The organism is Kineothrix sp. IPX-CK (genome assembly GCF_039134705.1).
Classification (GTDB): domain Bacteria; phylum Bacillota; class Clostridia; order Lachnospirales; family Lachnospiraceae; genus Kineothrix; species Kineothrix sedimenti.
This window is the reverse complement of record NZ_CP146256.1, coordinates 865,072-980,414: the sequence shown is the minus strand read 5'-3', so window position 1 is coordinate 980,414 and position 115,343 is coordinate 865,072. Positions and strand designations below refer to the sequence as shown.

The following is a 115,343-nucleotide window of genomic DNA, read 5'->3' as shown; positions in this document are numbered from 1 at the left end:
TTAGCAATAGCTATAACAAATTTCATATTATAAAATTGCAATAGCTAGTGCTATGCAAAAATAATAAATTTTCTCATAAAAAGTAATCCTCCTGCAGAAATATTTGAATAATTGATATTTATCTCTTTTCTTCGATATATTTTAACTATTATTATATCAAGGTAACTATTCTACGTAATATTATACAATAGATGTTAATATTTTTATAGTATTTCATCAATTATTTTTCTAACAGCCTGGCAATTACAATTTACCGTCCATCCCCCCTCTTCATTTTTAATTATTCGTTGCCACAAGAAACTATTTTCCTGTATATCAGAAAACATCCATTTCATCTCACCTTTCGTTATTTCAGTTAATATTATTTTATCCTCTTCTTTTACCGCCTCAAGTCTTGTGCTTTCTCCGTAACAACAGTAATAAATATCCCAATTCCCAGTTTTTGGATTATAGGTTCTTATTGTCGTTCCATATTCTGCATCAGGCTCCTTTATTTTTTTTCTTTCCTCCCTGGATGGACATATGAACAAATCCTGTATGCCTGTTCCTTCTAAGATTCTGGAAAATATCCATTCTCCTTTTACAATTCTTTCCTTCTCAGTTCCAATTCCATCATGCCAGGAAAACTCCCACTCTCCAATTAATTTTCCGAAATAATCTTTTTCTTCTGGAATCTTAGCGCTTCTATTTTCACTTATCAGTGCTTTCATAAATACTTCCATTTTTTATCCTTTCTGTTGTCTGTTTTATAAAAAAATGATAACATCTAGTTATTGATTAGTAAAATTAATTAATATTATTATATTAATCATTTTTTGTTATCAAAAGAAGGAGTCATTATGGAGATAAAACAATTACAAACTTTTTATATCCTAAGTAAGGAGCTCAATTTTACAAAAGCTGCAAATAATCTGGGATATACTCAATCGTGTATCACCCTGCATATCAAAAAACTGGAAGAAGAATTAGGTGTTCAACTTTTTGATAGAATTGGCAAAAAAGTAACGTTAACCCATGCAGGTCAACAACTGTTACCTTCCGTACGCCAATTATTAAAACTTTCAGAAAAAATAAACGACTTAGTATTGGAAACAACCGGTGAAACAAATTCCATACAAATTGGTATCTGTGATTCTCTATGTATCGAAAAAATGCCTGCCATTATCAAAGAATTTAAGCAGGCATATCCTAATGTCGACATTTATCTGAAGATTTTAAAATGCTCTGAATTTTTAACTGAGTTAAGAGAAAATAAAATTGATTTAGCTTACACGATTGGCTACCTAAATAAAATACCGGAAATTGAATATACCGCCGAATCAACAGAACCCATTCTCGTTCTTGCTTCTCCAGATTATCAATTAGCCTCCAAAAAAAATCTTTGTGCAAAGGACTTTGAAAATATTCCCTTGATTCTTACAGAATCCGCAGCATATTATCGAAGAAACTTTTTGAATGATTTGGAGCGAAATGGTGTCATTCCTAAAATCATCTTGGAAACAGAAAGTATTCAGGCAATAAAAAATCTGACTCAAAGCGGTCTTGGCGTCTGCATATTGCCAGAAGCTGCTGCCAATTCTGAAATAATCAGTGGCCAGTTAGTTCCTTTGGATTATGTATGTGATTATAACATTCGATCCCAACTGATCTGGCATCATGATAAATGGTTATCTTTTACTTTAAAGCAATTTATTCATATCGCCACTGAGGTTATCGAAAAGATTAATGAGCACACTATGAGCAATCATCACGTATAGACAAATCGAATAATGAGCATTTATCTGCGACATTCCGTTATCCGTGGCCTTCCGTCATCTGCGAACGCAGGAAGAACCTCGATTCCGCTTCGCATTATCTCTTGGAAAACTTGTAGAATTATCTGCGAACGCAGAAATAACCTCTAATTTGCTTTGCAAATCCTCGGTCATTCTTGCGTTCCAATGAACCATCCACATATAAAAAAGCCCCTTGAATGCAAGCATTCCGGGGCTTTGTATATGCGTCTGTTTCGCAGATAACTGCTTATCTCTTTGGTAACTTAGAATGCTGATTATATAAGGTTCTATACTCTTTTGTCAGTTATGTGTTAGTTACCCACAGATTTTGATAATCTTCTACGCTGCCTTGCTAATACATGCTTACATGACAATTAAACTTGTTTTCTATCCATTTTGCTAAATCATCCTTTGTATAACCTGCCAATATTTCCGATGTATACTCTGAATATATTGTATTCCATCTCAATTTCTTTTCCGTTTCCTTCCATGATGGCTGATAACAATTAATGAGTACTTCGTCACTATATCTATCATGTTTCACTACAACCAACATTTTTCCTATATTACTAAATTCTGCCCAATAATCACGACAATAACCTGAATATGCTGTTAAATTAAATGACTTATCAAAATCACAAAACTCATCAACTTCCTTACTTTCACATATTACTTGATTAAATTTAGTATCAATCAACAAACTTTTGTTATAAACTATATTCCCATTCTCATCATATCGTGTAAGGTTATTTTTTTCTACAATCGGATATGTACCTACTATTTCATATTTTTCATGCTCATAGGAATATCTAAATATTGCTGTATAATATGCACTATATGTACTTCCCCAAACATAGTAATTGATTAATATTTCTTTAGTAGAATCACCAAATATATTAGACACACAATTAATCACAGGATATAAATGCATTCCTTCCGCTTCAATACTATATGTAAATGTAGGTTTATATCTACTTTTCACCCCTAATAAGTCATTCATACTATGCAATATTTCGTTTTCAACGCTATCCATGATAACAAATTTATTTTTATCTTCCCCATCCCATTTTACATTTCCTGCATTACAAGATGTGACAATAATAGAATTATTTCCAAACCCATGTATATCTACATTTTCCATATTTACGATTTGTTCATCATCACAAATCTCATCTTTGATTTGTTGCATAATCAAATCATTATCCGATTGATTATTATTTGTAATTTGGCCCACCAAATAATATAACCCACCAAGAAAAATTGTTAGTGTAGACACTACCGATGCAACTCCATATAATCCTTTTAAACACTTCTTTAATTTTTTATAGAAAATTAGAAATTTTTCATTTTTATTAATATTCTTAATCTTATCCTTATTTTTTATCATAAATCCGTATATAAACATATATGTCTTTCGCATCAACTTTTCCCTTTTTCACAAAAATAATTAACACATTTATAATAACATATGGGGTAGCAATATGCTATCTCTAGCCTGCACAGCTTCATTGCTCAAATTTCTGTTGAATTAAATAAATTCTTATGATATATTATAGATAGAAAAGGAACAACCGCCCACAAGGGGTTGACCGATTATATGAGAAGCGAAGCCACCCTTAACCGTCCAAAGTTTATAGGGTGGTTTTGCTATGTACAGCTACTTACAAAACGTAAAAACAAATGTAAGTAATGCCAAAAGGAATAGACCAAAAGTCATCAAATCCTTAAAATCAAAACGATTTTTCATAGGCATCACCCCCATTCTTTTAGAATGAGGTCAACACACCCTGCAACACGATTGTCCTTGGGCATATTCTATCATACGGATTCACTTCTTACAATCAATAATTTTTCTATTTAGTATATCTATTTTATTTGTCAGTTACGTGTTAGTTATGTGTAAGTTACCTCTAAATTTTGATACCATTTACAAGCGTTCTTTGCTATTTAACAAATATAAAAACCCCGAAAACACAACGTTTTTCGGGGTTCTGCTGTAATTCGATTTTCTGTCTGCTTATCTCTTTGAAAACTGGGGTGCGCGTCTTGCGGCTTTGAGACCGTATTTCTTTCTTTCTTTCATACGAGGGTCTCTCGTTAAATAGCCTGCTTTCTTGAGTACCGGTCTGAAATCTACATCAGCCTGAAGCAATGCTCTTGCAATGCCGTGTCTGATAGCTCCTGCCTGACCTGTGTATCCGCCGCCGTGTACGTTAACCTTTACATCGAATTTGTCCAATGTATCCGTAGCGGTAAGAGGCTGACGAACGATAACCTTTAATGTCTCTAATCCAAAATAATCATTGATGTCTCTTTTATTTATAATGATATTACCTTTGCCGGGTACTAAATATACTCTCGCAATCGATTTTTTTCTTCTGCCAGTTCCGTAGCAATTTGCTGCCTTAGCCATTTTAATTTTCTCCTTTCAGTCCTCTTAATTAAAATGTTAATACTTCAGGTTTCTGAGCTATCTGATCGTGCTCTGCACCTGCGTATACATGAAGTTTTCTGTACATATCTCTTCCTAAAGGTCCCTTCGGAAGCATGCCTTTCACAGCAAGTTCTACAACTCTTTCAGGTTTTTTAGCTAACATTTCCTTCAATGTAGTCTCTTTCATACCGCCTACATAATCGGAGTGATGATAGTAAATCTTCTGGTCTAATTTTTTACCTGTTACTTTTATTTTTGCCGCATTAATTACAACTACATAATCGCCTGTGTCGATATGAGGTGTAAAAATCGGTTTGTTCTTACCTCTTAAAACTTTAGCAACTTCAGATGCCAAACGTCCGAGTGTCATATCCGCAGCGTCAACTACATACCATTTTCTCTCGATAGTAGCCGGACTAGCCATAAAAGTTTTCATTATGTTACCTCCAACCTTAAATCAATTTTCTTCGTTTGATTTCCATAAATCAAACTATTTCTTTTCATTGTTACTGTCTGTAATCTTACCATGGTGCGGATGTCCGGCCACACCTTCGGCTCGCTTACCGACAAGCTTTCTTCTCATAAGAAACACGCATCACGAGTTCCTTCGCTATTATATTTATAATGTACTGCCGGGGCTTTGGCTTTACATTATTAAACATTGTCACATTGAATTATTATATTATACGCTTCCGCGTGTGTCAACCTTAATTTCAACAAATTTTCCCGATCTCATGCCGCTTATCTAAAGCTTATTCTATTACTGCAAGCTCTGTATTCAGTACATCCCGGAAGACATCATTACAGAAATTCATAATTAGTTAACATAAGTCCGCGGGCCGGAGCTGTAGGCCCTGCTGCCGTCCGATCCAGCGCATTCAGGATGTCCGGCACATATTCTGCCTCCCATCTCCCTTTTCCTACCTCTATAAGCGTTCCCGCGATAATCCTTACCATATTATATAAGAAACCATTTCCGGTTACACGGATTATGATTTCCTCGCCTTCCTGCTTTACCTGAAGGTCATATATAGTCCTTACCGTGGTTTCCGCCTGACTGGCTATGCTGGAGAAGCTTTTGAAGTCGTGCTCGCCAACGAGATATAGCGCCGCAGCTTGCATCCTGATTACGTCGAGTGGAATATAAGTAAAATGAGTATAAAGCCTTTTCGTCGGTAAAGGAAACTGCGAATTAATGATTCTGTACTCATACGTCTTCCTGCTCTCGCAGCGGCGGGGATGAAAATCCGCCTCCACCTCCTTGGACCTGCGTATGCGGATATCCTCCGGCAAGCGTTGGTTCAACGCATAAGATATCTTCTCTCCGGGCATTCTGGCATTGGTATCGAACACCGCCACGTTACAGAGCGCATGCACTCCCGCATCCGTCCTGCTCGCTCCGATTACTTTTATGTCCTCCGAAAAAAGGCCGGACAGGCATCTGTTCAGCTCCCCTTCGATTGTCTTCGCATTTTCCTGCACTTGAAAACCGCTGTATGCGGTGCCGTCATAAGCGACTGTCAACATCACACGTTTCATAATGTAAAGATTCTCCCAAAATAAACGCAAAAAGCTACATATGACCATACCGCCGCGTAAGCGAATGCATCCTGCCTACGGTATACCAGCGGCTTCATCTTCGTCCGGTTGTCTCCCCCCCTATAGCATCTCGCTTCCATCGCCATCGCCAAATCGTTGGCACGACGGAAAGCGGAAAGGAAAAGAGGGACAAGAAGCGGCACGAGACTTTTCGCCTTTTTGATTAGATTGCCGCTTTCGAAGTCCGCACCTCGGGCAATTTGTGCCTTCATTATTTTATCGGTCTCTTCTAATAAAATAGGAATAAACCGAAGCGCAATCGCCATCATCATAGAAATCTCGTGCACAGGCACATGCAGTTTCTTAAGAGGAGACAGCAGCTTTTCCATGCCGTCCGTTAACTGATTCGGCGTAGTAGTAAGCGTCATCAGGGAAGAGCCTATGATAAGAAAGGTCAGCCTGATTGCCATAAATACGGCCGTCCGTATACCCTCCTTCGTTATCGTCAGTTTCCAAAAGGAAAATAACACCTCTCCCGGGGTCAAAAAGAGATTGAACACCACTGCTAAAATGAGCAGAAATACAATAGCTTTCATACCCCTTACAATAAACCGGAACGGAACCTTGGAGACCTTTATAAGACAAACAAGGAATACACCCGCTATGATATAACCTATAAAATTATTCACTATAAATAATGAAATAATAAACAGCAGCGTGGTAACCAGCTTCACCCGGGGGTCAAGCTTATGTATTACCGAGTCCGCATGATAATATTGTCCTAACGTAATATCTCTTAGCATCTTTTCTCCTACCTCTTAAGCACCCGAAGAATCTCATCCCTGGCTTCTTCTATCGTAATCACGTCCGCATTCACCAAATATCCTTTTTCCCGAAATGCCTGCATAATATAGGTTACCTGAGGTGCTGCCAGTCCTACTTCTTCCAGCTCCTTATAGTGACGAAACACGTTTCTCGGCTCGTCGTCATACATGATGCTGCCCTGATTCATAACAATGATGCGATCCACATATTTCGCCACATCCTCCATGCTATGGGAAACGAGAACTACCGTAATTCCTGTTTCTTCCCGAAGCTTCGCTATCTGATCCAGTATCTCATCCCGTCCCTTCGGGTCCAGGCCGGCCGTCGGCTCATCCAAAATGAGCACCTCCGGCTTCATAGCAAGTACACCGGCAATAGCAACCCTTCGTTTCTGCCCGCCTGACAGGTCAAAAGGAGACTGGTAAAAATACTCATCCTCCAGCCCCACCTGCTTTAAAGCTTCATAGGCACGAAGCTGTACTTCTTTTTCCGTAAATCCCATATTCTTGGGACCGAAACACACATCCGAAAAAACATCTATTTCAAAAAGCTGATGCTCGGGATACTGGAACACCAATCCTACATCACTCCTCAATTTCTTCTTATTGAAACCGGAATCCCCTATATCTTCTCCGTTATAATAGATATGTCCCGATGTGGGATTCATAAGTCCGTTCAAATGCTGTACCAGCGTGGACTTGCCGGAACCCGTATGCCCGATAAGCCCTATGAACTGACCGTCGGGTATTACGAGATTAATGTCCTTTAAGGCCGCTATCTCCATCGATGTCCCTTTTTCATATACATAGCTTACATGGTCCAAAATGATTGCCATCTGTTTCCACCTCATTCGCGACTTTTTAGCGCGTTATCTCTCTTCCTTGCAGTCTAAGCACTATAGCTTAAGCTCAAGCATAAGCTCTTCACAGGTCAAAATTCCATCCGGAAGATTTATCCCGCTTTTTTTCAGTTCGTAAGCCAACAAGGTAACCTGCGGCACATCCAGACGCAGTTCCTTCAGCTTTTCCACTTGTGAAAAAATTTCTCTCGGTGTGCCCTGCATGGCGATATGTCCCTTATCCATAACCACGGCTCTATCCGCATGAATAATTTCTTCCATATAATGAGTAATGAGTATTACCGTAATGCCCTCCGCTTGATTCAGTGCGCGGACCGCCCGGATTACCTCCCTGCGGCCGTTGGGATCGAGCATCGCCGTCGGCTCATCCAATATGATGCACTTAGGGTGCATCGCGATGACCCCCGCAATAGATACCCTTTGCTTCTGTCCTCCAGACAGCTTGTTAGGCGAATGCTTTCTATATTTATACATTCCTACCGCTTTCAGACTCTCTTCCACCCGTTCCCATATTTCGTTTGTCGGGACTCCCATATTTTCCGGTCCGAAGCCCACATCCTCTTCTACCACCTGACCGATAATCTGGTTGTCCGGATTCTGAAAAACCATTCCCGCATTCTGCCTGATATCCCAAAGATATTCTTCATTGGTCGTATCCTTGCCGTCTACCCAGACCGTTCCCTCCGTAGGATAGAGAATGGCATTCATATGCTTTGCCAGTGTGGATTTACCGGAACCGTTGTGCCCGAGAATAGCGACAAAGTCTCCCTGCTTTACATCCAGGTCCACTTCGTCCACCGCGCGGGTGATTCCCTCCACATTGCCGTCCTCATCCCGCCTGATATATTCAAAAATTAATTTTTTGGCTTCTATAATTCCCATTTGTTATCCTAAACCTTTAAATTAGTTTACATTTTGTCACGTTTTTTATTGTACTAGAAAATATTGATAATTACAAGATATTCCACTGCTTTGACGCTATAAATCAAAAAAAGTGATGCGTACTGATTCCATACTAAAAACTGCGGGATTGTGTATCGCTGTTTTTGCCATCCTACGATTGACAAAAGCGACATACAATCCCGCATACCGTTATCCTTCACTTCTTATTCATATAGCCTTTTTATCACTTCGCTTATTTCACAGTACCTTTCATATTTCTCCGCATAAACTCTGTCCGGCCGGTATGTAATTCCCGTTCTCACGAAATCCTGCGCCGCCTCCCGGTATGTTCCATATTTTCCGTCCGCTTTTGCACAAACTATCGCCAGTCCGCTGATTCCTGCATCCGCCGACTGGAGCAGACTAATATCTTTTCCAAGCACATCCGCCTTCATCTGCATCAAAACCTTTGATTTGGTGCAGCCTCCCGTCGCCGTTATCTTATGAATCGGCAGCTTAAGACTCTCCAGGCGCTCAAAGCTTTTTTTCGTCTCAAAGCATAGGCCCTCCAACAGTGCACGATACATCTGTGAATACTTTGTTGCCATTTCCAATCCGATAAATACCCCTAACGCCTTGTTACCGGCATCCTGACTTTTTACCTTCGACATATAGGGGAGAAAATACAATTCTCCCGAATCGGGAGCGCAGCCTTCATCCGCCTCCTCATAGCTTTTGCCAAGCTCGTCGGACTGATGCCCGATTTCCCGTATGAACCAGCGGATACTGCTGCCATGGGACAATTGCCCTACTGGAACTAGATATTTTCCTTTCTCCACATAAGGTTCAAAGATTACTTTCTTCTTATAAAAGTCTCCGGTTATATTCTCCTTGTCCACCACAAGATTAATGCTTTCTGTAGAGCCCTCACCCGCAATAATATCTCCTGCGGCTGCCGCTCCTGCCCCCAGCATGGCGCTGCACTGGTCATGACATCCAAGAACTACTTTTACGTCTCCGGAAAGGTTCAATTCCGAAGCTATACTTTTTCTTATTTTTCCCATAGAAGTACCTGTCGGCCTTACCTCCGAAAACCGGTCCAGGGGTATTTGAAATCTTTCGCCAACCTCCTTCGACCATTTCAGGTCAATGGCATCGAACAGCATTGTCCTCGATGCGGAGGATGGGTCTATCATCCTCTCCCCCGTCAGCATGTATCCGATATAGTCTCCGAACAAAAATATTTTGCTGGAATTATCTATGACGGAGGGACGATGCTCTTTTAACCACAATATTTTATTCAGCGAATACATCGGGTTCAAGGGAACACCGGTCCGGAAAAAAAGCTCTTCCTCATCGAAGCGGCTGCAAATGTCGGAAAGCGTATCATCCCCACGGCTGTCCAGGTAAGTCATACCGTTCATCAGGACATCATCCTTTTCATCCAAAATAACAAGCGCCTCCCCGATGGAGGATACGGATATCCAGCCGATATCCCTGCATTTGGTTCCAAGCTCCTTAAGAGTCTCCCTGACTGCCTGCCAGACCGTCTCGGGATTCAGCTCCACATACCCCGGCCTTGGCATTTCAAAGGAATATCCTCTATATGCGCTTGCGAGCACATCTCCCTTTTCGTTCACCAGGCCGCCCTTACATCCCGATGTTCCCACATCCAATCCGGCATACACCATTGTGCTCCTCCTTTTTCGCTTTTTCCATATTCCTCATTTAAACCCTGAATTTCGTTAAAATTTCAAGCTTATGTATTGCGACCGCTTCTACCGCTTTTCGTGCGGCAGCCATGATTTCCACAATATCTGCGTCCTCCCCCTTCGTTTCAAAAACCTCACAAATAGCGCGTTTATAGGCATTAAAGAAATCGGTTCCCACATTCAGCTTGGAAATCCCCATTTTTACCATCCTTTCCACTTCTTCGTCGGGCGTATTCGAGCCGCCGTGGACAACAATAGGGCATGCCACTTCTTCCAGCAAAATTCCTAACAAATCGAAGTTGATTTTCGGGGTGTATTTATATATTCCATGGGCTGTTCCTATCGAAACAGCAAGGCAGTCGATACCCGTATCCTCTACAAAGCTCTTCGCCATCACCGGATCCGTATAGCCGGCTGCAATTTCTTCTAAGGAGCGGTCCGCATCGGATATCATTCCAAGTTCTGCCTCTACCGAAATGCCTTTCCCGCGGGCAAGAGCTACGACTTTTCTAGTCTCTTCCACATTGAAGTCATAATTTTCGGAAGCAAGATCGATCATGACGCCTGTGTATAAATTGTCCACGCATGATTTCGCCTGCTCGTAGCTTCTTCCGTGATCCAGCCCCATGGCGATTTTCATATCGGTGTGCCGTGTTGCAACATCTGCAATTGCCCTGATGTAATCCGCACCTGCATAATCCACATGCGCATGATAAGTCTGTAATATGAGCGGAGATCTCATCTTATCCGCCGCACTGATGAGTGCCTGCGCTGTTTCCATATTCAGGGCGTTAAATGCTCCGACCGTTATTTTATGCTCTCTCGCATAGTTTAATACCTCGTTATAATTTACAAGTGCCATCTCTTTTTCCTTTTCCGTCCCGTCTCCGGCAACGTCCTTTCCTCTTAGTCATTTCTGTATTTCGTCTTCGTTTTTGCTGTTTCATATCAAAGTTCTATTTCTATGTATTCCTCCTGCGGAAAATCGCACAAAATGCAGTCATTCGCATACACTCTCTCCGGCATGACAATGAGCAGATGGAGCACATCGTTGTGTACCGGATAAGGTGATAAATGCCATACGCCCGTATTCAGCTTTACTATAGTACCTTTCGGCACAATAAACGCCTCTGTTTTCTGAGGGACCACTTCCCGTTTCGACGGTGGGGCGACGTGCATTACGGCATCATCGTCCAAAAACAAGATGCCCTCTCCCGTCCAATCGTGATATTCCGCCTTCGTCACTTCCATCCTGTCAGGCCGGTTTACCGTAAGCGGTGAAAATGCAATCTGTTCTTTTCCGCTTACGGATAAGGTAACCGGGTCGGGGTAAAAACAGCTTTCTTCTCCCGGAAAGCAATTTCCATCCGGCTCCAGTGCGTTTACAAAGCTTCCGTAGGGTCTGAAATTCTCTGCACTGATCGGCACCGCCTTTATTTTTCTCATCCTTAACGCCTCCTTACTTTTTATTGTTTTCTCTTTCTTTTCTCCAAATATCAAAGAATACCGCTATGAGGATAATCGTTCCTTTTGTTATATTCTGTACATACCATGGTATTTGCAGCATGCTCATCGCATTGGCCAATACTCCCAGTACGATTGCTCCCAGCAGGGTACTGCTGATTCTTCCTTCGCCGCCCAGATAACTGACTCCGCCCAAATAACAGGCAATTACCGCGTCGAACTCCATGGCATTCCCGGTAGTAGGCTGTCCCGTAGTGATTCTTGAGCAGGATATGATTCCGCAGACCGCAGCAAGAAACCCTGAAATACCATAGATAACCCATATTACTTTTTTAATATTGATACCGGTAAACCTTGCGGCTTCCATATTTCCGCCGATAGCATATACGTTCCGCCCGAATTTAGATTTTTCTAAAAGCAGAAACATGATAATGAAAAAAAACAGCAGATATACTACGGGGAGCGGGATAACTCCAAAGAGATAGCCGTTTCCCAATTCGCCGAATCTGGAATCCACGTTGATCATATTTCCCCGCGTAATGACATAGCAGCCTCCCCGCCCGATAAACTGCGTTGCGAGGGTGACTATAAATGGAGGCAGCTTCGTATGACTTAGCAGCGCTCCGTTAAAGATTCCAAACAGAGTGCCCGCCGCAAGAGCGGAGAGCACGCCCGCCCAGAAGGGCATTCCCACCATCGATATCATAAATGCACAGAAGCAGGAGGTAAAACCGATCACCGATCCCTGCGACAAATCAATTCCCTGAATAATAATACATAATAGCATTCCAAAAGCAATAATTCCGGTTATGGAAATGGAACGCAAAATATTCAGAAGATTCTTTGTTCCCAGAAATCTAGGCTGTATGACGGAAACCACCGCACATATCACTACAAGAAAAATCAGTATGCCTAAGTTCTGTTTGATAAATAGCATAAGGCCGTTTTGTTTTTTTATGGCCGCTTTTGTATTATTCATTGCCTATTCCTCCAATTGCCAGCTTCATAATTCCCTGCTCCGTCACCTCTTCTCTATTGATGGAGCCGGTAATCTTTCCGTTCCTGATTACGTATATGCGGTCACAGAGATTCATCACCTCCGGCATTTCCGATGAAATCAGAATAACCCCCACTCCACTCTTTACGATTTCATATATGAGCTTATAGATTTCCTGCTTGGCTCCTACATCAATTCCCCTTGTGGGCTCATCCAGAATGAGTATTCTGGGATTTGTTACCAGCCATTTGGCAAGAACCACCTTCTGCTGGTTTCCTCCTGATAAATTGACTACATTGCTTTCGTAGGATGGCGCCTTTATCCTCAGGCGCGTCGCTATATTTTCCACCATTTCATTATTGGTTTTCTTATCCAGACGTATGCCATGGATAATCTTATCCAAAATGGATATCGTAATGTTGAAGTCGATCGTCTGCCTTAGTACCAGCCCTTGCTGCTTTCTGTCCTCCGGAGCCAATACGATTCCTTTACCTACCGCATCCGTCGGAGTCTCGATGAGAATCTTCTCACCATCCAGGAAAACATCTCCCTTTGTGCTCTTATCGATTCCTAAAAGCGCCCGCATCAGCTCGCTTCTTCCGGCTCCCATAAGCCCGTAGAAACCGAGAATTTCTCCTTTTCTAAGCTCGAAACTGGTATCGAAAATATAATCGGAATTAATATGGTTTGCCTGAAACATCACCTCGCCCACTTCCGTCTCATGAGGCGGATACACATCCCTGATATCCCGGCCTACCATCATATTGATCAGCTCCTCATAGGCCATTTCCTTAACAGGCTTCCTGCCTATATATTTCCCGTCCCGCATAACGGTAATGCTGTCGCAGATAGTAAATATTTCGTTCAACTTATGGGAAATGAATATGATGGTAACGCCTTTTTTCTGAAGCATCCTCATGATACCGAAAAGCTGCTCCACTTCCGCCGTTGCTAACGAAGAGGTGGGCTCGTCCATAATAAGTATCTTGGCTTCCTCCGATAAGGAACGACATATTTCTACCATCTGCTTCTGTGCTGTACTGAGTCTGGATACTCTTTCGGAAGGAGCGAGGGTTTCCATTCCGATCATTGCAAGAAGCCTCGCCGTCTCTTCTTCCATCCTCGTTTCGTCTACCAGTCCATGCTTCAGTGGAAACTTTCCCATGTACACGTTTTCTGCAACCGTCATATTATTTGCCAGGCTGAGCTCTTGATGGATGACACTGACGCCCAGCTTTTTCGCCATCTGTACATCTGATATGAGCACCTCTTTACCATCCACATAAATCTTGCCGCTGTCAGCCTGATAAATACCCGCGAGTATTTTTATCAGGGTAGATTTGCCTGCTCCGTTTTCTCCAATCAAGGCGTGGATTTCATTTTTCTTCACTTCCAGCCGGATTCCGTCAAGCGCCTTTACTCCCGGAAAGGATTTGCTGACATCCTCTATTTTTAATATGAGTTCATCCATATCCTTATCTCCTTTTTAAAACAAAACTGTGCTTCACATACTCGCGCAGCCTGATTCTTTGCCTGCACAGCTTTTGTTCTGTGCACGCAGCTACGCATCCTGCCGTAGGGCTTTTATCTTATAGGACGTACTTTCCCTATAAGATAAAGAGGTATCCGTCCATACATGGCATATATGTTCAGATACCTCTTTATCCGCTTCTTTATTTTATCTATGCAAAAGAGCGGATATTTCTATTTCTAGAAACCTTCATATGTATCCGCATTGTCTATATTTACTTCCAGACAATCCAGCTCTTCCTTGGCCGGAACATCTTTTCCGTTCAAGAAATCGAGGGCATTCTTTACACAGTGAATGCCCAGTTCCTTCGGAAGCTGTGCTGCCGTAGCCTCCAAGTAGCCCGATTTGATCAGTTCTACCGCATTCGTCGTACCGTCTACGCTGGTTACCTTTACTTCCCCTGCCGCATATCCGTTAGCCTGTAATGCGGAACAGATACCGATCGCAAAGACATCGCCCGTGGTAAACACTCCGTCTACCTGCGTTCCGCCCTGCAGAATGTTCTCCATAATGGTAAGAGCCTCTTCGGTAGTTCCGTTCTGAACGATCTCCTCCTGAACGATCTTAATGTCGGGATATTCCTTCTCTATAAGGTCGTACAAACCTTGTTTTCTGCTATTGACCGCATCGGAGCCCGTGGTCGTGATAGTCACGAGATTGCCTTTTCCACCCATAGATTCACAAAGAGCACGTCCGGCGATTTCACCCGCACTGTAATTGTTGGATACAACCGTGGATACAACGCCCGTGGTCTCTCCTGCCGGGGTATCCATAACCGTAACCGGAATGCCTGCCGCTTCCGCTTCCTCGATAGCCGGAATGATCGCGTTGGAATCGATAGGAATCAGTATAATAGCCTTTACTCCCTGAGAAACCAAGTCTGCAACCTGATCCAGCTGCTTTTGAGAATCGAAATTAGCATCCGTTACTACAACATTTGCTGTAGGATCATATTGCTCAACTCCTGCCTGAACGCCCTTTACGCATGTAGCGTAGAAGGAGTTCGTCGCATTAGGTACAGCGCATCCATACACACCGCCTGCATTTTCTTCTCCGCCTGCTTCTTCGGACACTTCCTGTACTGCTTCCGCCGCATCATCTGCCGGCTCAGCACTTTCCGCGGGCTCAGCGGTTTTTGCAGGGGACTCCGTATTCGCAGGAGCGGTACTTCCGCAGCCTGTCAGCAAGGACACACCCATTGCCATTGTAAGTACCATTGCCAAAGCCTTCTTTTTCATTGTAATCCTCCTTTGTAATAGTTGATTGGTTTTCAAACACCCCATTGTTTGTTTCAAACATCATTGTTTGTGTTTGTTTGTTTATATCATTATATATAGCATTTTATGTTTGCAATGTCAATGTTTTGTATATATTTATATAATTTTTGTTCACTTTTCACATATTTCATCATATTATCAAACATATTCAATCACTATTATAGACTTATTATTGGTTATTTGTTATAATATGCTTATCTTAAAGCATCGGGCATAATTGCAATACTTAAAAATTCATTGTTTTACGCCATTTAAAGGACAATCCTTAAGGGCAATGTAAAAAAGGCAGGGGAACTATGTTAAAAGAAAATCGACAGCAAAAAATATTTACCTTGTTACAAAATAAAGAAGAAATCCTTGTAAAGGAGCTTTGCAATATCTTTCAGGTCTCAGACATGACAATAAGAAGAGATTTGGCAGATTTGGAGAGTGCCGGGGTCATCCGCCGTACTTTCGGAGGCGCAGTGATGAATGGCGCTATCCCCGAAACTGCAGATTTCCCCGGTGCTTATGTGAAACAATCCGAAAAGGGTGCCGATGTGAAATCCAAAATCGCATTAAAGGCTATCGAGTTGATCAAGCCCGGCTATACTATCTTTATCGATTCAGGAACTACTACCAGCCCTATCGCCAGAAACCTTCCGGACAGCAGCAAAATTACCGTGGTTACGAGCAACTTACGGGTAATCAATGAAATTTCCAAGAAGACCGAGGTATCGGCAATCGTAATCGGTGGCTTCCTAAGAAATGAAACGCTCTCCTGCTATGGGCCTCAGACAGAAGAGCAGATACGCCAATATAAAGTTGATATCGCATTCCTGGGAGCCTCAAGCGTAGGTGAGGACGGCAACTTTTATGACGGCTATCCTCCCGAAGCAGGCGTCAAGAAGAGCATCATGCAGTCCGCCAGCGAAACGTACGTGCTGGTAGATTCTTCAAAATTCGGAAAATATGAGTTGATTTCTTATAGCAGCATACGGGAAGTCACCGGTATTATTACGGACAGCGGCATCAACCCCGATCACTTGACTGCCCTGCGTCAAATGGATGCTAACGTCATCGTTGTTGATGTATAATGTAGAATGATGTATCATTACGACAATATATAAATTACAGTATATAAGTAAAAGGAAAACATTATGGACTTTAAGAAAATATCGAAACCTCTCATTCTAATACTTGGCATCATTGTCCTTAGCTCCATCTTCGTGCGCACTTTCTCCCACTCGGAAACACTGGCCGAATACGCTGCAAAAAATCCTGAAATTGCCTATAAAGCGAAGGAGACTGCCGCACCGGTCAAAGTCACAGACGATGAGAACAAGCCGGAAAATGTCCGTAAAGAAAGCAGTTCTAGCGGACAGCCCAATGACAATATAGATAGTAGTGATAATGAGGCAGGTGAGGTCACGTCCGAACCGGACGTGGAAGAAGAGGAAATGAGCACAAATCCAGATAGAATTGAATATGAGCAGGGCTTTTATTACGAGCCCCTTTCCGATGAGATCAAAAAGAAGATTACAGGGATTTCTTATCCCGTTACTGAAGCCGATAAAGATAATGCAGCAGTTACAGCAGTGAATATCGTATCCTCTGCGGAAGATATACAAGTTGCCTATGACGATCTCCGGTATGTGAGCGTACTTTATTATAATTTCAAGGGAATCGAGAGAACCGGAGAATTAATCTGCAACAAAGCAATCGCGCAGGACCTTGTGGAAATCTTTTATGAGCTGTATCGAAACGAATACCAGATAGAGCAGATATCATTAATCGATGATTATAGCGGAGATGATACGCTGTCCATGTCGGATAATAACACTTCCTGCTTCAATTATCGTTTGGTGGACGGCACCACGAGCCTTTCAAAGCATGCTCTGGGTCTCGCCATCGATATCAACCCTCTTTACAACCCTTACGTAGTATATAAAAATGACGGTACCACATATATCTCACCTCAGGGAAGCGAGATATACGCAGACCGTTCCAAAGAATTTCCTTATAAAATTGATGAAAATGATTTATGCTACAAACTTTTTGTTGAACACGGTTTTACATGGGGCGGCAATTGGAACTCCCTCAAGGATTATCAGCACTTCCAGAAGGTGCCGGAATAACTTTACCGGTTAATCGATACCGCCATTCTGTGATACGTGTGCCTCACACCCCGAATGGCTATCGAATATGCCATTATATTTTCCGGTGCCCCCATTCCCGGGTAGCCGGAATCGCCGATATGGTGGATATCCGTTCCCGTCATCTTGCACATCAGCGCAATCTGCTTAATTGTCTCGGTATCTGCTCCCTCTTGGGATGTTCCGATCGCAGTTATCGTCAGTGCGCCTAAGCTATGAGCGTAGGAAACCAGCCCTCTTATATATTCCATGGTGATTCCGGGAACCGTTCCCGGCGCAGGCAGGAGAATAATATCCGCTCCCGCCTCCACAAATTCTTTTATGTCATCTCTTGTAATGATATTCTCTCCGCCTTCTCCGATAATTCCCGAGGCGTGCATTTTTCCTGCCGCCAGAATCAGCTTATTCCCTAACTCAGCGGACATCGCTCTCAGAGAATCGGTAATTGCCTTATTGCTCACACCATTGCCCGGATTACCCGTAAGAAGGACCATATCCACACCTAGCTCGTACGCTCTTAAAGCATTATCCAGCGTCGCCCTTCGCCCTTCGGACATTTCCCACAGCGTTCCCTTATTCCCTTCCGCAATGGCATCCTCCACGGGCTCCAGGTTGATTCCTATCATCCTTCCGGTAAGGCGCTTTAACTCCCGAACCACTTCATCCTGCCCTACCTTGGGAAGTCCGCATATCACAGGCTTAATAACATCAAACATATTGAGAAGCAATATATCTGCTCCCATGGCTGCCGCGAATTCCGCATTGGTCACATCCGAAAGCACCGGCATTGTAATCCCGATACACTCACACGCTACAACCCGCCCCTCGCTTCCGGCAATAGAGCTTATATAATCTGCCTTTGTAAATTCCGAAAAATCTGAAGCCGTACAATCCAACATTCTTTTTGCCATATCTTTCTCCCTTTCCTGCGTCGTTCTCTGCTATTCTCCATTATTCTAAAATCTGAAGCTTCAATTCCACCGTCTTTTTCTCTCCCGCTTCAATTACCGGGAGCGTACCGTTTTCCCTTTCCCACTCCTGCCCCTTTACGTGGCAATTGCAGGGCTCAAATCCCATAACATAATCTCCTGAGGCCATAGACTTCCACTGGGTAAAACGGGGAAGCTGCTTCGCCTGAAAGCTGATCGACAGTCCGGCACCAACATTTTCGTTAAATACGGACACATTCGCAAAGCCTTTTTCATCCGGTTGCAGCATATGATAAAAAACCTCCTCTGGAAGCTTATCCACCGGAGCAGTAACCTCATTCCACGGCAGGGCCGTCTCCCCGTCTTCACCTAAAAGAACCGTTTTAGATGAAGAAATCCGTATCTTTGCTCCCACATCCAGCAGAGGATATCCTATATTAAAATGATACAGCAGCATAAATGGGCTGGTTTCATATGCCTGATTCTCAAACTCATCCCGAATCGCTATCTCCTTGCTCCCGCAATAAGTCTCTATGGTGCGCCTTAATACGATGTTCCCTCCAAATAGTGCCGCTTGTCTCATTTCTCCCGACAGTCTGATCTTATATTCTCCATCCTCCCAGTAGCAATCGGCACAAACATGCTCCGCCGGCGTAGAGCGCAGACTTCCGTGCATGGGAAACATATTATGAGGCTCGATTCCGGGCGTTCCCACGTTATCCGTACCACAGGTGAAGAACATTCCGCCCATGATGCTTCTCTGTCCCGCAAATCCATTATAATCATAAGCCTGTCCGTTCTGCAGTCCGGGCTTGCTTATAAAGTTGAAATTGATGCCCCGCCAGGACAATTCCGTAATATCAAGACACTTATCCTGCGCAGACGTGAACATAAGAGGACCCGACTTGACCTGATAGGCCTTCAGCCCTCCTGCCCTGCCCTCCGCATATTCGATCTTACGGATATAGGCCTCCTGCTGCATGCTTCCGATTTTCTTCAGCCACTCTTTTTCCATCTATGCTCTCCGTTTTGCCAATGAAACTATTTATTCTTTCTGCATATTACTAATGTCCCGTACTCAGTTCTTGTATAGTTTTCTAAATCGATATCCGGCTCATAGCAATAATGCCTGTCCTTGGGATTATAGAAAAGTATAAAATCCATGTCATTTATATCCGCCGTACTTCCTTCTCCCGCTCCCGTAATATCCGTACAAGTTTTTTTCTCATTATCCCACACATATACCTTGTCACGTCCATTATAACGCATCCAAAATGAAGCCGTAAGATCAGACTCTACGTAAGGTGAATATGCCGCCAATATCTTTGAATCCGCTGTCGATTCCTTCAAGACTGTGTTAAAAACCGCAGTTACGCTATCACCCCTGTAAGTATAGTATTCTCCTTCAGAAATCACAATCGGAAAATGTATCACAAGTAAACCTAAAATACAGCAGCAATATAATTTGCTTCGTATCCCCTTTATTCCATCCCAATTACTCAGTGCAATTACAATAAAATATGCATATCCGAATACCCATGGAATAATATAACGTTCCTCAAATCCAAGTTTTAAATAAAGAATAAACTGAGGAATCATAATTGCCATCGTCAACAAAAATTCCCATATCAAATTCTTCCATCTCTTAATTCCAGTCAACATAATAATGAAAATCAAAGCAGCAAAAACTGCAAACCACTGTAAAGGATTTTGTAAAATATAAATCCATAAAATTTTATAACTGTTCATGGACATTGAAGAATCATAAAATCCCTGGCCTGTACCAGAATGGAAAAATATAACCAGCAAGCAAAGAATTAAAAATATTATGAGAGAACATATCATAAAAATATTCTTCTTAAAGGATATAAAAACTGTTTTAAGCGAAAAACCATTCCTTTTTATATCATAATAAAAAAGATACGAAATAGCGAACGGAATCATCATCAAAAAACTTTCTTTAAATAACCCTGCCAATATCATCATAATAAGAGACAGCCAATTATACGCTTTTTTTCTTGTATCAACCCATTTTAAAAGAAAATAAAAACCGATTGAAAATAACATTAGTCCCGTACATTCCTGCGGACCCAACTTCCACCATACTACCGACTGCGGGCCTACCATAACTACCATCGCAAACAAAACGGAATAAAAAATATTACATTTCATTTCCCGTGCAATTAAATACAAAAAAAAGAAAGCTAATACCGTTACAATACCTTTTGCTATAGACCATGCAACCAAATTTGTTTCAAAAAAAACGGTGAAAGTAACCCTGATAAAATAATAAAGTGGACGGAACCTCCAAGATAAGTCTTTTACAATTGTATCTTTCAGACATTCAAAATAGGATAATTTGTCCATCTTCATCTGTATAAGATAATCGACATACTCTTGATCATCTACCAGATGCCATCCAGATGTAATCGTACCCGTAAACAATAAGATGTCAAAAACTAACGCAGTAAAAAATAATCCTGCAATGCACAATTCTTTTTTTCTAGATATTTTCATTCTTCGATCCCTCAATATGCAAAATCAGTGATATAAGAAAAAACTTATATCACCGATTATTATACTTTACTCTTTGTGTTCTATGAAACTATACCAACTCAAGAACAACTTCCATCGCAGCATCACCTTTACGCTGTCCGATTTTAATAATTCTTGTATAACCGCCCTTACGGGTTGCATATTTCGGTCCGTATTCGTCGAAAAGCTTTGCCACTAAGTCAACTTCCTTCGTTGCTTTCTTTTTTCCTGCTGCAGTTGAAGGAACCTCCGTTACCGGATATAATACCTTTAACATCTGTCTTCTTGCATGAAGTCTGGAAGCAAGATCTTTCTTGATTTCTTTTTCTACTTCGTCGTAAACCGTTACAGTAACGCCGTTTTCGATTCTTAAGATTTTGCCGTCTTTGTCACGGTGCGTCTCGGAAAGAACCTTCTTCGTATCCTTATCAACGATCTGCTTTACTCTCTTGCCGTCTTTATCCTTACGTGCAACCTTTGCAGTAACCTTTACGGTCTCGAAGTTATCTTTTTCTTTTGCAGCAAGTGCGATGAGTCCTTCAGCAATTTTCTGAACTTCTTTCGCCTTTGCCTGTGTGGTAATAATTTTTCCATTATACAATAAATTAGTTACCTGATTTCTAAGTAATGCTTTTCTCTGGTCAGATGTTCTGCCAAGCTTTCTGTATTTTGCCATTTTTACGGCTCCTTTCTCTTAATCGGGATAATTCCCTATGGAACATCCGGCCATGCACTTTGGACTTATTTACCGAATGCCGACTCCATATCATGAGCCCGCACACATACGCGCTTTGGACTTACTACACATGCGTTTTCACGAATTTACTCATCACTGGGATTAAGCTGTAATCCGAGTTCTTTTAATTTAGCCAAAACCTCTTCCAGGGATTTGCGTCCTAAGTTACGAACCTTCATCATATCCTCGGATGTCTTATTGGTCAATTCTTCAACCGTATTGATACCGGCTCTCTTTAAGCAATTGTAAGAACGAACTGACAGTTCGAGCTCATCAATGCTCATTTCCAATACTTTTTCTTTTTCGTCGTCTTCCTTCTCTACCATAACCTCTGCGGTCTTGGCATTCTCGGACAAATCGATGAAAAGACTCAAATGTTCGCTGAGTACTTTCGCAGCCAAACTAACTGCTTCGTCGGGAACCAAAGTTCCGTTCGTATACACGTCGAGGGTCAGCTTGTCATAATCCGTAATCTGACCTACACGAGTGTTCTCAATCGTTACATTTACTCTTTCAACGGGTGTGTAAATAGAATCGATCGCAATCACACCGATAGGCAGATCCTCTACCTTATTCTTATCGGCGCCTACGTAACCCCTGCCTTTAGTAATGGTAAGTTCCATATACAGCTTCGTATCTTTTCCGCTTAAAGTAGCGATTACCAAATCGGGATTTAAGATTTCAATATCCTGATCCACCTGAATATCGGAAGCCTTAACTACACCTTCGCCGTCATATTCAATATATGCCGTCTTAGGCTCGTTTGTATCGCTGTTATTTCTAATAGCGAGACTTTTAATATTCATAATAATTTCGGTAACATCTTCCTTGACACCGGGAATGGAGCTGAATTCGTGCAAAACGCCCTCAATCTTTACCTGACTTACTGCAGTACCGGGTAAAGAAGAAAGCATGATCCTTCTTAAAGAATTGCCAAGCGTAATACCGTAACCTCTTTCCAAAGGCTCAACTACGAATTTACCATACTTTTTATCTTCAGAGATTTCTGCAACCTCAATATTGGGTCTCTCAAAATCAAACACTGCAAATACCCTCCTTTACGAACAATTATATCTAAGTCGTTTAAGCAGATAAGAAGGATTCTCCTCATCTGCCTAACTTTTTTATCATAATGAAATCTTATTTTACTTAGAATATAATTCGACTATAAGCATTTCATCAACCGGAACATCGATCATCTCTCTTGCGGGGAGCTGCTTGATGGTTCCCTTCATAGCTTCCTGATCTACATCCATCCATTCAGGAGTAAGTCTTCCCGCCGTAACTTCGAGGATATCTTTATATCTCTGCAAGGATTTGGATTTTTCTCTTACTTCAATTACATCTCCGGCTTTTACTAAATAAGAAGGAATATTTACGGGTTTGCCGTTTACGAGGAAATGTTTGTGGTCTACGACCTGTCTCGCTTCTCTTCTTGTTCTTGCGAGGCCCATTCTGAATACTACGTTATCGAGTCTGCTCTCGAGAATGACCATAAGGTTTTCACCAGTCAGACCCTTCATCATTCTGTCCGCTTTTTCATAGTAATTTCTAAAGGGTTTCTCAAGAACGCCATAGATAAATTTTGCTTTCTGCTTTTCTCTCAACTGAAGACCGTACTCACTCATCTTCTTGCCTGCTCTTACGGCTCTGTTCGATTTCTTGTCATATCCTAAATAAGCTGGCTCAAGTCCGAGCGCTCTGCATCTTTTTAAAACTGGTACTCTATTAACTGCCATTTGAGGCTCCTTTCTAAATAAAGGCTCATATGCCTTTCACTATTGTTTACAACGTAAACTCCCATAAGAGCATTACGCATTCTTCCAACCTGCTATCAAGCGCAAATTACTGCTTCGCAGCATTTCTGTACGCTAATTGTCACTATGAAGCCTGGGGCAGCATAGTATCGCTCCGTGATTATACGCGGCGGCGCTTAGGAGGACGGCATCCGTTGTGAGGAACCGGAGTTACATCTCTGATGCTCGTTACTTCGAGTCCACATGCCTGAAGTGCACGGATAGCTGCCTCACGTCCTGAACCCGGTCCTTTAACCATAACGTCAACGGTCTTCAAACCATGTACAAGTGCAGCCTTAGTAGCGGTTTCAGCCGCCATCTGAGCTGCATACGGAGTAGATTTCCTTGAACCTCTAAAGCCAAGACCACCAGCACTTGCCCAACTAAGAGCGTTTCCTTCATTGTCTGTCAATGTAACAATTGTATTGTTAAAAGAAGACTGGATATGTGCCTGTCCATGTTCAACGTTTTTCTTGACACGTTTTTTTGTCACTTTTTTGGTAACTTTTTTTGCCATTTTAAACTAACCTACTTTCTCAACTTTTCATTCTCTGTTACTTTTGTTTTTTTCTTCTTATCAGCCATCGTACATAAGACATACGGTACTTTACCGAAGATTATTTCTTTTTATTTGCTACTGTACGTTTGGGGCCTTTTCTTGTTCTTGCATTGGTCTTGGTTTTCTGACCACGAACCGGAAGGCCTTTTCTATGACGGATTCCTCTGTAGCATCCAATCTCCTGAAGTCTCTTGATGTTTAAAGCGATTTCTCTTCTGAGATCACCTTCTACTGCGTAGTTCGCATCAATTTCTTCGCTGAGTCTCTTTACTTCTTCATCCGTCAATTCTCTTACACGGGTATCAGGATTAACCTTTGCCGCTTCAAGAATCTTGTTTGCACTTACTCTTCCTATACCATAGATATATGTGAGTCCGATCTCCACACGTTTTTCTCTAGGTAAGTCAACACCTGAAATACGAGCCATTTACATTTCCTCCATTTTCTTCGTAGCATCCTCGAGTGTTCTTTACTCATTTCGCTTATAAATATCTTTCGCGGGGGATGCCATGCTTTCGCATATTTTTCTCTGCATGAAAATAGTTCATGCCGCTACTAAGTTGATTGAGATGGCGTGATGCACATCCAACCGGAATCGAATCCGACCTTTCCAAATCCCTCTGAAAGTCTGCTGACTAAACAGCCGGACTTGGTATCAACAAGTAATCTCCGTAGGCTCCTACATTCAATTATAATCGATTTATATTCATCAGCACTTTTTATTATTAAATTAATGAGTGAACAACACTCATAAGAATAATCCGCGCTGCAGCCGCATATCATAATTGGACAAGGATCCTCTGCTATTCATAAAATTAACTGTTAGCGCAGGGATTATCCTTGTCTTTGTTTGTGCTTGGGATTCTCACAGATTACTCTGATTCTTCCTTTTCTTTTAATGATTTTGCACTTTTCGCAAATTGGTTTTACTGATGATCTAACCTTCATGTTAAACCCTCCTTTCAAAAAAGACCGTTTTACATTATACCATGGAAACAATGCAAATGCAAGGGCATTTTCACAACTTTTGCCCATTTTCCGCCTGTCTCTCCTGATAATACGTCCCTTAGACAGATTCATAATACAATTTATCTTAACACGATACGTTGCATACGACTTGCCTTCTACTTATCTCTCCAAATAATACGTCCCTTGGACAAATCATAGGGAGATAATTCTAAAGTTACTTTATCTCCGGGTAAGATACGAATGAAATTCTGTCTTAACTTACCGCTTATATGAGCAAGCACCTTGTGTCCATTTTCTAATTCTACCTGAAACATGGTGTTTGGCAATTTTTCGATCACTGTTCCTTCAATTTCAATTACATCTGCTTTTGACATACGATACCTCCTATCGCTTTCCTTATTTCTTCATTATATATTGGCTGTTTCTTTATCAGCTTCTCTTTTAGAATATCATCGGATTCTTTCTTGATAATCTGAATATGCTTTTTATTTTTCTTTTTTGGATGTTCTATATCTTTATATTTTCCATCTGCTAAATATACATATTCGGCATCTTCCCGTACTATGATATATACCGTATCTTTATCATGGCCTGCTTTCGATGTCGCAAACATTCCTATCATAAAAATCTCCATTCTGCCGCTACCTGCATACACCTGACCTCGTTACAACAAAGTGAGGATTTCCGGCTCGCCGTCAGTGATGAGAATCGTATTCTCATAATGAGCGGACAAGGAACCGTCTGCGGTAACTACCGTCCAGTCATCATCCAGCCATTCCACTTCCCAGTCACCCATATTGATCATGGGTTCTACCGCTAAAGTCATTCCGGACTGAAGCCTGATCCCCTTGCGGCGCTGAGCAAAATTCGGTATCTGCGGTTCTTCGTGCAGCTTGGTTCCGATACCGTGACCTACCAGATCCCTGACAATGCCGTATCCGAAGGATGATACATACCGGTCAATCGTATTTGATATATCATACAAATGATTGCCTGATTTTGCCATTTTAATCCCTTCAAAAAAACTTTGCTTCGTCACTTCTATCAGTTTTCTGGCTTTATCATCTATCGTGCCGACGGCGTGTGTTCTCGCCGCGTCCGAATGATACCCTTTATATATTAAGCCCGCATCCAGACTCACGATGTCCCCGTCCTGCAATATGTGATCCTTATGGGGAATTCCATGGACCACTTCGTCATTAACGGACACACATATGGATGCCGGATAGCCGTTATAATTCAAGAAATTAGGAATACAACCGTAGCTGCGAATCAGCTTTTCTCCCAGCCTGTCGATATCAAGCGTTGACATCCCCGGTTCGATTGCATCTCCGAGGCGCGCATGAACTTCTGCGAGTATTTTACCCGCTTCGCGCATCAGTTCTATTTCTCTGTCAGATTTAATTGATACTGCCATATTATAACCGTGCCTTTCTCAATGCACCATGGTGCATTACGCTTCCAGCGTACCCGCGATAGCGTCGAATACGTCCTGCATGGGCCTGGTACCGTCCACTGTCCTGAGTACACCCTTCTTGCTGAAGAAATCAATCAAAGGCTGTGTCTGTTCATGGTAAACCTTAAGACGGTTCAAAACGGTCTCCGGTTTATCGTCATCGCGGAGCACCAGCTCTTTTCCGCATCTATCACAAATCCCTTCTTTTTGGGGAGGAACGTGTTCAATATGATATGTAGCTCCGCACGAGGGACAAGCGCGTCTGCCGGACATTCTCTTTACGATATTTTCATCGGGCACATCCACATCGATAGCATAATCGATCCCATCGTTTAACTCGGTAAGGGCTTTATCAAGCACCTGAGCCTGAGGAATCGTTCTCGGAAAACCATCTAACACATAGCCGTTTTTGCAGTCGTCCGCTGCTACTCTGTCGAGTAATATCTTCACAGTCAGCTCATCGGGAACGAGCAGACCCTGGTCCATGTATTTTTTGGCTTCCATGCCAAGTTCTGTGCCGTTTTTAATATTTGCTCTGAAAATATCGCCGGTAGAAATATGGGGAACACTGTATTTATCCGCAATCATTTTCGCCTGTGTTCCTTTTCCGGCTCCCGGAGCACCTAACATAATAATCTTCATAGTTATATCGTCCTTTCTTAGCAAAAGTCCACACTAAAACAACGAGCAACACGCTTCGCGAATTGCTCATATGTTGAACAAACGGACACACGCTGCGAGGCGGGTGCCCATCTCAAAATCAGAAGTTCTTTTGTTCCTGATTTCGGAAGAAGCATGGGATCGGGCCACAGGCCCTTCCCCTTGCCTTCCTATTATGATTCTAAAAGGATTTTGGCTAATCCTAATCATTCAAAAATCCTTTGTAGTTACGAACTAACATCTTCGACTCAATCTGCTTTATCGTCTCGAGCACAACGCTTACGATAATGATAAGGCTCGTTCCTCCGAATGATACGCTGGCATTGAACACGCCGTTGAATACAAAAGGAATTACTGCTACAAGAGTCAGTCCAAGAGCACCTATAAAAATAATGTAATTCAATATTTTGGTCAAATAATCGCTGGTAGGCTTACCAGGTCTGATACCGGGGATAAAACCTCCCTGCTTCTTCATCCTGTCGGCTACCTCCAACGGATTAAAGGTAATGGATGTATAGAAATATGCAAAGAAAATTACAAGTAAAACGTATACCAAAAGTCCGATGGAATAAATCGGTTCTTTCGGATTGCACCAATGAGATGATGTAAGTCCCTTTAATATTTCTGCCCATATGCCCGTTCCCTTATAACCCACAAAGGAACCGATAACGACTGGGAGCTGCATGAGAGAAGAAGCGAAGATAATCGGAATAACGCCCGATGTATTCACTTTCAATGGTATATTGGTGGTCTGACCCCCAACCATCTTCCTGCCCTGCACCTTTTTCGCATACTGTACCGGAATCTTGCGCACACCGCCGTTCAAGATAACGACTAAAACTACCATGCCGACGATAACGCCTATGATAATGAGTGCCGCCACTACTGCCAACGCCGTAGATTTTCCGTATACAAACTGCTGGAATAAATTATTGATGTCATACGGCAGACGAGAAATAATATTGATAACAAGCACGATAGAAATACCGTTGCCCACACCACTCTCTGTAATTCTCTCACCAATCCACATAAGAAACGCACTGCCCGCAGTGAGCGCCGCAATGATGGTAATTACATTTATCGCATTGTAAGTCTCCAGCAAGCCTTGTCTTCCGAATCCAATCGCCATAGCTGCAGATTCAAACAAAGCAAGTCCCACTGTTACATAACGAGTAATCGCTACGATTTTCTTCCTTCCATCTTCCCCATCCCTCTGCATTTCCTCCAGCTTCGGAATCGCAATCGTCAAAAGCTGCATAATAATGGAAGAAGTGATGTACGGGGTAATATTTAATGCTAAAATGGACATATTTAGGAATGAACCGCCTGTAAAAGCATCCAGGAAACTAAATGCATCTCCTGTCTGTGCCGCAAACCAATTAGAAAAATAATGTCTGTTTACTCCCGGTGCGGGTAGCTGTGATCCGAGACGGATCACAACCAGCATCAGGAAGGTAAAAAATATTCTATCTCTAATCTCTTTGATTTTAAATGCGTTCTTTAAGGTTGTAAACATTACATCACCTCTGCTGTTCCACCAAGAGACTCAATTTTTTCTTTTGCCGACGCGCTGAAGGCATTAGCTTTAACCGTGAGCTTCTTAGTAAATTCTCCGTTTCCGAGGATCTTAACACCGTCTCTGGGATTTTTCACAATGCCCCTTTCGATCAACGCTTCCACATCGACCGTCGCGCCATTATCAAATACTTCCAGAACGCTCAAGTTAATACCTACGATATCCTTAGAGTTAATATTCTTAAAACCTCTCTTAGGAATACGTCTGTATAACGGCATCTGACCACCTTCAAAGCCCGGTCTTGGAGCTCCTGAACGAGCTTTTTGACCCTTGTGTCCTTTTCCGGCTGTCTTTCCGTTTCCTGAACCGTGTCCGCGACCTCTTCTAAAATTATCACTATGTTTAGAACCTTCTGCCGGTCTTAAATTAGATAATTCCATTCCTGACACCTCCTTATCTTCTTATACTTCTTCTACCTTTACTAAATGTGCTATCTGTCTGATCTGCCCTCTCGTAGCTTCGTTATCGGGCAGTTCGATCGTCTTGTTAAGCTTGCGAAGTCCCATTGCTTCAACCGTTGCCCTATTTTTAGGCACAGCTCCGATAGGAGATTTCACCAATGTTATTCTCAAAGTTTTTGTATCTTTCTTTGCTGCCATTTCCTATTTCTCCTTTCAATAACTAACATGAACCGCAAAGTAATGGCTCATGCTGCTATGCCAAAATTTCTTCTACAGATTTACCGCGTTTCTTAGCGATTTCTTCCGGAGTCTTCAATTGGCTTAATCCTGCAACTGTAGCGAGAACAACGTTCTGTTTGTTACTGGATCCCAAAGATTTCGTACGGATATTCTTGATTCCTGCGAGTTCGCATACGTTACGTACCGGACCGCCTGCAATAACACCGGTACCATCCGGAGCCTTTTTCAAAAGAACGGTTGCAGAACCGAATTTTCCGAGGAAATCATGTGTAATACTATTATTTTCATCGAGTGCAACAGAAACCAGATTCTTCGTTGCATCTTCTTTTCCCTTACGGATAGCTTCAGGAATTTCCGTTGCTTTTCCAAGTCCTGCGCCTACGTGTCCGTTTCCGTCGCCTACAACAACTAAAGCAGTGAATCGGAAGTTACGACCACCTTTTACAACCTTAGTTACTCTCTTGATGGAAACTACTTTTTCATTCAATTCAAGCTGACTTGCATCAATGATTGTATGTTTCATGTGATTTTCTCTCCCTTCCTAGAATTCTAAGCCAGCTTCTCTGGCTGCTTCAGCTAATGCTGCTACTTTTCCGTGGTATATAAAGCCGCCTCTATCAAAGACTACTGTTGTAATACCTTTTTCCAATGCTCTTTTAGCAATTAGTGTTCCTAAATATGCTGCTGCATCAACGTTATTGGTTTTCTCAAGCTCAGCCTTCACGTCTTTTTCAAGGGTGGAAGCCGACACTAAAGTATTTCCAACTGTATCGTCGATAATTTGAGCATACATATGATTATTACTTCTGAAAACAGCTAACCGCGGTCTTCCGGCTGTGCCGCTGAAACGGTTACGAATTTTCATGTGTTTTTTTACACGAACTTTTTGTCTAGATTCTCTACTAACCATTATCATACTCTCCTTATCTATTTCTTACCAGTCTTACCAACTTTACGTCTGATAGTTTCATCAGCATATTTGATACCCTTGCCCTTATAAGGCTCCGGTCTTCTCTTATCTCTGATTTCAGCTGCGAATTGGCCAACTTTTTCTTTATCGATTCCTTTAACAATAATGACATTCTGTCCTTCAACTACTGCTTCGATGCCTTCAGGATCATCCATCTCTACCGGATGGGAATATCCTAAAGATAAAACTAATTTCTTACCGTTCTTTGTCGCTTTGTAACCGACACCGTTTACTTCCAGCTTCTTTTCATAGCCGGCGGTAACACCTACTACCATGTTATTGATCAAAGTTCTCGTAAGTCCGTGGAGAGATTTCATTTTCTTCAAATCGTTAGGTCTCGTTACAACGATTTCAGCACCCTCCATTTTAATTTCCATTTCAGACGGAAGCACTCTTTCAAGTGTTCCTTTGGGACCTTTTACAGTCACTTTATTATTTTCTGCGATATCCACAGTTACGCCTGCCGGAATCGCGATTGGCATTCTTCCTATACGTGACATGCCCGTACCTCCTATTATTGTCTTGTTTCAATGTTCCCGGAAGAACGCAAGCGTTCTTCCAAAGTTCAATTTATTGAACTTTTGATAAACTTGTTAAACTTTTTACCATACGAATGCTAAAACTTCTCCGCCTACCTGAAGCTCTCTCGCTTTTTTATCGGTTATTACGCCTTGGTTTGTGGAAATGATAGCGATACCAAGTCCTCCAAGAACTTTAGGAAGCTCTTGCTTGTTGGCATATACACGAAGACCCGGCTTAGAGATTCTCTTAATGCCTGCGATGATCTTATCGTTTTTGTCAGCGCCGTATTTCAGTGCAATACGGATTGTTTTGAAGTTTCCATCCTCTATTATATCAAATTTCTTGATGTAGCCTTCCTCTAAAAGAATCTGCGCAATAGCTAATTTCATCTTAGAAGACGGAACATCTACCGTATCATGTTTTGCAGTATTTGCATTACGAACTCTCGTAAGCATATCTGCAATAGGATCACTCATCGTCATTTAGTTTGCCTCCTTTTTACCAGCTTGCTTTTTTCACGCCCGGGATTTGTCCCTTGTATGCTAATTCACGGAAGCAAATTCTGCAAATTCCGTATTTTCTCAAATAAGCATGTGGACGACCACAAATTTTGCAGCGATTGTATTCTCTCGTGGAGAATTTCGGCTTACGCTGCTGTTTAATCTTCATTGCTGTCTTAGCCATGAATTTACCTCCTCTATTTTGCGAATGGCATATTGAATAATGTTAATAATTCACGGGATTCTTCATCTGTCTTTGCCGTTGTAACAAAGATAATGTCCATACCTCTTACTTTATCCACCTTATCGTATTCGATTTCAGGGAAAATAAGCTGCTCTTTGATGCCGAGCGCATAGTTGCCGCGTCCGTCAAATGCATTAGCACTAACACCTCTGAAGTCGCGTACACGAGGTAATGCGAGGTTTACCAAACGATCGAGGAATTCATACATTTTCTCACCGCGAAGTGTAACTTTGCATCCGATAGGCATTCCTTCTCTTATTTTGAAGTTAGCAACGGAATTTTTTGCTTTTGTAAGGACCGCCTTCTGACCTGTAACCGTCTCAAGATCCTTTACAGCAGATTCCAAAATCTTCGCATTCTCTTTCGCTTCGCCTACGCCCATGTTGATAACGATCTTATCGAGCTTCGGCACTTCCATAATGTTTTTATATCCAAACTTTTTGACCATAGCGTCTACGATCTCATTTTTATACATTTCTTTAAGTCTGCTCACGCGTCTAGACCTCCTTCCTTAGAATTAATCAATAACTTCGCCCGTTGATTTAGCTACGCGAACCGCTTTGGTCTTGCCCGGACGCTTATCATCTGCTGTTCTCTGGATACCAATTCTGGTAGGCTTACCTTTGTGAACATACATTACATTAGATAAATCAATAGCTGCTTCCTTCTGAACGATTCCGCCGTTCTGATTGTTTGCAGAGGGTTTCGTATGCTTTGTGATCATATTCACGCCTTCTACTAACACTTTGCCGTTCTTTGCATCTACTAAAACGACCTTTCCTTCTTTACCATTGTCTTTACCGGCGATTACTTTTACAGTATCACCTTTTTTAATTTTCACTGTTGACATTAAGACACCTCCTATAATACTTCAGGAGCCAAAGAAACGATTTTCATAAACTGTTTCTCACGAAGCTCTCTTGCTACTGGTCCAAAAATACGGGTTCCTCTCGGAGTCTTGTCATCTTTGATAATAACAGCAGCGTTCTCGTCAAATTTAATATAAGAACCGTCTTTACGACGAGCGCCTTTTACAGTACGAACAACTACAGCCTTTACCACATCACCTTTTTTCACAACGCCACCGGGTGTTGCATCTTTTACGCTGGCAACGATGATATCGCCGATATTCGCATATCTTCTTGTGGATCCGCCCATAACTCTGATGCAAAGGATTTCTTTTGCGCCAGTATTATCAGCAACCCTAAGTCTGCTTTCTTGCTGAATCATGCTAATTCTCCTTCCAAAACTATTACAACACTTCGCCGCAGCGAAATTGTTCTATTTTGCTCTTTCGATAACTTCCACAAGTCTCCATCTTTTGTCCTTTGACAACGGTCTCGTTTCCATCACTTTTACTGTGTCGCCGATGTTGCATTCGTTATTCTCATCGTGCGCTTTCAATTTATAAGTTCTCTTTACAATCTTGTTATAAAGAGGGTGCTTTACATGGTCTTCAATAGCAACAACGATTGTTTTTTCCATTTTGTTACTGGTAACCTTGCCAGTACGTGTTTTTCTATTATTTCTTTCCACGATTGATTCTCCTTTCTAATCTGTCAGCCGACTTATATTACTTCGCAGCTTTTTCTTTCTGTGTGATAACAGTCTGAATTCTGGCAATATTCTTTCTCACGTCTTTGATTCTAGCTGTGTTGTCTAACTGATTTGTTGCGTTCTGGAATCTCAAATTGAAAAGTTCTTTTTTAGCAGCTACTAATTCCTGTGCTAAATCTGTAGCTGATTTCGTATTTAAATCTTCTACATACTTATTGGTTTTCATTTGATACACCGCCTTCCAAGTCTGCTTTAGAAACAATTTTACATCTACATGGAAGCTTATGTGTTGCAAGACGTAATGCTTCTTTTGCTATATCTTCGGGTACACCGGAGATCTCAAACATTACACGTCCGGGCTTAACAACCGCTACCCAGTATTCCAGGGAACCTTTTCCGGAACCCATACGTGTTTCTGCTGGTTTCGCTGTTACTGGCTTATCGGGGAAAATCTTGATCCAAACCTTACCGCCACGTTTGATGTGACGGGTCATAGCGACACGGGCCGCTTCGATCTGGTTAGATTTAATCCAACATGGATCTAATGCTACGATACCATACTCACCGTAAGTGATCTTGTTACCGCGGGTTGCTTTTCCTGCCATGGAACCACGGAACTGTTTACGACGTTTTACTCTTTTAGGCATTAACATTATTTATCGCTCCCTTCCTCCGAAGATACCTTTTCTTCGTTTTTGTTCTTAGTAGGAAGTACCTCACCTTTGTAAATCCATACTTTAACACCAACTTTACCGTAAGTTGTATCAGCTTCTGCAAAGCCGTAATCGATGTCTGCTCTCAAAGTCTGAAGCGGAATAGTTCCTTCGCTGTAGAACTCCGTACGAGCCATATCCGCACCGCCGAGACGTCCTGAACAAGAGGTCTTGATTCCAAGCGCTCCTGATTTCATGGTTCTTCCCATGCAGGATTTCATCGCACGTCTGAAGGATATACGATTCACAAGCTGCTGCGCAATGTTCTCCGCAACAAGCTGCGCATCTTTGTCGGGCCTCTTGATTTCTTTAATGTCTACTAAAACTTTCTTGTTTGTCAGCTTGGCAAGCTCTTGTTTGGTTATTTCGATTTCTGCACCGCCTTTACCGATAACAACGCCCGGTTTTGCAGTATAAATAATAACCTTTACTCGGTCGGATGCTCTTTCGATCTCAATCTTGGAGATTCCGGCACTGTATAATTTCTTTTTAAGGAATTTTCTGATGTTGTAATCTTCCACTAAGAAGTCTGAAAATTCAGCATCAGCATACCATTTGGAATCCCATTCTTTTATAATGCCGACTCTTAAGCCGTGAGGATTAACTTTCTGTCCCATGTTTACTCCTTTCTACTTTGCATCGAGCACAACAGTGATGTGGCTCATTCTCTTTTCGATTCTGTAAGCTCTTCCCTGTGCTCTCGGTTTTACTCTTTTCATTGTAGGACCTTTATTAGCGAAGCATTCTGCCACATAAAGATTCTCCGGATTCGGGTATTTTGTCGGATCCTGACTGTGCTTATACTCAGCATTAGCGATAGCTGATTCCAATAATTTCTTAACAACGCCTGAAGCATATCTGGGATTGTATTCCAAAACAGCGAGCGCCGTGTTCACATCTTTGCCTCTGATAGCATCGAGTACGAAACATGCTTTCTGAACAGAGATTCTAGCGTAAGATAACTTAGCTGAAGGTCTGATATCTTTCTGCGCATTTCTCTCTCTTTTAATTTGGGATCTATGTCCTTTTGCCATGGATATTACCTCCTTCTTATCTTACTCTTGATTTCTTTTCGTCCTTACCGTGACCTCTATAGGTTCTGGTAGCAACAAACTCACCGAGCTTGTGGCCAACCATATCTTCCGTTACATATACGGGAACATGCTTTCTTCCGTCATGAACTGCAATTGTATGTCCCACAAATGAAGGGAAAATTGTAGAACGACGAGACCAAGTCTTAACAACTTGTTTTTGTCCTGCTGCATTCATAGCATCTACTTTTCTCAGTAAGCTCTCGTCTGCAAATGGTCCCTTTTTAAGTGATCTAGCCATTATTCTTCCTCCTTATTTTAACGGCATAAAGTAGTCTTCATTACTTTATGCTCCTGCCATCTCTTCTTCTTACAATCAACTTGTTGGATGCTTTTTTCTTCTTACGCGTCTTTAAGCCGAGTGCAGGTTTGCCCCAAGGTGTAGACGGTCCCGGACGTCCGATACCGGTCTTACCTTCACCACCACCGTGCGGATGGTCGTTAGGATTCATAACAGAACCGCGAACCGTAGGGCGGATACCCATGTTGCGCTTACGTCCTGCTTTACCGATATTAATAAGGCTATGGTCAACATTTCCTACAACGCCAACGGTCGCTCTGCAGTTAATCGGCACCATTCTCATTTCGCCTGAAGGAAGACGCAGTGTTGCGTATTTGCCTTCTTTTGCCATTAACTGTGCGCTGTTTCCGGCAGAACGAACGAGCTGTCCGCCTTTGCCCGGATATAATTCGATGTTGTGAATCTGAGTACCGACAGGAATTCCTGATAGCGGCAGGCAATTACCTACTCTTACCTCGGCCTGAGCACCGTTCATTACGGTCATGCCGTCCGTCAATCCTTCAGGAGCGATGATATACGCCTTTTCGCCGTCTGCATAGCTGATGAGCGCGATATTTGCCGTTCTGTTAGGATCATATTCGATACCTACAACCGTTGCGGGAATACCATCTTTATTTCTCTTGAAGTCGATAATTCTGTATTTTCTTCTGGAACCACCACCATGGTGTCTTACTGTGATTTTACCTTGATTGTTACGTCCTGCATTCTTTTTCAAAGAAACACAAAGAGACTTTTCAGGAGTTGTCTTTGTAATCTCAGCGAAATCAGAGCCGGTCATATTTCTTCTGGAAGGTGTATATGGGTTGTATGTCTTAATTCCCATGATTTTTTCTCCTTTACTAATGAGTCGCGCGGTAGGCTGAGCATGGACGGCGCATGTCTGGCGGCTGAATTCAGCACCCATACCGGACTCTCCTGCGGCGTTCGTGCGAGTAACGCGGTGTGGGAACTAACGGGTTCCCAAATGCCTATCGCATACTTTTAACGTTACTTCTTCGATTTAATGTTACTTGTATTATTTCTTCAAAAACTATCAGAAAACTTTATTCTTAAAGTCCTGCGAAGATTTCGATATCTTTGCTGTCTTCCGTTAACTGAACGATCGCTTTCTTCACTTTAGAAGTTTTTCCGTAAGTGTTTCCGCGTCTTTTCGTCTTTCCATCCAAATTCATGGTGTTAACTTTCTTAACCTTTGTTCCTTCGAACATTTTCTCAACAGCTTCTTTAATCTGTGTCTTGTTCGCTTCTGTATGAACCAAAAACGTGTATTTCTTTTCGCTCATACCAGCCATACTCTTCTCGGTTACAACCGGTTTGAGGATTACATCATAATATTGAATCGCTGCCATTATGCGTACACCTCCTCAATGTTAGCTACCGCTTCTTTTGTAAGAACAACGGTACCATATTTCATAATGTCATAAACATTAATCGTGCTCAGAACATCTTTGATTTCTCCTGCTTTGTCGATCGCTACATAAGAGGTCGCAACAGCAGGGATGTTTCTTGCCGAACAGATTACGTTATTATCAATTGTTCCAGTAATCACTAAAGCTTTGCTTACGCCCAAGTTATCGAGAACTTTTTTGAACTCTTTCGTCTTGATTCCGTCCAGTTTCAGTTCATCTACAACAATCAATTTGTTGCCTTCTACTCTGCTCGTAAGCGCAGACTTGAGTGCCGCCTGCTTCTCTTTCTTGTTCATCTTGAAAGAATAGTCTCTCGGAACGGGTGCGAACACTACGCCGCCTCCGGTCCACTGGGGAGATCTTGTGGAACCTTGTCTTGCATGACCCGTTCCCTTCTGTCTCCAAGGTTTTCTTCCGCCGCCGGAAACTTCTGCACGTGTCTTTGCTTTCTGTGTTCCCTGACGATTATTTGCAAGCTGTTGTACGACTGCCATGTGTACCAGATGTTCATTGACCTGAACGCCGAATACCGCATCGTTTAAGTCGATTTTACCAACTTCTTTGCCTTCCATATTATAAACAGATACGTTTGCCATCTGAATGGTCCTCCTTTCACCCGTTTCAGGCTTATGCTTCAACCTTAACGGTTTCTTTTATTGTCACTAAAGCTTTCTTAGGTCCCGGAACTGCACCTTTTACTAAAAGCAGGTTCTTGTCTGCATCTACTCTTACTATCTCAAGATTCTGAACCGTAACTCTTACGCAGCCCATGTGTCCGGGCATTCCTTTTCCTTTGAACACGCGGCTCGGAGAAGAACATGCGCCGTTGGAACCCTGGTGACGATGGAATTTGGAACCATGTGTCATAGGTCCTCTGTGCTGTCCGTGTCTCTTGATCGCACCCTGGAAGCCTTTACCTTTTGAGATTGCAGATGTATCTACTTTATCTCCTATCGCAAAAATGTCCGCTTTGATTTCGTTGCCGAGTGCGTATTCCTCAGAATTCTCGAACTTGAATTCTCTCACATATCTCTTACCGGGTACGCCAGCCTTGTCAAAGTGACCTTTCATCGCTTTATTCACGCCATGTCTGTGAACCACTTCTTTTTTGCCGCTCTTGTCTTTGTTAACAATTTTTTCTTTCTTGTCAGCAAAGCCAACCTGTACTGCTTTGTAACCATCGTTCTCTTCTGTCTTGATCTGTGTTACAACGCAAGGTCCTGCCTGAAGTACCGTTACCGGAATCAGGGAACCGTTCTCATCGAAGATTTGAGTCATTCCGACTTTCGTAGCCAAAATAGCTTTTTTCATTTCTTTACCTCCTGTTTATAACTGTTCAGTGCCTTCACAGTTATCGCTTCGCGATGCGCACAAAATATGCGGAAAGCGCATATTTGGCGCTATGTTTTGGCCTTGAAAGTTACATTTTATTCTACAGCGGCCTAGTTCCTTATCGAAACTTTGCATACTAGTAGGGGTCTTATTTGTCTGCTTGCGATGAAAATTATTTGTTTTTCATCTTGATGTCAATATATACACCAGCCGGCATCTCGAGTCTCTGCAGCGCATCAACTGTCTTGGGTGTCGGGGTAATGATATCGATCAGTCTCTTGTGAGTTCTTTGTTCGAACTGCTCTCTGGAATCCTTGTACTTGTGAACCGCTCTAAGAATAGTAACTACTTCCTTTTTGGTGGGAAGGGGTACCGGTCCGCTTACCTGTGATCCGTTTTTCTTAACTGTTTCAATGATTTTTTTGGCAGATGCATCAACCAGGTGATGATCGTAAGCTTTTAATGTGATTCTCATTACTTGACTTGCCATAAAAAAAGTCGCCTCCTTTTCGCACTTTTTAATTTAAGTACGACAAGCGGTGACTGTACACTCTCCCGTGTGTGTCCTAAAGTTTCTCACTCATCGGACTATCTCACACGTCGTTTCCACGTTGCTGTCAGAAGATTATCTTCTACGTAGACCATATTATCTGTACAGTGACTTGTCGTCAGTTTCCTAAGCCGCTTATATCCGGCTCTCTTGACATTCGCTCCACGGAAAACCTGCCTTTCGGCAGCAACCTCACGCTTCATTGCTATCATGCCACAGCAATAAGTAGTATACATGATGTTTCCTCATGTTTCAAGTACTTTTTTAAATTTTTTTAATTTTTTTTAAAATGACCATTCTAAGGCCATTTTTCACAAAAAAATACCTACTCAGCAGTATAAAATATTATATAATGATACTATCATCGTTTGACAAGGTCACACACGGTCGGATAAGGGCGTGTAAGACCTTATCAAACGATGATAGGGTCAAAAGGGTCATATGTTTTATGCTTCCATGAAAACATATGACCTTGGGACACGCAAAACATGAGAAAGTAGCCCTATTAGGGCGGATTTCGAATGTTTTTAGGATTGTGGGAGCACAAAGTGCGTAACAATCCGTAAGTATCAGAAGCAAACAACAAAATTTTAACGGAGGTAATACTTTGATAACCAGAAAGATCAAACCTGAGGAAGTAAAACGCACGGAAGAATTGTTCTCTGTTTCTTTCGATTCTTCTTATAATAATGAAGAAACACCTATGGAATTATATCAGAAATATATAAGCGCTCCTGAAAGCAGGGAACAGGAACATTGTCTGGAGCGGTTTGCCGCCTTTGAGGACGACGACAAGACTATGATGAGCTGTTTTATCGTACAGCCCTTTGAGATCCGCTTCGACGGTCATAAGGAGAAGATGACCGGAATCGGAGGAGTAGCTACTCTTCCCCAATACCGGAAAAGGGGCGGAATTCGTGCCTGCTTTTCTACCTCACTTCCTTATATGTATGAGCAGGGAGCCGCTTTTTCCTACTTATACCCCTTCTCTACCTCTTATTATAGGAAATTTGGTTATGAAATATGTTGTAAACGGCATTCGTATCGTATCGCCCTGTCTCATATTCCGGCTTATCTAATATCCGGTGCATGTCATTTGCTGGAGCAGCATACGAAAACCGATGCTATGAGAGATATTCCGCTTATATATAGGAGTTGGCTGGAAAAGTATAACATGATGGTGGAGGATATGGATTACGATTATCGCTTTATCGAGACCGCCAATCCTTTTAAAGATCAGGTATTTACCTACGTGTACCGTTCCAAAAAGGGGGAGGCGCTTGGTTTTATGACTTTTAAATGCGATATTTCCCCGGAGCACAGGTCGATAGAATGCAGCCGTTTCTTCTATATTAATAAGGAGGGACTGCAAGGGCTACTGACGCTTGCAAAAAGCTTTGCAGCCGACTACCGTCATATCAGTTTCTCTCTTCCCGAGGACATGCCTCTTGAACAAGTCATGCCGGAATGGTCTATGGGTGCGGTAAGCTGTAATTCGATTCCAGGGGGCATGGTTCGTGTTATCAATGTAGAAAAGGTTCTGCAGGATGCCCGGTATATTGGAAACGGAGAGCTGTCTATAGAAATCTCAGATCCCTTTATATCGCAGAACAGTGGAGTGTTCACTGTTACCTTCCGAGACGGAAAATGTAAGGAAATTGCCAAAGGCAAGGAAGCGCCTGACATCGCGCTTCCTATATCGGCGTTCTCCGCACTGATTACAGGCGGGCATGATACAAATACTGTTCCTCTGTGGGAAGGGGTAACTATATATGGGGATATGACGGATATTTCCAGGGTGTTCTATAAAAAGGCGGTACATATCGCTACTTATTTCTAATTCTAAACGTCAGTCCTGGCGATGCCGTGTTTTCCGGACATAAAGATAAACCGAATATTAAACTTAAACACTTGCCTCCTCTACAAATTAAGTTTATAACTTGCAGGGGGAAATTGCTTGTACTGGGCTGAACGCTCCACTTTGCGGCATACAAGGTGGAGCGTTCAAAGAAGTGTCAGATAAAGAGGGTTAGATTACTATTTTTTATATAAAAATTTTTCTGGCAAAGTTACCTTGAAAGCTTTGGCAAGACTTCTAAATTCATCAGGTTGAATTGTCTGCAATTTGTTAGACCTCATAGATAGCATCTTTACCAGAATCTCTGCCGATTTTTCTACTGTATGCATCAGTCCGAAGGTCGAATCGAAGTCCTCACCTGCCGTAAACATTCCGTGGTGGGCCCATATAGCCACATCATATTCCTTCATCAATTTACTCGTCGCTACCGCAATATCTCTTCCACCCGGAACCATCCATGGCACAATACCAATTCCGTCAGGGAATACTACTGGACACTCCGTTGCCATCTCCCACAGTTCTCTCGTAAACACCTCATCCCTTAAGGGCAATACAAAGGTCAATGCAATAACATTGGTGGTATGGGCGTGATAAATCACATGGTAGCTGTCATCTGATGTGAGCTTCTTCACCTCGTGATTCATCAGGTGGGAGGCCAGCTCGGAGGTAGGCGTGCCGCCATTTACGAGCCCCCATACAATACGATATTTCTCTCCCTTATCATCCAGTTCAATCATGCAAATGGAATCTTCCGGCCTTAAAATGATATTTCTGAAATATTTTCCGCTTCCTGTTACTAAAAAGAATTCTTTTGCCAGATCTGGCACTCTAGTGCCTGTAGACCGCCATTCCCCTGTTTGAAAATTTCCCTTTATCTTAGCTACTTCTTCAGACCTGACACGGTAGGAAAGATTTCCACCGTTTCTTTCATGCCAGCCTTGTCTCCATCCGTCATTTGCCATACGGATAAATCCTTGTACAAATTCTTCATCTAAAAATCTCATATTCATTCCTCCGCATATTTAATATTAATTATTCTAACGGTGCATCAATGCTTCTGCCTCATATTTCTCTATATCTTCAAACCAGCTCTTATCCGCAGGTACGCCGCATTGTCTGCAATATTCTGCCCATATATCTCCAAAAGGATAGGTCTTCAGTTCCTCCTGCATTATCATAAGCTCCGTCAGACAGTTTTCCTCCTGAAGCCCTCGCAATGCTTCATTAGGCGTACAAAGTGCGCTTAACAGAGCTTTTTGCCAGCTTCTAAAGCCCACTGTCCATGCCGCTACACGGTTAATGCTGGCATCGAAGTAATCCAGCGCCATATATACGCGGTCAAGGCCCTCACAGCGGACGATTTCCTTGGCCATCTCCCTGGTCTCATCGTCAAACAGTACGACGTGATCGCTGTCCCAGCGGACCGGCCTCGTGATGTGCAAGGCGATTTCCGGATAATAGCATAGCAATGCAGGAATCTTGTCGGATACCACTTCCGTAGGATGATAATGCCCGTTATCCATTAATGGCAGGCAGCCTTCATGGGTCGCGGCAAAACTCAATGTGAACTCCCCGGAGCCAACAGTGTAAGATTCCACACCGATTCCGAACACCTTGGATTCCACACAAGGCTTTACGAGGTTCCTGTCATAGGGCTCCGATAAAATCTGCTCAATAGAGTCTTTGTAACGCATCCTCGGTCCCATGCGGTCGGCAGGCACGTCCTTATAGCCGTCTCCGATCCATATGTTCATGACGCAGGGTACGCCGGTCTCCCTTGCAAAATATTCCGAAATGCGGATACATGCTTTTCCATGGTCGATCCAGAACTTTCTCGTAGCCTCATCCGGACTGGATAAGGTCAGGCTATCCTTCACTTTTCCATGGGAGAAGAAAGTAGGGTTGAAGTCGATACCCATATTTCTTTCCCTGGCAAACTCCACCCATTTCGCAAAGTGCTTCGGTTCCAGTTTATCGCGGTCCGCATATTCGCCTTTTTCAAAAATAGCATAACATGCATGAAGATTCAGCTTCTTTTTGCCGGGCATCAGGCGGATTGCCTGATCCATGTCATCCATAAGCTCCTGCGGTGTCCTCGCCTTTCCTGGATAATTACCGGTAGTCTGGATCCCTCCGGTCAGCGGCCCCTCATGATCGAAGCCGGTAACGTCGTCCCCCTGCCAGCAGTGTAGGGATACTGGAATATTTTTTAGTTTCGCAATGGCCGCATCGGTATCTATACCGATTCCCTTGTACATTTCTTTTGCCGATTCATATCTTTCCTTATTTGTCATCATTTATTATCCTTTCTGTTATCTATATTTTTGTTATATATTTCCATCGGGAACGAACGATAGATGCACTCCCTCGCCTCTTTCAAATCCCTCAGTTCTCCTCCGGCTATCATCTGGGCCGCGATGTTACCGATAGCGGTAGCTTCTATCGGTCCGGCGATGACAGTACGCTTGGTCGCTTTGGCGGTGAGGCCGGTCAGATATCCTGCATTCGCACCTCCGCCCACAATGTGAATCCTATCATACTGCTTTCCCGTGATTTCCTCGATCTCCCCGATGGTCCTCGCATAACACTCAGCCAGACTATTATAGATCACCGCTGCTGTCTGTCCGATTCCTTCCGGCACCTCCTGCCCTGAGTCCCTGCAGGCATGCTGCACCTCTGCCGTCATGCTGGCCGGTGAGAGAAAGCGTTCTTCGTTGCAATCCACGAGAGAGGCAATCGTTTCTTCGGAGGCAAGTCTGCAGATCGTCCCGTAGTCCATGTTCTGCCCGATTTCCTTCTTCACAGACTGAATCATCCAAAGCCCCATTATGTTTTTCAAATATCGAAAACGAAAGTCGTAGCCCCCCTCGTTGGTAAGATTGTGCAGTTTGCTTTCTTCGGAGCAATCCGCCCGCATTAGTTCCGTTCCCATTAACGACCAAGTACCGGAGCTGATATAGAGGACATCCTCTTTACCGCTCGGCACTGCCATCACTGCCGAGCCGGTATCATGAGTTGCCGGAAGGATTACCTTGCAGTCATAGCCCAGCTCCTTTTGCAGATCTTCCGTCAAGTTGCCCAGCATCGTGCCGGGAGTCTTTATCCTTTGAAATATTTCTTCGGGATATCCAAGCCTTTTTATCAGCTCCATATCCCAAGTCTTCGTCTCGGGGCCTACAAGCTGCGTCGTAGTTGCGTTGGTGTATTCTGCTGCTGCTGTTCCCGTGAGCAAATAGTGAAAATAGTCGGGAATCATTAACAGCTTTCTCGCCTTTGCAAGCTGCTGCGGCTGCCTTTTTTTCAGCGCCATAAGCTGATATACTGTATTGAATATCTGCTTCTGGATTCCTGTCCTCCTATAAAGCTCTTCTTCCGGTACGATTCGATAGACCTCATCGTCCATTCCCCTCGTCCTTGCATCCCTATAAGCCACCGCATTGCCAATTCTCTTATTTTCTTCATCCAAGAGAACGAAATCCACCGCCCACGTATCGATTCCTACGCTTACCGGAATCTTGCCTTGTACCGCACACTTTTTCATTCCCGCTTTAATTTCCGCAAACAAACCGTCTACATCCCAAACAAGCTCTCCGTTCTTTTCTGTCATTCCGTTCGGGAAGCGGTGGATTTCCTCCAAGACCATCCTTTCCCCTTCTTTGCGGCCCAATATATGCCGCCCGCTGGATGCACCAATGTCAATCGCCAGATAATATTGCTCCATTTGTCATACGACTCCTTTCTTCCAAAAAATAAGACCATGGATTATGACTTTATCTTATCTTCTTTTTTCGCAATAAAAAAGAACACCTTTTGTTCAAAAAAGTGTCCTTATTTGCCATTCATCCTATAGGTCCTCGGCGTAACCCCAAACTGTCTTTGAAAGATTCTGTGAAAATAGCTGACGTTATCATAGCCCACTGCCATGGCGGTGTCCATGATCGACATGGAGGTGGTTCTAAGAAGATACGCCGCCTGATTCAGTCTTTTTGTCTGAACTAATTCCGTATAGGTCTTGCCCGTGCGTTTTTTTATTTCCTTGGACAGCCAGTAAAAATCGTAGTGCAGGCTGTTTGCCAGCTGTGTCAGCTCTCCGTCTCTATAGTGCTCCTCGATATAGCTTAAGACCGTAATGATCAGCCTCTGCTGCCCGCTGCCTTCGTCGGTTTCCAGCTTGTCCATGTGATTCATCAATTGAAGGAACAAGAGGCCCATGGTAGCCTGATTGATGCTCCGTTTGTTGGACTGTCTGTTTACGATAGTCCATATTAAATTTTCCACCAGATTCTGTATCGGGAGTATATCAGCCACCTTGAAATGCAGATAACCGGAAGAGCCGTTTTCCCCCCGCAGGGAGTCGATGACAAAATCTCTGAGCAGGTTCTTCTCCGCACCCATCATCTTGAGAGCGGAATCGAAGAATTCGGGGATGATGATAAAGTTGACTGCAATGTCATCCTCCCCTGCCGGATATATCTCCTGTGTGGCACTCTGGTTTAAAAACAGCAGCTCGCCCTGCTCAAGCTGCACATCCTCACCATTTACTACATGGTGAGTGGAGCCGGAGCACATATAAATCACCTCGATATAGTTGTGCTTATGTTTAGGAAAATGCACAAACCGGGTATGGGTGCGCACCTGAATCAGCTTGCCCGCCTCTAACAGCTTCCTGGAATCGATGGTATCCGTTTCGGAGGACATGTACAGCTCTTTTTCAATTTCCGGTTCCCCCGAAAGAAGACGTTCTTCTTCCGGAGTGATTTTCTTTAATTGAGATAGAAGTTCCTTTGTCATAGATACCCGGCGTCCTATTCTGAAAGAATAAATTTATCAATGTTATCAAAAAGTAATCCTGACTGTGTATTCAAATCATCGCTGAAAGCGGAGCATTCTTCCGCCGCAGCTACATTGCTCTGGACGATGCCGGATATCTGTCCGATACCTCCTGTAATCTGCTTCAATTCCTTATTCTGCTGCCTGCTCTCGGCATCGATTTCCTTCATGATGTCTTTAAAGCGCTCTATCATTCCGGTCATGCTTTCAAGCTCCGATGCAGTCTCTGCCGTATTGGCAGACCCTACGACGACCGCCTCCAATGAGGTGTTGATCAAGATTTCCGTTTCCTTTACCGCCTCCTGGGATTGGGCTGCCAGCTGCCGCATTTCCTCCGCCACCACAGCGAACCCTTGTCCTTGTGTCCCCAGACGGGCGGATTCGATGGCTGCGTTCAGAGCCAACAGGTTTGTTTTGGACGCTATCGCTCCGATAGCCTTGTTGATTCCGCTTATTTGCTGCGAAGTATTCTCGATGTTTTCCATGGAAATCAGAAGATTTTTCATCTTCTCATTGCCTTCGCGGGCTTTTTCAATTATTTGTATGATATAATCCGAGGCCTTTTCGACACTTTCCGTATTTTTTTCCACATGAGCAGAGATTTCATCCAGGGATACGGACAGCTCTTCAATAATGCCTGCCTGCTCGGTAGCGCCTTCCGCCAGTGTCCTGGACATGCTGTATACCTCTCCGGCACCGTTTTTCACCTGCCCCGAAGCCTGATTGATAGAGAGCAGCACCTCATTAAGATAAGCGGTAATGTCCTTTATCGATTCCTGAATGGGCACGAAATCGCCCACATAGCCCTGCGCGGTATTTACGCGCAAATCGCCGGTGGAAATCTTCATAAGATTGACGGATATATCCTCCACAATGATTCGCAGCTGGCTGATCAGGCTGCTTTCAGCTGCGGCCAGTATTCCCGTTTCATCCATTTCCGTTATATTGCCGACACCAGACGTATGTACATCTCCCTGCGACAAAAGATGTAAACGATCGGTAACTGTGGTCAGGGGCTGGGTTATCTTGACAATGACCTTTTTCAGCCGCTTGGTTCCTATTATCATGCTGACGGCACTGACGAGAACGAGAAATGCAACAGCTACGATCCGGCGCATCTTCAGCTTCATAATTTCCTGATCGATGTCATCATAATAGTTGCCGGTGCTGATATACCAGCCATAAGGTTCGAATTTAACAGTGTACGCCCTTTTCTGAAACATACCGTCTTCTCCGGGTTTGGTAAAATAAAACTCTGTGTATTGCGTTCCGTCATCGGCAGCATTTATTAGATTTTGTATATAATATTCGCCTTTTAAGTCGGTAGCGTCTAACCGAAAGGTACCTTCATAATCGGGATTCATGTGCACGACGCACAATCCATCCGCCATGTCCGCCCAAAAGTAACCTTCTCCGCCGTTATAACGGGTGTCACGGACGATTGTTTTCGCAGCCTCAAGGGCCTCTTCCTCGGTAATCTGACCATCCTCATAGCGCTTATAGTTCACTTCCAGCACACTCATCAGGCTGTCTGTCGCTGCCTTGATTTCCATATCAAAGGCTTGTTCTTTTTCGTTTATTGACGTTTCATACGCTGCAAAAAGGAAAATTCCTGCAAGCACAGTAAGCTCTGCGATGGTACTTATCAGAATAATTCTTACGGTAAACAGGATTTTGTCCTTCAGCATCTTTGGTTTTGCATTTCTGCTTTTCATAGATTGCCTCCAATGACTTTTTTCTTTAGTATTCAGATAGGATTATAGAATGTAACGTAGCAAAAAACAAGTAGCTTGCTTAATTTATGTTAATATAGCAGGGTCTGAGCATTTGTTCCGTAGAATATTTCTTCTTTTCCTGCAAGCTTATCCAGAATTTTCTCCATTCGATTCCAATTATTATTAATATCGAATTCATAGCTATGACCCCAGATATAAAAAAGCTGAGGGGCTTCTGATTCGAGATTCAGGAAGTCATCGATCAGTGTCATTACATCTGTATCATCGTGATGGCAGGTGGGCTTTAGCCTAAGAAGATCCTGAGGGATAGCAAAGTTTTTTGAGCTTTCTACTGTTCTTGAATATTGAATGCCACACCTTTTGAGGACTTCGGCTATCGCATCGTTGTAAGTGCCGAAGGGGTATGCCATTCCGTTCATGCTCCGGCCGAATATTCTTTCCAGATTCTGTTTGTCCATATAGACTTCATTATAAATGGTATCTACATCGCATTCGATCAGGTTGGCATGAGTCAGACAGTGAACTGCTATTTCGTGACCATTATATAATTCAGGGAGCTCTAAGGTATTCATGCGATGAATGGTAAGACCATTATTGTCCCATGAGGACGCATAGCTTTGTAATCCGCTGTTCAGGTTAAAGGTACATTTTACCCGATAGTAATTGAACAGCTCTGTAAGTCGTTTGTCCTGCGTTACACCATCGTCATAACTGAAAGTAACGGCTTTCTTTTTTTCGTTCCACATATGTTTTCACCACCATTTCAGATTTTTATATTAATATTTTTATTGCTCTCATCAAAATCACTTTCCCCTTCATAATCCATTTTTTATCTGCGCGATGTTTTCTTCCGTCAAGTCCATATACTGGATTGAGATTTCCGAAGCGTCTCCAATATAAACGTTGACCCACTCATTGTATTCGGATGCATCTACCGGGTGCGTGTCATCATATTGTCCGTCTTCCATGATATAGTAGACAAATCCCGTCCCGCTTTTATCTATATCACTTGGAAACGGATTATTTTGTGTGTCCGTTCCCGGAAAGTTTCTGTCCCATGCATCCACCATGCCAACCAGTACATAACTATCCGAATCCAGATTGTATTGATATAGGCTGTATGGCCAAAAATCACCGGCACGTCCCTGATTATGCGACCATAATGCCTTGGCGGTACCGTTATTATAAAAAGTCAGCGACGGAAACTCATTCAGTTCCGTTTGTAGTGCTCCAGTCTCATCGTCATAGGCAAATACATATCCTGCCATCCCCGCAGTAATTGTGGCGGAATACAATATTATAAGCTCTTCTTTTCCATCATTATCCACGTCATAAACGGCAAACTTATTCTCGGACATATCACCCAGCGGTTCGCCTGCGTCAATGCCGTCAGGGAATATATGGTTTTGGACCAGGTCTTCAAGTGCAGTAAAATATGCATGATACATATCGTCAATATTATCGGCAGGTATATCAGGTTCTGACGGTGTGTCTGTTACCGATGGCGAGGCCGGAAGAGATGAATTTTCACTATTATCATCTATATTTATTTCCTGGCTGTTGCCGCAGGCGGCAAGTGCCACACATAAAGATATAAAAAAAACAAAAAGTACTATTTTTTTCATTTAGAGGATTCTCCTTTTCACACAGAATATTATATAAATAATACACTTGTTCATAATACCACTCTTTTTTAAATAAAAAAAGACATACCTTCCGCCAGGCGGAAGGTATGTGTATCATCCTCATATTACTGCATTTATATATACTACGCGGGGAAAGCGACTCCCGCGCGCAGTATAATGTTCGGATAGGGCGTAAATTCTCCCGTACGGACTGCAAATTTTACATGCTTTGACATTTCCTTCAATTCCGTATGGGGTATTTTCCTTCCTTCTATTTCATTTAGCTTATCCTGGATATAGGATAAAAGTACAGGATTCTTGTCTTCGATTTCTTTCGCAATCGTATAAAATTCCACTTCCGTTTCTTCCAATATGGCATCAAGAGTCTGAACGAAGGTAGGAACGCCTCCGCAGAGTGCCAGATCCACAATCGGAATCCCCGGAGGAATCGGCATTCCTCCATCCCCTACCATAAATGTATCCATATGTCCAAGCGCGGCGATATAGCCTGCGAGCTGCGCATTTATAATTCCGCTTTTCTTCATAGCACCATTCCCCGCTGTTTACTTGCTCTCGTTACGAGCCATTAACGCCATCTTGGCCTGGAGATTCCTTTGGAACTGGTCAATGATTACGGCTAAAATAATTACCATACCTTTGATTACCATCTGCCAGAATTCAGACACTCCGCACATAACCATACCGTCGTTGATAACACCGATAACGAACGCGCCTACAATCGTACCGCCAATGGTTCCAATACCGCCCGCCATGGATGTTCCGCCTAATACGGCTGCTGCAATCGCATTCATTTCCCACGATTCTCCTGTTTTCGGGGTTGCTGCAGCCAACTGGGCAGAGGCGATAATACCGACTACCGCAGAGCAGATACCGGAAATCATATATACAAGAATTTTCACCCGGTCTACCTTAACGCCGGACAGTTTTGCCGCCTTCTCATTTCCGCCGATAGAGAACACATGCCATCCAAACGATGTTTTCTTGAGAAGTACCGCGAAAATAAGTGCCAGAATAATCAGAATCAAAAGTCCTGCCGGAATTCCGAACACACTGGAACCAAAAAACCTAAATCCCTGATTTCCAAGTCCTTCATACCCTTTTAAATCGGAATAGGTAGCTCCCGACGAATGAATATTCGCAAATCCGCGCGCCATATACATCATACCCAGGGTGGCTATGAAGGGAGCCACTCGAAATCTCGTGATGATAATACCATTGATGATACCGATCAGCGCCCCCAGTAAAATGGAAATAGCAACAATTACCGGAACACTGAAATATAAGGTCACTCCAAAAGCATTCAGCGCCAGGCCGTTCTGAATCAGCCCGCCTGCCACCATACCCGAAAGGCCTACAATTGCTCCTACCGATAAATCAATGCCTCCCGTAATGATAACATAGGTCATTCCAATTGCCAGAATCCCGTACAATGCGACATGCTTTCCAATCAAAAGCGCTGTATTCATGCTTAAAAAGTTGTCTGCCGCCACGCAGAAGAAGGCCAGCAAAACAATTAGTACAATAAAGGTTCTTCCCTTTAACAAAGTCATTACCAACGTACTGTTGGAACTTTTTCTATTCGAACTCATCTCCATATCTCCTTTTTACGATTGTTGATCGTGGTGGCCTTTATAAGACGCCAGCACTAATGCCTCTTCCCGGATTTCCTCTCCGCTCAATTCGCCCGTCTTAATTCCATTCGATAGTACGATTACACGGTCCGCGATCGAGATAATTTCCTTTAGCTCAGAGGAAATAACAATAATAGAAAGTCCCTGCTCCGCATATTGATTGATGATATCGAATACCTCTGTCTTTGCACCGATATCGATTCCTCTGCTGGGCTCATCCATTAACAGAATTTCAGGATTTGTCAAAATACCCTTTCCTATAACGACCTTTTGCTGATTTCCTCCGGACAGGGACAGAATCTGAAGCCTTTTATCCGCCACCTTGATATGGATATCCTTTATCTGGGATTCCACCATTTCATTTTCCTTTTTAAAGTCCACAAAGCCATATTTCGTATAATTTTTGAGCGCAGACAACGAGCAGTTTCGTCCGATATCCATCGTCTGCACCAGCCCCTCCCGCTGACGGTCCTCCGGAACGAGCGCAAAGCCTCTGTCAATCTGACCGGAAATGGACTTGATATCCATCTTCCTGCCCTCAAGATACATATCTCCGGTATGCTCAGGCCTAAGTCCCATGATGCACTCGAAAACCTCAGTACGCCCTGCTCCCATCAATCCGTAAATGCCAAGGATTTCTCCTTTTTTCAGCTCAAGGCTTACATCTTTAAGCAAGTAACCGCCACCGCTTTTCGGCAGTGTCAGTCCTTTGACTTCCAGTACATTTTCCCGTTTTGTCCAGTCGATTTCCCTGTCTTTCTTAGGATAGGACTTTCCTTCCCCGGTCATCTGCTTGACAATCCACGGTACATCTATATCACAGACGTCGGCATCTGCCACATATTTGCCATCCCGAAGGATGGTTACATGGTCTCCTATCTGCATAATTTCCTCTAACCGATGAGATATGTATACAATGGAGATTCCCTGCGCCGTCAACTCCCTCATAATCTTAAAGAGAACCTGAACCTCCTGCTCTGAAAGCGACGAAGTAGGTTCATCCATAATCAATATCTTCAAATCATCTTCTATGAGATTGCGCGCAATCTCTATCATCTGCTGCTGTCCCACCCTAAGATCCCCTACCAGGGTCTCCACCGGGATGGGGTATTCCAATCTTGCCAGAATCTTTTCCGATTGCTCTTTATGGAATTTATTATCCATTCCGAGCCCTTTTTTCTTTTCCTTCGCCATAAAAATATTCTGAAAAACCGGAAGGTTGGGAAATAGATTCAGCTCTTGATGAATAATGCCGATTCCATACTTTCTCGCTTCTGTCGTATCCTTAAAACGGACTTCTTCCTCACCCATATAGAGAGTTCCCTCACTGGGCTGTTCGATCCCGGCGATCAGCTTCATAAGCGTAGATTTACCGGCACCGTTTTCACCGATCAATACGTTTACTTTTCCCGTAAGCAGATCAAAATCCACGTGATCCAATGCCTTTGTACCGGGATATATTTTACTGACGTCCTCTGCATGAAAACAGACTCCCTCTTTACACATATTTGCCATACCGAATACCTCCTGCCTTTATTTTACGGTTAGTTTTATCGGTGTAATCAACAACTCTTCGTTTCCATTTTCCGTAAAAGTACCTATGAAGTCTATGGATTTTCCGGTAAGCTCTGCAGGATTCGCAGGTTGAATTACATTGCTGTCGATCATGGAATGCAGTTCCTTGGAAATCGCTGCCCATTCCTCCTGGTTGGTATAATCTCCGAAGTCGATGATGTCCAGAGCATCTCTCGTAGAGGAGCCTTTGTAAATGCTTCCTATCTGGAGCTTTATAATTTCCGGTCCGTCATAGCCGTCCAGCTTAACCGTCATATATCCTGCCTTCTTCTCCTGATTTACCTCTAATACCGTGCCGCTTCCTTTTACCGCATAGCTGATGCTTCCTGTTTTTCCCTCGGCATATTTGGAGGCAAGCGATTTCAAATCACCGTTCGCTTCGGTCAGCATGGCAACGATGTCTAATGCATTTTCTTCAATATTCGCCTGCGCACTTTCCCACAAACCGGAAACGCTTTCACCGGCATTGAACTCGACTTTACCGGTATACTTTCCTTCTTCACCGTTTTTTACGACCTTTACGCACCCCGTCATAGTCGTGATTACCAGAACACTTACGATAGCTAGGGATATTAATCTCCTTTTCATGGCGCTCTCCTGTCTTATCATTTTATACTTAAGGCCGGTTTACCAGCCTGATTTGCCAAACCATTACCAAAACTATACTACCATCAATTGACAAGGTCTCACACGGTCGGATAAAGGCAGATCATATGGTTCAGCGCGTGTAAGATCTCGTCAATCGATGGTATTAAAATAAGGATAAAATGGGAGCTATCAGAAGCCTTTCGGCTTCCGATACCCCATCATGAATGCTATTCGGAATATACGAATGTTTTTAAATTGGCAACGTTATCTGCCGTAATTGCAAGGCAATCTACCAATTGTTTTTCTTCCAATCCCGTAGTTCCTTCTTTTAAGTATTTATCAGCCTGCTCTACTGCCATTTCCGCGATAAGAGCGCATTGCTGAAGGGCGGTACCCGTCATCTTGCCTTCCTTAATTAAAGCCGCTGCTTCGTCAGAACCATCCACGCCGATAATCTTGATATCGCTTCTGCCTGCTGCCGCGCAAGCCTCTGCCGCTCCTACTGCCATCGTGTCGTTGCCGCAGATAATACCGGTTATCTCCGGATTAGACTGCAGGATAGTCTCTGTCTTTTCATATCCCTGTGTCTGCTCCCAGTTTGCAGTCTGAACCGCTACGCACTCCAAGGTATCATACTGGTCGATTACTTCATGGAAAGCTGCCGATCGAACACCTGCATTGGTATCGGATTCCTTGCCCAACAACTCAGCATATTTGCCTTCTTCGCCCATAGCTTCCACCCAGGCTTCTGCAATCGCTTTTGCTCCCTGATAGTTATTTGCAACGATCTGGGAAATAGCAACGCCTTCCTGATTAATTTCCCGATCGATCAAGAAAGTAGGAATTCCCGCATCTCGCGCTTTCTGAACTGCTTCTACCGTAGCATCCGCTCCTGCATTATCACAGATAATTGCCGCCGCTTTATCCGCAATGGCATTATCGAACAGCTCTAACTGCTTTGTAGGGTCATCATCATGTGATGCAGCCTTTACTTCATAACCTAATTCCGTCGCTTTTGCGCTTGCCGTATCCGCTTCCGTCTTGAAGAACGGATTGGAATGTGAAGGCGTGATAATATAAATAATATTGGAACCTCCCCCTGGAAGAACCTCTGTGGTCGCTTCTGCGCTCTCTTCGGTAGTTTCTGTCTGTTCTTCTGCCGGCGCCTGTTCCTGTGCCGGTGCCTCAGTTTCCGCCGGTGCCTGCGCCGGCGCCTCTGTTGCAGCTGATCCTCCGCAGCCTGCCAACATGGTTACAGCCATTGCTGCACTCAGTAATACTCCTAACATTTTCTTCTTCATTTCTTGTCCTCCTTGATAAATATATAGTTTTATTTATACAGCCGTCCTTCTCATATGAAGCGGCCTAGATTACGGGCTTCGCCCGGAAATCTCATGTTATTTGGTAAGCACATGGGAAACAGCAGTTTTCCAGCCGTTATACTTTTTTTCCCTTTCCTCTTTTTCCATCGAGGGTGAAAAAATCCTTCTCTCCATTCCATGAAATATATCTTCTTTTTTGTAGATTCCTGCGGCGATGCCTGCCGCATACGCGGCTCCTATGCCCGACAGTTCCTCTGCCGACGGCACTTTTACAGGAATTCCCGCCATATCACTTTGAAATTGCATCAAATATATATTATGGGCAGGTCCCCCATCCGCACGAAGCTCTTCGATTGGTATGCCCGATTCCCGGCTCATTGCCTGTATCACATCGGTAATCTGATATCCGATGCTTTCCAATCCCGCTTTTACGATCTCTGCCCGTTTCGTAGTCCTCGACATTCCCCATATCACTGCTCTCGCTTCGCTGTCCCAGTACGGAGCGCTAAGTCCCGTAAAAGCGGGGACAATATAGGTCGTATCCTGTTTATTTGCTTTTTCAGAAAGCTCTCCCGTCTCTCCAGGGTCACTTATCATTTGAAGGTCATCCTTCAGCCATGAAATTACTGCGCCCGTATAGTTAATATTCCCTTCCAGAACATAATTTATTTTACCGCTCATTCCCCAGGCCAGGGATGTCACAACGCTTTTGCTGAAAATAGGAGTATCCCCGATATTCATCATGATAGAAGATCCCGTTCCATAAGTAGCCTTTATCATTCCTTTGCTCAGACAGCCTTGCCCGAATAAAGCTCCATGGGAATCTCCCATCACACCTCTGATACTTACCTTTTGTTTTAAAAATCCATCAAAATCGACAGCGCCATAATCTCCGTCCGAATCGGTGACCTCCGCCAGAGCACAGATTGGAATCCCAAACAGGCCGCATATCTCTTCATCCCACGAAAGCGTCCGTATGTTAAAAAGCTGAGTTCTGGATGCATTGGAATAATCCGTCTTAAAAACCTTCCCTCCGGTAAGCCGGTATACCAGCCAGCTGTCCATCGTCCCGCAGCATAACTCTCCTTTTTCTGCTTTTTCCATAGCATATGGGACATTCTTAAGTATCCACGAGATTTTCGCCGCCGAAAAATAAGGAGACAGTTTAAGCCCGGTACGGGAGCGGATCATATCCGCATGCCCATCCTTCTCAATTTCCTCACAAATCTTAGCGCCCCTTGCGCACTGCCACACCACAGCATTGTAGATCGGTTCTCCCGTAATCCTATCCCAAACAAGTGCGGTTTCTCTCTGGTTGCTGATGCCGATAGCTTTAATTCCTCCCTTTTCCACTCCCGCCTTTTCCACCAGATTTTCTACTGCCTGCACTGTGTTGGCATATATTTCCTTCGGGTCATGCTCTACCCAGCCCTTATCATCTATCATCTGCTTATGGGACAAGTCCGTTCTGCAAAGAATTTCTCCCCTTTGATCGAACAACAGGGCCTTGGTGCCTTGGGTGCTTTGATCGATCCCAAGTATATATTCCGCCATTATGACAAATTCTCCTTCACCGTCTTAGCGATGCCCTGCGCATTCAGTCCATAATAATCGAATACCTCTTTCGAGGTTCCCGTAATTACCGGTGCATCCGGAAGTGCCAGATTGATCACCTTTTTCGGACATTCCTCCGAAACTATCTGGCTAACCATAGAGCCCAACCCGCCAAACGGCGAATGCTCCTCTACGGAGATTATTACCTTTGCGTTTTTGGCAGCTCTTATTATTGCTTCTCTATCGATTGGTTTTACGCAGTACATATCCAGTACCGATACATAAATACCTTGCTCCTTCAAGAGCATCGCCGCATCCAGTGCCGGCCTCACCATTTCTCCGCAGGCAACAATAGCAGCATCTGAGCCTTCCGTCAAAAGGGTTGCTTTATTCATCTCAAAAGGGCAGTTCTCTTCCTCATAGACATCTTCCACCGGATTTCTCCCCACGCGGATGTATGCAGTTTTCTCGTCTAAAAGCAGAGAATCTATTAAGTGCTTTGTCTGGAACCTGTCGCTGGGCAGATAGACTCTCATATTGGGAATCGCGGACATCGCTGCAATATCCTGTGCCGAATGATGGCTCATTCCCAGTGCACCATAGCTCACGCCTCCGCTGATGCCTACCAGCGTCACATTAGTATCGGAATATGCGCAGTCAACCTTCGTCTGCTCATAACTTCTTGTGGATAAGAAACAGGCCGGAGATACTGCAAATGCCTTTTTTCCGCACTTTGCAAGTCCTGCCGCAATACTGACAAGGTTCTGCTCCGCAATCCCCACTTCTACAAACTGCTCCGGGAATTCCTGTGCATATGGTACCAGCGAAGCGCTTCCTCTGGAATCGCTGCACAATACGACGATATCCTTATCCTTCGCTGCTTTTTCCATTAATACTTCGCAGATAGCCTGGCGATTTGGTATTTTATTCATGAAGAGCCTCCTCCTTTCTGATTGCTAAGTCATTAACTATCATCTTATATTCTTCTGCACTCGGCAGCTTGTGATGCCAATTCGCCTTATTTTCCATAACCTCGGAGCCAAAGCCTTTTATGGTATTGGCAATGATAACGCTGGGCTTTCCTTTTGTACTTCTCGCTTCTTCAAATGCTTTCCTAAGCTCTTTATAATCATTTCCGTTTGCCGTTATTACGTGCCATCCGAATGCACTCCATCTTACTTCCAGGCTGTCGTGAGCCATGACATCCTCCGTATTTCCGGAAATCTGCAGGCGGTTTCTGTCCACCACCGCGCATAGATTATCCAGCTTATATTGATTTGCAGCCATTGCACCTTCCCATATGGAGCCCTCCGCCAGTTCCCCGTCACCCATTACCGTGTAAACACGGTAGCTTTGTCCGTCCATTTTTCCTGCCAGGGCCATGCCCACGCATACCGGAAGCCCATGTCCCAGAGAACCGGAATTCATTTCGATTCCGGGAAGTTTATTATTGGGATGCCCGATAAACTTCGAGCCGAATTTCGAAAATTCATTGATGACTTGCTCTATCGGAAAAAACCCCTTTTTTGACAAAACTGCATATAATGCCTCTACGGAATGTCCCTTGCTCATTACAAAACGGTCTCTATTCGGATCTTCGAAATTTTCAGGGCTGACATTCATCTGCTCAAAATACAATTCTGACAGGATATCTAATACGCTCATGTCTCCGCCGATATGTCCGCCCTTTCCGGCGATGATTATATCGACTACGTCCTTTCTCAGGTCATAGGATAATGCCTTTAAATTTTCCATACGTTTTCCATTCCCTTCTTTTTATGTGACTAAAATTTTCATTCTCCTCGCAGGTATGCCTTTATATCTTCTTCGACAGGATCATACAGATCCGGCTTTATTCCCATATATTTGCAGGCTTCATATAACACCGGAACAACGTCTTTATGTATTCCTACACAGTGGTGTATGTAAGGACCTTCCACAATCTTCGCTTCCAGCCTCTTGATATTATCCACTTCTACCCAGAGGTAAGTTCCCATTCCCTTCGGTCCCTCGATTCCCTTGGCATTTCCAAGGAGCAGCGAATATTCGCCGTTATCTCCGTCAAATCTCACAAGGCTTACGTCCCCGTGCTTCGCTTCTGCCGTAATGCTTCCCGGATGGTCAAAGGCCAGAGGATAAGTAAGCTTCGGTTTTTCCCTTGCTATGGATATAGGCCACGGTCCGCAGTGCTGTAGCAACTCTCCGTTTTCTACGTCAGGATGCCTTATCGTCCAGTCCGCAAAGAAACTTCTCGTCTCTCCCATGCCTGCCGCCTCCACCAGAAGCGAGGTGATAGCTCCGTGAATATCCGTTTCACACACCACCGGAATTCCCTCATCATTCATTAAAGAATTGGCCGCACAGGGCATGATTCCGATTTCCGACTGTAACTGATTCCAGCACTGGATTCCCACCGCCTGGCATCCGTATTTCTGAACGAGATTGCTCATCGCGACTTTTAGGGCGGCAACGTTTTCCAACTCGTTTTCCTTTATCTGAATTTCCATTTTCTCTTTGCAGTAAGCGACCACCTTCGCTACCTCCAGACCCTGTGCCTTAACTTTTCTTATTTCGTCGGTAAGTTCCGGCATTGGAATCGGCGCCAGCTGAATGTTGAATTTTTCAAGCAACTCTCCCTCATTGCACATGGTCGTCCAGAAGTCAAAGGGCCTTGTAGAGATTTGCAGGATGCGCATATTCCGAAAGGTCTTTACCACGTTACACACTGCCAGAAAATCCTTGATTCCTCTTTCGAATACAGGATCGCTCAGCCTGCAATTGGTCATATAAGTAAATGGAACCTGAAATCTCCTAAGTACCTTGCCGGTCGCAAACAGACCGCACTGCGTATCCCGAAGCCTCACTCCGTCCGGCTCCGGCCTTTCATCCAGCGGGCCCCATAGAAGCACCGGCACATTCAGTTCCTTGGCAAGCCTCGCACATTCATATTCCGTGCCGAAATTGCAATGGGGCAGGAAGAGTCCGTCTATTTTCTCTTTCTTAAATTTTTCTGCTATTTGGCACCTGTCTTCATCATTATAAAGAAGTCCTTCTTCATTAATGTCCGTAATGTCTACAAAGGAAACTCCAAGCTCATTAAGTCTGTCCGCTGTCAGCCCTCTATATTTGATCGCATCCGGCGCACTGAAGATGCTTCTCCTGGTAGGCGCGAAACCCAATTTAATATTTTTCATAATCCGTCACTCCTTTTCCTATTTTCTTTTACACTGTCTCTTTCTATGAAATCAGGACAAACCAAGATTTTGGTCTTTATGGCTTGTTCTGCTTTTCTCATTTCCACAATTCTCTGTACGGCCATTTCTCCCATAGCCTGCTTGGGCACCCTAAGGCTGGTCAGCCTTGGCGTCGAGATCTCCGAAAACGGCAGGTCGTCGAATCCTACAATGGATACTTGTTCGGGAATCTGTATTCCCGCCTCCAGCATCGCTTTCATACACCCCAGAGCAATCATGTCGTTATCTGCAAAAAACGCAGTGGGAAGTTTCGGCTGTGTTCTAAGGTAGGCCTGCATATCCTGATAGGCACCATCCATCGTCACCGATACGGTAATACTGTTTGCCGGATCGCAGGTCAGCCGATGAAGACTCATTCCTCTTTGGTAGCCTGCCTCCCTTGCCTCAAAGGCCTTTATTCGGAAAGCTCCTCTTAAATAACCGATTTCTTCATGCCCCTTTTCCGCCAGATAATGGATGGCTTTTATTACCGCATCTTCGTTATTGATTAAGATTCCGTTGCAGTCCATCGTCTCATTCCAATAGTCCAAAGTCAAAAGAGTACACTTCGCATTTTCAAAAAAATGAAAATCCTCATCCATCAACTCAGCTCCCACAAGCACTACTGTCGCCTGGCTGTTTTTTGTCAATTCATGTACCCTCTTTTCAAAATCCTCTTCCCGCCTATCCAAATACTGCATGACCATTTCAAAGCCAAGCCTTTTGCATTCATTTTGAAAGCCGTCCATGATCAGGTTGAAAAATGGAGTATCATCCGTTATCAGCCCGTTCGTCTTATACATTACGAAAAGTATCCTCTTCAATATGGGTTCTTCGAAATATTCCAGTTCTCTCGCCACTCTCATAATCGTTTCCGTAGTAGCCGGATTCACTCCCCTTTTATTATTGAGAGCATTTGAGACAGTTGCCGGAGAAAAACCTGTTGCCTCACTTATTGTACGGATGGTAGTCCTCATCACATTATTCCTTTTCTCCATTTGTTGAATTTTCTTTATAAACATCATTATAAACATTTTATATATTTGTTCAATAATTTTTATATCATTTTTGCCAAAAACGTCATTGTATACCATTTGTACTACTTAATTTTGTATATTTTGCATAATATTATTTGACTTTTTATTATTTTTTATCCACCGCCCGCTTTCTTTGATGTAAATGTTTATATAAATTTTTATATAAACATTTACATTTAGATAAATAACTATCTTTGTAATACTTTGGAGAACACCCGGGACTTGCAAAAAATGTATATCAGCCTCTCCCAATATATAGTAAAATAAAGTTAGATTAATATTTGCTACAGCAGTTAGCCCGCCGCTGGCAGATTCATATAAACCGGCAGCACGTCGGTTCTGATTGGGAAAGGGGATATGATGGTAAAAATACCCGTAGACGGATTCACCGAAAACAATAAATATATTTGCAGGAACAGCAGTATTTATTTTTCATGTATCCTTAAAAATAAAGCAGATGGTATCATATGGGGAAACCGAAAAGATTCGCCTGATTTCTTGCTTGTGTGGAGCCCATATCAAGAAGGTTTTCAATTAATGGGAGCACCGCTGCCGAAAGAAGATTGGATGGGATTTCGAACATGGTTCGACCATACGATAATTCCATTTCTTAAAAATCAAGGGCTGGATTACTTTGAGTATGGTACAGACACTAAAGAATTGGCAGACATGTTTCAGCAAATATTTATAGACATACATATTTTTTCGGCAAACCAAAAGTTCTTTTGCTGGTCCGGGAAGAGTAACGAACTACAACCGCCTGCAGGATATGAGATCAAAAAGATAGACAGACCTTTTTTAAAAAAGAAATATCAAAATATAAAATCTATTCTGGACGAGTTGAAAAGGGCGTATGGTGATATAGAATCATATTTTGGGCATGGGATTGCCTATGCCGCAATATATGACAATACGGTGGCAGCAAGAGCAGATATGCTCTTTTGCGACAATGGGTATGGCAACATTTCCGTGAATACGGAACAAGATCACCGCCAAAAAGGGCTGGCGGCATACTTGACGAACAAAACTATCGAGGAAACTTGCAAGCTTGGACTACAGCCTATTTGGGATTGTACGGATGACAACTTGGCTTCGGAGAATACTGCAAAAAAGTGCGGCTTTCATATGATGCGGGAGGATGTTATCTCTTGGTTTATGCTGAATAGTTGAAAAAAGGCTGCACATCGACCGGTTTTATCCAGCCATGTGCAGCCATCCGTTTTCTTTATATAATTACTTTGTGTTCAGGTTCCTGTCTTTCACCGTCTCCCGTACTATGAATTTGGTACAAACTTGTGTTTTTACTACAATCTCATCTCTTCCTTCTATCAAATCTGCAATTCTCCGGACCGCTATTTTTCCCATTTCCGTATTAGGCACCCTCAAGGTTGTCAGTCGCGGAGAAGATATTTCGGAGAACGGCAAGTCATCGAATCCAACGATAGAAACATCATCAGGAATCCGATATCCTTTTTCCTGCAACGCTTTCATAGCCCCAAGCGCCATCAAATCATTATCCGCAAAAAAAGCCGTCGGCAAATCCGCCGCCGACTCCAGATAACCTTTCATATCCTGATAGGCTCCTTGTAAATTCGGCGTTACTGTAAACGTATGCTTTTCCTGATATTCCAGTTTATTTTTACGAAGAGCAGTCTGATAACCTGCAAACCTCGAACGAAATCCTTTGATCCTATATGAGCCGCGGATATATCCAATTTGCTTATGCCCTTTCTCTATGAGATATTCGGTTGCCATCCTTGCGGCATCGGAATTATTGATCAACACCGAATTAAACTCCATATGCTCGTCCCAGTGATCCATAATGAGCAACGGACATACCGCTTTTTTGAATATCTCCAGATCCCCTTCCAGCATCTCCGTAGCTAAAACCACCGCCGCACTTCCGCTTTCCGTAATCAGATTCAACACTTGTCTCTCATAATCCGAATCTCTCTGATCCACATTGCATATTACCATTTCATAATGGTACCTTCTGCATTCCTGCTCGAATCCGTTTATCAGAGAAGAAAAGAAAGGTGTATCGTCAATAATGGATCCGTTCTTACGAAAAATCACCAATTTGATCTTGGTAATGGAAGTCTCGCTGATATAACCGGTCTCTCTTGCTATGCGAAGTATCTCTTCCGCAGTTTCTTTATTCACACCTTTTTTATGGTTCAGGGCATTGGATACCGTAGCAGGCGAATATCCGGTCATCGCACTGATATCTCTAATACTTATTTTCACCTTACACACCTTCATTCATTAATATGATAGGAGCAATGTACATACCCGCTTCATTTTTTTCATCATATCATAATTTTGGATTTCAGTCTATTTGTTATTAGTTAAAGAACACCTTCGCAAATTCAGGCATATATTTGGAATAAACATATTTTTTATTGTACGTGTATCTCTATCTGTAAAAGATACTTTGTGGAATCGATGGTAGAGGTCTCATCGAACAAGTACTCCTCATATGCATCGCCGCATACTTTCAGGCCCGCTTCTTTAATATAATTAAGAATCCTGTCATATAGGCCTGCGCTTTGTGAATATTCACCATACTCCCGCCCAATTACATACAAGCCTTTGGGCTTTTCTGAATTGCTCGGATAGCTGCCCCCGGATAAAGGGCAATAATAATACCGGGAAGGATGAGAAAAATTTCTTTTCAATAAATCCGAATGGGAAATAATCGAACCTGCAGGCAATCCGCGAATGATCTGATTATCGTTGCAGAAATCATAAAATTCCACAAGATAGTACCAGCCATCCAGTACATGACTGGTCTCCGGAAGCTTTGGTCCCAGCAAAAGCGGTACGGCATCGTATTCCTTAACTTCAATAGTGCTAATATCATTCCTCACGCTCATTCCCTTTTTTGTTAAACTAATTCGGGTATCCAGCATATCGTTAATCTGTTCCAGCGTTTGAATCTTTTCTTGGACCACAGTTTTTTGTACTTGCAGCATATCGACTAGATTCTCCGGCGAACGATTACTTATATAATCTTTAACTTGTTTCAAGGGCATGCCTATTTCCCGCAAAACAGTAATCACATTGGCAATATCGATCTGGGGATAGGTATAGTAACGATAGCTGTTATTTCTATCGATCTCCGCAGGAGAAAGAAGTCCTATTTTATCATAAAACAAAAGGGTCCTTCGCGTAATCCCAGTCACATGGGCAAATTCACTTATTTTCATACGATACTTTTCCATCTTTTACCCTTTTTCGATTTTTTAAAACATTTTATAATTCATAGCTTGACTGTTCAGTATGTGTACAGTTTATAATAGCCAGTTGAACTAATCAATGTTTTTTTGGAGGAGTGTATGCTAAACAAAATTTTAAACATGAAACACATTAATAAGCAATTTTCCCGATATGTGATCCCATCCGTAATCGGAATGCTCGTTCAGGCACTATATGTTATCCTGGACGGCGTTATCGTCGGACAGGGTATCGGCGAGGTCGCCCTCGGCGCCATCAATATCGTTTTCCCGTTCAGCATGCTGGTCATCGCTCTGGCTATGCTTATAGCCGTAGGCGGCGCAAATGTATACTCTTTTCATAAAGGGCAGGGGGAAGCAGAAAAGGCGAATAATATATTCTGCCAATGTCTGGCATTGGCAGTCATGATAGGTATCGTGCTGGCATTAACGGGCTTCTTCTTTCGGGAAAGGATTTCTATCTTCCTGGGTGCAAACGAAGAATTGTTGGTCCCTGCAGTTGCCTACCTCAAATGGTCGGCTCCCTTTTCTCTTATACAAATGGTCACATTCGGTCTTTCTGTTTTCGTGCGCAATGATAATAACCCTAAGATCGCCATGCTCGGTTCTGTCTTTGGTGCTGTCATCAACGCAGCTCTGGACATTATTTTTATTCTCGTTCTTCATTATGGAATAGAGGTAGCAGCGATTACAAACGGCATTGGTATGGGTATTGAATTTCTTTTTTATATCAGCCATTTTATTTTTAAAAAGGGTGCTCTGCGCATTCGCAGGCCTGTCTTCCATTTTGGGGAAATAAAAAGAGTATTGAGCAACGGTATGGCTTCCTCGCTGATGGAATTCAGCGTGCCGGCCTTTACCTTCTCCTATAATCTTGCCGTGGTGCAGATCGCAGGAACTCTTGGTGTATCCGCATATTCCATCGTTGGTTATGTATGTTCGATTATCAATATGGTAGTAATGGGCGTAGCGCAGGGAGTGCAGCCCCTCATGAGCCTCTATCACGGTCAAGATGAGAAGAAGGGATTTTCCTATGTGTACCATCTCGGAGTCATTACCAATATTGCCGCCTCCGTCGTATTGGTTGCTATTTGTGTAATCTTCGGAGAAAACATTGCCCCGCTGTTCCATACCGGCAATACTGCTTTAACCAGTCTGACCGCATATATGCTCAGTCAATATCCATTTGCATATATTTTTATAGGAATCACTTTAATGAATATCCTCTATTTCCAGACCATGGAACGCAATATCTATGCAACGTTGATTTCGTTTTTACGATGTCTCGGCTTCGTTCAGATTTTTTTACTGCTTTCGGTATTCGTATTTGATGCCAAGGGGATCTATCTTACTTTTTTGGCCGGTGAATTGTGTCATTTTATCATTTCCCAGGTATTGGTAAGAAGGACAATGAAACGTTATGCGGTATAATACAAAGATGCCGCGGTCCGACATCTCATCTGTCAGGCCGCGGCATCACGCATATCTATCTCACCCCAGCATAAACACCCTCATGCTAAGATTCCGTTTTTATTACTACTGAGCATTTGCAAAATAAGCATCCAACTGTGCATTTGCTTCATCCACTACCGTGCTCATTCCGGCAGCTTCCAGCTTATCGAGGAATTCAGGCAATGCGGTCTCAGGATCGATTGCACCAACGCTAAGTGCCAACGCATACTCTTCACCTACGTTTGCCAAAGCAGCCAGTTCTGTTTCAACATTAGTAGGGTCGAACTGATATCCGAAGGCAGGGATAGCCTTTGCAGCTTCATAGTAAGGGATGAATGTGTTCGTAAAGAAGTCTTTCCCTTCACCTTCCTGAGGAGGAAGCAGAGTGATATTACCCATACCGTTTCTCCAAGGCTGGTAGTTATCGCGTTCAGCGGTAAATACTACGAGTCCGTCATCATTTAAGTTATAGTGAGTACCTTCCACACCATACTCTAACAATGTCATTAAATAAGGATCTGTGTTCAGCAGGTTAAGGAATGCCATTGCTCTTTCAGGGTTCTTGGAAGCTGTAGAAATAGCCATCATAGCGCCCTGTGTAGATGTCTTATCTACGTAAGGAGGTGTGCAGGGAACAAAGGCAACTTCAATACCGCGTTCCTGGCTTGCCTGTACCTCATATCCCAAAGCGTAAGACTGCGTACCGATCAAGTAAGAGCCGCTGAGCTGCTTGGAGGTACGTAAATCGTTTGCCGTCTGCTTGTTTGCACATCCGGGATCGATATAGCCTGCTTCATAGTATTCACGAGTCTGCTCTACGAATTTCTTATATTCTTCCGTAGCATATTTGTTAACGATCTTGCTTCCGATATCTTTGGAAACATCCGTAGGATCGATGTAGTAAGATAATACGTTAAGACTTCCGGAATCGCCGTTTACGATGATAGAATTATCTACCATTCTTTCCAGAACGAAACCTTCAACGAGCAGCGGATAGAAGTCAGCGCCTTCGCCTTCTTTAACAGTCTTAAGAATATCGCCGAAACCATAGTAATCGGTATTCTTGATGTCGTCTAAGGTATAGCCGTATTTCTCTAACAAGGTAACGTTAATATCCCATGTGTTCTGTGTTCCAAAATCCTTGAATGCCGGAAGAGCATAAACGCCGTATCCGTCGGAACCTTCGATTTCAGCACCGGTCTTCAGAACTTCCGGAAGAGCATTCCAGATGTCGCTGCCGTAGTTTGCCAGTAAATTGGTTTCCGGATCATCAAGGCGTACCCAAGCGCCTTTTTTCGCAAAGGAGTTGTACTCATTTGCGGACCATGAGCATGTAAAGTAAATATCTACGTCGTCGCCGCCGTTGATTGCAAGCGTAGAGCCTTCATCGAAGTCACCCCATGTTCCCCAGATAGGCTCAAGAGTAACATTCAACTTCTCGCCGAGGTATTCGTTTACTTTCTCCATAACCGCCTTATCGTCGTTTACGGTGCTTCCATGGAGATACCATTTTAAGGTAACAGGCTCGGAAGTGTCCAGAGCTGCTGCTTCCGCAGGAGCCTCTGCTGTTTCTTCCGCAGCCGGCGTTTCTGCCGTTTCTGTTGTTTCTGTCGCATCAGTAGCTGTTTCCGTACTGCCGGTGCTGCCGCATCCCGCTAACATCGTAGCGGACATGGCGATACAAAGCACGAGTGATAATAATTTTTTCTTCATGTTTACCTCCCTAAAAAATTTATAGTTTTATGTAAGTGGCGTTATTGCCAGACCTACCGTGTAGATGGGCATCAGCCCTTTACCGAGCCTATCGTAAGGCCCGCAATGATGTATCTTTGGAAGAACGGATACGCAAAAGCGATGGGAACTACGATCAGTACTACCAAGGCCATCCTAAGACTCTGCGTGGGCAACTTGCTGGCAGCCGCAGCCGCATCCGCTCCCATGTTGGCGCTGTTCTTTGCCAAATATTCCACATTCCTCTGCATCTGCATAAGTAAATACTGAAGCGGAATCTTCGCTCTATCTCTTACGTACAGCAGGGCGATGAACCATTCGTTCCAGAATGCCAGGGCATTGAGCAATGCGATAGTCGCAATACCGGGCTTTGCGATCGGTACGATAATGCGGAATAAAGTATTGTATTCCCCGCTGCCGTCGATTGCCGCAGCCTCGATCAGCTCCTCAGGAACAGAGCTTTGAAAAAATGTTCTCATAACGATAATATTGAACGGATTTACCAAAAGAGGTACGATAAGCGCCGCATAATTATCGCTGAGCCCCAGCATCTGTTTACATACCATGTAAGTCGGGACCAACCCTCCTCCGAACAACATGGTAAAAAAGCTAAAGAAGGAGAAAAAGCTTCTATACTTGAAATCCCTGCGGAAGAGCGCATACGAATACAGAATACAAATCAACACGCTGATCACCGTACCAACTATCGTAATAAAAAAGCTGTTGAAATAGGACAACCATAGCTGGTCTCCCAGTTTCATTATGTATTTATAAGCCTCTATTCCCCATGACAGCGGAACAAAGGAGTATCCAATCTGTCTGATGCTTTCTTCCGTCGTAAACGAAATAATTACAACGAAGATGAATGGAATAACGCATGCCGCACAGAACAATGTCATAACGATATTGATAATGATTTCTGCCGGGATACTTACTGCGTTAATAGGCCTTTTTCTCTTGCGACCTAAAGCCATCTGTGCATTTTTACTCACTTTTATTACCTCCATTAGAACAAGCTGCTGTCCTTGTCAAATTTACTTACAATACCGTTAGCAACCATGATGCATATAAATCCGACAACATTCTGCAAAAGTCCGGCTGCCGTCGTCATACTGTAATTCTGCGTCGCAATCATCGCACGGTATACGTAAGTATCGATTACCTGCGTTACCGACATAATCGGTCCGGAGCTCATCGGCACCTGATAGAACAAGCCGAAATCGGCGTTAAAAATCTTACCTACCGCCAGTATGAAGAGTATAATAATCATTGTTTTCAAATGGGGCAAAGTCACATAGAAAACCTGCTGCAGCTTCGACGCTCCGTCGATGCTGGCCGCTTCGTACTGGGTCGCGTCGATACCCGTTATAGCCGCCAGATATAAGACAACCGAATATCCTGTACTCTTCCATATGTAAGCTATCGTCAATATGTATGGCCAGGGTCCCGTAGTGTTATAAAAGTCAATAGGCTTCATACCCCAATTCTGCATGGCATGCGTTAAAAGTCCGTTGGTAGGATCCAAAAACGCCTGCAGGAAGTAGCTCGCTACTACCCAGCTTAAAAAGTAAGGAAAAAACATCAATGTCTGATATGCTTTCGCAACGAACTTTTTGGTAACCTCATTCAATATAACAGCAAAGGTTACAGAAATCAGCAGTCCCAATATGATGAAGACTATGTTATAGCCCAAGGTGTTTCGAATCATAATCCATGAATCGCTGGTCGCAAATAGAAACTTGAAATTCTTTATCCCCACAAACTTGCTATGCATTATATTATTAATTAACGACGGCGCTTTCGTGTAAATTTTATAATCCTGAAATGCCATCACGATGCCGAACATCGGCAGGTAGCGAATCAGTATCAGCCAAATGGCTCCGGGCGCCACCATGGTAAGCAGCATAAATGTCTTCTTTTTTCTCGCCGAAACCGTCGTATGTGCCTTCTTCGCAACAGATACTCGTGACATTCTATCTCTCCTCTCGTTTGTCCTTATCTTCAAGTCTGAAATCATTTTGTATCTTGTGATTTCTTAAGTAAATCATACACAAAAGCCTCCTTTCTTACCATTTCTTATGTTGCCCTTTTTTGTATATTATTGTGCACATATTTCCATTTTAAAAGGTACGTTGTGTATAATTTATTGCCAAAGGTGTGCCGTTGGTGTATATTTAAAATAAATTTTTATAAGGAGTTATAGAATATGTGGATTGCAGATCAATGGAAAGATTATGAAGTAATAGATACCTCGTCCGGGGAAAAATTGGAAAGGTGGGGCGATTACCTCTTAGTCCGTCCAGACCCTCAGGTCATATGGAATACTGAGAAAAAGAATTCCGGATGGAAAAAGAAAAACGGCCATTACCACCGCAGCGCCAAGGGCGGCGGAGAATGGGAGTTCTTCAATCTTCCCGACGAATGGACCATAAAATATCGCGAACTCACATTCCATTTAAAACCGTTCAGCTTCAAGCATACCGGACTTTTTCCCGAGCAGGCGGTGAACTGGGACTGGTTCTCCTCCCTGATCGCACAGGCTGGCAGACCCATTAAGGTTCTCAATCTGTTCGCTTATACCGGAGGCGCTACTCTCGCCGCCGCAAAAGCAGGAGCACAAGTCACTCACGTGGATGCTTCCAAGGGTATGGTAAACTGGGCAAAGGAAAATGCCGCCGCTTCCGGACTTGTTGATTCTCCTATCCGCTGGCTTGTGGACGACTGTGTCAAATTCGTAGAGCGGGAGATCCGCCGGGGCAGCACCTATGATGCGATCATTATGGACCCGCCCTCCTATGGACGCGGCCCAAAGGGCGAAATATGGAAAATAGAAGAGAGCATCTTTCCCTTCATCGAACTGACGGCAAAAATACTCTCTAAAGATGCACTTTTTTATTTAGTAAATTCCTATACTACCGGACTGCAGCCGGCAGTACTTTCCTATATGATCCACCTCGCCGTCGCTTCCAAGCTCGGCGGACATGTATCTGCCGAAGAAATCGGCCTTTCGGTAGCGGACAGCGGCCTCGTTCTTCCCTGCGGCGCCTCCGGCAGGTGGCAAAGGAACGCGTAAGCGTTGTTATATGCCTTGAACGCCAAAGGCGATCAGCATGACTAACACAATAAGAATATAAATCGCCAGTACCACGCCCGCGATGATCAGGTAAGCCTTGAAAAAGTTGGATTTGCTCTTTTTTTCCGTCTTGCTGAATGCCCATACAAAAACTAAGACGATGCCCACGCAAGGTACGAACATAGCTAAAAGCAGCGAAACTAACCATTCGCCCACACTCATAGGCTCCTCCAGCTCCTGCTGATAACCGCCCTGTGATGGATATTGGTAGCCTTGGCCACTCTGCTGACCATAGCCGTAGCCTTGATTCTGACTGCTGTTCCCATAGCCATTCTGCTGGCCGTAGGCGTAGCCTTGGTTCTGATCGCTGTTTCCATACGGATCCGGTCCGGTCCCGGTAAATACTCCGCTTTGCTGTGTCCCGTCGTTCGGGTACATGTTGTTGTTATCCATCGTATGATTTCCTCCCTCATTTATGTATACTCTTTTTCTTCACTATATACAGTATTCATTTTATCATATACCTAATAATCTATGCAATATTTCTCTGTAACCGGGAACATATCTTTCCAAAAAGCTGCCTCCTGTGTAGACATACGGCGGCCTTTCGGGAAACACGGTGCACATCCTGTAGACATATACTGCGAGCATAGCGATCCCAATAATTATAAGTCCGGTTTTCCAGCCTTTTATCCTTTTTCCGAGGATATAGCGGCATATCACACAGTAACCGATGAATAATATAACGGGAATCGCCATCGGATTGAGATTCCATGAGCGCATGAACTGTCCGGTCAGCATGAAAAATACGGCCCGCGTCATTCCGCAGCCCGCACAAGGAAATCCCGTCAGTATGACCAGCGGGCAAAATGCATGATATATAGCGTGTACAATAATATAGTAAGCCGTAAAAGCAAGCAAAGCTTCCTTAGCATTCCACAAATCCGCTCCTATTCGCTTACCTATCCCCTTTATCCTTTGTTTCATGCTCCCTCCCGCTCAAAATCCACTAATCTATTTCTTCCATGCAATATATTACCGGTTTTCCGCCCTGCACTTCATCACTGGCTTTCTATCCTGCTGTTCAGCTCCTCAAGATACATCCAGCGGTCCATTCTTTCTTCCAGCTTCTGATCGGTTTCTTCCTTTTCCTTCGTCAGCTCATTTAATTTTATGAAATCCGTGGAAGCCCGCAGAATTCTTTCCTCCAATACCTCAAGATGTTCCTCCAGCTTCGCGATCTCATCCTCTATCGTTTCGTAATCCTTCTGCTCTTTATAGGTAAACTTAAGCTTGGATGGCTGTGCCTTCCAGCTCTTTTTTCCGCCCTCCGCATCATTTATGGCACCGTTCTCTATAATACTGCTCTTAGCCGCCTTCCCGTTCAAGCTTCCACCGGATCCTGCCGCCGGCGCAGCGTTCATAGCTGCCTTCTTATTGGCATAATCAGTATACCCGCCTTCATATTGACGCAGCTTCCCGTTTCCTTCAAAGGCAAAAATCCTGCGCACCGTTCGGTCTAAAAAGTACCTGTCATGAGAAACAGTTATAACGATTCCCGGAAATCGATCCAGATAGTCCTCTAACACCGTCAGAGTAGCAATGTCCAAATCGTTGGTCGGCTCGTCCAGAATCAGTACATTGGGAGCCCTCATAAGCACCTTCAGTAGATTAAGCCTGCGCTTCTCTCCTCCCGACAGTTTGCCGACCAAAGTATATTGCTCACTTCCGGAAAACAAAAAACGTTCCAGCATCTGAGAAGCTGTAATGCTTCCATCCTCTGTCTTCACATATTCCGCCACATCTCTGATATAATCAATGACCTTTTTGTTCTGCGGCATCTCCAGAGCGGCTATCTCCTGCGCGTAGTAGCCTATTTTTACAGTCTGCCCGATTTCCACCCTGCCCGAATCCGGCTCGCACTGTCTCGTCAGTATTTTCATAAGTGTGGTCTTCCCGCAGCCGTTCTCACCGATAAATCCGATTCTGTCTTCTTTCAGGAAAAGATAGGAAAAATCATCGATCAAGACCTTTTCCCCGTAACGCTTGCTGACATGACTGATTTCTACTGTGGTTTTTCCAAGCCGCGAGGCCACCGAACTCATCTCCACCTTTGCATCATAAGAAGGAGCCTGCATCTGTTTCAGCTCCTCGTATCTCTCAAGTCTCGCTTTTTGCTTGGTGGAACGAGCTCTCGCTCCGCGCTTCACCCATTCCAACTCTGTACGCAGAATGGACTGTCTCTTTCTCTCTCCTGCAAAGGCTTCGTCCTCGCGCAATGCCTTTAGCTCTAAGTAGCCGGAATAATTCGCCTGATAGGAATATATCTGTCCTTTATCGATTTCCACGATTCTATTCGACACGCTGTCAAGAAAATAGCGATCATGAGTTACCATAACGATAGCTCCGCTTCTCTTTTTCAGCATGTCCTCCAGCCAATCAGCCATCTCGTTATCCAAATGGTTAGTAGGCTCATCCAGAATGAGGATATCCGCCGGAGAAAGCAGCGCCGCTGCTAACGCCAGCCTTTTTCGCTGCCCGCCGGAAAGGGTCCCGCATTTCGCCGTCACATCTGCGATCCCAATCCCCATCAGCATGGCCTTAGCATCGCTTTCCTTAGCCCAGACCTCCTCACCCACGCCCTCCGCGCGAAGCTTCTCCTTCGTCTCCTTCATTACTGCCTGTAAGGCGGTTTCTTCTTCATCGAAGCTCGGGTGCTGGGACAGGTAGGTACAGATAACATGGTTGGCTCGAATGACATTTCCTTCATCCGGCTCCTCCAGTCCCGCCATCATCTTCAGCAAGGTGGACTTGCCGGTTCCATTGATGCCGATAACTCCCACCTTCTCCCCTTCCTGCAGATAAAAAGAAGTATGGTCGAACAATTTTCTTTCGCCGAAGGATTTTACTATATTCTCAACTGTAAGTATATTCATAAATGTTATAACTCCTAATATCCCCCATACGGTATTCCTCCGCCGCAGCACATTCCGCCGCCTCCGCAGCAAATATTGCATATCATATTAGCAATACACAGCTTTACACATATATTTCCGTTCCCCACATAAGGGTTTCCATAGGTATACTGTCTCTGCTGATACTGCATGCCGCCGTTTTCAAACCGGTATGCCAGGTTACTGTAATCCGAATTCCCCGGCTCCATCGCCGCCGCACGTTTGGCATGCTCCATCGCCGCCACGTTATTTCCCAGTCCCGCATGGGCAAGTGCACTATAATAATACCATCTTGCACCCTTTTCGTCCATGCCGTCAAGCACAGTTCTCGCTTCTTTATAATATCCGTTTCTTATATAATTGCCTGCAGCACGCAAATGGCCGTCCTCTTCATAACCCGTGCTGGTGCTGTCTCCGAAGCCTCCAAACCCGCCAAAGCCCCCAAAACCGCCGCCTCCATAACCATCGAATCCTCCGCTGCCATAACCACCATAACCGCGGCTTCCATAACTTCCGCTTCCATAACCGCCATAGCCGGAGTCACTTCCGTAACCCTCCGTGCGTTCCTTCATAATCTGGCTGTAGGCCTCCTGAATGGTCTTGAACTTTTCCTCCGCCTGTACTTTATTCGGGCTGTTGATGTTAGCGTCGGGGTGGTATTTTCTGCTCAGCGCTCTGTATGCTTTTTTTATCTCTTCTTCGGTAGCATCCGGGGATACCCCAAGTATTTCATAAGGATTTATCATTGTTCCTGCGCCTGCCCCTTTTCTTTTGCTTCTCTTTCCGAGTGTATTTTTTCGTAACGGTACCATACTCCCGAATAGATGATATTTCTAAGGATCTCGATATGGTCTAGGATCGGCAGCTTTTCGAATTCCCTGGAGCATTCAGACATCATCATGACCAGAATGCTTCTGCACTGCTCCTCGAAATCGGGATATTTATATAACTCGTAAAAGGGATTATAATTTCCTTCCTTCAAGTCTTTTTCTATGTCCTCATAAGCATCGCACAAATAGATGAATTTCCCCAGGTATAAACCCATTTTGTAGAGGTTCTCTTTCCATTCATCATCCTTATATACCGTGATTTGCGCCATGACCTCTCCAAACAAGCGGGACATTTCATCAACGTCTGTACAACCATCTATTTCCTTCTTAGTGAGCTGCTCCATCAATGCTTCAATACGGCGGATCTTACATCCATACTTCTGCTCCAAGTGATGATATCCCTTCTTAAGCAACTGTGCATATAACAGCCTGCCGTATTTTTTATTATCCATCCAGTCATCCTTGCATTTGTAATAGGACAGCAAAATGTTCATATCCGCCGCGTATTCTGTGTATTCATTTATCTTCGTCATATGCCTTTCAAAGGGATGTGCGACACATTTGCAATAATCCGTCTCTGTCTCCGATTCGTACAAGCCGGAAAGCAGCATGATGATGAAGGTCATATCATAGGACAGCGTCATCTGTCCCGTCAAACCGTATTTTTCTTTTAATACTTTGCATAAACCGCAGTAATAGGCTTGATAGATATCAAATTCCTTGAATTTCATATCACCTTTGTTGATAATTATATATCCAAACATCGTATCACCTCATATATCTTATATAGTAACCAACATTTATATTTTTCTATCAATACTCTATTATCCTACCGTTTTAAGCCGTATATATCAATAAAACTGCTATAAAGAATTTATTAAAAAAGAGTCCGTTTTATCAATACAGCAGACTGTTATCCAGCATTCTCCGAAAAGACTCCTCAAACCGCACATCATCTTCCTCCGTTCTCTTCCTCGGCCCCTTTAAATGGCTCTTGCCGGATTTGCGCCTTTCTGACTTGGCGATATGACGCTCCATAAGCATCGTGTCGATATTCTCGTCGGTATACCTTTTTCCGCTCTGGTGAATGGCTCTCACACCTTTTCCCAACGCCATGACCGCTACTCCGTAATCCTGCGTTACTATGACATCCCCCCGTTCGCTCAAGGAAAACAGCTTGAAATCCGCTGCGTCGGCTCCTCTGTCCACGATTACCACCTCGGAATATGCCGAGCGGAGAACATGGGCATTGTCGCAAACTAAAATTACCGGAATATCTTTCTCTTTTGCCACTCTTTCCACAATCGCTACCACAGGGCAGGCGTCGGCATCCACAAGAATCTTCATATTAATAACCATGCCTTTCCAGCACCTGCAAACTTTGGGCCGCAGGCACAAATTTGCGTGTGAAAATTTTAATTTTCACACTATCTCCATCTTTCCCTTTATTTTCTTCCAAACAGCCATATAATGTACTTTTTCTTATCATGCCACACCGCCTGCACTGCGTCAACAACCCTGTACATTAAAAAATGTGTTTTGTCAGGAGTCTTATGCGGCTCCCGCAAACACACTTTTTATTTTTATTGATTTATATCTGCTCGGCACAGATTATAAGGGGCTTTATATTTTCTTTTGAGGAATTATCACTGGACCTTTCAAACAAGCGAAGCATTCCCATATCTTCCTGCGTCTTATCCTTTTTCTTTTTCAGCATCTTATACATGGTCTTTAACATTGTTCTGGGGAAAAATCCCATTTTTTCAAAATCGATTCCTCCCTCCAAATAAAAGAAAGGAATTTCCTTCTGTTCCTCTTTGGTAAGGTTATTGTCCTTTACTGTAAGAATAACCTCATCCGCCTTCATAGGCGCACCGCCAACCGCATATACGATCAGCTTTTTACCGCACCGCTCAGGGATTTTCTTCACTTTATCCCATCCGTTTATCCTTCCTGCCATAATCCCTGCACCATAGATAATTACGTCGTTCTCCTTCCAGTGCTGCGGTGTCATATCCTTGTAGCTTACCGCTTTGCATGCAAGCTCCTGCGCTATCCATTTTCCGTACTTCTCGCTAAACCCTGTCTTACTGTTATACACCACGATTCGCTCCATTTACTTTTCCTCCCTGATTGCAATAAGATTTTTCTCGATTTTCATCATTACATTGTAAGTAAGCTGCACTTCCTCCTTTGTAATTCCTTCATAAAGCCCTGCCATGAATCTTTCCTCCTGCTCACGATACCTGTCGCTCAATGTTCCCATTTTCTCCGTCGCCGCTACTCTTACTTTCCTTCTGTCATCCTTATCGTAAAAAGTAGTTACAAATCCTTCCTTTTCCAGCTTATTGACAATCTGCTTCACGTTCTGATGCGAACTTCCCATCACATCCGCAAGTTCATTAATCATGGGAGGGGTCTCCTTAAATAACGAAAGGCAGATGAGAAGAAAAAACTGCTTACACGTAATTTCTTCATAAAAAGCATCACCCGCAGTCTGCAAGCGGTTCCCGAATGCGAAGAACAAACCGAACAGAGCCCTTTCGTCATCAAAATCTTCCAGTAACCTGTCTCTATCCATACTCATGATATTTAACTCCTTAAATTATATAATTCTCCCTCACATTATGTAATATATTACATAATGTGATTTTTGTCAATCGACGGTAAAGCAGGAACATTACTGAGAACGGAGTGAACAGTAATGCAGGAATAAAATTTTGCCCTTATCCGGCCGTATGTGACCTTGCCAATTGATGGCAGCTTCCCTTATAATATTACTTGGAAGTGAGGTTTATATGAATTATCGGGAAAAAATAAGAAATCAGTTGATTTTCACAGGACTTGCAATCCCCCTCGGCATAGCCGCCGGATCTATCGCCGCTTTGTTCGGCAGGATTCTGCTTTACATTGGGAATATCAGGGACGAATATGTTTACTTTTTACTTCCTTTTCTCGGCGCCGTCGGTGTCTTTATCTTATGGAGCTATCAGAAATTCGGAGACAGGAGCAGTAAAGGAATGGCTTTGCTCTTTGAAGCCGGACATGGCTCCAAAGAAACGATACCTCTCCGTTTAATCCCCTTCGTCATTATTGGAACATGGCTTACTCATCTGTTCGGCGGAAGTGCCGGAAGAGAGGGGGTAGCCGTTCAGATAGGAGGAGCCCTCGGACATACGCTCGGCAGACGTTTTTCCATAGAGAGCGGGGAAAAAATATTATTACTTACGGGAATGGCCGCCGGCTTTTCCGGGTTATTCAGAACGCCCCTCGCCGCCACCTTTTTTGCTCTCGAGGTGCTGACCGTAGGCGTACTGGAATACAAGGCTCTGCTTCCGGCTTTGACCGCGGCATTTACCGCAAGCTATATTTCCGGCGCACTGGGTCTTGAAAAATTTTCCTACGTTCTGTCAAAGAACTTTTCTTTTTCGCCATCCCTGCTTTTCAAGATACTTTTCCTCGGTTTTTTATTCGGGATAATGGGGCGGCTGTTTTCCTATTTCCTGCATAGGACAAAAAAGCTCTTTTCAGAGAAGTTGAAAAATCCACTTCTGCGCATTCTGATTGCCGGTACCGCGATCGGTCTCTTTTCGTTACTATGTTTTCAGGGAAGATACTCGGGACTCGGCACCAACTTAATATCCATGAGTCTTAATGAGGGCATTTATTCATGGGATTTCGCTTTTAAATTTCTCTTTACGGTGCTTACTTTGTCGGCAGGCTTTCAGGGCGGAGAGGTCACTCCTTTGTTTTCCATCGGCGCAACCTTTGGTGCATTCCTTGCTTCGCTGCTCGGCTTACCCATCGCCTTCTCCGCAGCGTTGGGCTATGCGGCAGTATTCGGCAGCGCCAGCAATACTCTGCTTGCACCCATCCTGATAGGCGCAGAGGTCTTCGGTCCCGAAATGCTGCCTTATTTTATCGCAGTGTGCGGACTCGCCTATATCTGCAATGGTAATTTGTCCATTTACCCGCTTCAGAAAAAGAAAAAGTGAGACTATCTGATCTCCAGCCTTCCGAAGCTTTTCAACTGCAGCAGCTTTTCAATGGCTTTGCTGGACTTCCACCAATTCTCACTAATGGCGAACGCCTCGGGATATTTCCCGCCGTTATACCACTCCCATGGGATATCCCAGACTCCATTTTCAGGGCGCTCGTCAATTATGGCATCCAGGGCCTTGTGTACTTCCTCTTTATTTTCCTCATAATACCTGCTCTCCGGAGACCATATGAATTCCAGTGGATTTGCCATGAAATTGTCTTTTTCCGTTTCTATCTTTTTCCGTACCTCATGGGAAACCTTTTCACATAGATATGTAAAGTCAAATTCTTCCGTAATCCCTGCTGCCTCTATATCCTCCAGCAACTCGCAGTAGCCTCCTACTCCCATATCTCCCAATCGCTCTGTCCCCTTTAACCGCTCAATCAACGAGTTCGTATATTCCTTCGCCATCCGGTACAGGCCCGACTCTTTTTCTCCATACCGGAGAATAAAACCACATAGGCTTGCCGTCGTTCCTATACTTTGGAACTCATTGTCCTTGGGATTATAATCCCACCAGATGCCGTGCGGGTAATTATCGTTAGACGGGATTGTAAAAATCCATCCGTAATCTGCCCTGTGCTCCGTATTCTCCAAATAACGGAACATTCCGCGGTAAAATGGATGCTCCATATCGAGGAACTCTATCTGCCGCAGCAGTTTTATGACGATCTGTACATTGTACGGGGTAGAATCCGGATTCCAGCTATCCGGGTCAATCGTATTGCCAAATCCGCCATCACTATTCCGATAGCTGGATAAGGCCGATAGAACAGCATCTTTGCTTCCATCTTCAAACCAGTATTGCCATAATGCGAAGTCCAGCGGCCTCGCATTCCGATAAACCCAATTTTTAATTTCATGAAATGCTTCAAAACTCAGTTTTTTCATGTCTTTTCTCCTTCGGATGATCCAAACTTTATTCCATAATAAAATATATCCGCCGCTTTGTGTTGTAAAAAAGCGACGGATTCGCGATCATCTAAACTCTACCGGACACTCATCTATAATCTGCCGATACCTAAAGCAATGAATATCATGGTCATTAATAATCCCGCAGGCCTGCAGATGAGAATACACCGTAATGGAGCCAAGATACTTAAATCCCCTCTTTTTCAGTTCCTTGCTTACCACATCCGACAAATCATTGCTGGCGACCGGCACTATTCTATGATCCTCATAAATAATGCTCTTATACCCGCTATATCCCCACAGAAATTCATCAAAGGATCCGAATTCATCGATTATTTTCTTATATGCTCTCGCATTGTCGATAACCGCACGAATTTTTCGAATCGATTTTATCATATCTCCGGTTTCCATGATTCTATCTATATCCGCATCACCGTACAAGGCAATTTTCTCATAATCGAAATCATCAAAGCACTTACGAAAGGTTTCTCTCTTCTTAAGCATCATCGTCCAGTTCAGCCCGCACTGCATGACCTCCATCATCAGAAATTCAAAATGCTTCCTGTCGTCATGCAACGGAATTCCCCATTCCTTATCATGGTATTCTTCATTGATCCCGCCATCCTTACACCAATTACATTTATCCATACATAGCTCTCCTTTTGGAACTTACGTCCCTATTCTGAAACAGCCGCATAAGCATCCTGAATCTCCTGAACAATCTGCTCCGGAATAGGGGCAGGCTGAAGCTGCGGCCTGGCGATATAGTATCCCTGTAAATAATCAACGCCCAGGCTAATAAGCGTGCGAAGCTCTTCATAGGTCTCCACTCCCTCCGCGATCACACGTATATCACGGCCTTCGGTATAGGACAGCAGATTCTGTAAAAGCTTACGGCGGTTAGCATCGTTGTCGATATTGCGCACGATTGAAATATCCAGCTTTACAAAGTTCGGCATGGTCGCCAGCAAAGCAGTATCGGAATTGTATCCGGTACCAAAGTCATCCAAAGCAATCTGACAGTTCCACTTCGCAGCCCACTCCAGTTTTCTGCGAGTCTCCATTTCGGTGGAGCGTTCCTCTTCCGTAATCTCAATAATTACTCTTGGAAGCAAATGTGAGAACCTCTCTTGAATATATTTCTCGTCCTTGGCATTCAATTGCTGACTGGCAATGGAATTCACAAATATACGGATAGAAGACGCTGCTTCCGGCAGCTTCTCGAATGCCGCAAGGCTCTGCCGCCAAGTCAGTCTCTCTATCCCATAGAGCTTAGACTGTGACTTCGCTAACAGCAGTACTTCCCCCGGGGACTTGATACTCTCCAGCGTGGGACGCATTAAAGCTTCATATCCGAACACCTCACCATTTCTCGCATCCACGATAGGCTGAAAGTGGAAAGTTACTTTCTCCTTATCTATGAGACGGTTGATTTCCTCCTGATTCTGCAATAAATAAGAGTCCCTTTTATAATGTTCCATATCGAATTCGCCGAACTCTCCTTTGGTCGTATTCTTCACCTGATACATCGCGAAATCGGCATATTTCAGAAGCTTATCATAGGAGGTAGCATGGTCTGGGTACCAGGCGATTCCAGCGGATGCACGAATATTGATGCTGGTATTATCCGGCAGGAAAAATATAGTCTGCCGCACACCGTCTTCAAGTACATGAATGATTTCCTGCACCTCTTCTCGGGAAGAATAACCGGAAAAAAGCACATAGAACTCATCGCCTGACATACGGGCAATAAGCGTCTGCTCCTGCGGATTGCTGAAACGTTTTTTGAGCTCTACGCTGAACGCCCGCCTGTTGAGCAGATCCGTCAGCAGATCATAATCCCTCTCTCGCTCAATCTTGCGCCTCTTTAAAATCTCTTGTGTGACATCACTGACTACCCCCGTGATATGATTATTAGAAGAAACCACTCGAAGCCGCACCCACCTCGGAGCTTGCGCCGGATGCTCTATGCGAAGAATCTTCGTGCTCCCATCCTCTGTTCCATCCTCTACCTGCCCGTTCAAGGTCTCCATCAACTCATCGAACTCCTGCTTATCGATAGTGCCGTCTGTGGCCTGCTCACTATAAAATCCCAGCATCTCGAAAAAGTGACCTGTGCAAAATACCCGGTCCGAATCCGGCTGAGTCTCAAAGGCACCGATTTCTACCCCCGCCATATCGATAATCTGAGAAAGGCGGCTGGCCTCTCTCGCTACCCGTGAGCTAAGCGTCTCAATAGCCCCGGACAGTTCGTCGATCTCCGAAATCTTCAGCTTACCAAGCTCGAGAGGACGTCTGGGGTCACTCTCACGAAGCTGCTTGAGAAGTCTGGTAATAGGATGGGCTACCGATAAACCGGCTGCCCAGGCGGCGGTAAGCCCCAATACAAGGGAGATTCCCCATGTCACCCATATCGAGCCGGATACGCCTTGCGAGAAACCCAGAAGCTCCTCGTCATCCAGCATTCCAATTAACGCCCATCTCTCATTTTCAAAAGGCGTATTGGTATTATAGAGATTAAAGTATTGTATACATCCATAGACGTCTCTCTTATGGCCGGAAGTATTGTCAATGACCCGATAGGAATCCGCATATTCATCTTCCTGTGTAAAACTCATCTGCTTTGCCATTCCGAAACGATGCTTAAAGACAGGGCCGGTGGAAAGCTGCGTATTGAAAATCAGCTCCTCGCCCTCAGCAACACCGACAAAATACATTCCTTGCTTCTCCTGATTCAATTCCTGATACGGCATCTGCTTGCTTAAGTAATCGACGGAAAGCTCCACTCCCAATATCGCACGCACCACTCCGTTCTGATCCCTAAGGGGCATCGAATAGGTAATCGTATCCAGGCTGTCTCCCGCCGCACGAAAAACCGGGCTCCAATATCCCAAATCTTTCTCCTCTATTTCAGGATACTTAAGCGCGGCCTCATAAGGCTTACTATAATAATTCCAGCTAACCAAGTCATCAGGGTCAAAGCTCATACGGGACTGCCAATTGGAATCCAGAGGGATCCCTAGCTCCTTGGATATACATACCGGAGCATGCAAAAGCAGTAAATCTGAGTTATTGGCTGAATTGGTGGCTGGGTCCATATCACGGATATACAGACCGTGCTTTTGCATCTGTCCTTCTTCATCGCGGCCTTCTCCATCCGTCAGGATAAGAAAAACTCCTATTACCAAATTGCGGCGCAGCAAACTAATCAGCTCCGGCGCACTTTGGCTCAGAATCTCATTTCTGAGCAAGGTGCCCGCCTCGCCTATCTGAATCGGTTCCTTACTGAATGTTCTCCTGATATTCTCTGACGCCGGATCCAAGTTGGACCAGCGCGACAGCATCTCGCTTTGAAGATAGTTACGACGATTATTCACTGCCCCGTTCAGAATGTCAAAAGCATTGTGGTTGAGCTTTTCAATGGTACCGCCCCAAATTATATTTACGGAAAAAAGGCCTGCCTGCACGAATAAGGCAACGATTACCGGAATTAAAATGCGGTTCATAATCGAATTGCCTGACCTGCGGGATTTATCTTTTGTTTTCTTTCGTTCCATTTACATCCTCTTCCTGTCAATCCCCATCGATTATAACGCGGACTGCATTTATCAGTCCTTCATACCAGCTTTGGAAATTTTCATCCGTCGCAAATTGTGCTGTCGCGTCCTCCATAGACATTCCGCCCTCCGTCAGTGTGAGAATCTGTTCACGGTCAGCCTTAGCGCGGTCTGAAAGAGAATATTCAATTACTTCTCTGGCATCGGCAGAGCCAGAAAATGCTTTCTCAAAATACAAATCATATCCATTGACCACGTCCACCGACACGGAAAGAGCATCCTTAAGTGATGCAGGAAGTTGTTCAAAGCCCTCTGCGCTTTCGATTAAAGACATATCATTTGCCGCTTTCTCTACCGGAAGATAAGCGGAGGAAATCGCGAAATCAATATTTTGTTCCTCCTCCACAAACCATTTCAAGAAGATCGCCGCAGCCAGATCGTTCTGAGGATTCGATGAAAGAACCGCCATCCCCGCACCCTGCTGAATGGCACTAAGCTCTGCTCCTTCAAAGCAGGGGGCCGGAAGGACTGCCGCCTCAATAGGATAGCTGGATTCATCCTCCAAGGTAACCCGCTCCGGAAAATAAGTCGCTCCCGAAGTAGATCCTACCAAGACAATCAAATCCCCGGTCTTGGCGTCGTCCGAACGGAAACGTCCGTAGGCGCCGAACCAGCCGTTGATATAAGGGATATAATAGTTATCCCAGAGCTTTCGGAAAGCCTCCTCGTCCGGTTCGAAGGCAATCGTTCCTCCCTCATGGGTAAAAAGAGAATTGCCTGTCAACTGATAATAACCGAGAATAATATAGTTCGCCATAGCATCCCGCCCGAACATAGCTTTACCGTCGCCCGGAATATCCGGTGTCTCCCCGTCAGTCCAGTTATAGTAAGACTCGGAGGTCTTCACCACGCCCTCAATGGTTTCAAGCTCCGTCATCGACGTTCCGGTAGCAGCCGCAAATTTATCCCAATCAGTTTTATTGATCATCATGATTTCTGTCGCCTTTGCTATCGGGATGATCTTCAAGCCCTCCGCCTCGCCAAGCCGGCCTTCCTCGATATATGCATCCACGTATCCTGCCAGTTCCTCTTCGATAAAATACCCGCCAAGGTCAGCTACCAGTCCCCGCTTGTCCAAATCGTACACCGTATCTGTATAGGCTGCAAAAATCGTCGGTACCTCGCCGGCTCCTACCTTCTTATCCACAGCGTCATGCACCTTTTCATAAAGCTCATTCACATTTCCCTGACCGAATGCCTCTACGACAATGCCTTGCTCCTGCCCCATCGTCTCATTAAAACGTGTAACAAGACTATCGAAAGCCAGCTTCTGAGGCCCATTGTAATAGTGCCATATCTCAATGGAAACCGGATTGTCAGGGTCCAGCACCGCCTGCTCCTCCTTCGTTCCTTTCGTACATCCGGCAAGCAGAATCGCGGCACCCGACACAGCAGCGATAATCTTAACCACAGATTTTCTCATTCGTAAATTTCCTCCCACAGTTTATTTGCTATATTATACTACAGTAATAGGAGAAAATGAAGTAAAAACCCGCATTTTATCGCGCTGTGTCCTGTTTTTTACCGGCCGCTTACCTGATAGTTTGCATAGACTCTTTTACCTGCCACAGCAAATATCCCCCCCGCAAGAATATACAAAATGGGAACTGCCTGCCACGCTGTAAATGTTCTGCCGGCAAGCGATACCGTCCGCGAGCTGAAGATGCTCCATACGGCAACAAATTCGCTGGGAATATAGCTCAAAAGCTGGGACGCCGCCCGGTACTGTTCCGGTATGTTAAAAAACAATAATAATATAATCATTCCAACTACCAGCGCCAGCGTACCGATGCCGCTATGAAGCAGTTCAGACAGCATCATTACAAATATGCCGGTCAGAACTCCCGCAATCATCAGCATGCTATAGGAAATCAGAACCGCTTCTCCCACGCTTAACGGATAAGAATAATTGGTATACATCAATTGAAATGCACCGGAAAAGCCGTCCGCACCATATAATGCAAACGCAAGGCCAAAAGCCAGCACAATATACACTATCGACACAAGAAGTGAAAAACTGATTTCTGCTAAAATCTTAGCCCAATAAGCCTTATGCCTTCCATATCTGCTGCAAAGTATGAGCTGATCCGTTCTTTTGGCATGCTCCTCCGCAAAAACGCTCGACAGGCAGACCGTGATCATGATAAGCATCATCAGGCCTATTGTATTCATGCAGTCAAAAAGCTGCCAATATCCGTCTTTGTATACAAACGTCATCGGCCATTCCAGATTATCCTCCTGTTCCTGCCAGAAGACCTTTTCGCCCTGCGTCAGGCGGAGTTCTTCCCTCGTTTCTTCTAACATTCTTTGACGCATTGCATGCATATCCTCTTCGTCTGCCGCCCACTGCCGCACTTCAGAAACCGTCATATTTGCCGTATTTCTGACAAATTGAAATATTGCGCTATATGGCCGTGCATATGCTTCATACTCTTTTGTCAATGTATATGCCTCCACATCGGAAGGAATTTTATCATACCCGGCCTTCATTTCCTCCAGCAGGCTTTGGTCAATGGACCTGCCGCTTAATCTTTGCTGATACTCCTTATCAGTCTGGAACATATGATAATGGGTATCGATTTTAACACCATTTGCATAATAATCTCCAAGAAGAGCTGCTATTACCGTAAATATGACAATAGGCAGCATAATAGCAGCGGTGACCAGAACGATTTTACGTCTTATTATTTTCTTAAGTTCATATCCATACAATGTTTTAAAATTATCCATGATTTTTTCCCTCTTCAAACTGCTCTAAGTAAAACTGTTCCAAATCTCCGCGATTCTCGTCCCATCCTCCCTGATATATGAGCTGTCCGTCCTTCATCATCAAAACAGTATCCGCGATATGCTCGATATCGGACACGATATGGGTGGAGAGCAAGACGATATTATTCTTTCCAAGCTGCGCGATCAAATCCCGGAATCTTACTCTTTCCTTCGGATCAAGCCCCGCCGTAGGTTCGTCCAGTATCAAAAGCTGCGGTTCTCCGAGCAAAGCCTGAGCGATTCCCAGCCGCTGCTTCATGCCCCCGGAATAGGTCTTAATCTTCTTTTTCCCTGCATCCTGCAAAGCCACCAGTCTAAGTAATTCTACCGCCTTCCGCTTCGCCTGCGCCCTGTCAAGACCTTTCAAAGCGGCCATATACAGCAAAAAATCCATTCCCGTAAAATCAGGATAATATCCGAAGTCCTGCGGAAGGTATCCCAGCCGTGAACGGTATTCCTCGCTGGAAACATCCTCACCATCCAAAGAAACGCTCCCGCCCGTAGGCTTTAAAATGCCGCATATCAGCCTCATCAGAGTAGTCTTTCCTGCACCGTTAGCCCCCAGCAGACCATAAACTCCTTTTTGTAATTTAAGTGTTACTCTGTCCACCGCGATTCTGCTTCCATATTGCTTGGACAGCCTGTCTATTATAAGCTCCATAAAACGCTCCTTTCTTTTAAATCAATTCTTCCGTCCTTACTACTGTCTTTCTATATTCCACTGCTGTAGCGACACAGAGAATAGCCAATAAAACCAGCCACCAGCCAAATACTTCCGGCTGGTACAGCAATGTTATAGTATATTTGCTCACGATGGGAAAAGCGCTGATAATAATGGCATATCCCATGCAAACATAAGAAGTCTCCCTGCTGCGAATTTTGCGTACCAGCCATAAACCCCCGGCATTGGTAAGAAGATAAGGCACCAGCAAGTAAACTCCTGTCTGAAGCGCCGTAGAGACGCCGTGCATATGCCCCAGCGGAACAAGCAGGCAAAGCAGTATCAAATGAAAGACTCCCAATATCCCCATACGGGCCAGCACTACACTCTTTAACGAGAATCTTGATGCCATTTCCAACTCCGCCATCCCGTACACCTCTGAGCGGACATTTTCTGCTATTGAGACTGCTGCCAGATAGGGCATCAGTGCCGAAAGTACCCATATCACCTCTCTCTCCAGAAAGCCTCCGCTTATGAGAGCCACTGCAAAAACCGCAAGTGATAATCCCCATATCCATTTTCTGATATAAGAAGCCTGGAGCAGTATAAATTTAAAATATCCGATTCCGGGCTGCCTTATATTGTTTAAAAAGACTTTCTTTCTCTGTGACTCCGGCGCTTCAAACGCATCGTACAATGCCCTTCTTAATTCTTTTTTCATATAAAATCCTCCTCTCCAAGCTTATCCTGCAGCGATTTCAAGATTGCCTGTGTCCTGCGGTAAACCGCAAACCGTGAGATTCCAAGCAGCCTGCTGATTACAGACACAGGAACCTCATTCACATATCTAAGAAGCATCAGCTCCCGATCTTCCTCACGAAGTTCTTCCAAAGCCTCTCTTACCGCAATAGAAGTAAGCAGCTTCTCCTCCATGTCATGCTCTGCACTATCATGTATTCGTCTGTGATAATCCTTCTCATCCTCGGGCAAGCGTTCATAGGATTTTCGTCTGTATTCGTCAATACAGAGATTCCTCGCCACCGTATAAAGATACTGCAAAGCCTGTCCGGTATTTCGATATGTCGCGCTCTCCAGAAAGCGCAAGAAGGTTTCTTGAGCGATATCTTCTGCTATATGCTGCTGCCGCAGCTTAAAATAGCAGTACCGGTATATCTTGTCATATTGTTCTTCTATGTCCATGGACTCTCTTAGGAACCTCCTTTCATAGTATTTAACGGTTGAAGGGTGACGGATGTGCGGCGTTTGCATACAAAAATAATAAAAGCCCGGAGAACTGCTACGCTCCGGGCTTTATCCTGCTCTCCTCTATTAACTATTCTGTCCGATCTCGGCTTACTATCAAACACTCCTGAAAAATCATAATAATCTGAGATATTTAACTTCTTAATTTTATGAACTCTTTCATAACTCGATCATTTATAGATAAAAATATATCATATGGTACGTTTTTTATTGGGAGATTTTTTTACCTTCAGCAGCAAAACAATTTCACTATATAAATTATCGTCTTCCACATCAAACATTAGCCATTTCCCATCATGGTATACCTCTGTTCTATCATATATTTCCTGCAATTCATGAGAAAACTGATTTCTTATCTCTTCAAATCTGCTTCTTTCTTCCTTGCCGAGTATGACCCAGATACCTAATTGTTTCTGACGGAAATATAAGGTACAGAGCGTTTTTCCGCTGCGGCTGTAGCGAAGGCAGATATCTCCATACTTTCCTCCCTTACTCCACATCTGATTAACATTATAATTTTCCATAATGAAATTATTTACCCGCTCATACATCTTATAACAATCTGCCCCTAATAGCTCCGGGAAAAAATCTGCCGTGTTTACATTATCCTTATTTTCTAATAATTTATCGATATAATTCATACATCTTGATCCTTTCTGTTTTACCGGGATTTTACTTCTTTATTTTTTCATTATCAAATAGCCAGTCAAACTATGTATTTAACGAATAGCCGTCCAGTTGATCCGAACGATATTATCGAGCATATTAGCTATAATCATTGTTATATAAAAGCTAAAGAGCGTAAGGAAGCTATAGCGGATGAATCCCTTGGAAGATATCTCTGTCTTTAATTTTCTATAAAGGCATGCTATGCACATAACGGAAACCAGTATAGATATGAGAGCCGGAAGAAATATGAGAACCGAATAGCCTGTTGCCTCCGCCAGGGCAAGTCCCGTTCCATACTCATCTTCATTATGCACTCTTCCCGTCAGCAACGGAACCATGATCACGAACAGACATGGTATTAACCGCATGACACTATTTGCAGCTGCAAATCCTAATGCAATTATTTTTCCCTTTTCTCCTTTTTGCAAGCAGAAAAGAATCGTTCCTGTAACAGCCAGCATAAGGGTTGCCGGTACGCCAAAATCTAATAAGCTATCCGATACTGCACTATATTCTGCCCGGAAATCCGCATCTTTCGGATACTTGTATATGTCACCCACACGATTAAAGCCCGTGCTGCACTCAATGCCCCGCAGGGAGTTGGCAAACCCATGCCCGCATTCGTGTATAAAAATTGAAATCAAGAATATAATCACGCACAAACCCTTACGCCATTACTCATTTTTTCACCCGCCCTAACAAACTGTAATTTAATTTTACCATTCATTCAAAAATATCAGGGTATCCTCCAAAGACTTCATATTACTTTCCATACATTCTTCCGGATATCTTCGTTCTACAGCGAACATCTTCGCCGATTTCAGCTTATAAGGAATCAGAAAATGGCTCGCATATTTATAATTATAATGCTTATGCTGATAGGGAAAGAATGGGGCCGTTGATGTTCTCAATTTTAATATGTGCCTTTTCTGGCGCTGAGGCAATTGCATTATTATAACAAGAGCGCATACAAATACTTCTTCGCTTCAGCATATCCTTTATAATCTGCCATTTGTTATATTGAAGATTTGCATAGGGGATTTCCTTCTCTCGAAAACTCCATGCAGAACAATCCAATAAACTTACTGATTTACCCTTCCGTATACCCTGGCAACAAATATTAATCGGGCACACTGCTACCACACACGAAATTAAATTCTGCAATATGCTTCCCGAAATCAAAGCATACTCTGAACCTTTTGAAATGCCCCACATCCCAATTTTTATGTAATTATTATCTTTAAACCATAATGCTGCTCTTTCTACATATTCCACCGGTATTTTTTCTAAGGCATCCGCAAGACCGGGCTGATTCCAGTATGCAAGTGCCATCACGGTAAGACCGTGTTTTACAAACTGTTCTGCAATCAGGCAAGTTAATGAGAAATAACCGTCACTGCCACCGGACATGATTAACGCTTTACCTTCAAAAGAATTATCCTGAGGTTTGTACAGACTACCGATGAATCCATCATTTTGTATGTTAAACGTTTGATCGGGTTTCATTGTTAAGAACTGTTCCGCCGGTTCTTTTCTTTTACTCATCCTCATTTCCTCCATAAACATTTATTTTCTTACGCGCCAGACCGGAATCCAACAGATAACTCCTTGCAATAACTAAAATTGCAATTAGCATATCCTAACTCTTTAATCACAATAAAATCACTTGTTGTTATCGAAAGAAGATCGGCCGTATAGGTCTGCATAAGCCCTGTTGTAACCCCAGACACTCCTAAAGACCAAAACAAGAACCATTTACAAAGAAGCTCAAAAATATTGCGGGATTCATTCTCACAAACCGATTTTCCTACCCCAATTCAAACAATGCGTCCTCATAATCTTTTACATAGTATTTGATATTCTTCCTGCCCTTTTGAATTATAGTGTGTCCTTCTGCTTCCAGCCTTTCTTTCTGAGCTTCCATTCCGCCCGGATATTTGGGATTCAATTCACCGTTTGCTTTTAGTGTTCTCCAATATGGCGTTTCGTTTTCGGAACGCTGATAGCTCGCCCATGCCGCAATAGACACAAAAACTCCGGCGGTAATTGGCTCCGTGAAATCTGCTCCGTTCAACTTGGCAAAATACACACGGATCTGGCCTATGGTAATTACTTTACCACGGGGAACTGATTTCATTACCTTGTCATAGTCAATTGGCGGCGCAAAGTACATGATGTTTCCACCATATTTTTGAATGCTTTTTAGGTCTGTTATCGTCTGAATCTTTGGCATATCTTTGCTGTCGTACAACATTGAATTAAAATCTTTCTTATCTTCGTTTGCCATATCTTTCACCTCCTGCATAAAGAATATTGCAGTTTTACTATTCATGCAATGAGACAGTTTTAAAAACTTCTGATTTACCGTTATAATTATATCACTCCTTCCTATCACCTGCCATCATATTTTAAAGGGCATGGCCGCAGCCCTGCCCTTCTTCTTTATTGTTCAAAGACTTTTCTTTTACATATTTCATTAATACTTTAATTACTGATTCTATCGATTTCCAGTATTGTGTTCAACAATACATTTGCACCCTTTAAGCAATTCTCAAGTGGTGTATATTCCAGCTCACAGTGGCTATGTCCTTTATCGCTAGGTACAAATATCATTGCCGTAGGAACAAGCTCGCATATATATTGAGAATCGTGACCGGCTCCGCTATACATTCTTTTTGACGAATAGCCTAATTTATCCGCACTTGTTTCTACAAAGCTTACAAGTCTTTTATCGAAATCCACCGTTTTCCTGTCCCATTCTCTGACTGCCTCTACCGTACAGCCAGACAGCTTCTCCGGGACATTTTCGATTACCGAAATAACCTGCTTTAGTACCTCCGGACTTTTATGTCTGGAATCTATCGTCATTCTCACTTCTTCCGGAATAATCGTATGGATATTAGGATAAGCGGCTATCTTCCCTATGGTATACACAAGCTCTTCGTCGAGCTTTCCCAGCTCTGTATATAGATATTCCAAAGCCTGAGCGGCGGCATACAATGCGTCCTTCCGATACTTCATTGGCGTAGTACCCGCATGATCCGCCTGCCCTTTCACTCTGAATTCATAATTCACCATACCCACAACTCCCGACACTATACCTATATCTCTGTTCTCTTCATATAAAACAGGGCCTTGCTCCGCATGCAGCTCAATACTGGCGATATATTTTTCCGGAGACATTCTATTGCCGATATCGCCCATAAAGCCGCTCTCCAACAAGGCGTCTTTAAAGGTATAGCCCGGAATATCTTTTGCTTCCGAACGAAGCATTGTATCTTTGTCAAACTTACCGCATATTACGCCCGAAGACATCATTGCCGGTTCAAATCTCGCTCCCTCTTCATTTGTCCATACAACTACAGTAATAGGATGCCTGTGAGGAATATGGTCTCTGACAATCGTCTCGGCAGCTTCCATCGCGGTCAGAACTCCCAATACTCCGTCGTAATTGCCGCCTTTTACAACCGAATCGAGATGTGAACCGCTCATAATTGCCGGGAGGTCCTCATCTCCTTCGATTGTCGCATACATATTTGCCAAGTCATCTGTCACGACTACTGCACCTAACGCTTCCATTCTTTTTTTAAACTCCGCTCTTGCCGCAATCGCTTCTTTCGATAGGGACAGTCTGGTTATTCCGCCATTCCCCGTATCGCCGAATGAACTAAAGGTATTTATCTTATCTTTCATTCTTTCCAAACAACAAAATTTCATCTTTATACCCATGCTCCTTTCAAAGTCTGATCACTTACGTAACAATCCAGAATCTATAGCTTAAATTTTGTTCTCACATAGTGCTCAACCAAATCCACACATTCATTTCTGCCTATCCGGTCACTGTTCAAAGTCATGTCATAATTGACAGGGTTCGTCCAGTAGTTGCCTCCCGTATAATATTTATAATAATCCGCTCTGTACTTGTCCGTTTTACTGATCAGCTTATGAGCCTGCGCTTCGGATACTCCCATTTTATTCATAATGGACTTCACACAGGCACTTCTGGGCGCCTCCACATAGAAGCTCACCACATTATCACAATCCTTAAGAACATGGTCCGCACACTTTCCCAGTACAATAAATGAAGTGGTTGCCGCAAGTTTTCTAATAATTTCTGCCTGTATATTAAAAAGATTTATATCCGATTCAAACCGCTTATCCTGCGGAGATACCACAGACGTAAACGGAATCTTCTGCAGCATTTTTGACAGATGACTGCCTGAAAGCTTTTCGTCTACTCTGCCGAACAGAGCTTCATTTAATCCGCTTTCTTCCGAAGCGAGCTTTAATATCTGGTGTTCATAGCATGGAATTCCCAGCCTTTGTGCCAGTTTTGTTCCTATTTCTTTTCCTCCGCTGCCAAATCCTCTCGCTATAGTAATCGCATAATTTCCCATATTCTTCCTCCCTGACCCTGTACTTACACACTTAAGTATTTTTTGCTTATATCATCGGTAAGCTCATCTATGCTTCCTTTATTCACAACGGTCCCTTTTTGGATAATAAGAAATTTGTTGCCTATTTTTCTGGCAAATTTCAGATTCTGTTCCACGATGACAAGAGGAACCTTCTTCTCTTTATGATATCTGTCCAGCGTATTTGCGATTTCCGATACGGTATTGGGCTGAATGCCTTCCGTAGGTTCGTCGAGAATAAGTATTTGGGGATCTGCCATCAAGGCTCTGGCTATAGCAAGCTGTTGCTGCTGTCCGCCGGAGAGAACTCCTCCTTTTCTCTTTAAATGCTGTGACAGTATCGGAAAATATTCAAATATCTCCTCTACTTTTTTATGATATTGGACAGCATGTGCCATAGCGCCCAGTTCCAGATTCTCCTGAACAGTAAGCTGGGGAATGATCTCCCTTCCTTGGGGTACATAGGCAATACCGCTTTGCGACCTTTCAAATGTCTTTATTCTGCTTATATCTTTACCCTCCAGCGTTAAGCTTCCTTCTTTTAGGTTCAGAAGGCCAATAATACTCTTTAGCAAAGTCGTCTTGCCTACTCCATTGCGTCCGAGAATTACCAGACTGTCTTCTTTTTTCACATGAAAGGATACCTCGCTTACAACTCTGCTTTTGCCGTAATTAACCGATACGTTTTCTACCTTAAGCATAATCTATTCCTCCTCGTCGGTCTTCAAATATACTTTTATTACCTCCGGATTGGCCGTAATCTCTTTATAGCTTCCTTCTGCCAGTACTTCTCCCTGACTGAGAACCGTCACCGTCTGAGCAATCTGTTTCACAAAGTCTATATCGTGTTCGATAACAATCAACGTTTTGCCTTTCATAATCGTCTTTATCATCTCACCCGTTTTATATGTCTCATCGGCGGACATACCGGCCGTAGGCTCATCCAAAGTAATAACTTCCGGCTTTTGTGCAAGTATCATTCCCATTTCCAGCCATTGACGCTGACCGTGCGACAGGAAAGACGGAAGGACATTTCTTTCATCATATAAGTTAATCTTTTTTAAAATATCTTCAATTTCATTTTTAACCGCCCGGGTCTTTCGAAAGGTCAATGTTTTTATTAGGCTGTTATATCCCGATAGCGCTACTTCTATGTTCTCATATACCGTCATATAATCGAATACATTCGGACCCTGAAATTTTCTGCCGACCTTATATTTATTGGATATTTTATAAGGGTCTTTTCCCCCGATGCTCTCTCCGTTAAGAAGCACACTTCCGTAGGTAGGCTTTGTTTTACCGGTAATCATATCGATAATCGTTGTTTTTCCGGCACCGTTAGGCCCGATGATGACCCGCAGTTCTCCCTTTTCAACAGACAGATTAACTTCATTTACGGCCCGAAAGCCATTAAATTCAACTGTGAGGTTTTTCAATTCCAAATATGCCATATTAATAACCACCCTACCTATCCTTTTTTTGCAGTTCTTTTACAATCCTGCTGTTATACTGCATATCGATGATCGTACCTATTATTCCCTTTGGAAGTATAAGGACAATCGCTATAAGTAAAAGGCCTAAAACAATCTGCCAAAAGTCTCCCAATACGCCGGACAGCTTACTTTGCAGCAGACTGACCGTCAACGTTCCGAATATAGCTCCCGACAGACTGCCCCTGCCCCCTACTGCCAGCCAGATAAGCAAAATAGTAGAAAAAGTAATTCCTGCATTCTCTATAGAAATAAAAGAAGTAATGGGCACATATAAAGCTCCGCCAAAACCGGCTATGGCACCGGCTATAGCAAAAAGGGCCATTTTAAACACTGCTGGATTATATCCCAAAAACTGTAGTCTTGCTTCATTATCTCTAACCGATTTGACTACTTTTCCAAATCTGCTTTCCGTCAGCCACAGGCAAAAGAAATATATAATCACCAATGAAACAAATGCTATGTAATACCAGCCCCTGATGTCAATTGTATTTCCAAATAAAGCGATATCTTTCAATCCTTTCGCAACACCATTCACTCCGCTGGAGCCGCCGGTATATACTTGATTTGTCTTGATAAATAATTCGAACAAGGCCGCAAATGCCAACGTAATTAAGTTGAAAAATACTCCCTTTATCTTACTTGTAAATATAAAATATCCTAAGAATAGAGCCAGCAGGGCCGGAAGGAGAACAGACAGCACGATTGCCGCCTGCATATTCTCCAATGGCCTGTAAAACCAAGGCAGCTCTTCAAGTCCCCCTGCTTTCATAAATGCGGGAAGACCATTCCGGCAGGCGAGCGCTATGCCGGTGATATATCCTCCCAATCCAAAAAATACCGCAAAACCAAGATTCATTAATCCACCATACCCCCACAAAATGTCAAGAGCCAGTGCCAGTATGATAAATGTAATAATTTTCCCCATAAGCTGTGTTGTATATAAGGATGAAAACACCGGTAAAATTGCTAATACAAGAAACAAGCCTGCAACAATATATTTATCCGCCGTTATACTTTTTATTGTTTCTTTCATATTCTGCCTCCATTAGCTGTTTTTTATCTTTTATCCTTTGAGGAAAATAAACCCTGCGGTCTGAATCTGATTAAAATAATTATTACAATGAATATCAAAAGCTTTGCTGTTACAAGGCTCATATACCCTGCCATGACAGATATCGATTCTTCTATTACACCTGCTCCCCAGAAAGAGCCGATCACCGAATTCAAGCCGCCAAGTATAACTACCAGAAAGCTGTCCACCACATATTCGGTGCCCATACCCGGCGTGACACTGGAGATAGGTGCCAGCAGTGCTCCGGCCAATCCTGCCAGGCCGCAGCCATAGGCGAAGGTCATTCTATCCACTTTATCGGAATTGATTCCCAGACATTGCGACATTTTTCTGTTCTGTGTGATCGCTCTAAGCTGCATCCCAAATTTAGTTTTATAAAACAAGAATATGGTTCCGGCCAGGATGACTCCCGCCATTACGATAATAAAAATATTATAATAAGGAACGGTTATTTTACCTGCGCTAATGCTTCCTTTTATAGGATTTTCGATATTCTGGTTTTCAGGTCCGAACAATATCCTGACAATTTGAGGGATGATATAAGTCAGAGCAAACGTAACAAGTAATGTTTCCGCCACCTTACCATATAACTTCCTGATAAATAACTGTTCAAGTATCATGCCTAAAATCGCTGTAAATATAAAGCTGACAGGTATGGATAAGAAAAATGGTACTCCCAACTGATTGACACATACACATGAGCAATAAGCTCCTAACATAACGAACTCACCATGCGCCATATTTACAACATCCAGCATACCGAAAATAATGACCAAACCAATTGCAACGATAAACAGTTCAGCCGATCCGCTTATGCCGTTAATTATCTGTGACAAAAGCAATTCCATAGCTTCACCACTCCTTTTTCCTACATTTTCAAATTAATCTACCACAGGTGCTACCAGACCATCAGAGGATGAAATGATATCAAAAGTTAAATTTTCATTGACCTTACCAATATAAACATTCAGCCATGCATGATGATTTTCCTTATCCATTTTTATTACTCCTGACGGCGCTTCCACTTCAATGTCCGCAGCAGCGTTTACAATGTCCGCAGTCTCTGTAGAACCGGCTTTTTCTATTGCTTTTGCCAGCATATAAACTCCATGGTATGTGGCTTCGGCTCCATTATTTACTGTAGTTTCAGTTCCGAACAAGCTTTCATATTTTTCAACAAATGCCTTATTTGTCTCCGTATCCAGCGTATTGAAGTAGGAAAAGCATGAATAGGAACCAATTGCCGCTTCCCCGATTCCTTTCACGGTACCTTCATGGCAGGCAACCGAACAAATTGGTGTTGTCTCCATGTCCAGTCCATACTGAGCGCAGTCTGTATAAAAATAAACGGAATCATTTCCCGCGACTGCCGAAAAAATCACATCCGGCTCCGCCTCTTTGATCTTATTTACTATGGATGAGAAATCATCGGTTCCCGTCGGTGCATATTCTTCTCCGGCGATTTCACCTCCTGAAGCCTCCACCAGCTCCTTCGCATAAGAAATCGTATTTCTCGGAAATTCATAGTCGGATCCTACGAAATATACCTTTTTGCCTAAGTTCTCTAAAATATACGGTATAAATCCGTCCACCTGCTGACTGGGTACGGTATTGGTATATAAGACATTATCCGACGGTGTTTCTCCTTCATAAAAAGTATTATATACAAGCAGAGAATCATACTGTTCAATGGTAGGGATAACCGCTAATCTTGTGGACGATGAATTAGTCCCGACTATTGCAACAACTTCGTCTTTTAATATCAGTTCTTGAGCTTTCTCCGCCGCCATGGCCGGATCGGAACCATAGTCAGTATATATGGGTTCAATAGGCGCCCCGTTAATTCCTCCCGCCTCATTAATCTCATCGATTGCCATCTGCGCCGCATTTTTCATGGGCGTTTCCGAAATGGAGAAATTGCCTGTTGTGCTCAAAAGAACACCTATTTTTATTGCCTCTGTATCACTTTCCGTATTGCTTACCTCTTCGGTACTTTCCGTATCCTCAGCAGCTTGCTCGCTGCTTCCCGCACTTACTTCCGTTTCGGCCGGTTCCGATGAACCGCATGCTGTCAATGAAAAAACCATAACTGCCGCCATTAACACCGATAAAATCTTCTTTTTCATATTTTCTCCTCCTTGTGTTATGTGAGTGGTAATTAGTATATATAAACAAAGGAACTCACGGCTATCATAACCGGAGCTCCTTCGCTTAAGTCAATATTTTAATCCCATAATTTCTTATAGATTTGAATTAGATCGTCCTTCTTTACTTTCTTTATCGTATTGGAAGGACTTCCGCTTGCCATGGCATCCTCAGCCATCTTGTCTATCCTTTTCTCAAAGTCTTCTTTGTCTATGCCATATTCCCTCAATGTAGGAATCTCAACAGTAATACACAGTTCTTCCAAGACCTTAAGGAATGCGTTCGCAGCCGTTTCCTCTGCCTCCTCATAGGCAGCGGCACCGATTGTCCTTGCTATATCCGCGAACCTATCATAGCATCCATCCAAAGCGAAAGCCAGCCCTTCCTTGATTATCATGGCATTAGATACACCGTGGGGAACATGGAACAAGGCTCCTATCGGTCTGCTCATCCCATGAATCAATGTAACAGACGCATTGTTAATGCAAATGCCCGCTTCGTATGCCGCTATTGCCAGTTCTTCTCTCGCCTTCTTATCTTCGCCATTTGAATATGCTATGGGCAGATAGGTGAAGATTCTCTTTATAGCTGATAATGCAAAGATATCCGTTATCGGATTTCCTTTTCTCGATGTATAGGATTCCACCGCATGGGTAAGCGCATCCATTCCTGTCGCTGATGTAACGCTCTTTGGCGCGGACATCGAAAGTGACGGATCGATCACTGCTAATCTGGGCAATAATGCATCTCCCTTTAACAGCATTTTTACATCTCTTTTGGAATCAGTGATGATCGTGAATTTTGTTGCCTCCGAACCGGTACCCGCCGTAGTGGGTATTAACACCATGGCTGGAAAGTCACCCTCTATTTCTTTCCCTAAATAGTCGGAAATCTTACCTTCCAGCACCGACATCGCCCCTATCGCCTTTGCACTATCCAAAGGGCTGCCGCCTCCGATACCGATGATAAAATCACATTCCTTGTCCTTATAGACCATAACGCCCTGCTCTATCATATAGTCCGTAGGCTCGCTTGTTATTTCATTAAATATCTCATATGATATGCCTTCCTGCTCCAGAAGGTCTGTCAGAACATTTACTATTCCTGCTTTCGTTACCACCTTTCCCGTAACGATCAGCGCTTTCTTTCCTATCGCTTTTATTGCCGGCAACGATTGTTTTAATGAATCCTCACCAATAATAGTACGATCCGGCACTACAAATTGATATGCCATCCTGCCTCCCTTCCATACTTATATTACAAGCACTGCTCTCTGTTTCCTAATTATATAAAATCTCTGTCAACGATGTCTAGTACCTCATCCAGCTTTTCCAATTCTTCTATGAGCTGACTCTCCGTAATAATCAGCGGCGGACAGACTAAAATCATATTTTCATGTGAATAGGTCATAAATTTACGCTCTTTTAACATTCCTACTATTCTTCCCATGATTCCCTGAGGATCATTTCCGTAAGGAACGATCGCTTCCTTTGTCTCTTTGCTCTTTACCAGCTCTACCGCTGAGAATAAGCCGATATACCTCACATCCCCAACGCACGGATGTGCCCTTTTCATCTCTTCCAAATGCTCACCCAGAACCTTGCCTACCGCATTCACATTATCTAAAATATTCTCTTCTTCATAATAATCAATACAAGCCACTCCTGCCGCACAGGCTAAAGGATGTCCACTGTAGGTCAGTCCGCAGGACAGAAGGTGCTCATCGAAATATTCTGCAATTTCAGCAGATACCGCTACTCCTCCAAGAGGAACATAACCACAGGTAACCCCCTTCGCAAAGGTTATGATATCCGGTTTGATTTCGAAATGTTCAAAAGCGAACATTTTGCCCGTTCTGCACCAGCCAGTCATCACTTCATCGCAAATCATCAGAATACCATATTTGTCGCAAAGAGCCCTGACTCCGGGCATGTATCCTTCGGGCGGTATAATGACACCGTTTGAGCCTGTGATCGTTTCCATTACAATTGCGGCTATTTGATTTGCACCTTCGTATTGAATCTGTTCTTCTAACTTAGTCAGATAGTATTTGCTCGCCTCTTCTTCCGAGGCAAATGCAATTGCTTCTCTATAAATATATGGATCAAAAAATTTAATAAATCCGGGAATTCCCGGCTCCAACGTATATCTTCTAGGCTCTCCCGTTAAATTGCCTGCACCGAAGGAGGAACCATGATAACTTCTATATCGGCTGAGTATCTTATTCTTCCCGGTAAACATCCTTGCTATCTTCACTGCGTTCTCATTGGCATCCGCACCCGCATTAGTAAAAAATATCTTTCCGAAATTGTCCGGTAATAAATTCACGATCTTTTCAGCTAACTGCGCTCTCGATTCAGCTCCATAGGAAGGACCTACAAAACAATATTGATCCACTTGTTCTTTAATAGCATCTCCTATTTTTTTATTGCCGAATCCTACATTCATATTCACTAACTGAGAAGACATATCGGTGTATTTGTTCCCTTCGTAATCCCAAAAGTAAATACCGTCTGCTTTTTCTACGGAAATAGGGTTGATTCCCCCCTGCTTGCTCCAAGACTGCAAATTATACTTTTTCTGCTTGTTTCTGATGTCAAAACCGTTCATAATAGCATCCTCCTAAAAACAAAGGCCCGGACATATTCATATGACCAAGCCTCTCTGCTTTTCTTTATTATGTACATATTATAATACGGCGTTTTTATTATTACAACGTATAATTGCATAGTATTTATTGTGCTAATGCACATTTTGTTACTGTTCACTTCGTTAACAGTAACGCATGATTTCTGCATTTAAATTCGCTCCGCGAAGCAGAAATCATCTCTTGAATCATATTCTTACGTAGCTTAACAGCAAGTGTTAAGCTACTGTGTGAACAATAACCACATTTTTTCTAATTATTATAAAACATCCTTTATCATAAGTCCAATGGAACATATAACCTTTGCTTCCAGATTAAGTAGATTATACCCTGTGATCCTTTCAACTTTCTTAATCATATTGTTTACCGTATTCCTATGTATGTATTGCTTTTCAGAGACCAGCTGAGGACTTCCGTTACAGCTGATATATATTTTCAGAAAATCCAGTAATCCGGTACCGTTCTCCTTATCATACTGCTCTATTTTTCCAATAATCGTATAATAGTAATCATATAACAAATTTTTATCCTTCACATCCATAAATATCTTTGTCAGGCCAAGCCTATCGTATCTTACTATCGATGTATTATTTCTTACCGCTATTTTATTGGTATTAATAGCGTTCTCAAAGTTATTCCTCTGATCCGATATCCCTGAAATAATAGAGCTGACACCAATATAAATATCTGCCATTACATTGGCGTTTTTGATATTATACATAAAATCATCCAGAAAATGATTCACTTCTACTTCCGAATATTCCACCAGGACAAGGATCAGCGCTTCCTTATAGACAAAATGAATAAACAAATCCCTTATAGACCTTCCTGCCTTTTCCGCATATCTTGAAAGTCTCTTATATTTTTCAGTAAGGACTGAGTTATTATCCTCCTTTGCGGAAATACATAGGAAGCAAAAGGCGTTATCCCTCATAAATCCGTAGCGCTCCATTTGAAGAATCTGAGTCTCTTTATCACCTATTTCGAATAATATATTCTTTATTGCAGAAGCCAGGCTATTTTCTATATTGTCACTATGTATGATTTTTTCACAAAAATTCCTTGTTACATCCACCAATCTGATTTCCCACGGAATGGTAAAAAGAGGCATGTTTACCTCATTGCAGAAATCGATCACTTCCTGAGGCACTTCTTCTATATGAGGTCCCAGGTTTATGACAAATGCACTTGTGCTTACACTGTTTAATCGCTTTGCAAAGTCGAGCAGCCAGTTTTTATCTTTATTTCTTATTCCTGCCGTAAAAACCAGCTCCTGTCCATGCAAAAAGCTGCTGGCTTCTTCGTCTTCGATCGTATGAACCCATTGGACGAGATTATCCAGCCCGTTTTTTCCGGCAATCAATCTCATTTTATACAAAGACATCCCTTCGTTATATAACTTTCTGATCTGCAGTGCCATAAAGTTTCTCCTCCCGAATTACCGAATAATCTAAGCATAAAAATCTTTCATATATTCTGAAAAATGAAATTATCTTTATAACATTTATCCGCCAGTTTCCGGTTCATTTGCTCCAGCTCATTCTTATGGGCAAAATATTCCTCGTTGCGCTCCTCCCTCTCATAAGTACGTTTATACCACATCTGCTCCCAGAATTCCATATAATCCGTACTATCATTCATAATATTTGCTTTTCTATTTTTCTTTGCTGAAGAACTGGAGGAATCTTCTGAATAATCCCACTCATTATATCCCTCTCCCCGGCATTCTTCTTTTGTCGCACCTATATATTCATAATCTGTGCCGGAAATATATTCCTTCTTATTCGTCATCATTGACATATTTACTGAGCGATTCTCTCTATTATAACCAAGCACCCATTTTTCATACTCTGGATCATCCTTCATCGCTTGATAGCCTTCTTCCGAGATTACAAGTGTCTCCGCAATTTTTTTGTGCGAAGGATGAGATGGTATTTTATCGATTTCCCGGCGAATCCTGCATTTGTATTCCTCTAAAGTTTCCACATCATTTTCTACGGTGTCTGAAATATTCTTACTATTGTATGCATAGACTCTGCCTGCTCCCCAATTACTTTCTAATAATACCGACATTTTTGCCCCTCCTCATTTTTTATTGTATTCCTTTTATCGATTATTTAATAGCTTATATTTTTTGATCTAATTTCAGCTTTAAAAAAATGACACTAAAGTTCTTCTGTTTCAAGAATTTTAATGTCATCCGTGACTAACTTTTCTATACTCTCTATATCGGCATTTCTTCCAATTTTTTTACCTTTCATTTGTTTGTTCCATTATATATACTTATAATTTGTTACCATAAATAAAGGGGCAATTCTACTAAAAAACCGCAATCCCTCATAAATGAAAGATTGCGGCATTTATTTTAATCTATTATGATGCTAAATCAAGATTACTCCATAATTGTAGCAACACGGCCTGAACCAACGGTACGTCCGCCTTCACGAATAGCGAAAGTAAGCCCCTGCTCCATAGCGATGGGATGGATCAATTCAATCGTCATCTCTACGTTATCACCAGGCATGCACATTTCTGTTCCTGCAGGAAGATCACATACGCCAGTTACGTCAGTTGTTCTGAAGTAGAACTGAGGTCTATAGTTATTGAAGAAAGGAGTATGACGTCCACCTTCATCTTTTGTCAGAACGTAAACCTGAGCTGTAAATTTCTTGTGACATTTTACAGTACCGGGTTTGGAAAGAACCTGGCCTCTTTCGATTTCTGTTCTCTGGATACCACGAAGCAATGCACCGATGTTATCACCAGCCTGAGCTTCGTCAAGCATCTTGCGGAACATTTCGATACCGGTAACAACGGTCTTTCTGGACTCTTCTTTGATACCAACAACTTCAACTTCCTCATTGAGGTGAAGTGTACCACGCTCAACACGTCCTGTAGCAACCGTACCACGACCAGTAATCGTGAATACGTCTTCGACAGGCATAAGGAAAGGCTTATCTGTATCGCGAACCGGGTCCGGAACATAGCTGTCAACAGCGTTCATAAGCTCAAGAATCTTGTCGCCCCACTCGCCGTTCGGATCTTCGAGGGCCTTTAAAGCGGATCCCTGAATAACCGGTGTGTCATCGCCCGGGAATTCATACTCAGACAATAAGTCTCTAACTTCCATCTCAACTAACTCGAGCAATTCAGCATCATCAACCATATCACATTTGTTCATGAATACTACGATATAAGGAACACCTACCTGACGGGAAAGTAAGATGTGCTCTTTCGTCTGAGCCATAACACCGTCAGTTGCAGCAACAACGAGGATAGCACCATCCATCTGAGCAGCACCGGTGATCATGTTCTTTACATAATCGGCATGTCCGGGGCAGTCAACGTGTGCATAGTGTCTCTTCTCTGTCTCATACTCAACGTGAGAAGTAGAAATCGTGATACCACGTTCTCTTTCTTCCGGAGCCTTATCGATCATATCGAATGCAACAGCCTGGCCTGTGCCCAGTCTTACATTCAACGTCTTTGTGATTGCTGCTGTTAAAGTTGTTTTACCATGATCAACATGACCAATGGTTCCAATATTACAATGGGGTTTGTTTCTTTCAAATTTAGCTTTAGCCATTTCTAAAGTCCTCCTTTAATTTGTTTAACAATATAATTTTATTTTTTTCGATTAACTCGGCTACCTTTGATTATATTAAATAATACCAAGTTTTTCAAGCACTATTTATGTCCTGCAGTTTGATTATTTTGACTTAGCTGCCAGAACCTTTTCCTGTACGCTCTTCGGTACCTGCTCGTATTTCTCAAAGAACATGGAATAGTTACCTCGTCCCTGTGTCTTGGAACGTAAGTCAGTAGCATATCCGAACATCTCAGCAAGCGGAACATAACCTCTTACCATCTTACCGCCTCCGATGTCCTCCATACCTTCGATACGTCCGCGCCTGGAGTTGATATCACCGATAACATCACCCATGTAGTCTTCAGGCATCGTAACTTCTACCTTCATGATAGGCTCCAAAAGTACCGGATTCGCTTTCTTCATAGCTTCCTTGAATGCCATGGAACCTGCAATATGGAATGCCATTTCGGAAGAGTCGACTTCGTGGTAGGAACCGTCATAAACGTTAGCGTGTACACCGAGTACGGGGAATCCGCCAAGAACACCTGACTTGGAAGCCTCTTCGATACCTTCGCCTACAGCCGGGATGTACTCCTTCGGAATAGCACCGCCCACAACTGTGGATTCGAATTTGAAGATTTCCTCGCCGTTAGGATCCATAGGCTCGAATTTAACCTTACAATGTCCGTACTGTCCACGGCCACCGGACTGTTTTGCATACTTGTAATCCTGATCCACAGGTTTTGTAAACGTCTCTTTGTAAGAAACCTGAGGAGCGCCTACGTTAGCTTCTACCTTGAATTCACGAAGAAGTCTGTCTACGATGATTTCCAGATGGAGCTCGCCCATACCTGCAATAATCGTCTGTCCGGTCTCCGGATTTGTGTGAGCACGGAATGTAGGATCTTCTTCCGCAAGTTTTGCCAAAGCTTCACCCATTTTACCCTGTCCTGCTTTCGTCTTAGGCTCGATTGCCAACTCGATAACCGGTTCAGGGAATTCCATGGATTCGAGAATTACCGGATGCTGCTCATCACAGATAGTATCGCCAGTCGTTGTAACTTTAAATCCTACCGCTGCAGCGATGTCGCCGGAGTAAACCTTATCTAACTCCGCCCTCTTGTTCGCGTGCATCTGAAGAATACGTCCAACACGTTCTTTTTTATCCTTTGTTGCATTCAGTACATAAGAACCTGAGTTCACCGTACCGGAATAAACTCTGAAGAATGCCAGTTTACCTACAAACGGGTCAGCCATAATCTTGAATGCCAAAGCAGAGAAAGGTTCTTCATCGGAAGAGTGTCTTTCCACTTCATTGCCGTCCAAATCGACACCCTTAATAGCCGGGATGTCTGTAGGAGCGGGCATGAACTCCAAGACTGCGTTTAAAAGCTTCTGAACGCCTTTGTTTCTATAAGCGGTACCGCAGCATACGGGTATTGCAGTACACTCGCAGGTTCCTTTTCTCAAAGCTGCTTTCAACTGCTCATTGGTCGGCTCTTCGCCTTCCAAATACATCATCATCAAGTCGTCATCCAACTCGCTGATCTTTTCTACTAATTCCGAGCGATAGAGCTCAGCATCATCTTTCATATCGTCCGGAATATCTACGATAGAAATGTCCTCGCCCTTTTCGTCATTATAAATATATGCTTTCATTTCAAACAAATCAATGATTCCTTTGAAACTGTCTTCTTTACCTATCGGTAACTGGATGCAGATAGCATTCTTACCAAGTCTTGTCTTGATCTGCTCTACTGCTCCATAGAAGTTCGCACCCAAAATGTCCATCTTATTGATGAATGCCATTCTCGGTACATTATAGGTGTCAGCCTGACGCCATACGTTTTCAGATTGAGGCTCTACACCACCCTTTGCACAAAATACGCCTACTGCGCCATCGAGTACACGGAGTGAACGCTCAACCTCTACCGTAAAGTCAACGTGTCCTGGCGTATCGATAATATTGATACGATGTTCCAATGCTCCAGGCTTCGCTTGCGTGCCTTCCTGCAATGTCCAGTGACAAGTTGTTGCGGCTGATGTTATTGTAATACCTCTTTCCTGTTCCTGCTCCATCCAGTCCATGGTAGCAGTACCTTCGTGAGTATCACCAATCTTATAATTAACACCGGTATAAAACAAGATACGTTCCGTAAGAGTCGTCTTACCCGCATCAATGTGAGCCATAATACCGATGTTTCTGGTTCTCTCTAATGGATATTCTCTTCCAGCCAAGGGTTATTCCTCCTTTAGAATCTATAATGCGCAAACGCCTTATTAGCTTCTGCCATTTTGTGCATATCTTCTTTTTTCTTAACGGATGCTCCTGTATTATTAGAAGCATCAAGAATTTCATTTGCTAATCTTTCCTGCATCGTCTTCTCGCCTCTTTTACGAGAATAAGATGTCAGCCAACGAAGAGCAAGAGCCTGACGTCTGTCTGTTCTTACCTCGATCGGAACCTGATAAGTAGCACCACCGATACGTCTAGCCTTTACTTCGAGAACAGGCATAATATTATTCATAGCTTCTTCGAACACCTCGAGAGCCGGCTTGCCTGCCTTTTCTTCTACTGTCGCAAATGCTCCATATACGATTTTCTGAGCAACGCCTTTCTTACCGTCTAACATGATGTTATTGATAAGCTTGGTTACTACCTTATTATCGTATAAAGGATCTGCTAATACATCTCTTTTTTGAATATGTCCTTTACGTGGCACGATTCTTCCCTCCTTATTAGTCTCCATTTATTAATATATCGATAAATGGATTGATAATTCAACGGTACTCACTTGCTAATGTGTTCGTGCTGTCATTATGCTTATATTGATATATCAATAACAGAATTCCAACACAAATTAGTTATGCTGTAGTACTAGGTCCTAATTATTTACCAGCCTTAGGTCTCTTTGCTCCATATTTGGAACGAGCCTGTCTTCTATTAGCGACTCCCGCAGTATCGAGCGTACCTCTGATTACATGGTATCTTGTACCCGGTAAGTCCTTTACTCTACCGCCTCTGATAAGAACAACGCTGTGCTCCTGCAGATTGTGGCCTTCTCCCGGAATGTAGCTCGTTACTTCGATTCCGTTAGAAAGACGAACTCTGGCGATTTTTCTAAGGGCTGAGTTAGGTTTCTTAGGAGTTGCTGTCTTAACAGCTGTACAAACACCCCTTTTCTGAGGAGAAGAAGTTTCGATTGCTTTCTTATGAAGAGAGTTGTAACCCTTCTGGAGAGCAGGTGCTGTTGACTTCTTTTCTGATGTCTGACGTCCTTTTCTTACTAACTGGTTAAATGTTGGCATTCTGTTTCACCTCCTATGGTATAAACTTATGATTTTCTTGTGTCGCATCCGATCCGTTTCAGTATTTATTAAAATGCGCAAAAAAAGAAAACGCATCTGCATGCACACTTTGTTAGTATAAGTGGTTGCAGATGCGTTGTCAATATTTTTTTTATATTTTGAAACGTTTTCCTATAAACTTAGACTTCTGTTTCTTCGAAATTCTCTTCTTCAGCATATAAATCGCCAAAAGTCATCTCTTCATCGAAAAGACCGTCCTCATCAAAGGAAATTGTACCCATCAGATTGTTGTCCGTATCCAGCGAGGTGCTGCGGTATCTCTTCATACCCGTTCCCGCAGGAATCAGCTTACCGATGATAACATTTTCCTTAAGACCGATCAGCGGATCTACTTTTCCTTTGATTGCCGCTTCGGTAAGAACCTTCGTGGTCTCCTGGAAGGAAGCTGCGGAAAGAAAGGAATTGGTGGCCAGAGACGCCTTAGTAATGCCGAGCATTACCTGCTTGCCCTCCGCCGGTTCTTTGCCTTCTTCTATCAGCTTATCATTCATATCCTCGAAGTCCAGGATATCCACCAGAGTTCCCGGCAGGTATTCCGCATCGCCATTGTTCTCGATACGTATCTTCTTGAGCATCTGGCGTACGATGACCTCGATATGCTTATCACTGATATCAACACCCTGAAGACGATATACACGCTGTACCTCGCGAAGCATATAATCCTGAACTGGGCGCACGCCCTTGATCTTCAGCAAATCATGAGGATTCACACTTCCTTCTGTCAGCTCGTCGCCGGCCTCAAGCACCGTTCCGTCCAAAATCTTTATTCTGGATCCATAGGGAATGAGATAAGTCTTAGTCTCTCCCGTTTCCTCGTTAGTTATGATGATTTCGCGCTTCTTCTTCGTATCCTTAATGGTTGCTATGCCACCAAATTCTGCAATGATCGCAAGTCCCTTGGGCTTTCTCGCTTCGAAAAGCTCCTCGACACGGGGAAGACCCTGTGTGATATCATCGCCCGCAACGCCGCCTGTATGGAAAGTACGCATGGTAAGCTGTGTACCGGGTTCACCGATTGACTGTGCCGCGATAATTCCGACTGCTTCACCTACCTGTACAGCCTCGCCCGTTGCCATGTTGGCGCCATAGCACTTCGCACATATTCCATTGTGCGAACGGCAGGTAAGAATCGTACGGATTTTGACCGCTTCCAAAGGTTCACCCTTTTCATTCACGCCGACGCTCATGATCTTAGCTGCGCGGCTGGGAGTTATCATATGATTTTTCTTTACGATCAGATTACCGTCTCTATCTTTTACATCCTCGCAGGCATATCTGCCATTGATTCTGTCTTTCAAGCCTTCGATTGTTTCTTTTCCATCCATGAAAGCCTTTACGACCATTCCCGGAATCTCTTCTCTGCCTTCGCAGCAGTCCACTTCGCGAATGATAAGCTCCTGAGAAACGTCGACCATACGCCTTGTCAGGTATCCTGAGTCAGCAGTACGAAGTGCCGTATCCGACAGACCCTTGCGGGCACCGTGTGCGGACATGAAGTACTCCAAAACGTCCAGCCCTTCACGGAAGTTGGATTTAATAGGAAGTTCAATGGTTCTACCGGTAGTATCCGCCATAAGTCCACGCATACCTGCCAGCTGCTTAATCTGCTGATTGGAACCACGGGCTCCGGAGTCGGCCATCATGAAGATGTTGTTGTACTTATCCAGTCCTGTCAGAAGAACTTCTGTCAGCTCTTTATCCGTCTCGTTCCATGTTTCCACAACGGCACGGTATCTTTCTTCCTCCGTAATAAGACCCCTTCTGAAATTCTGGGAAATCTTATCTACCGTTAACTGAGCCTCATTCAACATTTCCTGCTTCTGCTCCGGCACCGTCATGTCGGAAATGGAAACCGTCATCGCCGCCTTGGTAGAATATTTATATCCGGTGGATTTAATTAAGTCCAGTACCTCTGCTGTCTTGGAAGCACCGTGTGTATTAATAACTTTTTCGAGGATCTGCTTTAACTGCTTTTTGCCTACATGGAAATCTACTTCCAGCTTCAGAAGGTTCTCAGGGTCGGTTCTGTCCACGAATCCCAAATCCTGAGGAAGTATCTCATTGAATAAAAAGCGTCCCAGTGTGGATTCCACATTTTCGCTCACTTCTTCGCCTTTTTCATTCTTCCTCGTCACCTTTACCTTGATTCTGGAATGCAAGGTACAGAAGCCGTTTTCATAAGCGAGAATAGCTTCGTTTACGTTCTTATAGAACTTGCCTTCTCCTACCGCGCCCGGTCTTTCCTGTGTCAAATAGTAGATGCCGAGGACCATATCCTGTGAAGGAACGGCTACCGGCCCGCCGTCGGACGGCTTAAGCAGATTGTTAGGCGAAAGCAGAAGGAAACGGCACTCCGCCTGCGCTTCCACGGAAAGCGGAAGGTGTACGGCCATCTGGTCACCATCGAAATCGGCATTAAATGCGGTACATACGAGAGGATGGAGCTTGATCGCCTTACCCTCTACGAGAATAGGCTCAAATGCCTGAATTCCCAGTCTGTGCAGCGTAGGAGCACGGTTAAGCATAACCGGATGCTCTTTAATCACTTCCTCCAAGACATCCCATACCTGCGAATCCAGTCTCTCTACCAGCTTCTTTGCATTTTTAATATTCTGCGAAATACCTCTCCCTACCAATTCTTTCATAACGAAAGGTTTGAAAAGCTCAATCGCCATCTCCTTCGGAAGACCGCACTGATAAATCTTAAGCTCCGGCCCTACAACGATAACGGAACGTCCCGAGTAATCGACACGCTTTCCGAGCAGGTTCTGACGGAAACGTCCGGACTTACCCTTTAACATATCGGAAAGAGACTTTAAGGCTCTGTTGCCCGGCCCCGTTACCGGCCGTCCGCGGCGGCCGTTATCGATAAGTGCATCTACGGCCTCCTGAAGCATTCTCTTCTCGTTGCGCACGATGATATCGGGAGCGCCAAGCTCGAGGAGTCTCTTCAGACGATTATTTCTATTAATAATTCTTCTATATAAGTCATTTAGGTCGGAGGTCGCAAAGCGTCCGCCGTCCAGCTGTACCATAGGACGCAAATCCGGAGGAATTACCGGAACCGCATCCATAATCATCCACTCCGGGCGATTTCCGGATTCTCTGAAGGCTTCTACTACCTCCAGTCTCTTAATAATTCTCGCTCTCTTTTGCCCCGTGGATTCTTTTAAGCCAGTTTTTAATTCTACCGATTCCGTTTCGAGGTCGATAGCCTGAAGCAACTCTTTGATTGCCTCTGCACCCATACCTACACGGAACTTATTTCCCCACGTCTCTCTCGAATCCTGATATTCTCTTTCAGACAACACCTGCTTGTATTCCAAGTCGGTTTCGCCCGCATCCAATACAATATAGGAAGCGAAATACAACACTTTTTCAAGCACTCTCGGGGATAAGTCGAGAATCAAACCCATACGGCTGGGGATTCCCTTAAAATACCAAATGTGGGATACCGGGGCCGCCAGTTCGATGTGTCCCATACGCTCCCTGCGCACGCTGGCCTTCGTTACCTCTACGCCGCAGCGGTCGCAGACAACGCCCTTATATCTGATTTTCTTATATTTACCGCAATGACATTCCCAGTCTTTGCTGGGTCCAAAAATCTTCTCACAAAACAAACCTTCTTTTTCCGGCTTCAATGTTCTGTAATTGATGGTCTCCGGCTTTAACACTTCTCCTCTGGACCATTCTCTGATTTTCTCGGGCGATGCTAAACCGATCTTAATCGCATCAAACGTCATAGGCTGATACATTTCCTGTTTTGTTTCTGACATTTTGGGTACTCCTTCCAGATATTATGTCACTACTGAGCCTGTAGCTTCATAGCGACAATTGATGCCGTTCGGCAATGGTCTTACTCACCAAAAGACTCTACAAATTCAGCTTCTTCCTCTAACTCCAAGTCTATATCATCATCCAGATCTTCCTCGTCGTCGGAGCTTACCAGTTCGCCGCTGTCCTCATCGAATTCCTGCTTCTGATATCCCAAGGAACCCAATGGCTCTTTCTCATAATCATAGCCTCTGGATTCGCCTTCGATCTCATAGCGGTAATCTGTATCGCCGTAATCGATGGTCTCCATAATCTCGACCTCGCTCTGGTCCTCGCGGAGTACACGAACATCGAGTCCAAGAGACTGCAATTCTTTCAAGAGCACCTTGAAGGATTCAGGAATACCGGGCTCAGGTATATTATCGCCTTTAATGATGGCTTCGTAGGTCTTTACACGTCCTACGACATCATCGGATTTCACAGTAAGAATCTCCTGAAGTGTATAGGATGCGCCGTATGCTTCCAAAGCCCAAACTTCCATTTCACCGAATCTCTGTCCGCCGAACTGCGCTTTACCGCCAAGAGGCTGCTGGGTTACCAAAGAGTACGGTCCCGTTGAACGGGCATGGATCTTGTCATCTACCAAGTGGTGGAGCTTCAGGTAGTGCATGTGGCCGATAGTTACCGAACTGTCGAAATATTCGCCGGTCCTTCCGTCACGCAGCCTTACTTTACCGTCTCTGGAAATAGGAACTCCCTTCCAAAGCGCTCTATGGTCTCTGTTCTCGGATAAATATTCCATTACCTCAGGAAGCAGCTCATTTTTATATTTCTTCTCAAAATCTTCCCATGTCAAATTCACATAATCGTTGGCAAGATCAAGCGTATCCATAATATCGTTCTCGTTAGCGCCGTCAAATACCGGAGTCGCAACGTTGAAGCCCAGTGCCTTCGCTGCAAGCGAAAGATGGATTTCAAGTACCTGTCCAATGTTCATACGGGAAGGTACACCCAAAGGATTGAGCACGATGTCGAGAGGGCGTCCATTAGGCAGATAAGGCATATCTTCTACAGGAAGCACGCGGGAAACAACACCCTTATTACCGTGACGTCCTGCCATTTTATCTCCTACGGAAATCTTTCTCTTCTGAGCGATATAAATGCGCACGGCCTGATTTACACCGGGCGACAGCTCATCGCCATTCTCTCTTGTGAACACCTTGGCATCTACAACAATACCATATTCACCGTGAGGAACCTTAAGGGAGGTATCCCTTACTTCTCTCGCCTTTTCGCCGAAAATCGCGCGAAGAAGCCTTTCTTCCGCCGTAAGCTCCGTCTCTCCCTTAGGAGTAACCTTGCCTACCAGAATATCTCCGGCGCGAACCTCCGCACCAATTCTGATAATTCCTCTATCATCCAAATCCTTCAGCGCATCATCGCCCACGCCCGGTACGTCTCTCGTAATTTCTTCCGGGCCCAGTTTGGTATCGCGGGCTTCTGCTTCATATTCCTCGATATGAACAGAGGTATAAACATCCTCCTGTACGAGCCTCTCGCTCAGAAGAACAGCATCTTCATAATTATAGCCTTCCCAGGTCATGAAACCGATCAGGGGATTCTTGCCAAGTGCTAACTCGCCGTCTGCAGTGGAAGGACCGTCTGCAATTACCTGACCTTTTTCCACATGGTTGCCCTTAAAAACAATAGGCTTCTGGTTGTAGCAGTTGGACTGGTTACTTCTGGAGAACTTCGTAAGACGATATTCATCTCTCTCCCCATCATCGTAAGTCATCTTAATGAGCCTTGAGGATACATAATCCACTGTGCCCGATTTCCTCGCAACAATACAAACGCCGGAGTCAACCGCCGCCTTCGGTTCCATACCTGTTCCTACAGCAGGAGCCTCGGTAGTCAAAAGGGGCACGGCCTGACGCTGCATGTTGGATCCCATCAGCGCACGGTTCGCATCGTCATTCTCCAAGAAAGGAATGAGAGCCGTCGCAACCGAAAATACCATCTTAGGCGATACATCCATATACTCATACATAGCCTTGGGATATTCAGACGTTTCGTCTTTATAACGGCCGGAAACAGTATTTCTTATGAAATATCCTTTGTCGTCCAACGCTTCGTTAGCCTGAGCTACATGATAATTATCTTCTTCATCTGCCGTCATGTAAACGACATCATCCGTTACACGCGGGTTAGCTGCATCGGACCTATCGATAATACGATAAGGAGCCTCCACAAAACCATATTCGTTAATTCTCGCATAAGTTGCGAGAGAGTTGATCAAACCGATGTTAGGACCTTCCGGCGTCTCGATGGGGCACATTCTTCCATAATGAGAATAATGAACGTCGCGGACCTCAAATCCGGCACGGTCTCTGGACAAACCACCGGGACCCAGCGCAGAAAGACGTCTCTTATGAGTAAGCTCGCCCAGAGGGTTGTTCTGATCCATGAACTGGGACAACTGGGAGGAACCGAAAAATTCCTTCACGGCAGCCTGCACCGGCTTAATATTAATGAGCACCTGCGGAGAAACTTCTTCCGAATCGTGAGTCGTCATTCTCTCACGAACAACTCTTTCCAGTCTGGACAGACCGATCCTGTATTGGTTCTGGAGAAGTTCTCCTACCGCTCTGATACGTCTGTTGCCCAAATGGTCGATATCGTCGTCATTACCAATACCATATTCCAAATGGATATTGTAATTAATGGAAGCGATAATGTCTTCCTTCGTAATATGCTTCGGTACAAGTTCATGTACATTCTTCTTAATCGCATCCGCAAGAGCTTCCGGATCGTCACCGTATTCTTCGAGAATCTGCTGCAAAACGGGATAATATACCAGTTCTGAAATGCCAAGCTCCCTTGGATTGCAGTCCACGAAATTTGTAATATCCACCATCATATTGGAAAGAACCTTAACGTTCTTCTCCTCCGTCTGGATATATACATAAGGAACCGCTGCATTCTGAATAGCGTCGGCAAGCTTTGCCGTCGCTTTCGTACCGGCAGCCGCCAAGATTTCGCCAGTAGTCACATCCACTACATCCTCTGCAAGGATGTGATGTCTGATTCTATTCTTCAATGCTAATTTTTTGTTAAATTTATACCTTCCAACTTTCGCCAAATCATATCTTCTGGGGTCGAAAAACATTGCGGTAATCAAACTCTCCGCACTCTCTACGCTTAAAGGTTCTCCCGGACGGATCTTTTTGTATAACTCTAACAGACCCTCCTGATAATTCTCAGCAGTGTCCTTTCCAAAGCTCGCCTCAATCTTGGGTTCGTCACCGAAAAGCTCTCTTATTTCATCGTTGGTACCGACTCCTAACGCTCTGATCAATACAGTAATCGGTACTTTCCTCGTTCTATCTACACGTACATAAAAAACATCATTGGAATCAGTCTCGTATTCCAGCCATGCACCACGGTTAGGAATAACAGTGGAAGAAAACAGACGCTTACCGATCTTATCGTGTCCAATGGCATAATAAATGCCAGGGGAACGTACCAACTGGCTAACGATAACACGCTCCGCTCCGTTGATAACGAAGGTCCCCGTCTCAGTCATTAACGGAAGATCTCCCATAAAAATCTCATGTTCGCTGATTTCTTCTTTCTCCTTATTATAAAGGCGAACCTTAACTTTTAACGGTGCCGCATAAGTCGCATCTCTTTCTTTGCACTTTTCAATAGAATATTTAACATCATCTTCACACAATTCGAAGCTGACGAATTCCAGACTTAAGTGTCCGCTATAATCCGCAATTGGAGATATATCGTCAAAGACTTCTTTTAAGCCTTCTGAGAGAAACCATTTATAGGAGTCCTTTTGAACTTCTATAAGATTGGGCATCTCCAAAACCTCTTTTTGCCGTGAATAACTCATACGTATGTTCTTGCCTGAGGCAATAGGACGTATTCTGTTCTTTTCCATTGACATTTCACCCCGTTCTTTATAATTTACTAAAAGTATCCACACCTTAACACAATAGTGCATCATCCATTCTACTACAAGAATTTTGTATAGTCAAGAAATTTTTGAAAAAATTAAGACAAATGGACTTTAGCGAACAAAAGTACCATCCGCTCGTACAATTGATGTTTGGCATCACAGCTTTTGTTCCGCTCATACGACTGCGGTTTCTGCTGAACTGCTTTTTATATAATAGGAAAATCTGAGGTTTTCCTATTATATAAAAAGGGCGGTATCCGACTTTCGGATACCGCTGTATATCTTCTGGTAAAATATAATTATTTGATTGTAACTTTAGCGCCTTCTGCTTCCAGTTTCGCTTTGATGTCTTCAGCATCCTGCTTGGAAGTAGCTTCTTTTACCATCTTAGGAGCAGTGTCAACTAAGTCTTTAGCTTCTTTCAAGCCAAGGCCTGTAGCTTCACGTACAACCTTGATAACCTTAACCTTGTTAGGGCCAACTTCTGTAAGTTCAACGTCGAATTCTGTCTTCTCTTCTTCTGCTGCTGCGCCGTCGCCTGCACCTGCTGCTGCAACTACAACACCTGCTGCTGCGGATACGCCGAATTCTTCTTCGCAAGCTTTTACCAAATCATTTAATTCTAATACTGTTAACTCTTTAATAGCTTCAATAAGTTCCTGAGCTGTTAATTTTGCCATTTTCATTTACCTCCATTATAATTTTGTAAGTTTCAATTAATTTTTATTTTCTGATTTTATTTCTTATTCAGCAGGAGCTTCTTCAACCGGTGCTACTGCTTCTTCAACCGGCGCTTCTTCTGCTGCGGGTGCTGCTTCCTCTGTTGCTTCTACTGCCGGAGCCGCTTCTTCTGCTGCCGGTGTATCGCATGCGGATGCGCCGCCTTTTTCTGCCAGCTGGTTCATGACACGAGCAAAGTTCGTAATCGGAGACTGGATACTTCCAAGTAACTTGGAGAGCAGTTCTTCTCTTGAAGGAACCTTAGCGATTTCGGCAATGCCGTTCGCATCGTATGCAGAACCTTCAACCACACCACCTTTGATCTCGAGCTTAGTTGCTTCCTTCGCAAATTTGCACAGTACTCTAGCCGGTGCCGTAGCATCGCTTGTAGAGATCGCAATCGCGCTGGGGCCCTCCAGATACGGAGCAAGCGCTTCGAAGTCTGTTCCCTTAAACGCGAAATTCATCATCGTGTTCTTGTAAACCTTGTAAGTAATTCCCTCTTCGCGAAGCTGCTTGCGAAGTCTTGTATCCTGCTCTACCGTAAGTCCGCGGTAATCCACGAGCACTACTGACTGCGCATCTTTAATGTTTGCGGAAATTTCTTCTACAACGGGTTGTTTCAATTCAACTTTTGCCACTTTTTCTACCTCCTTATAGATTTGTAAGGGCTTTGGCCCTCTTCTTGCCGATAGGAGTTTTATACATATAAAAAACCTCTCTGAAGACAGAAAGGTTTAAAGTCACAATACATCATCAACTCTTCTCCTCGGTAGGCGATACACTTACGCCGCAGGAACAGATGACTGTTCACATTCGGCACCTACTGTCTTCGGCACGGTCAAAACGACCTTTATTAATATAATATATTTCTCCGCATTTTGTCAAGCATTTTATGACAACACTTTTTCAAATTCTATATTAATTTATAAATCCTTCTTCGTCTATGTTCACACCGGGAGAGATAGAGCGCATATAGGCAAGTACTCTTTCCTTTTCCTCCCCTTCCAGCAAAGAGGTCCTGCAGTCCTTTTGGAGGGCCGGAATGAACTTAAGGCTTTTTAATCCATTCGCATCGATGGCGGCTTTTACCAGGCAGGTATCCACCTGTTTGGAGTTGAACCAGAAATTGCCGAGGCTGTATACCACAGGAACTCCATCCACATATTGAATGGGCTGGAGACAGTGGGGATGATCGCCGATAATCAAATCTGCTCCCGCTTCCACTATTTTCGGTGCCTGATCCAGCTGGGCGGGGTCAGGCTCCTCCGTATTCTCTGTTCCCCAATGAATATATACCACCACAAAATCGCTGTTTTCCTTCGCCGCCTTTACCGCTTCCAAAAGGCCCTCAGGATTCCAGCACCGGAATACTCCCGCAGAGTTATCCGTCGCGCCCTTGGTATCGGGATTGTCCAGACGCTCAATTTGGGTAGCGGACAAATATGCTATTT

General features: G+C 43.6%; 121 protein-coding genes and 1 other annotated feature (1 of these 122 running past the window's edge). Of the genes, 8 read left to right on the top strand and 113 right to left on the bottom strand.

Annotated features, from left to right (window positions below; genetic code table 11):
* Positions 1–203: 203 nt before the first annotated feature.
* Positions 204–722: a hypothetical protein gene (locus V6984_RS04635; RefSeq protein ID WP_342758632.1), complete on the bottom strand. Its 519-nt coding sequence runs from the start codon at positions 720–722 to the stop codon at positions 204–206.
* Positions 723–839: 117 nt separating this feature from the next.
* Here V6984_RS04635 and V6984_RS04630 point away from each other — a divergent pair, with 117 nt between their 5' ends.
* Positions 840–1,757, top strand: a complete 918-nt coding sequence (locus tag V6984_RS04630; RefSeq protein WP_342758631.1) for a LysR family transcriptional regulator — start codon at positions 840–842, stop codon at positions 1,755–1,757.
* A 370-nt stretch (positions 1,758–2,127) separates the two neighbouring features.
* Here the strand turns inward: V6984_RS04630 and V6984_RS04625 are convergent, their stop codons facing one another.
* From V6984_RS04625 to V6984_RS04565, 13 genes are all read right to left on the bottom strand, one after another.
* Entirely contained in the window at positions 2,128–3,162 is a 1,035-nt protein-coding gene (locus V6984_RS04625; RefSeq protein WP_342758630.1) for a hypothetical protein, read from the bottom strand.
* Between the two features lie 630 nt (positions 3,163–3,792).
* On the bottom strand, positions 3,793–4,188 hold the full coding sequence (rpsI, locus tag V6984_RS04620; RefSeq protein ID WP_342758629.1) for a 30S ribosomal protein S9: 396 nt from the start codon (positions 4,186–4,188) through the stop codon (positions 3,793–3,795).
* A gap of 28 nt (positions 4,189–4,216) precedes the next feature.
* Positions 4,217–4,645, bottom strand: coding sequence for a 50S ribosomal protein L13 (gene rplM, locus V6984_RS04615; protein WP_342758628.1), 429 nt, complete (start codon positions 4,643–4,645; stop codon positions 4,217–4,219).
* A 365-nt stretch (positions 4,646–5,010) separates the two neighbouring features.
* Positions 5,011–5,748, bottom strand: a complete 738-nt coding sequence (gene truA / locus V6984_RS04610) for a tRNA pseudouridine(38-40) synthase TruA (RefSeq protein WP_342758627.1) — start codon at positions 5,746–5,748, stop codon at positions 5,011–5,013.
* A complete protein-coding gene (locus tag V6984_RS04605; protein ID WP_342758626.1) occupies positions 5,745–6,551 on the bottom strand; it encodes an energy-coupling factor transporter transmembrane component T in 807 nt (268 codons plus the stop codon). Before V6984_RS04605 ends, truA begins: the two co-directional genes overlap by 4 nt.
* 8 nt (positions 6,552–6,559) lie before the next feature.
* Positions 6,560–7,408 (bottom strand): energy-coupling factor transporter ATPase, encoded by an 849-nt coding sequence (locus tag V6984_RS04600; RefSeq protein WP_342758625.1) that lies wholly within the window; start codon positions 7,406–7,408, stop codon positions 6,560–6,562.
* A gap of 60 nt (positions 7,409–7,468) precedes the next feature.
* Positions 7,469–8,314, bottom strand: coding sequence for an energy-coupling factor transporter ATPase (locus tag V6984_RS04595; RefSeq protein ID WP_342758624.1), 846 nt, complete (start codon positions 8,312–8,314; stop codon positions 7,469–7,471).
* A gap of 224 nt (positions 8,315–8,538) precedes the next feature.
* Positions 8,539–10,005 (bottom strand): FGGY-family carbohydrate kinase, encoded by a 1,467-nt coding sequence (locus V6984_RS04590; protein WP_342758623.1) that lies wholly within the window; start codon positions 10,003–10,005, stop codon positions 8,539–8,541.
* A 37-nt stretch (positions 10,006–10,042) separates the two neighbouring features.
* Entirely contained in the window at positions 10,043–10,888 is an 846-nt protein-coding gene (locus V6984_RS04585; RefSeq protein ID WP_342758622.1) for a class II fructose-bisphosphate aldolase, read from the bottom strand.
* An 86-nt stretch (positions 10,889–10,974) separates the two neighbouring features.
* Positions 10,975–11,472, bottom strand: a complete 498-nt coding sequence (locus tag V6984_RS04580) for an ureidoglycolate lyase (RefSeq protein WP_342758621.1) — start codon at positions 11,470–11,472, stop codon at positions 10,975–10,977.
* Positions 11,473–11,485: 13 nt separating this feature from the next.
* Entirely contained in the window at positions 11,486–12,469 is a 984-nt protein-coding gene (locus V6984_RS04575; protein WP_342758620.1) for an ABC transporter permease, read from the bottom strand.
* Positions 12,462–13,958, bottom strand: coding sequence for a sugar ABC transporter ATP-binding protein (locus V6984_RS04570; protein WP_342758619.1), 1,497 nt, complete (start codon positions 13,956–13,958; stop codon positions 12,462–12,464). Before V6984_RS04570 ends, V6984_RS04575 begins: the two co-directional genes overlap by 8 nt.
* Before the next feature lie 239 nt (positions 13,959–14,197).
* A complete protein-coding gene (locus V6984_RS04565; protein WP_342758618.1) occupies positions 14,198–15,256 on the bottom strand; it encodes a sugar ABC transporter substrate-binding protein in 1,059 nt (352 codons plus the stop codon).
* Positions 15,257–15,591: 335 nt separating this feature from the next.
* On the opposite strand from V6984_RS04565, the gene V6984_RS04560 reads away from it, so the two are divergent.
* Together V6984_RS04560 and V6984_RS04555 are read left to right on the top strand one after the other, a co-directional pair.
* Positions 15,592–16,371 (top strand): DeoR/GlpR family DNA-binding transcription regulator, encoded by a 780-nt coding sequence (locus V6984_RS04560; protein ID WP_342758617.1) that lies wholly within the window; start codon positions 15,592–15,594, stop codon positions 16,369–16,371.
* 63 nt (positions 16,372–16,434) lie between these two features.
* Complete coding sequence (locus tag V6984_RS04555) at positions 16,435–17,412, top strand: M15 family metallopeptidase (protein ID WP_342758616.1); 978 nt, start codon at positions 16,435–16,437, stop codon at positions 17,410–17,412.
* 2 nt (positions 17,413–17,414) lie between these two features.
* Here V6984_RS04555 and V6984_RS04550 read toward each other — a convergent pair whose 3' ends face one another.
* The 36 genes from V6984_RS04550 to V6984_RS04375 form a co-directional block, all read right to left on the bottom strand.
* Positions 17,415–18,341 carry a haloacid dehalogenase-like hydrolase gene (locus V6984_RS04550; RefSeq protein ID WP_342758615.1) on the bottom strand — a complete coding sequence of 309 codons (927 nt, stop codon included), beginning with the start codon at positions 18,339–18,341 and terminating at the stop codon, positions 17,415–17,417.
* Between the two features lie 40 nt (positions 18,342–18,381).
* A complete protein-coding gene (locus V6984_RS04545; protein ID WP_342758614.1) occupies positions 18,382–19,374 on the bottom strand; it encodes an aldose 1-epimerase family protein in 993 nt (330 codons plus the stop codon).
* 26 nt (positions 19,375–19,400) lie between these two features.
* The gene (locus tag V6984_RS04540; RefSeq protein ID WP_342758613.1) at positions 19,401–19,967 is read right to left on the bottom strand and encodes a hypothetical protein; all 567 of its coding nucleotides are present in this window, start codon (positions 19,965–19,967) and stop codon (positions 19,401–19,403) included.
* Between the two features lie 997 nt (positions 19,968–20,964).
* Positions 20,965–21,570: a bL17 family ribosomal protein gene (locus V6984_RS04535; protein ID WP_342758612.1), complete on the bottom strand. Its 606-nt coding sequence runs from the start codon at positions 21,568–21,570 to the stop codon at positions 20,965–20,967.
* Positions 21,571–21,716: 146 nt separating this feature from the next.
* Positions 21,717–22,673: a DNA-directed RNA polymerase subunit alpha gene (locus V6984_RS04530; protein WP_342758611.1), complete on the bottom strand. Its 957-nt coding sequence runs from the start codon at positions 22,671–22,673 to the stop codon at positions 21,717–21,719.
* Positions 22,674–22,775: 102 nt separating this feature from the next.
* On the bottom strand, positions 22,776–23,369 hold the full coding sequence (gene rpsD / locus V6984_RS04525) for a 30S ribosomal protein S4 (RefSeq protein ID WP_342758610.1): 594 nt from the start codon (positions 23,367–23,369) through the stop codon (positions 22,776–22,778).
* Positions 23,370–23,547: 178 nt separating this feature from the next.
* The gene (gene rpsK, locus V6984_RS04520) at positions 23,548–23,943 is read right to left on the bottom strand and encodes a 30S ribosomal protein S11 (RefSeq protein WP_342758609.1); all 396 of its coding nucleotides are present in this window, start codon (positions 23,941–23,943) and stop codon (positions 23,548–23,550) included.
* 100 nt (positions 23,944–24,043) lie between these two features.
* Positions 24,044–24,412, bottom strand: coding sequence for a 30S ribosomal protein S13 (rpsM, locus tag V6984_RS04515; protein WP_342758608.1), 369 nt, complete (start codon positions 24,410–24,412; stop codon positions 24,044–24,046).
* A gap of 407 nt (positions 24,413–24,819) precedes the next feature.
* Positions 24,820–24,933: a 50S ribosomal protein L36 gene (gene rpmJ, locus V6984_RS04510; RefSeq protein WP_031271335.1), complete on the bottom strand. Its 114-nt coding sequence runs from the start codon at positions 24,931–24,933 to the stop codon at positions 24,820–24,822.
* Positions 24,934–25,109: 176 nt separating this feature from the next.
* Complete coding sequence (gene infA / locus V6984_RS04505) at positions 25,110–25,328, bottom strand: translation initiation factor IF-1 (protein ID WP_022122604.1); 219 nt, start codon at positions 25,326–25,328, stop codon at positions 25,110–25,112.
* Entirely contained in the window at positions 25,310–25,588 is a 279-nt protein-coding gene (locus V6984_RS04500; RefSeq protein ID WP_342758607.1) for a KOW domain-containing RNA-binding protein, read from the bottom strand. Before V6984_RS04500 ends, infA begins: the two co-directional genes overlap by 19 nt.
* A gap of 30 nt (positions 25,589–25,618) precedes the next feature.
* Entirely contained in the window at positions 25,619–26,371 is a 753-nt protein-coding gene (map, locus tag V6984_RS04495) for a type I methionyl aminopeptidase (RefSeq protein WP_342758606.1), read from the bottom strand.
* A 36-nt stretch (positions 26,372–26,407) separates the two neighbouring features.
* A complete protein-coding gene (locus tag V6984_RS04490) occupies positions 26,408–27,052 on the bottom strand; it encodes an adenylate kinase (protein ID WP_342758605.1) in 645 nt (214 codons plus the stop codon).
* A 220-nt stretch (positions 27,053–27,272) separates the two neighbouring features.
* Entirely contained in the window at positions 27,273–28,586 is a 1,314-nt protein-coding gene (secY, locus tag V6984_RS04485) for a preprotein translocase subunit SecY (protein ID WP_342758604.1), read from the bottom strand.
* Entirely contained in the window at positions 28,586–29,026 is a 441-nt protein-coding gene (gene rplO / locus V6984_RS04480; RefSeq protein ID WP_031390935.1) for a 50S ribosomal protein L15, read from the bottom strand. Before rplO ends, secY begins: the two co-directional genes overlap by 1 nt.
* A gap of 21 nt (positions 29,027–29,047) precedes the next feature.
* Entirely contained in the window at positions 29,048–29,245 is a 198-nt protein-coding gene (rpmD, locus tag V6984_RS04475) for a 50S ribosomal protein L30 (RefSeq protein ID WP_031390936.1), read from the bottom strand.
* A 55-nt stretch (positions 29,246–29,300) separates the two neighbouring features.
* A complete protein-coding gene (gene rpsE / locus V6984_RS04470; RefSeq protein ID WP_342758603.1) occupies positions 29,301–29,810 on the bottom strand; it encodes a 30S ribosomal protein S5 in 510 nt (169 codons plus the stop codon).
* An 18-nt stretch (positions 29,811–29,828) separates the two neighbouring features.
* Positions 29,829–30,197, bottom strand: a complete 369-nt coding sequence (gene rplR / locus V6984_RS04465) for a 50S ribosomal protein L18 (protein WP_342758602.1) — start codon at positions 30,195–30,197, stop codon at positions 29,829–29,831.
* Positions 30,198–30,214: 17 nt separating this feature from the next.
* A complete protein-coding gene (gene rplF, locus V6984_RS04460) occupies positions 30,215–30,757 on the bottom strand; it encodes a 50S ribosomal protein L6 (protein WP_342758601.1) in 543 nt (180 codons plus the stop codon).
* A gap of 102 nt (positions 30,758–30,859) precedes the next feature.
* Complete coding sequence (rpsH, locus tag V6984_RS04455) at positions 30,860–31,261, bottom strand: 30S ribosomal protein S8 (RefSeq protein ID WP_342758600.1); 402 nt, start codon at positions 31,259–31,261, stop codon at positions 30,860–30,862.
* A gap of 16 nt (positions 31,262–31,277) precedes the next feature.
* Entirely contained in the window at positions 31,278–31,463 is a 186-nt protein-coding gene (locus tag V6984_RS04450; protein WP_031390941.1) for a type Z 30S ribosomal protein S14, read from the bottom strand.
* A 13-nt stretch (positions 31,464–31,476) separates the two neighbouring features.
* The gene (gene rplE / locus V6984_RS04445) at positions 31,477–32,016 is read right to left on the bottom strand and encodes a 50S ribosomal protein L5 (protein WP_342758599.1); all 540 of its coding nucleotides are present in this window, start codon (positions 32,014–32,016) and stop codon (positions 31,477–31,479) included.
* Between the two features lie 24 nt (positions 32,017–32,040).
* A complete protein-coding gene (gene rplX / locus V6984_RS04440) occupies positions 32,041–32,373 on the bottom strand; it encodes a 50S ribosomal protein L24 (protein ID WP_342758598.1) in 333 nt (110 codons plus the stop codon).
* Positions 32,374–32,384: 11 nt separating this feature from the next.
* Positions 32,385–32,753, bottom strand: a complete 369-nt coding sequence (gene rplN / locus V6984_RS04435; RefSeq protein WP_342758597.1) for a 50S ribosomal protein L14 — start codon at positions 32,751–32,753, stop codon at positions 32,385–32,387.
* A 51-nt stretch (positions 32,754–32,804) separates the two neighbouring features.
* Positions 32,805–33,059 carry a 30S ribosomal protein S17 gene (gene rpsQ / locus V6984_RS04430; protein WP_425324229.1) on the bottom strand — a complete coding sequence of 85 codons (255 nt, stop codon included), beginning with the start codon at positions 33,057–33,059 and terminating at the stop codon, positions 32,805–32,807.
* Positions 33,060–33,096: 37 nt separating this feature from the next.
* Complete coding sequence (gene rpmC / locus V6984_RS04425) at positions 33,097–33,306, bottom strand: 50S ribosomal protein L29 (RefSeq protein WP_031390946.1); 210 nt, start codon at positions 33,304–33,306, stop codon at positions 33,097–33,099.
* A complete protein-coding gene (gene rplP / locus V6984_RS04420) occupies positions 33,293–33,733 on the bottom strand; it encodes a 50S ribosomal protein L16 (protein WP_342758596.1) in 441 nt (146 codons plus the stop codon). The genes rpmC and rplP overlap by 14 nt, the downstream gene beginning before the upstream one ends.
* Complete coding sequence (rpsC, locus tag V6984_RS04415) at positions 33,733–34,410, bottom strand: 30S ribosomal protein S3 (RefSeq protein WP_342758595.1); 678 nt, start codon at positions 34,408–34,410, stop codon at positions 33,733–33,735. Before rpsC ends, rplP begins: the two co-directional genes overlap by 1 nt.
* 12 nt (positions 34,411–34,422) lie before the next feature.
* Positions 34,423–34,827, bottom strand: a complete 405-nt coding sequence (rplV, locus tag V6984_RS04410) for a 50S ribosomal protein L22 (RefSeq protein ID WP_342758594.1) — start codon at positions 34,825–34,827, stop codon at positions 34,423–34,425.
* 16 nt (positions 34,828–34,843) lie between these two features.
* On the bottom strand, positions 34,844–35,125 hold the full coding sequence (gene rpsS, locus V6984_RS04405; RefSeq protein ID WP_342758593.1) for a 30S ribosomal protein S19: 282 nt from the start codon (positions 35,123–35,125) through the stop codon (positions 34,844–34,846).
* Between the two features lie 40 nt (positions 35,126–35,165).
* Positions 35,166–36,008: a 50S ribosomal protein L2 gene (rplB, locus tag V6984_RS04400; protein WP_342758592.1), complete on the bottom strand. Its 843-nt coding sequence runs from the start codon at positions 36,006–36,008 to the stop codon at positions 35,166–35,168.
* Between the two features lie 226 nt (positions 36,009–36,234).
* Positions 36,235–36,534, bottom strand: a complete 300-nt coding sequence (rplW, locus tag V6984_RS04395; protein WP_342758591.1) for a 50S ribosomal protein L23 — start codon at positions 36,532–36,534, stop codon at positions 36,235–36,237.
* Entirely contained in the window at positions 36,534–37,190 is a 657-nt protein-coding gene (gene rplD / locus V6984_RS04390) for a 50S ribosomal protein L4 (RefSeq protein ID WP_342758590.1), read from the bottom strand. The genes rplW and rplD overlap by 1 nt, the downstream gene beginning before the upstream one ends.
* 31 nt (positions 37,191–37,221) lie before the next feature.
* Complete coding sequence (gene rplC / locus V6984_RS04385; protein WP_342758589.1) at positions 37,222–37,905, bottom strand: 50S ribosomal protein L3; 684 nt, start codon at positions 37,903–37,905, stop codon at positions 37,222–37,224.
* Between the two features lie 193 nt (positions 37,906–38,098).
* Positions 38,099–38,416, bottom strand: a complete 318-nt coding sequence (rpsJ, locus tag V6984_RS04380; RefSeq protein ID WP_016293508.1) for a 30S ribosomal protein S10 — start codon at positions 38,414–38,416, stop codon at positions 38,099–38,101.
* A gap of 98 nt (positions 38,417–38,514) precedes the next feature.
* Positions 38,515–38,712, bottom strand: a complete 198-nt coding sequence (locus V6984_RS04375) for a hypothetical protein (RefSeq protein WP_342758588.1) — start codon at positions 38,710–38,712, stop codon at positions 38,515–38,517.
* Between the two features lie 371 nt (positions 38,713–39,083).
* On the opposite strand from V6984_RS04375, the gene V6984_RS04370 reads away from it, so the two are divergent.
* Positions 39,084–40,316, top strand: coding sequence for a GNAT family N-acetyltransferase (locus tag V6984_RS04370; protein ID WP_342758587.1), 1,233 nt, complete (start codon positions 39,084–39,086; stop codon positions 40,314–40,316).
* A 197-nt stretch (positions 40,317–40,513) separates the two neighbouring features.
* Here the strand turns inward: V6984_RS04370 and rhaD are convergent, their stop codons facing one another.
* The 17 genes from rhaD to V6984_RS04285 all read right to left on the bottom strand — a co-directional run bounded on the left by rhaD (position 40,514) and on the right by V6984_RS04285 (position 59,447).
* Entirely contained in the window at positions 40,514–41,338 is an 825-nt protein-coding gene (gene rhaD, locus V6984_RS04365) for a rhamnulose-1-phosphate aldolase (RefSeq protein WP_342758586.1), read from the bottom strand.
* A gap of 33 nt (positions 41,339–41,371) precedes the next feature.
* The gene (locus V6984_RS04360) at positions 41,372–42,631 is read right to left on the bottom strand and encodes an L-rhamnose isomerase (RefSeq protein ID WP_425324228.1); all 1,260 of its coding nucleotides are present in this window, start codon (positions 42,629–42,631) and stop codon (positions 41,372–41,374) included.
* Positions 42,628–44,055 (bottom strand): rhamnulokinase, encoded by a 1,428-nt coding sequence (gene rhaB / locus V6984_RS04355; protein ID WP_342758585.1) that lies wholly within the window; start codon positions 44,053–44,055, stop codon positions 42,628–42,630. The genes V6984_RS04360 and rhaB overlap by 4 nt, the downstream gene beginning before the upstream one ends.
* 107 nt (positions 44,056–44,162) lie before the next feature.
* Positions 44,163–45,125, bottom strand: a complete 963-nt coding sequence (locus V6984_RS04350) for an AraC family transcriptional regulator (RefSeq protein WP_342758584.1) — start codon at positions 45,123–45,125, stop codon at positions 44,163–44,165.
* 14 nt (positions 45,126–45,139) lie between these two features.
* A complete protein-coding gene (locus V6984_RS04345) occupies positions 45,140–46,879 on the bottom strand; it encodes a methyl-accepting chemotaxis protein (RefSeq protein WP_342758583.1) in 1,740 nt (579 codons plus the stop codon).
* Between the two features lie 89 nt (positions 46,880–46,968).
* The gene (locus tag V6984_RS04340; protein ID WP_342758582.1) at positions 46,969–47,646 is read right to left on the bottom strand and encodes a polysaccharide deacetylase family protein; all 678 of its coding nucleotides are present in this window, start codon (positions 47,644–47,646) and stop codon (positions 46,969–46,971) included.
* Between the two features lie 69 nt (positions 47,647–47,715).
* Positions 47,716–48,525, bottom strand: coding sequence for a hypothetical protein (locus V6984_RS04335; protein WP_342758581.1), 810 nt, complete (start codon positions 48,523–48,525; stop codon positions 47,716–47,718).
* Between the two features lie 143 nt (positions 48,526–48,668).
* Complete coding sequence (rbsD, locus tag V6984_RS04330; RefSeq protein WP_342758580.1) at positions 48,669–49,070, bottom strand: D-ribose pyranase; 402 nt, start codon at positions 49,068–49,070, stop codon at positions 48,669–48,671.
* Between the two features lie 18 nt (positions 49,071–49,088).
* A complete protein-coding gene (locus V6984_RS04325; protein WP_342758579.1) occupies positions 49,089–50,135 on the bottom strand; it encodes an ABC transporter permease in 1,047 nt (348 codons plus the stop codon).
* A 15-nt stretch (positions 50,136–50,150) separates the two neighbouring features.
* Positions 50,151–51,692: a sugar ABC transporter ATP-binding protein gene (locus V6984_RS04320; RefSeq protein WP_342758578.1), complete on the bottom strand. Its 1,542-nt coding sequence runs from the start codon at positions 51,690–51,692 to the stop codon at positions 50,151–50,153.
* A gap of 18 nt (positions 51,693–51,710) precedes the next feature.
* Entirely contained in the window at positions 51,711–52,340 is a 630-nt protein-coding gene (locus tag V6984_RS04315; protein WP_342758577.1) for a DUF2291 domain-containing protein, read from the bottom strand.
* Positions 52,341–52,567: 227 nt separating this feature from the next.
* Positions 52,568–53,641, bottom strand: a complete 1,074-nt coding sequence (locus tag V6984_RS04310; protein ID WP_342758576.1) for a D-ribose ABC transporter substrate-binding protein — start codon at positions 53,639–53,641, stop codon at positions 52,568–52,570.
* A 96-nt stretch (positions 53,642–53,737) separates the two neighbouring features.
* Positions 53,738–55,216: a glycerol kinase GlpK gene (gene glpK / locus V6984_RS04305; RefSeq protein WP_342758575.1), complete on the bottom strand. Its 1,479-nt coding sequence runs from the start codon at positions 55,214–55,216 to the stop codon at positions 53,738–53,740.
* The gene (locus V6984_RS04300) at positions 55,216–56,148 is read right to left on the bottom strand and encodes a transketolase family protein (protein WP_342758574.1); all 933 of its coding nucleotides are present in this window, start codon (positions 56,146–56,148) and stop codon (positions 55,216–55,218) included. The genes glpK and V6984_RS04300 overlap by 1 nt, the downstream gene beginning before the upstream one ends.
* Positions 56,141–56,971, bottom strand: a complete 831-nt coding sequence (locus tag V6984_RS04295) for a transketolase (protein ID WP_342758573.1) — start codon at positions 56,969–56,971, stop codon at positions 56,141–56,143. The genes V6984_RS04300 and V6984_RS04295 overlap by 8 nt, the downstream gene beginning before the upstream one ends.
* A gap of 38 nt (positions 56,972–57,009) precedes the next feature.
* Complete coding sequence (locus V6984_RS04290; protein ID WP_342758572.1) at positions 57,010–58,410, bottom strand: L-fucose/L-arabinose isomerase family protein; 1,401 nt, start codon at positions 58,408–58,410, stop codon at positions 57,010–57,012.
* The gene (locus V6984_RS04285) at positions 58,407–59,447 is read right to left on the bottom strand and encodes a LacI family DNA-binding transcriptional regulator (protein ID WP_342758571.1); all 1,041 of its coding nucleotides are present in this window, start codon (positions 59,445–59,447) and stop codon (positions 58,407–58,409) included. The genes V6984_RS04290 and V6984_RS04285 overlap by 4 nt, the downstream gene beginning before the upstream one ends.
* Before the next feature lie 396 nt (positions 59,448–59,843).
* On the opposite strand from V6984_RS04285, the gene V6984_RS04280 reads away from it, so the two are divergent.
* On the top strand, positions 59,844–60,656 hold the full coding sequence (locus V6984_RS04280; RefSeq protein ID WP_342758570.1) for a GNAT family N-acetyltransferase: 813 nt from the start codon (positions 59,844–59,846) through the stop codon (positions 60,654–60,656).
* A 63-nt stretch (positions 60,657–60,719) separates the two neighbouring features.
* On the opposite strand, the gene V6984_RS04275 is transcribed toward V6984_RS04280, so the two are convergent.
* Both V6984_RS04275 and V6984_RS04270 read right to left on the bottom strand, forming a co-directional pair.
* The gene (locus tag V6984_RS04275; RefSeq protein WP_342758569.1) at positions 60,720–61,733 is read right to left on the bottom strand and encodes a LacI family DNA-binding transcriptional regulator; all 1,014 of its coding nucleotides are present in this window, start codon (positions 61,731–61,733) and stop codon (positions 60,720–60,722) included.
* Positions 61,734–61,885: 152 nt separating this feature from the next.
* Positions 61,886–62,710, bottom strand: coding sequence for a MerR family transcriptional regulator (locus V6984_RS04270; protein ID WP_342758568.1), 825 nt, complete (start codon positions 62,708–62,710; stop codon positions 61,886–61,888).
* A 114-nt stretch (positions 62,711–62,824) separates the two neighbouring features.
* Here V6984_RS04270 and V6984_RS04265 point away from each other — a divergent pair, with 114 nt between their 5' ends.
* Positions 62,825–64,153, top strand: a complete 1,329-nt coding sequence (locus V6984_RS04265) for an MATE family efflux transporter (RefSeq protein ID WP_342758567.1) — start codon at positions 62,825–62,827, stop codon at positions 64,151–64,153.
* 105 nt (positions 64,154–64,258) lie between these two features.
* Here the strand turns inward: V6984_RS04265 and V6984_RS04260 are convergent, their stop codons facing one another.
* The 3 genes from V6984_RS04260 to V6984_RS04250 all read right to left on the bottom strand — a co-directional run bounded on the left by V6984_RS04260 (position 64,259) and on the right by V6984_RS04250 (position 67,877).
* Positions 64,259–65,887, bottom strand: a complete 1,629-nt coding sequence (locus V6984_RS04260) for an ABC transporter substrate-binding protein (RefSeq protein WP_342758566.1) — start codon at positions 65,885–65,887, stop codon at positions 64,259–64,261.
* A gap of 71 nt (positions 65,888–65,958) precedes the next feature.
* Positions 65,959–66,897, bottom strand: a complete 939-nt coding sequence (locus V6984_RS04255; protein ID WP_342758565.1) for a carbohydrate ABC transporter permease — start codon at positions 66,895–66,897, stop codon at positions 65,959–65,961.
* A gap of 14 nt (positions 66,898–66,911) precedes the next feature.
* Positions 66,912–67,877 (bottom strand): ABC transporter permease, encoded by a 966-nt coding sequence (locus V6984_RS04250; RefSeq protein ID WP_342758564.1) that lies wholly within the window; start codon positions 67,875–67,877, stop codon positions 66,912–66,914.
* 234 nt (positions 67,878–68,111) lie between these two features.
* Between V6984_RS04250 and V6984_RS04245 the strand changes: the two genes are divergently transcribed.
* Positions 68,112–68,978 carry a class I SAM-dependent methyltransferase gene (locus V6984_RS04245; RefSeq protein WP_342758563.1) on the top strand — a complete coding sequence of 289 codons (867 nt, stop codon included), beginning with the start codon at positions 68,112–68,114 and terminating at the stop codon, positions 68,976–68,978.
* Positions 68,979–68,984: 6 nt separating this feature from the next.
* Here V6984_RS04245 and V6984_RS04240 read toward each other — a convergent pair whose 3' ends face one another.
* The 9 genes from V6984_RS04240 to V6984_RS04200 all read right to left on the bottom strand — a co-directional run bounded on the left by V6984_RS04240 (position 68,985) and on the right by V6984_RS04200 (position 75,349).
* Entirely contained in the window at positions 68,985–69,431 is a 447-nt protein-coding gene (locus V6984_RS04240; protein ID WP_342758562.1) for a hypothetical protein, read from the bottom strand.
* Positions 69,432–69,494: 63 nt separating this feature from the next.
* Positions 69,495–69,965, bottom strand: coding sequence for a DUF2752 domain-containing protein (locus tag V6984_RS04235; protein ID WP_342758561.1), 471 nt, complete (start codon positions 69,963–69,965; stop codon positions 69,495–69,497).
* A 74-nt stretch (positions 69,966–70,039) separates the two neighbouring features.
* The gene (locus V6984_RS04230; RefSeq protein ID WP_342758560.1) at positions 70,040–71,914 is read right to left on the bottom strand and encodes an ABC-F family ATP-binding cassette domain-containing protein; all 1,875 of its coding nucleotides are present in this window, start codon (positions 71,912–71,914) and stop codon (positions 70,040–70,042) included.
* A 14-nt stretch (positions 71,915–71,928) separates the two neighbouring features.
* Positions 71,929–72,678 (bottom strand): J domain-containing protein, encoded by a 750-nt coding sequence (locus tag V6984_RS04225; protein WP_342758559.1) that lies wholly within the window; start codon positions 72,676–72,678, stop codon positions 71,929–71,931.
* Positions 72,675–73,526 (bottom strand): DUF5685 family protein, encoded by an 852-nt coding sequence (locus tag V6984_RS04220; RefSeq protein WP_342758558.1) that lies wholly within the window; start codon positions 73,524–73,526, stop codon positions 72,675–72,677. The genes V6984_RS04225 and V6984_RS04220 overlap by 4 nt, the downstream gene beginning before the upstream one ends.
* Before the next feature lie 133 nt (positions 73,527–73,659).
* Complete coding sequence (locus V6984_RS04215) at positions 73,660–74,109, bottom strand: YaiI/YqxD family protein (protein ID WP_342759937.1); 450 nt, start codon at positions 74,107–74,109, stop codon at positions 73,660–73,662.
* 1 nt (position 74,110) lies between these two features.
* Positions 74,111–74,251 (bottom strand): hypothetical protein, encoded by a 141-nt coding sequence (locus V6984_RS04210; protein ID WP_342758557.1) that lies wholly within the window; start codon positions 74,249–74,251, stop codon positions 74,111–74,113.
* Positions 74,252–74,353: 102 nt separating this feature from the next.
* Entirely contained in the window at positions 74,354–74,878 is a 525-nt protein-coding gene (locus V6984_RS04205) for a flavodoxin domain-containing protein (RefSeq protein ID WP_342758556.1), read from the bottom strand.
* Entirely contained in the window at positions 74,879–75,349 is a 471-nt protein-coding gene (locus tag V6984_RS04200) for a MarR family winged helix-turn-helix transcriptional regulator (protein WP_342758555.1), read from the bottom strand.
* A gap of 211 nt (positions 75,350–75,560) precedes the next feature.
* On the opposite strand from V6984_RS04200, the gene V6984_RS04195 reads away from it, so the two are divergent.
* Positions 75,561–76,757, top strand: coding sequence for a chloride channel protein (locus tag V6984_RS04195; RefSeq protein WP_342758554.1), 1,197 nt, complete (start codon positions 75,561–75,563; stop codon positions 76,755–76,757).
* Between the two features lie 2 nt (positions 76,758–76,759).
* On the opposite strand, the gene V6984_RS04190 is transcribed toward V6984_RS04195, so the two are convergent.
* From V6984_RS04190 to V6984_RS04035, 32 genes are all read right to left on the bottom strand, one after another.
* On the bottom strand, positions 76,760–77,695 hold the full coding sequence (locus tag V6984_RS04190; protein WP_342758553.1) for a hypothetical protein: 936 nt from the start codon (positions 77,693–77,695) through the stop codon (positions 76,760–76,762).
* A gap of 87 nt (positions 77,696–77,782) precedes the next feature.
* Positions 77,783–78,364: a DNA-3-methyladenine glycosylase I gene (locus tag V6984_RS04185; RefSeq protein ID WP_342758552.1), complete on the bottom strand. Its 582-nt coding sequence runs from the start codon at positions 78,362–78,364 to the stop codon at positions 77,783–77,785.
* A 29-nt stretch (positions 78,365–78,393) separates the two neighbouring features.
* Positions 78,394–81,273: a bifunctional diguanylate cyclase/phosphodiesterase gene (locus V6984_RS04180; RefSeq protein WP_342758551.1), complete on the bottom strand. Its 2,880-nt coding sequence runs from the start codon at positions 81,271–81,273 to the stop codon at positions 78,394–78,396.
* Between the two features lie 16 nt (positions 81,274–81,289).
* Complete coding sequence (locus V6984_RS04175) at positions 81,290–82,756, bottom strand: extracellular solute-binding protein (RefSeq protein WP_342758550.1); 1,467 nt, start codon at positions 82,754–82,756, stop codon at positions 81,290–81,292.
* Between the two features lie 98 nt (positions 82,757–82,854).
* Positions 82,855–84,063 carry a hypothetical protein gene (locus V6984_RS04170; RefSeq protein ID WP_342758549.1) on the bottom strand — a complete coding sequence of 403 codons (1,209 nt, stop codon included), beginning with the start codon at positions 84,061–84,063 and terminating at the stop codon, positions 82,855–82,857.
* The gene (locus V6984_RS04165; RefSeq protein WP_342758548.1) at positions 84,056–84,763 is read right to left on the bottom strand and encodes an ABC transporter ATP-binding protein; all 708 of its coding nucleotides are present in this window, start codon (positions 84,761–84,763) and stop codon (positions 84,056–84,058) included. The genes V6984_RS04170 and V6984_RS04165 overlap by 8 nt, the downstream gene beginning before the upstream one ends.
* A 16-nt stretch (positions 84,764–84,779) precedes the next feature.
* Positions 84,780–85,484, bottom strand: a complete 705-nt coding sequence (locus tag V6984_RS04160; RefSeq protein WP_342758547.1) for a hypothetical protein — start codon at positions 85,482–85,484, stop codon at positions 84,780–84,782.
* On the bottom strand, positions 85,481–85,963 hold the full coding sequence (locus V6984_RS04155; RefSeq protein WP_342758546.1) for an RNA polymerase sigma factor: 483 nt from the start codon (positions 85,961–85,963) through the stop codon (positions 85,481–85,483). The genes V6984_RS04160 and V6984_RS04155 overlap by 4 nt, the downstream gene beginning before the upstream one ends.
* Positions 85,964–86,217: 254 nt before the next feature.
* Positions 86,218–86,667: a DUF3788 domain-containing protein gene (locus tag V6984_RS04150; protein ID WP_342758545.1), complete on the bottom strand. Its 450-nt coding sequence runs from the start codon at positions 86,665–86,667 to the stop codon at positions 86,218–86,220.
* 78 nt (positions 86,668–86,745) lie between these two features.
* Entirely contained in the window at positions 86,746–87,339 is a 594-nt protein-coding gene (locus V6984_RS04145; RefSeq protein ID WP_342758544.1) for a hypothetical protein, read from the bottom strand.
* A gap of 226 nt (positions 87,340–87,565) precedes the next feature.
* Positions 87,566–88,240, bottom strand: coding sequence for an alpha/beta hydrolase (locus V6984_RS04140; protein ID WP_342758543.1), 675 nt, complete (start codon positions 88,238–88,240; stop codon positions 87,566–87,568).
* Between the two features lie 262 nt (positions 88,241–88,502).
* Positions 88,503–88,982: a methylated DNA-protein cysteine methyltransferase gene (locus V6984_RS04135; RefSeq protein ID WP_342758542.1), complete on the bottom strand. Its 480-nt coding sequence runs from the start codon at positions 88,980–88,982 to the stop codon at positions 88,503–88,505.
* 197 nt (positions 88,983–89,179) lie between these two features.
* Positions 89,180–90,412 (bottom strand): Zn-dependent hydrolase, encoded by a 1,233-nt coding sequence (locus V6984_RS04130; protein ID WP_342758541.1) that lies wholly within the window; start codon positions 90,410–90,412, stop codon positions 89,180–89,182.
* 53 nt (positions 90,413–90,465) lie between these two features.
* Complete coding sequence (locus V6984_RS04125) at positions 90,466–91,092, bottom strand: cytidylate kinase-like family protein (RefSeq protein ID WP_342758540.1); 627 nt, start codon at positions 91,090–91,092, stop codon at positions 90,466–90,468.
* 23 nt (positions 91,093–91,115) lie between these two features.
* Positions 91,116–91,811, bottom strand: coding sequence for an urea ABC transporter ATP-binding subunit UrtE (urtE, locus tag V6984_RS04120; RefSeq protein WP_342758539.1), 696 nt, complete (start codon positions 91,809–91,811; stop codon positions 91,116–91,118).
* A 3-nt stretch (positions 91,812–91,814) separates the two neighbouring features.
* Positions 91,815–92,561 carry an urea ABC transporter ATP-binding protein UrtD gene (gene urtD, locus V6984_RS04115; protein ID WP_342758538.1) on the bottom strand — a complete coding sequence of 249 codons (747 nt, stop codon included), beginning with the start codon at positions 92,559–92,561 and terminating at the stop codon, positions 91,815–91,817.
* 13 nt (positions 92,562–92,574) lie between these two features.
* Positions 92,575–93,636: an ABC transporter permease subunit gene (locus tag V6984_RS04110; RefSeq protein WP_342758537.1), complete on the bottom strand. Its 1,062-nt coding sequence runs from the start codon at positions 93,634–93,636 to the stop codon at positions 92,575–92,577.
* A 23-nt stretch (positions 93,637–93,659) separates the two neighbouring features.
* Positions 93,660–94,523 carry an urea ABC transporter permease subunit UrtB gene (urtB, locus tag V6984_RS04105; RefSeq protein WP_342758536.1) on the bottom strand — a complete coding sequence of 288 codons (864 nt, stop codon included), beginning with the start codon at positions 94,521–94,523 and terminating at the stop codon, positions 93,660–93,662.
* Between the two features lie 33 nt (positions 94,524–94,556).
* A complete protein-coding gene (locus tag V6984_RS04100) occupies positions 94,557–95,801 on the bottom strand; it encodes a transporter substrate-binding domain-containing protein (RefSeq protein WP_342758535.1) in 1,245 nt (414 codons plus the stop codon).
* 98 nt (positions 95,802–95,899) lie between these two features.
* Positions 95,900–97,054, bottom strand: a complete 1,155-nt coding sequence (locus tag V6984_RS04095) for an iron-containing alcohol dehydrogenase (RefSeq protein ID WP_342758534.1) — start codon at positions 97,052–97,054, stop codon at positions 95,900–95,902.
* A 50-nt stretch (positions 97,055–97,104) separates the two neighbouring features.
* A complete protein-coding gene (locus tag V6984_RS04090; RefSeq protein ID WP_342758533.1) occupies positions 97,105–98,430 on the bottom strand; it encodes an aminotransferase class III-fold pyridoxal phosphate-dependent enzyme in 1,326 nt (441 codons plus the stop codon).
* A gap of 296 nt (positions 98,431–98,726) precedes the next feature.
* Positions 98,727–99,887: a PucR family transcriptional regulator gene (locus V6984_RS04085; protein WP_342758532.1), complete on the bottom strand. Its 1,161-nt coding sequence runs from the start codon at positions 99,885–99,887 to the stop codon at positions 98,727–98,729.
* Positions 99,888–99,934: 47 nt separating this feature from the next.
* Positions 99,935–100,540 (bottom strand): hypothetical protein, encoded by a 606-nt coding sequence (locus tag V6984_RS04080; RefSeq protein WP_342758531.1) that lies wholly within the window; start codon positions 100,538–100,540, stop codon positions 99,935–99,937.
* Between the two features lie 319 nt (positions 100,541–100,859).
* A complete protein-coding gene (gene tuf, locus V6984_RS04075) occupies positions 100,860–102,053 on the bottom strand; it encodes an elongation factor Tu (protein WP_342758530.1) in 1,194 nt (397 codons plus the stop codon).
* A 123-nt stretch (positions 102,054–102,176) separates the two neighbouring features.
* Entirely contained in the window at positions 102,177–104,294 is a 2,118-nt protein-coding gene (gene fusA / locus V6984_RS04070; RefSeq protein WP_342758529.1) for an elongation factor G, read from the bottom strand.
* 14 nt (positions 104,295–104,308) lie between these two features.
* Positions 104,309–104,779, bottom strand: a complete 471-nt coding sequence (gene rpsG, locus V6984_RS04065) for a 30S ribosomal protein S7 (RefSeq protein WP_342758528.1) — start codon at positions 104,777–104,779, stop codon at positions 104,309–104,311.
* Positions 104,780–104,945: 166 nt separating this feature from the next.
* A complete protein-coding gene (rpsL, locus tag V6984_RS04060; protein WP_031390997.1) occupies positions 104,946–105,365 on the bottom strand; it encodes a 30S ribosomal protein S12 in 420 nt (139 codons plus the stop codon).
* 179 nt (positions 105,366–105,544) lie between these two features.
* Complete coding sequence (gene rpoC / locus V6984_RS04055; protein ID WP_342758527.1) at positions 105,545–109,201, bottom strand: DNA-directed RNA polymerase subunit beta'; 3,657 nt, start codon at positions 109,199–109,201, stop codon at positions 105,545–105,547.
* An 80-nt stretch (positions 109,202–109,281) separates the two neighbouring features.
* A complete protein-coding gene (locus V6984_RS04050; RefSeq protein WP_342758526.1) occupies positions 109,282–113,151 on the bottom strand; it encodes a DNA-directed RNA polymerase subunit beta in 3,870 nt (1,289 codons plus the stop codon).
* Positions 113,152–113,468: 317 nt separating this feature from the next.
* Complete coding sequence (rplL, locus tag V6984_RS04045) at positions 113,469–113,849, bottom strand: 50S ribosomal protein L7/L12 (protein WP_342758525.1); 381 nt, start codon at positions 113,847–113,849, stop codon at positions 113,469–113,471.
* Between the two features lie 63 nt (positions 113,850–113,912).
* Positions 113,913–114,530 carry a 50S ribosomal protein L10 gene (gene rplJ / locus V6984_RS04040; protein ID WP_342758524.1) on the bottom strand — a complete coding sequence of 206 codons (618 nt, stop codon included), beginning with the start codon at positions 114,528–114,530 and terminating at the stop codon, positions 113,913–113,915.
* A gap of 59 nt (positions 114,531–114,589) precedes the next feature.
* Positions 114,590–114,743, bottom strand: a sequence feature (ribosomal protein L10 leader region).
* Positions 114,744–114,810: 67 nt separating this feature from the next.
* Positions 114,811–115,343, bottom strand: partial view of a CapA family protein gene (locus V6984_RS04035; RefSeq protein WP_342758523.1) — the 3' end only. The gene runs 727 nt beyond the window's last position; the window shows 533 of its 1,260 coding nt (coding positions 728–1,260); its start codon lies beyond the right edge, outside the window — the gene reads right to left on this strand; its stop codon occupies positions 114,811–114,813.

Excerpts from the sequence above, each read along its gene's own strand:
- V6984_RS04635 (WP_342758632.1), bottom strand. The coding sequence starts at position 722 with ATGGAAGTATTTATGAAAGCACTGATAAGTGAAAATAGAAGCGCTAAG.
- V6984_RS04630 (WP_342758631.1), top strand. The coding sequence starts at position 840 with ATGGAGATAAAACAATTACAAACTTTTTATATCCTAAGTAAGGAGCTC.
- V6984_RS04625 (WP_342758630.1), bottom strand. The coding sequence starts at position 3,162 with ATGATAAAAAATAAGGATAAGATTAAGAATATTAATAAAAATGAAAAA.
- rpsI (WP_342758629.1), bottom strand. The coding sequence starts at position 4,188 with ATGGCTAAGGCAGCAAATTGCTACGGAACTGGCAGAAGAAAAAAATCG.
- rplM (WP_342758628.1), bottom strand. The coding sequence starts at position 4,645 with ATGAAAACTTTTATGGCTAGTCCGGCTACTATCGAGAGAAAATGGTAT.
- truA (WP_342758627.1), bottom strand. The coding sequence starts at position 5,748 with ATGAAACGTGTGATGTTGACAGTCGCTTATGACGGCACCGCATACAGC.
- V6984_RS04605 (WP_342758626.1), bottom strand. The coding sequence starts at position 6,551 with ATGCTAAGAGATATTACGTTAGGACAATATTATCATGCGGACTCGGTA.
- V6984_RS04600 (WP_342758625.1), bottom strand. The coding sequence starts at position 7,408 with ATGGCAATCATTTTGGACCATGTAAGCTATGTATATGAAAAAGGGACA.
- V6984_RS04595 (WP_342758624.1), bottom strand. The coding sequence starts at position 8,314 with ATGGGAATTATAGAAGCCAAAAAATTAATTTTTGAATATATCAGGCGG.
- V6984_RS04590 (WP_342758623.1), bottom strand. The coding sequence starts at position 10,005 with ATGGTGTATGCCGGATTGGATGTGGGAACATCGGGATGTAAGGGCGGC.
- V6984_RS04585 (WP_342758622.1), bottom strand. The coding sequence starts at position 10,888 with ATGGCACTTGTAAATTATAACGAGGTATTAAACTATGCGAGAGAGCAT.
- V6984_RS04580 (WP_342758621.1), bottom strand. The coding sequence starts at position 11,472 with ATGAGAAAAATAAAGGCGGTGCCGATCAGTGCAGAGAATTTCAGACCC.
- V6984_RS04575 (WP_342758620.1), bottom strand. The coding sequence starts at position 12,469 with ATGAATAATACAAAAGCGGCCATAAAAAAACAAAACGGCCTTATGCTA.
- V6984_RS04570 (WP_342758619.1), bottom strand. The coding sequence starts at position 13,958 with ATGGATGAACTCATATTAAAAATAGAGGATGTCAGCAAATCCTTTCCG.
- V6984_RS04565 (WP_342758618.1), bottom strand. The coding sequence starts at position 15,256 with ATGAAAAAGAAGGCTTTGGCAATGGTACTTACAATGGCAATGGGTGTG.
- V6984_RS04560 (WP_342758617.1), top strand. The coding sequence starts at position 15,592 with ATGTTAAAAGAAAATCGACAGCAAAAAATATTTACCTTGTTACAAAAT.
- V6984_RS04555 (WP_342758616.1), top strand. The coding sequence starts at position 16,435 with ATGGACTTTAAGAAAATATCGAAACCTCTCATTCTAATACTTGGCATC.
- V6984_RS04550 (WP_342758615.1), bottom strand. The coding sequence starts at position 18,341 with ATGGCAAAAAGAATGTTGGATTGTACGGCTTCAGATTTTTCGGAATTT.
- V6984_RS04545 (WP_342758614.1), bottom strand. The coding sequence starts at position 19,374 with ATGGAAAAAGAGTGGCTGAAGAAAATCGGAAGCATGCAGCAGGAGGCC.
- V6984_RS04540 (WP_342758613.1), bottom strand. The coding sequence starts at position 19,967 with ATGGCAATTATGATTCCTCAGTTTATTCTTTATTTAAAACTTGGATTT.
- V6984_RS04535 (WP_342758612.1), bottom strand. The coding sequence starts at position 21,570 with ATGGCAAAATACAGAAAGCTTGGCAGAACATCTGACCAGAGAAAAGCA.
- rpsD (WP_342758610.1), bottom strand. The coding sequence starts at position 23,369 with ATGGCAGTTAATAGAGTACCAGTTTTAAAAAGATGCAGAGCGCTCGGA.
- rpsK (WP_342758609.1), bottom strand. The coding sequence starts at position 23,943 with ATGGCAAAAAAAGTTACCAAAAAAGTGACAAAAAAACGTGTCAAGAAA.
- rpsM (WP_342758608.1), bottom strand. The coding sequence starts at position 24,412 with ATGGCTCGTATTTCAGGTGTTGACTTACCTAGAGAAAAACGTGTGGAG.
- rpmJ (WP_031271335.1), bottom strand. The coding sequence starts at position 24,933 with ATGAAGGTTAGATCATCAGTAAAACCAATTTGCGAAAAGTGCAAAATC.
- infA (WP_022122604.1), bottom strand. The coding sequence starts at position 25,328 with ATGTCAAAAGCAGATGTAATTGAAATTGAAGGAACAGTGATCGAAAAA.
- V6984_RS04500 (WP_342758607.1), bottom strand. The coding sequence starts at position 25,588 with ATGGAGATTTTTATGATAGGAATGTTTGCGACATCGAAAGCAGGCCAT.
- map (WP_342758606.1), bottom strand. The coding sequence starts at position 26,371 with ATGGCAGTATCAATTAAATCTGACAGAGAAATAGAACTGATGCGCGAA.
- V6984_RS04490 (WP_342758605.1), bottom strand. The coding sequence starts at position 27,052 with ATGAAGATTATTATGTTAGGTGCTCCGGGAGCCGGAAAAGGAACACAG.
- secY (WP_342758604.1), bottom strand. The coding sequence starts at position 28,586 with ATGTTTACAACCTTAAAGAACGCATTTAAAATCAAAGAGATTAGAGAT.
- rplO (WP_031390935.1), bottom strand. The coding sequence starts at position 29,026 with ATGGAATTATCTAATTTAAGACCGGCAGAAGGTTCTAAACATAGTGAT.
- rpmD (WP_031390936.1), bottom strand. The coding sequence starts at position 29,245 with ATGGCAGCAAAGAAAGATACAAAAACTTTGAGAATAACATTGGTGAAA.
- rpsE (WP_342758603.1), bottom strand. The coding sequence starts at position 29,810 with ATGAAACATACAATCATTGATGCAAGTCAGCTTGAATTGAATGAAAAA.
- rplR (WP_342758602.1), bottom strand. The coding sequence starts at position 30,197 with ATGGTTAGTAGAGAATCTAGACAAAAAGTTCGTGTAAAAAAACACATG.
- rplF (WP_342758601.1), bottom strand. The coding sequence starts at position 30,757 with ATGTCACGTATAGGAAGAATGCCAATCGCGATTCCGGCAGGCGTAACT.
- rpsH (WP_342758600.1), bottom strand. The coding sequence starts at position 31,261 with ATGACGATGAGTGATCCTATTGCAGATATGCTTACGAGAGTTCGTAAT.
- V6984_RS04450 (WP_031390941.1), bottom strand. The coding sequence starts at position 31,463 with ATGGCTAAGACAGCAATGAAGATTAAACAGCAGCGTAAGCCGAAATTC.
- rplX (WP_342758598.1), bottom strand. The coding sequence starts at position 32,373 with ATGTCAACAGTGAAAATTAAAAAAGGTGATACTGTAAAAGTAATCGCC.
- rplN (WP_342758597.1), bottom strand. The coding sequence starts at position 32,753 with ATGATTCAGCAAGAAAGCAGACTTAGGGTTGCTGATAATACTGGCGCA.
- rpmC (WP_031390946.1), bottom strand. The coding sequence starts at position 33,306 with ATGAAAACCAATAAGTATGTAGAAGATTTAAATACGAAATCAGCTACA.
- rplP (WP_342758596.1), bottom strand. The coding sequence starts at position 33,733 with ATGTTAATGCCTAAAAGAGTAAAACGTCGTAAACAGTTCCGTGGTTCC.
- rpsC (WP_342758595.1), bottom strand. The coding sequence starts at position 34,410 with ATGGGACAGAAAGTTAATCCTCACGGCTTAAGAGTCGGCATTATAAAA.
- rplV (WP_342758594.1), bottom strand. The coding sequence starts at position 34,827 with ATGGCAAAAGGACATAGATCCCAAATTAAAAGAGAGAGAAATGCGCAG.
- rpsS (WP_342758593.1), bottom strand. The coding sequence starts at position 35,125 with ATGGCTAGATCACTTAAAAAGGGACCATTTGCAGACGAGAGCTTACTG.
- rplB (WP_342758592.1), bottom strand. The coding sequence starts at position 36,008 with ATGGGAATTAAGACATACAACCCATATACACCTTCCAGAAGAAATATG.
- rplW (WP_342758591.1), bottom strand. The coding sequence starts at position 36,534 with ATGGCAGCGATTCAATATTATGATGTAATCCTCAAACCGGTTGTAACC.
- rplD (WP_342758590.1), bottom strand. The coding sequence starts at position 37,190 with ATGGCAAACGTATCTGTTTATAATATGGAAGGCAAAGAAGTTGGTAAA.
- rplC (WP_342758589.1), bottom strand. The coding sequence starts at position 37,905 with ATGAAAAAAGCTATTTTGGCTACGAAAGTCGGAATGACTCAAATCTTC.
- rpsJ (WP_016293508.1), bottom strand. The coding sequence starts at position 38,416 with ATGGCAAGTCAAGTAATGAGAATCACATTAAAAGCTTACGATCATCAC.
- V6984_RS04375 (WP_342758588.1), bottom strand. The coding sequence starts at position 38,712 with ATGTATACTACTTATTGCTGTGGCATGATAGCAATGAAGCGTGAGGTT.
- rhaD (WP_342758586.1), bottom strand. The coding sequence starts at position 41,338 with ATGAGATTTTTAGATGAAGAATTTGTACAAGGATTTATCCGTATGGCA.
- V6984_RS04360 (WP_425324228.1), bottom strand. The coding sequence starts at position 42,631 with ATGATGACAAATAAGGAAAGATATGAATCGGCAAAAGAAATGTACAAG.
- rhaB (WP_342758585.1), bottom strand. The coding sequence starts at position 44,055 with ATGGAGCAATATTATCTGGCGATTGACATTGGTGCATCCAGCGGGCGG.
- V6984_RS04350 (WP_342758584.1), bottom strand. The coding sequence starts at position 45,125 with ATGACAAAGGAACTTCTATCTCAATTAAAGAAAATCACTCCGGAAGAA.
- V6984_RS04345 (WP_342758583.1), bottom strand. The coding sequence starts at position 46,879 with ATGAAAAGCAGAAATGCAAAACCAAAGATGCTGAAGGACAAAATCCTG.
- V6984_RS04340 (WP_342758582.1), bottom strand. The coding sequence starts at position 47,646 with ATGTGGAACGAAAAAAAGAAAGCCGTTACTTTCAGTTATGACGATGGT.
- V6984_RS04335 (WP_342758581.1), bottom strand. The coding sequence starts at position 48,525 with ATGAAAAAAATAGTACTTTTTGTTTTTTTTATATCTTTATGTGTGGCA.
- rbsD (WP_342758580.1), bottom strand. The coding sequence starts at position 49,070 with ATGAAGAAAAGCGGAATTATAAATGCGCAGCTCGCAGGCTATATCGCC.
- V6984_RS04325 (WP_342758579.1), bottom strand. The coding sequence starts at position 50,135 with ATGAGTTCGAATAGAAAAAGTTCCAACAGTACGTTGGTAATGACTTTG.
- V6984_RS04320 (WP_342758578.1), bottom strand. The coding sequence starts at position 51,692 with ATGGCAAATATGTGTAAAGAGGGAGTCTGTTTTCATGCAGAGGACGTC.
- V6984_RS04315 (WP_342758577.1), bottom strand. The coding sequence starts at position 52,340 with ATGAAAAGGAGATTAATATCCCTAGCTATCGTAAGTGTTCTGGTAATC.
- V6984_RS04310 (WP_342758576.1), bottom strand. The coding sequence starts at position 53,641 with ATGAAGAAGAAAATGTTAGGAGTATTACTGAGTGCAGCAATGGCTGTA.
- glpK (WP_342758575.1), bottom strand. The coding sequence starts at position 55,216 with ATGGCGGAATATATACTTGGGATCGATCAAAGCACCCAAGGCACCAAG.
- V6984_RS04300 (WP_342758574.1), bottom strand. The coding sequence starts at position 56,148 with ATGAATAAAATACCAAATCGCCAGGCTATCTGCGAAGTATTAATGGAA.
- V6984_RS04295 (WP_342758573.1), bottom strand. The coding sequence starts at position 56,971 with ATGGAAAATTTAAAGGCATTATCCTATGACCTGAGAAAGGACGTAGTC.
- V6984_RS04290 (WP_342758572.1), bottom strand. The coding sequence starts at position 58,410 with ATGAAAAATATTAAATTGGGTTTCGCGCCTACCAGGAGAAGCATCTTC.
- V6984_RS04285 (WP_342758571.1), bottom strand. The coding sequence starts at position 59,447 with ATGGAGAAAAGGAATAATGTGATGAGGACTACCATCCGTACAATAAGT.
- V6984_RS04280 (WP_342758570.1), top strand. The coding sequence starts at position 59,844 with ATGATGGTAAAAATACCCGTAGACGGATTCACCGAAAACAATAAATAT.
- V6984_RS04270 (WP_342758568.1), bottom strand. The coding sequence starts at position 62,710 with ATGGAAAAGTATCGTATGAAAATAAGTGAATTTGCCCATGTGACTGGG.
- V6984_RS04265 (WP_342758567.1), top strand. The coding sequence starts at position 62,825 with ATGCTAAACAAAATTTTAAACATGAAACACATTAATAAGCAATTTTCC.
- V6984_RS04260 (WP_342758566.1), bottom strand. The coding sequence starts at position 65,887 with ATGAAGAAAAAATTATTATCACTCGTGCTTTGTATCGCCATGTCCGCT.
- V6984_RS04250 (WP_342758564.1), bottom strand. The coding sequence starts at position 67,877 with ATGTCACGAGTATCTGTTGCGAAGAAGGCACATACGACGGTTTCGGCG.
- V6984_RS04245 (WP_342758563.1), top strand. The coding sequence starts at position 68,112 with ATGTGGATTGCAGATCAATGGAAAGATTATGAAGTAATAGATACCTCG.
- V6984_RS04240 (WP_342758562.1), bottom strand. The coding sequence starts at position 69,431 with ATGGATAACAACAACATGTACCCGAACGACGGGACACAGCAAAGCGGA.
- V6984_RS04235 (WP_342758561.1), bottom strand. The coding sequence starts at position 69,965 with ATGAAACAAAGGATAAAGGGGATAGGTAAGCGAATAGGAGCGGATTTG.
- V6984_RS04230 (WP_342758560.1), bottom strand. The coding sequence starts at position 71,914 with ATGAATATACTTACAGTTGAGAATATAGTAAAATCCTTCGGCGAAAGA.
- V6984_RS04225 (WP_342758559.1), bottom strand. The coding sequence starts at position 72,678 with ATGATAAATCCTTATGAAATACTTGGGGTATCCCCGGATGCTACCGAA.
- V6984_RS04220 (WP_342758558.1), bottom strand. The coding sequence starts at position 73,526 with ATGTTTGGATATATAATTATCAACAAAGGTGATATGAAATTCAAGGAA.
- V6984_RS04215 (WP_342759937.1), bottom strand. The coding sequence starts at position 74,109 with ATGAAGATTCTTGTGGATGCCGACGCCTGCCCTGTGGTAGCGATTGTG.
- V6984_RS04210 (WP_342758557.1), bottom strand. The coding sequence starts at position 74,251 with ATGATAAGAAAAAGTACATTATATGGCTGTTTGGAAGAAAATAAAGGG.
- V6984_RS04205 (WP_342758556.1), bottom strand. The coding sequence starts at position 74,878 with ATGGAGCGAATCGTGGTGTATAACAGTAAGACAGGGTTTAGCGAGAAG.
- V6984_RS04200 (WP_342758555.1), bottom strand. The coding sequence starts at position 75,349 with ATGAGTATGGATAGAGACAGGTTACTGGAAGATTTTGATGACGAAAGG.
- V6984_RS04195 (WP_342758554.1), top strand. The coding sequence starts at position 75,561 with ATGAATTATCGGGAAAAAATAAGAAATCAGTTGATTTTCACAGGACTT.
- V6984_RS04190 (WP_342758553.1), bottom strand. The coding sequence starts at position 77,695 with ATGAAAAAACTGAGTTTTGAAGCATTTCATGAAATTAAAAATTGGGTT.
- V6984_RS04185 (WP_342758552.1), bottom strand. The coding sequence starts at position 78,364 with ATGGATAAATGTAATTGGTGTAAGGATGGCGGGATCAATGAAGAATAC.
- V6984_RS04180 (WP_342758551.1), bottom strand. The coding sequence starts at position 81,273 with ATGGAACGAAAGAAAACAAAAGATAAATCCCGCAGGTCAGGCAATTCG.
- V6984_RS04175 (WP_342758550.1), bottom strand. The coding sequence starts at position 82,756 with ATGAGAAAATCTGTGGTTAAGATTATCGCTGCTGTGTCGGGTGCCGCG.
- V6984_RS04170 (WP_342758549.1), bottom strand. The coding sequence starts at position 84,063 with ATGGATAATTTTAAAACATTGTATGGATATGAACTTAAGAAAATAATA.
- V6984_RS04165 (WP_342758548.1), bottom strand. The coding sequence starts at position 84,763 with ATGGAGCTTATAATAGACAGGCTGTCCAAGCAATATGGAAGCAGAATC.
- V6984_RS04160 (WP_342758547.1), bottom strand. The coding sequence starts at position 85,484 with ATGAAAAAAGAATTAAGAAGGGCATTGTACGATGCGTTTGAAGCGCCG.
- V6984_RS04155 (WP_342758546.1), bottom strand. The coding sequence starts at position 85,963 with ATGGACATAGAAGAACAATATGACAAGATATACCGGTACTGCTATTTT.
- V6984_RS04150 (WP_342758545.1), bottom strand. The coding sequence starts at position 86,667 with ATGAATTATATCGATAAATTATTAGAAAATAAGGATAATGTAAACACG.
- V6984_RS04140 (WP_342758543.1), bottom strand. The coding sequence starts at position 88,240 with ATGAGTAAAAGAAAAGAACCGGCGGAACAGTTCTTAACAATGAAACCC.
- V6984_RS04135 (WP_342758542.1), bottom strand. The coding sequence starts at position 88,982 with ATGGCAAACGAAGATAAGAAAGATTTTAATTCAATGTTGTACGACAGC.
- V6984_RS04130 (WP_342758541.1), bottom strand. The coding sequence starts at position 90,412 with ATGAAATTTTGTTGTTTGGAAAGAATGAAAGATAAGATAAATACCTTT.
- V6984_RS04125 (WP_342758540.1), bottom strand. The coding sequence starts at position 91,092 with ATGGGAAATTATGCGATTACTATAGCGAGAGGATTTGGCAGCGGAGGA.
- urtE (WP_342758539.1), bottom strand. The coding sequence starts at position 91,811 with ATGCTTAAGGTAGAAAACGTATCGGTTAATTACGGCAAAAGCAGAGTT.
- urtD (WP_342758538.1), bottom strand. The coding sequence starts at position 92,561 with ATGGCATATTTGGAATTGAAAAACCTCACAGTTGAATTTAATGGCTTT.
- V6984_RS04110 (WP_342758537.1), bottom strand. The coding sequence starts at position 93,636 with ATGAAAGAAACAATAAAAAGTATAACGGCGGATAAATATATTGTTGCA.
- urtB (WP_342758536.1), bottom strand. The coding sequence starts at position 94,523 with ATGGAATTGCTTTTGTCACAGATAATTAACGGCATAAGCGGATCGGCT.
- V6984_RS04100 (WP_342758535.1), bottom strand. The coding sequence starts at position 95,801 with ATGAAAAAGAAGATTTTATCGGTGTTAATGGCGGCAGTTATGGTTTTT.
- V6984_RS04095 (WP_342758534.1), bottom strand. The coding sequence starts at position 97,054 with ATGGCATATCAATTTGTAGTGCCGGATCGTACTATTATTGGTGAGGAT.
- V6984_RS04090 (WP_342758533.1), bottom strand. The coding sequence starts at position 98,430 with ATGAACGGTTTTGACATCAGAAACAAGCAGAAAAAGTATAATTTGCAG.
- V6984_RS04085 (WP_342758532.1), bottom strand. The coding sequence starts at position 99,887 with ATGGCACTGCAGATCAGAAAGTTATATAACGAAGGGATGTCTTTGTAT.
- V6984_RS04080 (WP_342758531.1), bottom strand. The coding sequence starts at position 100,540 with ATGTCGGTATTATTAGAAAGTAATTGGGGAGCAGGCAGAGTCTATGCA.
- tuf (WP_342758530.1), bottom strand. The coding sequence starts at position 102,053 with ATGGCTAAAGCTAAATTTGAAAGAAACAAACCCCATTGTAATATTGGA.
- rpsL (WP_031390997.1), bottom strand. The coding sequence starts at position 105,365 with ATGCCAACATTTAACCAGTTAGTAAGAAAAGGACGTCAGACATCAGAA.
- rpoC (WP_342758527.1), bottom strand. The coding sequence starts at position 109,201 with ATGTCAGAAACAAAACAGGAAATGTATCAGCCTATGACGTTTGATGCG.
- V6984_RS04050 (WP_342758526.1), bottom strand. The coding sequence starts at position 113,151 with ATGGAAAAGAACAGAATACGTCCTATTGCCTCAGGCAAGAACATACGT.
- rplL (WP_342758525.1), bottom strand. The coding sequence starts at position 113,849 with ATGGCAAAATTAACAGCTCAGGAACTTATTGAAGCTATTAAAGAGTTA.